This window comes from Mesorhizobium sp. WSM4836 (assembly GCF_055811815.1).
The window spans coordinates 1-107,396 of record NZ_JBVVQF010000004.1; the positions used below are offsets into that span (position 1 = coordinate 1).

120 protein-coding genes, 2 tRNA genes and 9 pseudogenes (1 of these 131 running past the window's edge) are annotated in these 107,396 nt (G+C 60.4%); 64 read left to right on the forward strand and 67 right to left on the reverse strand.

Features of this window, described 5'->3' with window-relative positions; all coding sequences use genetic code 11:
- The 4 genes and pseudogenes from AC0L2P_RS06015 to AC0L2P_RS06030 form a co-directional block, all read right to left on the reverse strand.
- Positions 1 to 320, reverse strand: a pseudogene (locus tag AC0L2P_RS06015) (hypothetical protein); the annotation flags it as partial.
- A 111-nt stretch (positions 321 to 431) separates the two neighbouring features.
- A complete protein-coding gene (locus AC0L2P_RS06020) occupies positions 432 to 719 on the reverse strand; it encodes a DUF6074 family protein (RefSeq protein ID WP_473500323.1) in 288 nt (95 codons plus the stop codon).
- 85 nt (positions 720 to 804) lie between these two features.
- Entirely contained in the window at positions 805 to 1,374 is a 570-nt protein-coding gene (locus tag AC0L2P_RS06025) for a hypothetical protein (protein ID WP_236391415.1), read from the reverse strand.
- Positions 1,371 to 1,580, reverse strand: a complete 210-nt coding sequence (locus tag AC0L2P_RS06030; protein ID WP_473500324.1) for a hypothetical protein — start codon at positions 1,578 to 1,580, stop codon at positions 1,371 to 1,373. The genes AC0L2P_RS06025 and AC0L2P_RS06030 overlap by 4 nt, the downstream gene beginning before the upstream one ends.
- A gap of 117 nt (positions 1,581 to 1,697) precedes the next feature.
- On the opposite strand from AC0L2P_RS06030, the gene AC0L2P_RS06035 reads away from it, so the two are divergent.
- The 5 genes from AC0L2P_RS06035 (at position 1,698) to AC0L2P_RS06055 (ending at position 5,140) form a co-directional block, all read left to right on the forward strand.
- Complete coding sequence (locus AC0L2P_RS06035; protein WP_473500325.1) at positions 1,698 to 2,267, forward strand: hypothetical protein; 570 nt, start codon at positions 1,698 to 1,700, stop codon at positions 2,265 to 2,267.
- Positions 2,264 to 3,469 (forward strand): tyrosine-type recombinase/integrase, encoded by a 1,206-nt coding sequence (locus AC0L2P_RS06040; protein WP_473500326.1) that lies wholly within the window; start codon positions 2,264 to 2,266, stop codon positions 3,467 to 3,469. The genes AC0L2P_RS06035 and AC0L2P_RS06040 overlap by 4 nt, the downstream gene beginning before the upstream one ends.
- 73 nt (positions 3,470 to 3,542) lie before the next feature.
- Positions 3,543 to 3,632: transfer RNA gene (locus tag AC0L2P_RS06045), tRNA-Ser, on the forward strand.
- 597 nt (positions 3,633 to 4,229) lie between these two features.
- Positions 4,230 to 4,529 carry a cyclic nucleotide-binding domain-containing protein gene (locus AC0L2P_RS06050; RefSeq protein WP_473500327.1) on the forward strand — a complete coding sequence of 100 codons (300 nt, stop codon included), beginning with the start codon at positions 4,230 to 4,232 and terminating at the stop codon, positions 4,527 to 4,529.
- Between the two features lie 20 nt (positions 4,530 to 4,549).
- Positions 4,550 to 5,140 carry a TIR domain-containing protein gene (locus tag AC0L2P_RS06055; protein WP_473500328.1) on the forward strand — a complete coding sequence of 197 codons (591 nt, stop codon included), beginning with the start codon at positions 4,550 to 4,552 and terminating at the stop codon, positions 5,138 to 5,140.
- Here AC0L2P_RS06055 and AC0L2P_RS06060 read toward each other — a convergent pair.
- Genes AC0L2P_RS06060 through AC0L2P_RS06070 form a run of 3 tightly spaced genes read right to left on the reverse strand, consistent with a single transcriptional unit; the run spans position 5,121 to position 8,492 of the window.
- Positions 5,121 to 5,660 (reverse strand): Mov34/MPN/PAD-1 family protein, encoded by a 540-nt coding sequence (locus tag AC0L2P_RS06060; RefSeq protein ID WP_473500329.1) that lies wholly within the window; start codon positions 5,658 to 5,660, stop codon positions 5,121 to 5,123. The two genes, AC0L2P_RS06055 and AC0L2P_RS06060, sit on opposite strands and share 20 nt — an antisense overlap.
- Positions 5,635 to 7,347: a ThiF family adenylyltransferase gene (locus AC0L2P_RS06065; RefSeq protein WP_473500330.1), complete on the reverse strand. Its 1,713-nt coding sequence runs from the start codon at positions 7,345 to 7,347 to the stop codon at positions 5,635 to 5,637. Before AC0L2P_RS06065 ends, AC0L2P_RS06060 begins: the two co-directional genes overlap by 26 nt.
- The gene (locus tag AC0L2P_RS06070) at positions 7,344 to 8,492 is read right to left on the reverse strand and encodes an adenylate/guanylate cyclase domain-containing protein (RefSeq protein WP_473500331.1); all 1,149 of its coding nucleotides are present in this window, start codon (positions 8,490 to 8,492) and stop codon (positions 7,344 to 7,346) included. The genes AC0L2P_RS06065 and AC0L2P_RS06070 overlap by 4 nt, the downstream gene beginning before the upstream one ends.
- Positions 8,493 to 8,627: 135 nt before the next feature.
- Between AC0L2P_RS06070 and AC0L2P_RS06075 the strand changes: the two genes are divergently transcribed.
- Both AC0L2P_RS06075 and AC0L2P_RS06080 read left to right on the forward strand, forming a co-directional pair.
- A complete protein-coding gene (locus AC0L2P_RS06075) occupies positions 8,628 to 8,960 on the forward strand; it encodes a hypothetical protein (RefSeq protein WP_473500332.1) in 333 nt (110 codons plus the stop codon).
- A 247-nt stretch (positions 8,961 to 9,207) separates the two neighbouring features.
- Entirely contained in the window at positions 9,208 to 9,858 is a 651-nt protein-coding gene (locus tag AC0L2P_RS06080) for a hypothetical protein (RefSeq protein WP_473500333.1), read from the forward strand.
- Between the two features lie 355 nt (positions 9,859 to 10,213).
- Here the strand turns inward: AC0L2P_RS06080 and AC0L2P_RS06085 are convergent, their stop codons facing one another.
- Positions 10,214 to 12,121 carry an adenylate/guanylate cyclase domain-containing protein gene (locus tag AC0L2P_RS06085; protein ID WP_473500619.1) on the reverse strand — a complete coding sequence of 636 codons (1,908 nt, stop codon included), beginning with the start codon at positions 12,119 to 12,121 and terminating at the stop codon, positions 10,214 to 10,216.
- Here AC0L2P_RS06085 and AC0L2P_RS06090 point away from each other — a divergent pair.
- Positions 12,062 to 12,289, forward strand: a complete 228-nt coding sequence (locus AC0L2P_RS06090) for a hypothetical protein (RefSeq protein ID WP_473500637.1) — start codon at positions 12,062 to 12,064, stop codon at positions 12,287 to 12,289. The two genes, AC0L2P_RS06085 and AC0L2P_RS06090, sit on opposite strands and share 60 nt — an antisense overlap.
- 47 nt (positions 12,290 to 12,336) lie before the next feature.
- On the opposite strand, the gene AC0L2P_RS06095 is transcribed toward AC0L2P_RS06090, so the two are convergent.
- The 5 genes from AC0L2P_RS06095 to AC0L2P_RS06115 form a co-directional block, all read right to left on the reverse strand.
- Positions 12,337 to 13,452 (reverse strand): ABC transporter substrate-binding protein, encoded by a 1,116-nt coding sequence (locus tag AC0L2P_RS06095; RefSeq protein ID WP_473500334.1) that lies wholly within the window; start codon positions 13,450 to 13,452, stop codon positions 12,337 to 12,339.
- A gap of 465 nt (positions 13,453 to 13,917) precedes the next feature.
- Positions 13,918 to 14,313 (reverse strand): hypothetical protein, encoded by a 396-nt coding sequence (locus tag AC0L2P_RS06100; protein ID WP_473500335.1) that lies wholly within the window; start codon positions 14,311 to 14,313, stop codon positions 13,918 to 13,920.
- Positions 14,313 to 15,506: a recombinase family protein gene (locus tag AC0L2P_RS06105; RefSeq protein ID WP_473500336.1), complete on the reverse strand. Its 1,194-nt coding sequence runs from the start codon at positions 15,504 to 15,506 to the stop codon at positions 14,313 to 14,315. Before AC0L2P_RS06105 ends, AC0L2P_RS06100 begins: the two co-directional genes overlap by 1 nt.
- Positions 15,507 to 15,513: 7 nt before the next feature.
- The gene (locus AC0L2P_RS06110) at positions 15,514 to 15,639 is read right to left on the reverse strand and encodes a hypothetical protein (protein WP_473500337.1); all 126 of its coding nucleotides are present in this window, start codon (positions 15,637 to 15,639) and stop codon (positions 15,514 to 15,516) included.
- A complete protein-coding gene (locus AC0L2P_RS06115; protein ID WP_473500338.1) occupies positions 15,636 to 16,160 on the reverse strand; it encodes a DUF2924 domain-containing protein in 525 nt (174 codons plus the stop codon). The genes AC0L2P_RS06110 and AC0L2P_RS06115 overlap by 4 nt, the downstream gene beginning before the upstream one ends.
- A gap of 369 nt (positions 16,161 to 16,529) precedes the next feature.
- On the opposite strand from AC0L2P_RS06115, the gene AC0L2P_RS06120 reads away from it, so the two are divergent.
- The 9 genes from AC0L2P_RS06120 (at position 16,530) to AC0L2P_RS06160 (ending at position 23,588) form a co-directional block, all read left to right on the forward strand.
- Positions 16,530 to 17,714, forward strand: a complete 1,185-nt coding sequence (locus tag AC0L2P_RS06120) for a hypothetical protein (RefSeq protein ID WP_473500339.1) — start codon at positions 16,530 to 16,532, stop codon at positions 17,712 to 17,714.
- Positions 17,711 to 18,619, forward strand: coding sequence for a hypothetical protein (locus tag AC0L2P_RS06125; protein WP_473500340.1), 909 nt, complete (start codon positions 17,711 to 17,713; stop codon positions 18,617 to 18,619). The genes AC0L2P_RS06120 and AC0L2P_RS06125 overlap by 4 nt, the downstream gene beginning before the upstream one ends.
- Positions 18,620 to 18,723: 104 nt before the next feature.
- On the forward strand, positions 18,724 to 18,930 hold the full coding sequence (locus tag AC0L2P_RS06130; protein WP_287310297.1) for a helix-turn-helix transcriptional regulator: 207 nt from the start codon (positions 18,724 to 18,726) through the stop codon (positions 18,928 to 18,930).
- A 3-nt stretch (positions 18,931 to 18,933) separates the two neighbouring features.
- Positions 18,934 to 19,140: a hypothetical protein gene (locus AC0L2P_RS06135; RefSeq protein ID WP_473500341.1), complete on the forward strand. Its 207-nt coding sequence runs from the start codon at positions 18,934 to 18,936 to the stop codon at positions 19,138 to 19,140.
- Positions 19,141 to 19,270: 130 nt separating this feature from the next.
- Positions 19,271 to 19,795, forward strand: coding sequence for a hypothetical protein (locus AC0L2P_RS06140; RefSeq protein ID WP_473500342.1), 525 nt, complete (start codon positions 19,271 to 19,273; stop codon positions 19,793 to 19,795).
- A complete protein-coding gene (locus AC0L2P_RS06145) occupies positions 19,792 to 20,802 on the forward strand; it encodes an AAA family ATPase (protein ID WP_473500343.1) in 1,011 nt (336 codons plus the stop codon). Before AC0L2P_RS06140 ends, AC0L2P_RS06145 begins: the two co-directional genes overlap by 4 nt.
- Before the next feature lie 184 nt (positions 20,803 to 20,986).
- Positions 20,987 to 22,255 carry a site-specific DNA-methyltransferase gene (locus AC0L2P_RS06150; RefSeq protein ID WP_473500344.1) on the forward strand — a complete coding sequence of 423 codons (1,269 nt, stop codon included), beginning with the start codon at positions 20,987 to 20,989 and terminating at the stop codon, positions 22,253 to 22,255.
- A 1-nt stretch (position 22,256) separates the two neighbouring features.
- Positions 22,257 to 22,721: a hypothetical protein gene (locus AC0L2P_RS06155; RefSeq protein ID WP_473500345.1), complete on the forward strand. Its 465-nt coding sequence runs from the start codon at positions 22,257 to 22,259 to the stop codon at positions 22,719 to 22,721.
- A gap of 225 nt (positions 22,722 to 22,946) precedes the next feature.
- A complete protein-coding gene (locus AC0L2P_RS06160; protein WP_473500346.1) occupies positions 22,947 to 23,588 on the forward strand; it encodes a peroxiredoxin-like family protein in 642 nt (213 codons plus the stop codon).
- Between the two features lie 508 nt (positions 23,589 to 24,096).
- Here the strand turns inward: AC0L2P_RS06160 and AC0L2P_RS06165 are convergent.
- Positions 24,097 to 24,228 carry a hypothetical protein gene (locus AC0L2P_RS06165; RefSeq protein ID WP_473500347.1) on the reverse strand — a complete coding sequence of 44 codons (132 nt, stop codon included), beginning with the start codon at positions 24,226 to 24,228 and terminating at the stop codon, positions 24,097 to 24,099.
- A 229-nt stretch (positions 24,229 to 24,457) separates the two neighbouring features.
- Between AC0L2P_RS06165 and AC0L2P_RS06170 the strand changes: the two genes are divergently transcribed.
- The 6 genes from AC0L2P_RS06170 (at position 24,458) to AC0L2P_RS06195 (ending at position 29,257) form a co-directional block, all read left to right on the forward strand.
- Complete coding sequence (locus AC0L2P_RS06170; protein ID WP_473500348.1) at positions 24,458 to 25,141, forward strand: recombinase family protein; 684 nt, start codon at positions 24,458 to 24,460, stop codon at positions 25,139 to 25,141.
- Positions 25,142 to 25,451: 310 nt separating this feature from the next.
- Positions 25,452 to 25,787, forward strand: a complete 336-nt coding sequence (locus tag AC0L2P_RS06175; protein ID WP_473500349.1) for a hypothetical protein — start codon at positions 25,452 to 25,454, stop codon at positions 25,785 to 25,787.
- 758 nt (positions 25,788 to 26,545) lie between these two features.
- The gene (locus AC0L2P_RS06180; protein ID WP_473500350.1) at positions 26,546 to 27,727 is read left to right on the forward strand and encodes an SEC-C metal-binding domain-containing protein; all 1,182 of its coding nucleotides are present in this window, start codon (positions 26,546 to 26,548) and stop codon (positions 27,725 to 27,727) included.
- Positions 27,728 to 27,857: 130 nt separating this feature from the next.
- Positions 27,858 to 28,394 carry a hypothetical protein gene (locus AC0L2P_RS06185; protein ID WP_473500351.1) on the forward strand — a complete coding sequence of 179 codons (537 nt, stop codon included), beginning with the start codon at positions 27,858 to 27,860 and terminating at the stop codon, positions 28,392 to 28,394.
- Positions 28,395 to 28,452: 58 nt separating this feature from the next.
- Positions 28,453 to 29,001 (forward strand): Shedu anti-phage system protein SduA domain-containing protein, encoded by a 549-nt coding sequence (locus tag AC0L2P_RS06190; protein ID WP_473500620.1) that lies wholly within the window; start codon positions 28,453 to 28,455, stop codon positions 28,999 to 29,001.
- Positions 29,002 to 29,053: 52 nt separating this feature from the next.
- The gene (locus tag AC0L2P_RS06195; protein ID WP_473500352.1) at positions 29,054 to 29,257 is read left to right on the forward strand and encodes a recombinase family protein; all 204 of its coding nucleotides are present in this window, start codon (positions 29,054 to 29,056) and stop codon (positions 29,255 to 29,257) included.
- Positions 29,258 to 29,413: 156 nt separating this feature from the next.
- On the opposite strand, the gene AC0L2P_RS06200 is transcribed toward AC0L2P_RS06195, so the two are convergent.
- From AC0L2P_RS06200 to AC0L2P_RS06210, 3 genes are all read right to left on the reverse strand, one after another.
- Positions 29,414 to 29,710 (reverse strand): hypothetical protein, encoded by a 297-nt coding sequence (locus AC0L2P_RS06200; RefSeq protein ID WP_473500353.1) that lies wholly within the window; start codon positions 29,708 to 29,710, stop codon positions 29,414 to 29,416.
- Between the two features lie 443 nt (positions 29,711 to 30,153).
- On the reverse strand, positions 30,154 to 30,756 hold the full coding sequence (locus tag AC0L2P_RS06205) for a hypothetical protein (RefSeq protein WP_473500354.1): 603 nt from the start codon (positions 30,754 to 30,756) through the stop codon (positions 30,154 to 30,156).
- Positions 30,757 to 30,943: 187 nt separating this feature from the next.
- On the reverse strand, positions 30,944 to 31,309 hold the full coding sequence (locus tag AC0L2P_RS06210; protein ID WP_128187400.1) for a low affinity iron permease family protein: 366 nt from the start codon (positions 31,307 to 31,309) through the stop codon (positions 30,944 to 30,946).
- A gap of 191 nt (positions 31,310 to 31,500) precedes the next feature.
- Between AC0L2P_RS06210 and AC0L2P_RS06215 the strand changes: the two genes are divergently transcribed.
- Positions 31,501 to 31,983 carry a pyridoxamine 5'-phosphate oxidase family protein gene (locus tag AC0L2P_RS06215; RefSeq protein ID WP_287347399.1) on the forward strand — a complete coding sequence of 161 codons (483 nt, stop codon included), beginning with the start codon at positions 31,501 to 31,503 and terminating at the stop codon, positions 31,981 to 31,983.
- A 336-nt stretch (positions 31,984 to 32,319) separates the two neighbouring features.
- Here AC0L2P_RS06215 and AC0L2P_RS06220 read toward each other — a convergent pair whose 3' ends face one another.
- The 6 genes and pseudogenes from AC0L2P_RS06220 to groES all read right to left on the reverse strand — a co-directional run bounded on the left by AC0L2P_RS06220 (position 32,320) and on the right by groES (position 36,175).
- Positions 32,320 to 32,661, reverse strand: coding sequence for a hypothetical protein (locus tag AC0L2P_RS06220; RefSeq protein ID WP_473500355.1), 342 nt, complete (start codon positions 32,659 to 32,661; stop codon positions 32,320 to 32,322).
- A 611-nt stretch (positions 32,662 to 33,272) separates the two neighbouring features.
- Positions 33,273 to 33,599 carry an antibiotic biosynthesis monooxygenase family protein gene (locus AC0L2P_RS06225; protein ID WP_095491314.1) on the reverse strand — a complete coding sequence of 109 codons (327 nt, stop codon included), beginning with the start codon at positions 33,597 to 33,599 and terminating at the stop codon, positions 33,273 to 33,275.
- A 35-nt stretch (positions 33,600 to 33,634) separates the two neighbouring features.
- Positions 33,635 to 34,000, reverse strand: coding sequence for a 4a-hydroxytetrahydrobiopterin dehydratase (locus tag AC0L2P_RS06230; RefSeq protein ID WP_473500356.1), 366 nt, complete (start codon positions 33,998 to 34,000; stop codon positions 33,635 to 33,637).
- 49 nt (positions 34,001 to 34,049) lie between these two features.
- Positions 34,050 to 34,124 (reverse strand): annotated as a pseudogene (locus AC0L2P_RS06235) (NADH-quinone oxidoreductase subunit D-related protein); the annotation flags it as partial.
- A gap of 42 nt (positions 34,125 to 34,166) precedes the next feature.
- The gene (gene groL / locus AC0L2P_RS06240) at positions 34,167 to 35,810 is read right to left on the reverse strand and encodes a chaperonin GroEL (protein WP_473500357.1); all 1,644 of its coding nucleotides are present in this window, start codon (positions 35,808 to 35,810) and stop codon (positions 34,167 to 34,169) included.
- A 50-nt stretch (positions 35,811 to 35,860) separates the two neighbouring features.
- Positions 35,861 to 36,175 carry a co-chaperone GroES gene (gene groES, locus AC0L2P_RS06245; RefSeq protein ID WP_473500358.1) on the reverse strand — a complete coding sequence of 105 codons (315 nt, stop codon included), beginning with the start codon at positions 36,173 to 36,175 and terminating at the stop codon, positions 35,861 to 35,863.
- A 483-nt stretch (positions 36,176 to 36,658) separates the two neighbouring features.
- On the opposite strand from groES, the gene AC0L2P_RS06250 reads away from it, so the two are divergent.
- Positions 36,659 to 36,949, forward strand: coding sequence for a hypothetical protein (locus AC0L2P_RS06250; protein ID WP_473500359.1), 291 nt, complete (start codon positions 36,659 to 36,661; stop codon positions 36,947 to 36,949).
- Positions 36,950 to 37,069: 120 nt separating this feature from the next.
- Here the strand turns inward: AC0L2P_RS06250 and AC0L2P_RS06255 are convergent.
- Positions 37,070 to 37,503: pseudogene (locus AC0L2P_RS06255) on the reverse strand (hypothetical protein).
- A 303-nt stretch (positions 37,504 to 37,806) separates the two neighbouring features.
- Between AC0L2P_RS06255 and AC0L2P_RS06260 the strand changes: the two are divergent.
- The 4 genes and pseudogenes from AC0L2P_RS06260 to AC0L2P_RS06275 all read left to right on the forward strand — a co-directional run bounded on the left by AC0L2P_RS06260 (position 37,807) and on the right by AC0L2P_RS06275 (position 40,487).
- Positions 37,807 to 37,992 (forward strand): DUF3606 domain-containing protein, encoded by a 186-nt coding sequence (locus AC0L2P_RS06260; protein ID WP_077380219.1) that lies wholly within the window; start codon positions 37,807 to 37,809, stop codon positions 37,990 to 37,992.
- Between the two features lie 375 nt (positions 37,993 to 38,367).
- Positions 38,368 to 38,718, forward strand: a pseudogene (locus tag AC0L2P_RS06265) (ATP-binding cassette domain-containing protein); the annotation flags it as partial.
- A 1,091-nt stretch (positions 38,719 to 39,809) separates the two neighbouring features.
- A complete protein-coding gene (locus AC0L2P_RS06270; RefSeq protein ID WP_473500360.1) occupies positions 39,810 to 40,058 on the forward strand; it encodes a DUF6894 family protein in 249 nt (82 codons plus the stop codon).
- A gap of 168 nt (positions 40,059 to 40,226) precedes the next feature.
- A complete protein-coding gene (locus tag AC0L2P_RS06275; RefSeq protein WP_473500361.1) occupies positions 40,227 to 40,487 on the forward strand; it encodes a hypothetical protein in 261 nt (86 codons plus the stop codon).
- On the opposite strand, the gene AC0L2P_RS06280 is transcribed toward AC0L2P_RS06275, so the two are convergent.
- On the reverse strand, positions 40,478 to 40,777 hold the full coding sequence (locus tag AC0L2P_RS06280) for a DUF1236 domain-containing protein (RefSeq protein WP_473500362.1): 300 nt from the start codon (positions 40,775 to 40,777) through the stop codon (positions 40,478 to 40,480). The genes AC0L2P_RS06275 and AC0L2P_RS06280 overlap by 10 nt on opposite strands.
- A gap of 283 nt (positions 40,778 to 41,060) precedes the next feature.
- A complete protein-coding gene (locus AC0L2P_RS06285; protein ID WP_473500363.1) occupies positions 41,061 to 41,975 on the reverse strand; it encodes an ATP-dependent DNA ligase in 915 nt (304 codons plus the stop codon).
- Positions 41,976 to 42,098: 123 nt separating this feature from the next.
- Between AC0L2P_RS06285 and AC0L2P_RS06290 the strand changes: the two genes are divergently transcribed.
- Together AC0L2P_RS06290 and AC0L2P_RS06295 are read left to right on the forward strand one after the other, a co-directional pair.
- Positions 42,099 to 42,287: a DUF3606 domain-containing protein gene (locus AC0L2P_RS06290; protein WP_473500364.1), complete on the forward strand. Its 189-nt coding sequence runs from the start codon at positions 42,099 to 42,101 to the stop codon at positions 42,285 to 42,287.
- 29 nt (positions 42,288 to 42,316) lie between these two features.
- Positions 42,317 to 42,739 carry a YidB family protein gene (locus AC0L2P_RS06295; protein WP_473500365.1) on the forward strand — a complete coding sequence of 141 codons (423 nt, stop codon included), beginning with the start codon at positions 42,317 to 42,319 and terminating at the stop codon, positions 42,737 to 42,739.
- Positions 42,740 to 42,764: 25 nt separating this feature from the next.
- On the opposite strand, the gene AC0L2P_RS06300 is transcribed toward AC0L2P_RS06295, so the two are convergent.
- The 3 genes from AC0L2P_RS06300 to AC0L2P_RS06310 all read right to left on the reverse strand — a co-directional run bounded on the left by AC0L2P_RS06300 (position 42,765) and on the right by AC0L2P_RS06310 (position 43,652).
- A complete protein-coding gene (locus AC0L2P_RS06300; protein ID WP_473500621.1) occupies positions 42,765 to 42,983 on the reverse strand; it encodes a KTSC domain-containing protein in 219 nt (72 codons plus the stop codon).
- A gap of 159 nt (positions 42,984 to 43,142) precedes the next feature.
- Positions 43,143 to 43,364 (reverse strand): hypothetical protein, encoded by a 222-nt coding sequence (locus AC0L2P_RS06305; RefSeq protein ID WP_473500366.1) that lies wholly within the window; start codon positions 43,362 to 43,364, stop codon positions 43,143 to 43,145.
- A 48-nt stretch (positions 43,365 to 43,412) separates the two neighbouring features.
- Positions 43,413 to 43,652: a hypothetical protein gene (locus AC0L2P_RS06310; RefSeq protein ID WP_473500367.1), complete on the reverse strand. Its 240-nt coding sequence runs from the start codon at positions 43,650 to 43,652 to the stop codon at positions 43,413 to 43,415.
- Between the two features lie 1,134 nt (positions 43,653 to 44,786).
- Between AC0L2P_RS06310 and AC0L2P_RS06315 the strand changes: the two genes are divergently transcribed.
- The 3 genes from AC0L2P_RS06315 (at position 44,787) to rimO (ending at position 47,184) form a co-directional block, all read left to right on the forward strand.
- Positions 44,787 to 44,867, forward strand: coding sequence for a hypothetical protein (locus tag AC0L2P_RS06315; protein WP_473500622.1), 81 nt, complete (start codon positions 44,787 to 44,789; stop codon positions 44,865 to 44,867).
- 192 nt (positions 44,868 to 45,059) lie between these two features.
- Positions 45,060 to 45,719 carry a TerC family protein gene (locus AC0L2P_RS06320; RefSeq protein WP_473500368.1) on the forward strand — a complete coding sequence of 220 codons (660 nt, stop codon included), beginning with the start codon at positions 45,060 to 45,062 and terminating at the stop codon, positions 45,717 to 45,719.
- 151 nt (positions 45,720 to 45,870) lie between these two features.
- A complete protein-coding gene (rimO, locus tag AC0L2P_RS06325; RefSeq protein ID WP_473500369.1) occupies positions 45,871 to 47,184 on the forward strand; it encodes a 30S ribosomal protein S12 methylthiotransferase RimO in 1,314 nt (437 codons plus the stop codon).
- 64 nt (positions 47,185 to 47,248) lie between these two features.
- Here rimO and AC0L2P_RS06330 read toward each other — a convergent pair whose 3' ends face one another.
- The 8 genes from AC0L2P_RS06330 to AC0L2P_RS06365 form a co-directional block, all read right to left on the reverse strand.
- Positions 47,249 to 48,316 (reverse strand): BMP family ABC transporter substrate-binding protein, encoded by a 1,068-nt coding sequence (locus AC0L2P_RS06330; RefSeq protein ID WP_473500370.1) that lies wholly within the window; start codon positions 48,314 to 48,316, stop codon positions 47,249 to 47,251.
- A 47-nt stretch (positions 48,317 to 48,363) separates the two neighbouring features.
- Positions 48,364 to 49,284 carry an ABC transporter permease gene (locus AC0L2P_RS06335; RefSeq protein WP_473500371.1) on the reverse strand — a complete coding sequence of 307 codons (921 nt, stop codon included), beginning with the start codon at positions 49,282 to 49,284 and terminating at the stop codon, positions 48,364 to 48,366.
- The gene (locus tag AC0L2P_RS06340; RefSeq protein WP_473500372.1) at positions 49,284 to 50,396 is read right to left on the reverse strand and encodes an ABC transporter permease; all 1,113 of its coding nucleotides are present in this window, start codon (positions 50,394 to 50,396) and stop codon (positions 49,284 to 49,286) included. Before AC0L2P_RS06340 ends, AC0L2P_RS06335 begins: the two co-directional genes overlap by 1 nt.
- Positions 50,393 to 51,985 carry an ABC transporter ATP-binding protein gene (locus AC0L2P_RS06345; RefSeq protein ID WP_473500373.1) on the reverse strand — a complete coding sequence of 531 codons (1,593 nt, stop codon included), beginning with the start codon at positions 51,983 to 51,985 and terminating at the stop codon, positions 50,393 to 50,395. The genes AC0L2P_RS06340 and AC0L2P_RS06345 overlap by 4 nt, the downstream gene beginning before the upstream one ends.
- 152 nt (positions 51,986 to 52,137) lie before the next feature.
- Entirely contained in the window at positions 52,138 to 53,115 is a 978-nt protein-coding gene (locus AC0L2P_RS06350) for a quinone oxidoreductase family protein (protein WP_473500374.1), read from the reverse strand.
- 18 nt (positions 53,116 to 53,133) lie between these two features.
- Positions 53,134 to 53,910 carry a phosphatidylcholine synthase gene (gene pcsA / locus AC0L2P_RS06355; RefSeq protein WP_473500623.1) on the reverse strand — a complete coding sequence of 259 codons (777 nt, stop codon included), beginning with the start codon at positions 53,908 to 53,910 and terminating at the stop codon, positions 53,134 to 53,136.
- A 35-nt stretch (positions 53,911 to 53,945) separates the two neighbouring features.
- On the reverse strand, positions 53,946 to 54,560 hold the full coding sequence (locus AC0L2P_RS06360) for a DUF1326 domain-containing protein (protein WP_473500375.1): 615 nt from the start codon (positions 54,558 to 54,560) through the stop codon (positions 53,946 to 53,948).
- Between the two features lie 14 nt (positions 54,561 to 54,574).
- Positions 54,575 to 55,513 carry a DUF2182 domain-containing protein gene (locus tag AC0L2P_RS06365; protein WP_473500376.1) on the reverse strand — a complete coding sequence of 313 codons (939 nt, stop codon included), beginning with the start codon at positions 55,511 to 55,513 and terminating at the stop codon, positions 54,575 to 54,577.
- Positions 55,514 to 55,574: 61 nt separating this feature from the next.
- Between AC0L2P_RS06365 and AC0L2P_RS06370 the strand changes: the two genes are divergently transcribed.
- Entirely contained in the window at positions 55,575 to 56,783 is a 1,209-nt protein-coding gene (locus AC0L2P_RS06370; protein ID WP_473500377.1) for a UbiH/UbiF family hydroxylase, read from the forward strand.
- Between the two features lie 215 nt (positions 56,784 to 56,998).
- Complete coding sequence (hspQ, locus tag AC0L2P_RS06375) at positions 56,999 to 57,322, forward strand: heat shock protein HspQ (protein ID WP_473500378.1); 324 nt, start codon at positions 56,999 to 57,001, stop codon at positions 57,320 to 57,322.
- A 131-nt stretch (positions 57,323 to 57,453) separates the two neighbouring features.
- Here hspQ and AC0L2P_RS06380 read toward each other — a convergent pair whose 3' ends face one another.
- Positions 57,454 to 58,083 carry an invasion associated locus B family protein gene (locus AC0L2P_RS06380; protein ID WP_473500379.1) on the reverse strand — a complete coding sequence of 210 codons (630 nt, stop codon included), beginning with the start codon at positions 58,081 to 58,083 and terminating at the stop codon, positions 57,454 to 57,456.
- 230 nt (positions 58,084 to 58,313) lie between these two features.
- Between AC0L2P_RS06380 and AC0L2P_RS06385 the strand changes: the two genes are divergently transcribed.
- Both AC0L2P_RS06385 and AC0L2P_RS06390 read left to right on the forward strand, forming a co-directional pair.
- Entirely contained in the window at positions 58,314 to 60,134 is a 1,821-nt protein-coding gene (locus AC0L2P_RS06385; RefSeq protein ID WP_473500380.1) for an extracellular solute-binding protein, read from the forward strand.
- Between the two features lie 23 nt (positions 60,135 to 60,157).
- Positions 60,158 to 60,835, forward strand: coding sequence for a DsbA family oxidoreductase (locus tag AC0L2P_RS06390; protein ID WP_473500381.1), 678 nt, complete (start codon positions 60,158 to 60,160; stop codon positions 60,833 to 60,835).
- A 6-nt stretch (positions 60,836 to 60,841) separates the two neighbouring features.
- On the opposite strand, the gene AC0L2P_RS06395 is transcribed toward AC0L2P_RS06390, so the two are convergent.
- Positions 60,842 to 61,276, reverse strand: coding sequence for a hypothetical protein (locus tag AC0L2P_RS06395; protein ID WP_473500382.1), 435 nt, complete (start codon positions 61,274 to 61,276; stop codon positions 60,842 to 60,844).
- A gap of 637 nt (positions 61,277 to 61,913) precedes the next feature.
- Here AC0L2P_RS06395 and AC0L2P_RS06400 point away from each other — a divergent pair.
- Entirely contained in the window at positions 61,914 to 63,803 is a 1,890-nt protein-coding gene (locus tag AC0L2P_RS06400; RefSeq protein WP_473500383.1) for an ABC transporter ATP-binding protein/permease, read from the forward strand.
- Between the two features lie 153 nt (positions 63,804 to 63,956).
- On the opposite strand, the gene gor is transcribed toward AC0L2P_RS06400, so the two are convergent.
- The 3 genes from gor to rpiA form a co-directional block, all read right to left on the reverse strand.
- Positions 63,957 to 65,345 (reverse strand): glutathione-disulfide reductase, encoded by a 1,389-nt coding sequence (gene gor, locus AC0L2P_RS06405; RefSeq protein ID WP_473500384.1) that lies wholly within the window; start codon positions 65,343 to 65,345, stop codon positions 63,957 to 63,959.
- Positions 65,346 to 65,463: 118 nt separating this feature from the next.
- Entirely contained in the window at positions 65,464 to 66,042 is a 579-nt protein-coding gene (locus AC0L2P_RS06410) for a DUF2059 domain-containing protein (protein WP_473500385.1), read from the reverse strand.
- On the reverse strand, positions 66,029 to 66,760 hold the full coding sequence (gene rpiA / locus AC0L2P_RS06415) for a ribose-5-phosphate isomerase RpiA (protein ID WP_473500386.1): 732 nt from the start codon (positions 66,758 to 66,760) through the stop codon (positions 66,029 to 66,031). Before rpiA ends, AC0L2P_RS06410 begins: the two co-directional genes overlap by 14 nt.
- Positions 66,761 to 66,904: 144 nt before the next feature.
- Here rpiA and AC0L2P_RS06420 point away from each other — a divergent pair, with 144 nt between their 5' ends.
- The 4 genes from AC0L2P_RS06420 (at position 66,905) to AC0L2P_RS06435 (ending at position 68,741) form a co-directional block, all read left to right on the forward strand.
- Entirely contained in the window at positions 66,905 to 67,588 is a 684-nt protein-coding gene (locus tag AC0L2P_RS06420; protein ID WP_473500387.1) for a phosphoglycolate phosphatase, read from the forward strand.
- A 104-nt stretch (positions 67,589 to 67,692) separates the two neighbouring features.
- A tRNA-Val gene (locus tag AC0L2P_RS06425) sits at positions 67,693 to 67,767 on the forward strand.
- A 126-nt stretch (positions 67,768 to 67,893) separates the two neighbouring features.
- Positions 67,894 to 68,145 carry a PepSY domain-containing protein gene (locus AC0L2P_RS06430; protein WP_473500388.1) on the forward strand — a complete coding sequence of 84 codons (252 nt, stop codon included), beginning with the start codon at positions 67,894 to 67,896 and terminating at the stop codon, positions 68,143 to 68,145.
- Between the two features lie 119 nt (positions 68,146 to 68,264).
- Positions 68,265 to 68,741: a hypothetical protein gene (locus AC0L2P_RS06435; protein ID WP_473500389.1), complete on the forward strand. Its 477-nt coding sequence runs from the start codon at positions 68,265 to 68,267 to the stop codon at positions 68,739 to 68,741.
- A 33-nt stretch (positions 68,742 to 68,774) separates the two neighbouring features.
- On the opposite strand, the gene AC0L2P_RS06440 is transcribed toward AC0L2P_RS06435, so the two are convergent.
- Together AC0L2P_RS06440 and AC0L2P_RS06445 are read right to left on the reverse strand one after the other, a co-directional pair.
- Complete coding sequence (locus AC0L2P_RS06440) at positions 68,775 to 70,661, reverse strand: L,D-transpeptidase family protein (protein WP_473500390.1); 1,887 nt, start codon at positions 70,659 to 70,661, stop codon at positions 68,775 to 68,777.
- Positions 70,662 to 70,882: 221 nt separating this feature from the next.
- Positions 70,883 to 71,629 carry an SDR family NAD(P)-dependent oxidoreductase gene (locus tag AC0L2P_RS06445; protein ID WP_473500391.1) on the reverse strand — a complete coding sequence of 249 codons (747 nt, stop codon included), beginning with the start codon at positions 71,627 to 71,629 and terminating at the stop codon, positions 70,883 to 70,885.
- Positions 71,630 to 71,728: 99 nt separating this feature from the next.
- Here AC0L2P_RS06445 and AC0L2P_RS06450 point away from each other — a divergent pair, with 99 nt between their 5' ends.
- Entirely contained in the window at positions 71,729 to 72,343 is a 615-nt protein-coding gene (locus tag AC0L2P_RS06450; RefSeq protein ID WP_473500392.1) for a TetR/AcrR family transcriptional regulator, read from the forward strand.
- Between the two features lie 34 nt (positions 72,344 to 72,377).
- Here AC0L2P_RS06450 and AC0L2P_RS06455 read toward each other — a convergent pair whose 3' ends face one another.
- Positions 72,378 to 73,286 (reverse strand): alpha/beta hydrolase, encoded by a 909-nt coding sequence (locus AC0L2P_RS06455; protein ID WP_473500393.1) that lies wholly within the window; start codon positions 73,284 to 73,286, stop codon positions 72,378 to 72,380.
- A gap of 47 nt (positions 73,287 to 73,333) precedes the next feature.
- On the opposite strand from AC0L2P_RS06455, the gene AC0L2P_RS06460 reads away from it, so the two are divergent.
- Positions 73,334 to 73,786: a MarR family winged helix-turn-helix transcriptional regulator gene (locus AC0L2P_RS06460; protein WP_473500394.1), complete on the forward strand. Its 453-nt coding sequence runs from the start codon at positions 73,334 to 73,336 to the stop codon at positions 73,784 to 73,786.
- A gap of 27 nt (positions 73,787 to 73,813) precedes the next feature.
- Here the strand turns inward: AC0L2P_RS06460 and AC0L2P_RS06465 are convergent, their stop codons facing one another.
- Positions 73,814 to 74,425: a pyridoxamine 5'-phosphate oxidase family protein gene (locus AC0L2P_RS06465; RefSeq protein ID WP_473500395.1), complete on the reverse strand. Its 612-nt coding sequence runs from the start codon at positions 74,423 to 74,425 to the stop codon at positions 73,814 to 73,816.
- Between the two features lie 263 nt (positions 74,426 to 74,688).
- On the opposite strand from AC0L2P_RS06465, the gene AC0L2P_RS06470 reads away from it, so the two are divergent.
- Positions 74,689 to 75,015, forward strand: a complete 327-nt coding sequence (locus AC0L2P_RS06470) for a nuclear transport factor 2 family protein (protein WP_473500396.1) — start codon at positions 74,689 to 74,691, stop codon at positions 75,013 to 75,015.
- Between the two features lie 23 nt (positions 75,016 to 75,038).
- Here the strand turns inward: AC0L2P_RS06470 and AC0L2P_RS06475 are convergent, their stop codons facing one another.
- Positions 75,039 to 75,392, reverse strand: coding sequence for a gamma-butyrobetaine hydroxylase family protein (locus AC0L2P_RS06475; protein WP_473500397.1), 354 nt, complete (start codon positions 75,390 to 75,392; stop codon positions 75,039 to 75,041).
- A gap of 199 nt (positions 75,393 to 75,591) precedes the next feature.
- Between AC0L2P_RS06475 and moaA the strand changes: the two genes are divergently transcribed.
- Together moaA and AC0L2P_RS06485 are read left to right on the forward strand one after the other, a co-directional pair.
- Complete coding sequence (gene moaA, locus AC0L2P_RS06480) at positions 75,592 to 76,587, forward strand: GTP 3',8-cyclase MoaA (protein ID WP_473500398.1); 996 nt, start codon at positions 75,592 to 75,594, stop codon at positions 76,585 to 76,587.
- 107 nt (positions 76,588 to 76,694) lie between these two features.
- Entirely contained in the window at positions 76,695 to 77,117 is a 423-nt protein-coding gene (locus tag AC0L2P_RS06485) for a hypothetical protein (RefSeq protein WP_473500399.1), read from the forward strand.
- Positions 77,118 to 77,168: 51 nt separating this feature from the next.
- On the opposite strand, the gene AC0L2P_RS06490 is transcribed toward AC0L2P_RS06485, so the two are convergent.
- Complete coding sequence (locus AC0L2P_RS06490) at positions 77,169 to 77,534, reverse strand: hypothetical protein (protein WP_473500400.1); 366 nt, start codon at positions 77,532 to 77,534, stop codon at positions 77,169 to 77,171.
- Positions 77,522 to 77,833, reverse strand: a complete 312-nt coding sequence (locus AC0L2P_RS06495) for a hypothetical protein (RefSeq protein ID WP_473500401.1) — start codon at positions 77,831 to 77,833, stop codon at positions 77,522 to 77,524. Before AC0L2P_RS06495 ends, AC0L2P_RS06490 begins: the two co-directional genes overlap by 13 nt.
- A gap of 133 nt (positions 77,834 to 77,966) precedes the next feature.
- Between AC0L2P_RS06495 and AC0L2P_RS06500 the strand changes: the two genes are divergently transcribed.
- The 10 genes and pseudogenes from AC0L2P_RS06500 to AC0L2P_RS06545 all read left to right on the forward strand — a co-directional run bounded on the left by AC0L2P_RS06500 (position 77,967) and on the right by AC0L2P_RS06545 (position 85,556).
- Entirely contained in the window at positions 77,967 to 78,887 is a 921-nt protein-coding gene (locus tag AC0L2P_RS06500) for a DMT family transporter (RefSeq protein WP_473500402.1), read from the forward strand.
- Between the two features lie 66 nt (positions 78,888 to 78,953).
- Complete coding sequence (gene mobA, locus AC0L2P_RS06505) at positions 78,954 to 79,583, forward strand: molybdenum cofactor guanylyltransferase MobA (RefSeq protein ID WP_473500403.1); 630 nt, start codon at positions 78,954 to 78,956, stop codon at positions 79,581 to 79,583.
- Positions 79,580 to 80,089, forward strand: coding sequence for a molybdopterin-guanine dinucleotide biosynthesis protein B (gene mobB / locus AC0L2P_RS06510; RefSeq protein ID WP_473500404.1), 510 nt, complete (start codon positions 79,580 to 79,582; stop codon positions 80,087 to 80,089). The genes mobA and mobB overlap by 4 nt, the downstream gene beginning before the upstream one ends.
- 213 nt (positions 80,090 to 80,302) lie before the next feature.
- A complete protein-coding gene (locus AC0L2P_RS06515; protein WP_023717637.1) occupies positions 80,303 to 81,085 on the forward strand; it encodes an ABC transporter substrate-binding protein in 783 nt (260 codons plus the stop codon).
- 110 nt (positions 81,086 to 81,195) lie between these two features.
- Positions 81,196 to 81,909, forward strand: a complete 714-nt coding sequence (locus AC0L2P_RS06520; RefSeq protein WP_473500405.1) for an ABC transporter permease — start codon at positions 81,196 to 81,198, stop codon at positions 81,907 to 81,909.
- Positions 81,906 to 82,733, forward strand: a complete 828-nt coding sequence (locus AC0L2P_RS06525) for an ABC transporter permease (protein WP_473500406.1) — start codon at positions 81,906 to 81,908, stop codon at positions 82,731 to 82,733. The genes AC0L2P_RS06520 and AC0L2P_RS06525 overlap by 4 nt, the downstream gene beginning before the upstream one ends.
- Positions 82,734 to 82,791: 58 nt before the next feature.
- Positions 82,792 to 83,667: pseudogene (locus tag AC0L2P_RS06530) on the forward strand (NAD(P)-dependent oxidoreductase); the annotation flags it as partial.
- 9 nt (positions 83,668 to 83,676) lie between these two features.
- Complete coding sequence (locus AC0L2P_RS06535) at positions 83,677 to 84,381, forward strand: DNA alkylation repair protein (protein WP_473500407.1); 705 nt, start codon at positions 83,677 to 83,679, stop codon at positions 84,379 to 84,381.
- Positions 84,341 to 84,922: a GNAT family N-acetyltransferase gene (locus tag AC0L2P_RS06540; protein ID WP_473500408.1), complete on the forward strand. Its 582-nt coding sequence runs from the start codon at positions 84,341 to 84,343 to the stop codon at positions 84,920 to 84,922. Before AC0L2P_RS06535 ends, AC0L2P_RS06540 begins: the two co-directional genes overlap by 41 nt.
- Before the next feature lie 61 nt (positions 84,923 to 84,983).
- Entirely contained in the window at positions 84,984 to 85,556 is a 573-nt protein-coding gene (locus tag AC0L2P_RS06545; RefSeq protein WP_473500409.1) for a DUF3299 domain-containing protein, read from the forward strand.
- A gap of 11 nt (positions 85,557 to 85,567) precedes the next feature.
- Here the strand turns inward: AC0L2P_RS06545 and AC0L2P_RS06550 are convergent, their stop codons facing one another.
- From AC0L2P_RS06550 to AC0L2P_RS06565, 4 genes and pseudogenes are all read right to left on the reverse strand, one after another.
- Positions 85,568 to 86,059 carry an Lrp/AsnC family transcriptional regulator gene (locus AC0L2P_RS06550; RefSeq protein ID WP_006333679.1) on the reverse strand — a complete coding sequence of 164 codons (492 nt, stop codon included), beginning with the start codon at positions 86,057 to 86,059 and terminating at the stop codon, positions 85,568 to 85,570.
- Positions 86,060 to 86,257: 198 nt separating this feature from the next.
- Positions 86,258 to 86,949, reverse strand: a pseudogene (locus tag AC0L2P_RS06555) (uracil-DNA glycosylase family protein).
- Positions 86,889 to 87,500 (reverse strand): glutathione S-transferase, encoded by a 612-nt coding sequence (locus AC0L2P_RS06560; protein ID WP_473500410.1) that lies wholly within the window; start codon positions 87,498 to 87,500, stop codon positions 86,889 to 86,891. Before AC0L2P_RS06560 ends, AC0L2P_RS06555 begins: the two are co-directional and overlap by 61 nt.
- Positions 87,501 to 87,541: 41 nt before the next feature.
- Positions 87,542 to 88,165 carry a thermonuclease family protein gene (locus tag AC0L2P_RS06565; RefSeq protein ID WP_473500411.1) on the reverse strand — a complete coding sequence of 208 codons (624 nt, stop codon included), beginning with the start codon at positions 88,163 to 88,165 and terminating at the stop codon, positions 87,542 to 87,544.
- A gap of 75 nt (positions 88,166 to 88,240) precedes the next feature.
- Between AC0L2P_RS06565 and AC0L2P_RS06570 the strand changes: the two genes are divergently transcribed.
- Positions 88,241 to 89,755: a sensor histidine kinase gene (locus tag AC0L2P_RS06570; protein ID WP_473500412.1), complete on the forward strand. Its 1,515-nt coding sequence runs from the start codon at positions 88,241 to 88,243 to the stop codon at positions 89,753 to 89,755.
- Between the two features lie 4 nt (positions 89,756 to 89,759).
- Here the strand turns inward: AC0L2P_RS06570 and AC0L2P_RS06575 are convergent, their stop codons facing one another.
- A complete protein-coding gene (locus tag AC0L2P_RS06575; RefSeq protein ID WP_473500413.1) occupies positions 89,760 to 90,758 on the reverse strand; it encodes a nicotinate-nucleotide--dimethylbenzimidazole phosphoribosyltransferase in 999 nt (332 codons plus the stop codon).
- Between the two features lie 197 nt (positions 90,759 to 90,955).
- Here AC0L2P_RS06575 and AC0L2P_RS06580 point away from each other — a divergent pair, with 197 nt between their 5' ends.
- Together AC0L2P_RS06580 and AC0L2P_RS06585 are read left to right on the forward strand one after the other, a co-directional pair.
- Positions 90,956 to 91,189, forward strand: coding sequence for a DUF1289 domain-containing protein (locus AC0L2P_RS06580; RefSeq protein WP_031193575.1), 234 nt, complete (start codon positions 90,956 to 90,958; stop codon positions 91,187 to 91,189).
- Positions 91,190 to 91,202: 13 nt separating this feature from the next.
- The gene (locus AC0L2P_RS06585; protein ID WP_473500414.1) at positions 91,203 to 91,907 is read left to right on the forward strand and encodes a TIGR02281 family clan AA aspartic protease; all 705 of its coding nucleotides are present in this window, start codon (positions 91,203 to 91,205) and stop codon (positions 91,905 to 91,907) included.
- An 8-nt stretch (positions 91,908 to 91,915) separates the two neighbouring features.
- Here AC0L2P_RS06585 and dusA read toward each other — a convergent pair whose 3' ends face one another.
- Both dusA and AC0L2P_RS06595 read right to left on the reverse strand, forming a co-directional pair.
- Complete coding sequence (dusA, locus tag AC0L2P_RS06590; RefSeq protein WP_473500415.1) at positions 91,916 to 92,911, reverse strand: tRNA dihydrouridine(20/20a) synthase DusA; 996 nt, start codon at positions 92,909 to 92,911, stop codon at positions 91,916 to 91,918.
- 175 nt (positions 92,912 to 93,086) lie between these two features.
- On the reverse strand, positions 93,087 to 93,434 hold the full coding sequence (locus AC0L2P_RS06595) for a hypothetical protein (RefSeq protein ID WP_473500416.1): 348 nt from the start codon (positions 93,432 to 93,434) through the stop codon (positions 93,087 to 93,089).
- A 186-nt stretch (positions 93,435 to 93,620) separates the two neighbouring features.
- On the opposite strand from AC0L2P_RS06595, the pseudogene AC0L2P_RS06600 reads away from it, so the two are divergent.
- Both AC0L2P_RS06600 and AC0L2P_RS06605 read left to right on the forward strand, forming a co-directional pair.
- Positions 93,621 to 93,710 (forward strand): annotated as a pseudogene (locus tag AC0L2P_RS06600) (hypothetical protein); the annotation flags it as partial.
- A 336-nt stretch (positions 93,711 to 94,046) separates the two neighbouring features.
- Positions 94,047 to 94,805 carry an SDR family NAD(P)-dependent oxidoreductase gene (locus AC0L2P_RS06605; RefSeq protein WP_473500417.1) on the forward strand — a complete coding sequence of 253 codons (759 nt, stop codon included), beginning with the start codon at positions 94,047 to 94,049 and terminating at the stop codon, positions 94,803 to 94,805.
- Positions 94,806 to 95,212: 407 nt separating this feature from the next.
- On the opposite strand, the gene AC0L2P_RS06610 is transcribed toward AC0L2P_RS06605, so the two are convergent.
- The gene (locus tag AC0L2P_RS06610) at positions 95,213 to 96,130 is read right to left on the reverse strand and encodes an NADP-dependent oxidoreductase (protein WP_473500418.1); all 918 of its coding nucleotides are present in this window, start codon (positions 96,128 to 96,130) and stop codon (positions 95,213 to 95,215) included.
- Positions 96,131 to 96,370: 240 nt separating this feature from the next.
- Here AC0L2P_RS06610 and AC0L2P_RS06615 point away from each other — a divergent pair, with 240 nt between their 5' ends.
- On the forward strand, positions 96,371 to 96,484 hold the full coding sequence (locus AC0L2P_RS06615) for a hypothetical protein (protein WP_473500419.1): 114 nt from the start codon (positions 96,371 to 96,373) through the stop codon (positions 96,482 to 96,484).
- A gap of 120 nt (positions 96,485 to 96,604) precedes the next feature.
- Here the strand turns inward: AC0L2P_RS06615 and AC0L2P_RS06620 are convergent.
- From AC0L2P_RS06620 to AC0L2P_RS06665, 10 genes and pseudogenes are all read right to left on the reverse strand, one after another.
- A pseudogene (locus tag AC0L2P_RS06620) lies at positions 96,605 to 97,319 on the reverse strand (aspartate/glutamate racemase family protein).
- Positions 97,320 to 97,348: 29 nt separating this feature from the next.
- Positions 97,349 to 98,581, reverse strand: coding sequence for a MalY/PatB family protein (locus AC0L2P_RS06625; protein ID WP_473500420.1), 1,233 nt, complete (start codon positions 98,579 to 98,581; stop codon positions 97,349 to 97,351).
- Positions 98,582 to 98,643: 62 nt separating this feature from the next.
- Positions 98,644 to 99,410, reverse strand: a pseudogene (locus AC0L2P_RS06630) (amino acid ABC transporter ATP-binding protein).
- A gap of 24 nt (positions 99,411 to 99,434) precedes the next feature.
- Positions 99,435 to 100,574 (reverse strand): amino acid ABC transporter permease, encoded by a 1,140-nt coding sequence (locus tag AC0L2P_RS06635; protein WP_473500421.1) that lies wholly within the window; start codon positions 100,572 to 100,574, stop codon positions 99,435 to 99,437.
- A gap of 3 nt (positions 100,575 to 100,577) precedes the next feature.
- Positions 100,578 to 101,765: an amino acid ABC transporter permease gene (locus AC0L2P_RS06640; protein WP_473500422.1), complete on the reverse strand. Its 1,188-nt coding sequence runs from the start codon at positions 101,763 to 101,765 to the stop codon at positions 100,578 to 100,580.
- Between the two features lie 70 nt (positions 101,766 to 101,835).
- Positions 101,836 to 102,849, reverse strand: a complete 1,014-nt coding sequence (locus tag AC0L2P_RS06645; protein ID WP_473500624.1) for an amino acid ABC transporter substrate-binding protein — start codon at positions 102,847 to 102,849, stop codon at positions 101,836 to 101,838.
- A 192-nt stretch (positions 102,850 to 103,041) separates the two neighbouring features.
- On the reverse strand, positions 103,042 to 104,004 hold the full coding sequence (locus AC0L2P_RS06650; RefSeq protein ID WP_473500423.1) for a LysR family transcriptional regulator: 963 nt from the start codon (positions 104,002 to 104,004) through the stop codon (positions 103,042 to 103,044).
- A gap of 385 nt (positions 104,005 to 104,389) precedes the next feature.
- Positions 104,390 to 105,844: an aldehyde dehydrogenase family protein gene (locus tag AC0L2P_RS06655; RefSeq protein ID WP_473500625.1), complete on the reverse strand. Its 1,455-nt coding sequence runs from the start codon at positions 105,842 to 105,844 to the stop codon at positions 104,390 to 104,392.
- Positions 105,841 to 107,115 (reverse strand): NAD(P)/FAD-dependent oxidoreductase, encoded by a 1,275-nt coding sequence (locus AC0L2P_RS06660; RefSeq protein ID WP_473500424.1) that lies wholly within the window; start codon positions 107,113 to 107,115, stop codon positions 105,841 to 105,843. Before AC0L2P_RS06660 ends, AC0L2P_RS06655 begins: the two co-directional genes overlap by 4 nt.
- 57 nt (positions 107,116 to 107,172) lie before the next feature.
- Positions 107,173 to 107,396, reverse strand: partial view of an alanine racemase gene (locus AC0L2P_RS06665; RefSeq protein WP_473500425.1) — the 3' portion only. 955 nt of this gene lie beyond the right edge of the window; 224 of the gene's 1,179 nt are visible here — the last part of the coding sequence; its start codon lies off the right edge, out of view; the stop codon is at positions 107,173 to 107,175.

The following is a 107,396-nucleotide window of genomic DNA, read 5'->3' on the forward strand; positions in this document are numbered from 1 at the left end:
CGGGCGAACGTCATTGTCGCCATGTGCACCGCAGCCATCTGCGATGCCAGCATAGCTTCGATCTGATCCTGCGGTTCAATGCCTTTCACGATCGAGGCAACGAAGGCCGTGCCCTTATCGTCTGGCGTTTTACCGTGGCTGCCGACATTAACCAGCTGGTGCAGGAAGCCATTGATGAAATCCTCATCCGATGATCCGAAGGCTTTCTGGGCTGCCGTATGATCGATAGTGACGCTGCTGCCGTCGATCTTTAAGAGGCGCGACGGCCTCGATTGGTGCGCGTTATCGGGCGTGGGAAGGGCTTTTGTTTTTGCCGTCATGGATTAGGCCGCCAATATTTCATGGATGCAATTAGCGGCATCTTGCCCTTACAGGACAGGAACTCTTGCCACCGCCCGGTCATGCAGCGTTACCGGAAGGCCAACCGTATTTCATGCTGCACCATTGGTTTCGGGTTGACGGTAATTCCGGATTCGGCCGAAAACCTCGTCGGCAAACGCCCGAAGTTCCTGGTCAATGACCTCGTCGGCCAGGCCAGCGGACACCATTTGCGTCCGCATGCCCGCGATGACTTGTTTCCAATAGTAGTTTCCGCCCTTTCCGGTTCGATCAGACAGCACTTCGACGGTCCGACGGATCTTCCCGACGCGTCGAACGGTCGGAAACGGCAGTACGGTGCACACCGCATCGTCTATAGCATGAGGGCTCAGCCCGCGCATCGGTATCCCCTCCAAGATATGTATAGGACTTCGGACTTCCGAAATGTGCCTGATATTGAAATCTTTGACCTTTTCGGTGTGAAAATCATCGCGACACCTTGCGCATTTCGGAACTCCGAAGCGGGGACATTTCGGAAGTCCGAAGCGGGGTTTTTTTCTTGCGCCCGAGCTTGCCGCGCTGTTCGGCCTGTTGTTTCCTGACGGTCGTTGACCACGCCTTTGCCATCGCCATTGTGCAGCGCCGCCATTCGTTGGTCGCTGGCGCGCCCTCATAATCACCGGTGAAGGTCAGGCGGTATGTATTCGGATGCGAGGTCCCGTCGCCAGCTTTGCCGCGCTGAACCCGGATGATGCCCTTGAACTCCAACTCGCCGGTCGCGTCGGCGACGTATTCGCCCGTTACGCCGTATTCGATGAATTGCGTGTGGGTCACGATCAGCCGCCCGTTGCACAGCGCTGCATGGGAGACATGTTCTATAAGGATCCGAAAGAGCGCTCGGTGGGCGTTGCCGCTGAGCGTCCGAAATGCATCGGATTCCATGAAGTCGCGCGTCAACCACTGCCAGCCGTTCTCTTCGGCCGATGGCTTGGTGTGCTTTCTCACAAGGTTGTAGGTCTTACCTTTGCACGTCCGATCTTTCTGGACAGCGCTCAAGCAGCCTCCCTCCCCGCCGTTGAGCGGAGGCCGAGTTGCAGGGCAATCGGCGCCACCGGCACCATGATCTTGCCACCAATCTTCACGGTCGGAATGTCGCCGCGCTTGGCGGCGTCATACGAGGCATTGCGAGCCAGATTGAAGAACAACCTGCCCGCGTCGGGGACGGACACCGTCGCCATGCCGAGAGCTTCTGCAAGTGTCATGCGCCGAGCCTTCCTGAGTTAGATCACAAACTTACACACGAAAACCTGTCTATCCCATTTCGGATTGACCCGCAACGTTTCGTGTGTAAATTTGGCGTGAAATCGGGGAGAATCTGAATGGCGCGGCCGAAGTTAGGCGATAGCGAGAGCAAGCGCCTGCAAATGGTCATTACGGAAGATGAGCTCCACGCAATCGAGGACTGGCGATTCAAGAACCGCGTTCAGTCCAAGTCAGATGCTATTCGGCGGCTGGTCCAAATAGGTATCCGTGCAGAACGCGCGTTGCCAAAGATAGTCAAAGATGTCGCTGAAGTGCTGGATATGGCGTCCGATGCGATAGACATTCCAGAGAGGGTTTTGGCAGACATCGAGGTCAGCGAACAAACCCCGCTGGAGAAAATCGAGGTTGATACGGCTACTGCTCATGAGCTCTACGATTCAGTCAATTTTACGTTCAACCGCCAGATCGAAGCACAAGACAATCTCTTCCATCTTTTGATCGAGCTTGCGCCATTTGCGAACAATCCCAAACTGGATGAAGCAATAAAGCTCGCGAATAAGTACGCTGCTGGAGAAGTTGGCCTAGAGGTTTTCGAGGCTATCGGCGCGTCGCGTGAATCACAGGTGAAAATGTGGAGAAAGAAACGGAACGCCATTAGGTCCAAGAGACAAGCGAGGTCAAAGTGAAAGGCCACATCCGCGAGCGCAGCCCAGGCCATTGGGCAATCGTCCTCGACGTCGGCGAGATCGACCCAAAGACCGGCAAGAAGAAACGCAAATGGCATAGCTTCCAAGGCACCAAGCGTGAGGCGCAAAAGGAATGCTCCCGGCTCATCACCGTTCTCCACCAGGGGCTCTACGTCGAGCCTACCAAGCAGACGGTCGCCGAGTTTCTTGACGAATGGCTGGCGTTTATCAAGCCGTCAGTCGCCCCAAAGACGCATGAGCGATACGCCGAGATTTGCCGGAAGGGACTGGCCCCGCTCATCCGCAATGTGGTTCTGTCCAAGCTGAAGACCGACCGGATCGACGCGGCCTTCACCACGGCGCTGACAACCCCCCGAGTTGACCATCGTAAGAAAAAGGATGGGGAACCGCCCGCGCCCCTTCCGCCGCTGTCGCCCCGTACCGTCCACCACTACCGCCGCGTGCTTATTAAGGCGTTGGGCCAGGCGGTGACATGGGAAAGGCTGTCGCGCAATCCGGCGCTGGCGACGACATCGCCGAAGGTCGAGCGGAAGAAAATGCTTGCCTACGACGTGGGCCAGACGGCCACATTGCTCGAAACGCTCCGACCGAAGCGCATGTTCATCCCGGTCTTGCTGGCAGTGACTTGCGGCCTGCGCCGCGGCGAGATCCTGGCGTTGCGCTGGCGCCATTTGGACCTCGGGGACAACCGCCGGCAGATGTCTATCGAAGAAAGCGCCGAGCAGACGGATGACGGAGTACGGTACAAAGAACCGAAGTCTGGCAGAGCGCGAACAGTGGCACTTTCGGCCAGCACCGTTGCGGAGCTGAAAGCGCATCGAACCCGGCAAGCCGAGGAACAGCTCCGGCTGGGGCTGAGGCCGAACGGTGACAGCTTCGTGGTTGCCCAGGTCGACGGCTCGCCATTGCAGCCAAGGTCGCTTACGCATGAGTGGGTGCGCGTCTTGGGAAGGACCGCCCTGCCCCGCATCCGCTTTCATGATCTTCGGCACACCCACGCCACGCAGATGCTATCGGCCGGCGTTCATCCAAAGGTCGCCAGCGAACGCCTTGGGCACTCAACAATCGGAATCACGCTCGACCTCTATTCGCATGTTATGCCCGGCATGCAGGCAGACGCGGCAGAGCAAGTTGACGCGGCGTTGCAGGTAGCTATAAGCGCAAGTCGAAAGATCATATAGTTGCAAAGTGCGTAGCAAACGGCTTTTTGAGCAAACCGCAAAGAATCAGAAAGCACTTTAAAGTCAACTACTTGGAGGGATGGCCGAGCGGTTTAAGGCACCGGTCTTGAAAACCGGCGTGGGTGCAAGCCCACCGTGGGTTCGAATCCCACTCCCTCCGCCAATGCACCCGGCCTCAACATTCTCTGCCACCGCTAGATGGCGCACGAACCGCGCGGCACCGCGGGGCTTTTCAATTTCAGCTGCCAACCGCGCTGCCGGCCTCCCGGGCTGAATGGCCGTGCTCTGGCTCAACATTCTCCGAAGCTCTCAACTCCGCAGTTTTGGTTCTCAGCCTTCAATTGAAAACATTTCAACTATTTGCAGTGCGCCAGCAGCCTGATGGTTGGGTGAACTCTCACTAGGCGAATGCATCAAAAAACTTCTTCGCGACCGCAGCTGAATGACCGTTTCGCCGCCCAAGAGCGGTATCGCCTCGCCACTACTCAACGTCGCTTTTGGGCCGGAGGAGGTGATCGGCAGCTTTTGGCGTCGGGGACGTCCACAGTGGACGTTCCATCTCTAGGGCTGTCGGCCAGCTTGATGTAGCCAGGGTTCCATGCCTCCCTAGTCTCCGCCCCTACGACTCACGCAGATTCGGTGCACGTATGATAGGTCCAAACCTCTAATCGCGGGGGCCAACCGCTAGGACGATGAAGCGGAGATGAAATGACAATGCGATTGTCGTATATGGGGACCTCACTAGCTTTCTGAGGGCGGGATGAAAGATCGATTTGAAGGTAGCAATAGATCGGCGCTTATCGCGAGCCTGAAGCGTCAGTTTAACAGCGGCGACACGGAAGTTGCTGAAACGATTGCCGCTTCTGGTGAGCTAGTGGAGTATAGGGCAGGCGATGTGCTCATGGCTGAAGGCGGAGAGGACAACAACGTCTTTTTTCTCGTCGCAGGAGGCGTCTCCGTGGTGGTCAAGGGTCAAGAAGTTCGGACCCTTAAGGCGGGCGCACACGTTGGGGAAATGGCGGCGATCGAGCCCTCCCAGCGGCGATCCGCCTCGGTCTAGATACCGTAGTGGCAATAAGAATGTCGGGGGCTGAGTTCTCTGCGCTGGCCGACAAATTTCCGAGGTTGATCTGGAAGTCGCTCGCCCAGGAGCTTTCCCGACGTTTATTCGACCGCAACCGGCTCATGGTCACGCCCAACGAGAAGCCGCGGATGTTCATCATGTCCTCGGTGGAAGGGCTCGACATTGCGAACGAAATTCAAGCCGGCCTGCAACATGATGTCCTAGCCACCGTATGGCCAAATGGGGTCTTTTGGGCTGGTGGTTACCCACTGGAATCTCTGGAACTCGCCGTCTCTGAAAGCGATTTTGGCGTCGCTGTGGCGCTGTTCGAGGACATTGTCGAAACGAGCAGAGGCGCCCGCAACCCCACAATCCGCGACAACGTGCTTTTCGAGCTTGGAATGTTTATGGGACGTCTCGGTCGCCGCCGCAGCATCCTGGTCTATCCAAGCCATGAAGGTGTCAAACTGCCTTCGGATCTTCACGGTCTTACACCCGCTTCATTCCAGCCTGGCGAAGCCAAAACGCTCGCAGCACGGATAGGTCCTGTATGCACGGAAATCCGAAAGATCGTGCGGCAACTCGGAGTTAAGACACCAAATTCTTGAATCGCTGCCAGATCTCCATCAACAGATTTTTCTTCGCTTCAGTGTCGATGATATAGCCATCGCCAATCACAGCTGCTGCCTCCGGAGGGCGCAAACGGGAAAACGCGGTGGCAGACAGCTTGAGCTTCTTTGGCTCGGTTCGGCGTACGATCAAGAGAACGGCGAAATTCACGCCGACATCAGGATCAGATACGATCGAGCGCATCGTTCTTACATCATCGGCGCTCGGATACGGATCGAAGCTTGGATGTGAGTGCCATTCACCGAGGTAGTTGTAGCGTTCATAGCTTTCGCCCGTTCGCTTGAAGAACTCCCTCAGAAATTCATCGTGCAATGCCGGGTCGCGCTCGAAATGGCTACGAGTGCCGTGGCTTGTTTGAATCGAAATGTCGATGATCCGAAAAGTCTCATCTGACAGGTGCTCCCCGACGACCAGCCCCCCGATTTCTTGCCGCCTGGCCTTTGCCAATGCAATGTCCAGCTTCCACGCAATCTCATCGGGTAGGAGGATTTTGAGCAAACGATCTTCCAAGTATTTCGAGGACGCGCGCCCGCTCCGCAGCCGCTGCCCCCTCGTCCAGCGCGGTCTCGTTGGCAACGATTTGTGACGCCGCTCCGACGTCGACAGGCTCGGTATGGAACGGCTGGCTATAAAACCATCCCTGTGCGAGCCCGATAAAATAGACGGAGTGCGGAAAGATCGACGGACAGCGTGGGATGAGCAGGTCGATCGCAAAACGCGAGGTGTGGGCCGCGATGACTGAAACGTCAGCGTCATCTGCTATCCAGGGAACGCCCGCATTTCTATCTTCATATGATCTTTCCGACCGCTCGTTGGGTATCCCCTTCTCAGCGCACCAGTTTTCAATTACGCGTCGCATCAGCGCCGGGCCAGGTTCAATACCGGGCCGATGGCGAGCGATCAGACCACCGATACCTCCGCCATGGATTTCCGCCCAAACCATTGGCTTCCTGCCAATCTGGGCGGCGGCGCAGAGATAGTTGAAAGCCTCGGCGTTCGAAGTTGCGTCGACGATCAGGTCACAGTCGGCGATAACTTCGATTAGGCTCTCGATCCCGCCGCTCGACTCCTGACCGCCGAGACGTTGTCGGTGTAAGGCCACCCGGGCCGTTGGGTTCACCAATTGCACGCGACGGGCAACGGCATCTGCCTTGTGAGTCCCGACGTCGCGCCAATCGAGATCGTGCCGCACAAAATTACCAGCCATGATCACGTCATCATCGACGAGGAGGAAATTCCCTACGCCGGACCTGGCAAGGCTTGCTGCGACCTTGCTACCCAGCGACCCGCAGCCGACAATGGCCACACGTTTGTCGGAGACGGACTTATGATCCTCACCCAAGCGATCGACGATCGGATCGGGACCGACGACAATCACCTTAGAGACGGAATCACTGTGCACCCGAAAAGTATCCAGCTGTTCGCCTTGGGCGAGAACGACAAAGCGGCAACCTCCATCTAAACGGAGACCCTCTGCAGCTAGGGCCGCGAGAAAGTCCTCTCGGGTTGTCGTTGGTGGAAGATCACCTGTAGGCGGCCAAGGAACGAGCACGGCGTCGAGGTTGTAAGCTTCCGTTCGAAGTGGCTTCGGAATCGAAACATCGCGCCAAACCTCAACACCGTCGCGCGTACCATGCGAGAAGTAATAAACAACGGCTTCGTCGTGTAGGATGGCGTCCACCTTGGCCGTGAGAGTCCCCTGCTGTGATGCAGCGAATGCCAGCAGCGAAGGCGTCGCTACAAAGCGAGTTACTGTCCCGCGGAGATCTTGACCGAGGGTCATCTGATGCCGAGACGGAATTTGAGAACTGGGTGTTCCCTGCTCTTCCATTTCAAGCAGCCGGAATGCACTACGAATCAAATCCGCGCCTGTAAAGTCGGCGCTCCAATTGTCGGCACCAATTTCAAGACAAAGCTCGCCCCCGGCTCCCCACTGGTGGCTCGACCACCTCGAGGTATCGCCTCGCGGCATCACCAGCGGCGGAGAATGCGGGAAGTGATTGGGGTATCGTAGATAGATTGGAAAAACACGTTCGCCGATTACGATGTCGGCATCCCAAATTAAACGAAGATGGTGATCAATTCGCCAGTCGATAGGACGTAACCATTGGACTAGCGAGACAAGCGCCTCAATCGCGAGCCGCTCGCCCCGCGACCTTTCTGCATTCTCGAAATACCAGATCACGAGAAGCCGTCTTTTTTGGCTGGCCCGGCCGGGCGGTTCTGAAAGCTGTAGGGGTTAGCGGGAGCCGAGGCCGGCTTCAACAGCCCGGTGCTTGCAAACGCCGCCGCTGCTTTTGCAACCTTATCGCCCTTCCCTGATAGTTCATCGACCGCGGTATCATAGTCTAGGTTTGCGCGCTTGCGGCTTGAATCGAAAATGCTACGAACCGCGTCGTTGCCGCTATCGTAAGCTTTCGGTCCGATCGCGGTTTCATCTCCGGTGCATCGTTGCTGTTCTCGCTCCGCTTGCACGACGCCGCGGCTGACAGAACACCTGACGAGCTCGCCCTTCACCCCGAGCCGCGTGACCGTCATCGGACCAAACTCAAACCCTATTGCGAGACCTAAATCTCGAGCATCGGTACCATCCTCGTGAAGCTTTTCAAGGGCTAGCTTGAAGCTGCTCCGCATACCACCGGCACAGAGAATCATGTTGCTGATGGTGGTCTCGTTATCAGTGGTTTGAGCAGTCCCCTCAACGAGAAGCCCGTGCACGCAATCACCTATGAAGCGGACCTTTCGTCCCGAAAAATCCTTGTGAAGCACGGCATCGAGTTCGCTTCTGATGACATGGAGCGCGCGCACAACGTGCTTCGCAGAGGCGTCGTCGTTGATGTTCTCGCCGACATATCGCGTGAAATTGTCGATATCGGCGTATATCGTTGCGGCGTCTTGCCGGCGCGAATTTCGTACCGACAGCGTTTCAATATCGAGGGTGCCGTAGGGTGGCGTGTGTCCGCTAAAGCTAAATGAACCAATCGGATTGTTGGCCAAATCAGACTTCCACTCGGAGACGATCTGATCGGCGTTTACTCCGAGATTTGCGGCTTTTTGCGAGACCTCAATCTCAGACGTTGAGAGCGGAGTCACATCCAGGTTGTCGACCTCTTTCAGTCCAATCGTCTTTCGGGCCTGATTTGTCAAATAGATGCCTGTCGCGTTCCCGCCGCCCGCCCTCTTGGCTGCATGGTTGGCCGCCTCGCCTAAGAACAGTGGTTCGCGATGGCCACGGCGACCATTGCTCACGGCCAAAGCTTTCCCGCTGTCGATCCCGACTCGAACTTTCGCGGCCGGATGGTCCGCGTCCTCACCGGTTTGTTTCAGCACATCAATAATCAGCTGACTAATTGCTACAGCCCGATGAACGCGCCCACTCTCAGTGTCATACGGTTTGGTGACGACTGAATGTAGACGCTGATTGTGAAAGTCTACGAAGAGTGCATCCACTCTGGCCAAAATTCGATGGACAGCGCGGTAGTGGAGATTAAGGAAACGCAGCGTTCTTCTGTGACAGGTCTCACCCTCAACTGCTGTAACGTTCAGCATCTCATTGAGGTGGGGACCCACAGTCTCCGCATTGAACCCAGGTTTGACGCCAACGACTTGGAAAATGCCGCATCCTTGATGGCGCTGGCCCTGTTGAACGCAACGCGCATTCTGCTCTACCTTATTCCGGAAGTGACCCCCGCACAGCGATTTCATACCCTTCACAAGCGCTACGTCTCCCTCTATCGGCAGGGTATCCGCAAGCTGAGGAGAGCCGAAGCGAAATCGAATCCTGCAGAGCTCGGTTAACTCGGCTGTTCACGGCCCTGTACTCGGCCGGCACAATGCCAATCAGCATATCGACAGCTCCCGGATCTCCGGTGGATCGTGGAGCCACGTCGAGTCGAGCTTATTCATGCCCAAAGTTTTTTTATGTCGTCCTGCTCAGCGGCAAGGCGAATAATCCGGAGCGATCGGCCATTGACATCGGCAGCACTTCGGTAGCGCTCAAGCAATATCTGTGCTGATTTCGCGTGTCTAAACGTGGGAGGATATAATGGGAGTACCGGTAAGGTTTGCAGTTGAGTACCCGCAGCGTGCGTTGGAGCTCATCGGCATACTTGAGGAGTCCGCACGAGAGCGCGATCTACTCGGTTCCTTCGGTCTGCTTGCCGCCGCAGCGATTCTGACAATTCCATTCGAGCGCATGAAGTCGACGCATTTTTTGCACGACTTGGATCGTGACGCCGACCTGGTTGCGAATTTCAAAGCTTTGGAGAAAGCGAAGTTTCTCGGTGCACCGTTTTGGCGTGGTGCGCCTGACGCCGCGGCGTGGCGGCAATCTCGTATCGTGAACTCGGTTGAAGAAGTGCGACGCTGGACGGATGAGCAAGGGCGGCACCCCTTGTCCGATGACGCCAACACCATCAACAAGCGAAAGGCGGACAAAGTACTCCGCGTGCTGCGGAACGCTTTGGCGCACGGAAACATCATCCATCTCGACAAGGACGGCAGAGAGATTGCTGGGAACCGCATGGTCTACATGGCTTTTCTGTCCCGTTACGAGGAATCAGAAGAACAACGCGCGCAGTCAGAAACATACCGTGTGGTTGTCACGACGGAGGAGGCCTTCCTGCATTTCGTGAAATCATGGGCCGATTGGGTGGGGAGCCTCGACCTCGATCCGCGGCTGGTGATGGCCGCATGAGCGGGCGCTTCTCCAATTTCGTCATAAAGGCCTTGGTCGACCGTCACCGGAGGCGCAGGCTGCGACAGCGCCGATTGCGCGCCCCGAGCCTGGTGGCGGCACGGATCGCACCGCCGAAACCTTCTTCGTGCGGTGCTGCCAGGCTCCGGCGACGACGGCGAGCGGCTCTCCGCATACGAAGTCTGCTTTTGGTGTGCAACCAAATCACTCATATGACCGCGGACCTAACATAGCAGCGCTCTTTGTGCGTGCCAATGCGCCGGCACGGGCTGAATTAGATCAGCGGTGGTCATCGTGGCTGGTTGGTGCCCGTCGAGGACCATCTCGATGATTTAGAAAGCCAGGCCGCCCAGCCCTACGCACCACCGGCCCTCAGCTGCCGCTTCAGCTCTTCCTCGATGCGGTGCAGTTCATCGATCGCCTCCCTGATGTCGCGGATGTGCGATATGTTGACCGACACGTGGCGGCCGACTCGCGTCACCGCATGTCCCGAAATGGACCCGCCAAGACCGTTCAGGCGGTAGCACTCCACCGGCCGCGCAAAACCCTTCGGCGTGATCTCTCCCATCGGCGCGGCCTCGACCGCGTCGCGTATCAGAAGCCAGGTCGAGTCGGCGATGAGGATCGTGCCGGCCTCGGCCCGCACCTGAAGCCGGGCAGCGAGGTTAACCGGGCTGCCGAGGACGGTGTAGTCCAGGCGATGCTCGGAGCCGAAATTGCCGACTGTGCAAAAGCCTGTGGTGATGCCCATGCGCGCGCGAAGCGGTTTGGAAATGCCGTGCTCGTGCCAGACCTTTTCCAGCTCGCGCACCCTGCCCTGCATGGCGAGCGCCATGCGCGCGCAGCGCAGCGCGTCGTTGCGGTCGCCCTCGGTCTCGGGATCGCCGAAGAACACCAGGATCGCGTCGCCGATGAACTTGTCGATGGTGCCTCCGTGCTCGATGGCGATGTTCGACATCTCGCTGAGATAGGTGTTGATCAGGAAAGACAGCCGTTCTGGCTCCATGCCGTCGCTGATGTCGGTGAAACCTTCGATGTCGGAGAAGAAGATCGTCAGGTTCTTGCGCGCTAGTGAGCCGACCGCCGCGCCCTTGGCCGAGAAGATCGAGTTGTAGATTTGCGGCGACAGGTATTTGGCCAGGCGACTGGCAACAGCCTCCAGCTCTTTGGTCCGCTCGGCCACCAGCCTGTCCAGCGTCTCGGTGCGCGTCTGGACCTCGCCGGCCATCCGCGTGAAGGTGCGGGCGAGCTCGCCGAGTTCGTCTGTACGCCGGCGCACGGAGGCAAGGCTCGCCTGGTCGAAGCGCAGTTCCTCGAAGGCCGCGGCGGCGTCGGTGATGCGCACCACCGGCGCCGTGACATGCCGCGCCACATAGCCCCAGCCGATCAGCAGAGCGCCGAGGATGCTGATTGCATTCAGCAGGAGGAGCAGGGTGCCGCCGACGTCGATGGCGCGGTTGGAGGCCGCAACGGCTTCGGTCGTCGCCGCCTCCACGCCCTCGACCAGCCGGTCGACGTCGCCGGTCAGCCGCGCGGCGATCCGCCTGGCATCGTCGGAAAGGGCCCGCGATTTGCGCGCCTCGACGAGCAGGTCGTGGCGCGGGGTGAAGATGCCGCCCTCGCCCTCGCCGATGTCGATGAGGGCGTCGGCAACGACGCGCAGTTCCTCCAGATCGCCGCCTTCCACGACGCCGAGCGCGGTGCGGAAGCGATCCGCCGCGGCCGTGAAGCGCTCGCGCAGCGGCGGCAGGAGGTTCTCGTCGGGTATGTTCGCGGCTTCGGCCAGCAGGCCGCCGAGCAGATTGCCCTCGATGCCTAGCTGCGCAATCGCGGCGTAGTCGAGCAGGGCTTCCCGGGAGAGCCGCGCGTCGGGCGGAACCGGCACGGCGTCCTCAAGACTTCGATATCCCGATATCAAATAGAGGGTCGCGTCGTCGAGGAGCGGGGTCAGCCGCTCGATCAGCCGGCGGTGTTGCTCGACCGCGCGGTCGCGGCGGTCGGCCAGTTCGCCCCGCAGCTCCAGTTGGCGTCCTACCGACTGGTCGAGCCGGTCGAGCGCGTCGGACAATTCGCCGCTGGCCATCCGTATCCCCGAGATGAGCTGCCGGGGAACGCTCGGATCGATGGCCTCAGCAGTGTCCTTCTCGAGCTTGTCGGTCAGCGCGACGATGTCCTGCTGCTGGTAGCGCAGCGCAACCATGACATGCCGCCGCTCTACCTCGTTGGCGGCGGTCACAAGCGCCGGCGCAGTGGCGGCGATCATCTCGCTCTGCTGCGCCAGCCTGAGCGAATCGGTTATCGACGGAATATGCTGGCGCGTGATGCGGCGCTGCAGCTGCCCGAGCTCGACGAAGGATATCCAGGCAACCACGCTGGCGGCCAGTGTGAGCGCCACGGCTCCGCCTATCGCCAGATAGAGCTTGGCCGATAGTCCCAGACGCGGCCGCCGGCGGCGGCTCGCCGTTCCGGTGGCCGAACTCATGGAGCGAGCCGCTCGGTGGGGATGATCTCGCCGTCGCGTATCGCCGTAAGGAACACCTGGTCGGAGCCGCGATTGTCTTGCGGTCCGTAGCCGAGCGCGAAACCGCCGACGTCGAACGTTCCCTTTTCGGCAAGCGTCGCCAGGAAGCTTTCCCGGGTAGGATCGCTGCCGGTCTTGGCCAGCACTTCGATGGTCAGCCGGCCGGCGATATACCCTTCCAGCGACCCGAAGGACGGCTGCGCCCGCGCGTCGTTGGCGACGAGGGCGCGCCTGTATTCGGCAAGCAGCGGGATGGAGTCGCCCTCGGGAAAGGGCACGACTTGAGTGATGTAGACGTCATCGACATCCGGCCCGATCGCCTTGGCGAGCGCGTAGCTGCCGACGAAGGAGATGTTGAAGATCGGGACGGTGACGCCGAGTTTGCGCGCCCACTGGGTGAAGACGGCGCTCGGCAGGTAGGCGCCGATCACGACAATCGCCTCCGGATCCCGCTGAATAATCGCGAGCAACGCCGTTTTGACGGCCGTGGTGTTGCGCATGTAGGTCCCGGTGCCGACGAGTTCGAGCCCGCGCTGGTCGAGCGCCCGGCGCACGCCGGCAAGGCCGCTGCGGCCGTAGGAATCGTCCTGGTAGAGGACGCCGATCCTAGAGACGCCGAGATCGGTTACCAGCCGCTCGACCATCGCCTCGGTTTCCTCGAAATACGATGCGCGCACGTTGACGACGCCCATCAGCGCTGGATCGCGCAGGGATTCTGCCCCGGTGAACGGCGCGATGAACGGAACGCCGGCAGCGCGCGCGATCGGCTCTGCGGCGGCGGAAGTGGGCGTGCCGACGGCCCCGATAAGGGCAAAGACGCCGTCATCTTCAATGAGCTTCAGCGTGTTGGCGACGGCCTGCTCCGGTTCGTACTGGTCGTCGTAGGAGCGCAGCTCGAGCCGGCGTCCTCCGACGCCTCCGGCCCGGTTCTCCTCCTCGAACGCGGCGAGAATGCCGCGACGCATCTCGGTTCCGAGATCGGCGGCAGGTCCGCCCAACGCCGCCGACTGGCCAAACAGGATGCGGTCCGCCGTAACGCCGGGCGCCTGCGCGCCGGCGGCCGTCGAGCCCAACCAAAGCAACGCCGCGAGACCGGCTGTCCGGCATATGATCATAGCACCGCCCAAGTTAAATAGGTCACAACAGGTCCCGACCTTGTCGGGCAAGTGCAACGCATCTCGACTCGGAAGAATAACAACACGCGTGGCGGCCGATTAACAGGGGGAAACCTCGTCAGTCTCCCCGAGGGCAACGGGCGGAGCAGCGATACGCTCGCCCGTTTCCTGGACCATCGCCATCACCATCCGCGGCAAGACACACAAATCCCGGTGCAGGGCCCTTCTTTGCTCCGCTGCCTTCGCCGAGAACGGGCGTCCGGGTCGGCATGAATTAGTGGCCGCCAAAGCTCGCGCGGATCGTCAGGAAACCGGTTTACAGCACATCCGTCGAACCCGACCCTCAGCGTGGCCGCTTGGGATGTCGGCTTCCAGACCCCGGCAAGGCTGATCTCAATGTCCGACATTGGGCGCAAAGCGGACCTAACATAGCAGCGCTCTTTGTGCGTTCCATTGCGCCAGCACCGGCTGGAGCAGTTCAGTGATGGTCATCGTTGCTGGTTGGTGTCCGTCAAGGACCATCTCGACGATTGCCGGAGAAAGCAGCGTCAATTGCAAGAGCCGATCGACGTATGAGGCGCTTATCTTTTCGGCCTTGCCGATATCCTCTGCGCTCGCGTGGGCTCCCTGCTCCAACATCTTCTGCCAGCGATAGGCGCGGGCGATCGCTTTGACGAGTGTATTGTCGACGCGAGGCCGTGCTGAGGCCCATGCCTCCTGGCCAGCCGGTGCGACGATGATTTTGCGCCCTCCCCGCTTGCGAACCGTCAGTGGAAGCTGGATCGTGATGGTACTGCCGGAACTCTCGGTCTCGGCCATCACGCGGCGCTCCTGACATCCTGACGCTGGTTGAGATCGGCCGCAAGACCGGCCAATCCTTCGGTGCGCAGGCGGATGGAAAGGCTGTCCATTGTCACGTCCACGCGTTCGACCAGCAGCTGGACGATGCGTGCCTGCTCGGCGGGGAAAAGCTCATTCCAGAGCGGATCGAGGTCGAGCAATGCTGTCCTCACCTCGTCCTCACTGATGCCGGCGTCTGTGAGGCGCGCCGCCTTCCAGGTGGCGACGATGATTTCGGGCGAGCGGATAAGGACGTGCAGCTGATCGATAACAGCGGCCTCGATCTCGGCTGCTGGCAGGCGCCCGACCGGGCATGCGTTCGCTCCGCGCTTCAGTACCGATTGGCTGACATAGTAGCGGTAGAGCTTGCCTGCCTTGCGCGTATGTGTCGGCGACATCGCACATCCCGTCGGCCCAAATAGAAGACCCTTCAGTAGCGCCGGCGTCTGCGCGCGAGTCTTGGCTGCGCGTTTCCTCGAACCTTCCGACAGGATTGTCTGCACCTTGGCCCAGACGCCGCGGCTGATGATGGCCTGGTGCTCGCCAGTATAGGAAGTACCCTTGTGCACGGCTTCGCCGACATAGACAGGGTTGTTGAGCAGCTTGTAGATCACGCCCTTGTCCAGTGGACGACCGCGACGGGTCAAAATCCCTTCGGCCGTCAGAATCCTGGAAAGAGTTGTTGCCGAGCCTGTCGAGATAAACCGCTCGAAGACCATGCGGACATTTGCTGCCTCGGCCTCGTTAATGACCAGCTTGCGGTCCTTGATGTCGTAGCCGAGCGGCGCCCAGCCGCCCATCCACATGCCACGCTTGCGCGAGGCGGCAAACTTGTCGCGGATGCGTTCACCGATGACCTCGCGTTCGAACTGGGCGAAGGACAACAGGATATTGAGCGTCAGCCTTCCCATCGAGGTGGTGGTGTTAAAGCTCTGAGTGACCGAGACGAAGGTGACGTCATTAGCGTCGAAGGCCTCAACCAGCCGCGAGAAGTCCATGAGCGAGCGTGACAGGCGGTCGATCTTGTAGACCACCACCACATCAACCAGACCGGCTTCGATTTCGCGCAGCAGCCGCTTCAAAGCCGGCCTCTCCAGCGTGGCGCCAGAGATCCCGCCATCATCGTAGCGATCGGGCACCAGAACCCACCCAAGGGCCTTCTGGCTGGTCACAAAGGCCTCACATGCCTACGCGCTGGGCATCGAGCGAGTTGAACTCCATATCGAGCCCCTCCTCGCTGGACTTGCGCGTGTAGACCGCGCAGCTTAGCTTGCGGACGATGGTCTTCGGGTCCGCCATGTTCATGACCGCCCCCTCGCCTTGCCGCGATGGTTCTTCAGGCCGAAAAACAGCCAGCCATTCCAGCGCGTACCGGTGATCGCACGAGCGACTGAAGACAAAGATTGGTAAGGCCTGCCTTGCCATTCGTAGCCGTCAGCCAGCACCGTGACGGTCTGCTCGGTGCCTTGCCACTCGCGAAGCAGTTGGGTGCCGGCAATTGGACGATCCTCACCGCGGATGCGCCGCACCGCGATGTTGCCGCCATCGAACTCTTCTCCCAATGCTTTCAGCCGTTCGACCGTTTCCGGCTTCAGGCCGCCAAAGGCGAGTTCCTGGATGCGATAGGCCAGCCGGCTTTCAAGGAAGCGCCGGTTGTAGGGAGGTGGCTCGCGGTCGAAGAGGTTGCGCCATTGCGCCTTCAACTCCGGTGTTGGCGTCGACTTCAACGCCGCCACACGGGCCAGGATGTTCGGATCGTTGTATCGATCAGGTGCGAGCGCCCTGCCCGCGACCTTGATGCTGTCTTCGGTAGAGAATTTTGTCATCGGAACTCCCCTTGCGAGTGGTCCCGACACACGCTCTCTGTGGTCGCGAAGTCGACTGAAGTCTTTTTGTGCTCGCCAGATAGTCTGCTTGACTGTCGGGCGCAGAGACGCATCAGGCCGGCAGCCAAAATCGCCGCGAGTTCGCTCATTCGTTCGAGGCTGCTCAGCTTATCCGCTGCCAGTGGGTTCGGACCCGACAACATTGTTTTGATTCCGGTGGCTCTTGGTAAGGGAGCCTTAACCCTTCGAACCGGCGCCACCACTCGACGGCGAATTGCTGTGGAATGCAGCGCAAAGAATTGTAATCGTGCGCAGTCAGCGAGGAATGAACCTTGCGAGAAGAAGCCCACAAAGTGGGCCGGGGGCACCATGCCGTCGATTCGCAACTTCATAGCGAGATTGCCGAAACCGCTCGCCGATACTTTCTTACGGCGTCACAAGATCTTCATTTCTCCGGAAACTATGGGAAGCAGCGATCAAATCATCGCAGATGAGATCGAGGTCCAACTTGTCGATTCGCCGCCGGGTACTCGGGGGGCCCTTTCGCATGACATGGAACTTCTCGAGCAGCTCTCAACGCCCAACGGTGAGATCGCGATAGAGGACGTGACAAACGACGACAATTTAAGTGACCTGCCTTCGCGTCAAGCGCGCGCGCTTTGGGTTTTCCTCAACGATCCGGAGGCCTTCAGGCGAGCTGAGGAGATCGTCTACAACGATGATCACAGGCATGGTCGGAGTTGGTCATCGTTTGGTGGTGAGAGGGCAAGAGACGTCCGGCGCGATTCGCATTCGCTGGAGGAATTCAAGAAAGCGCTTCGCGTCCTGTTTGACTCACCGAATGTCCATGTCGAGATCTTCGATCGATCGAGACCGCCTTTGTTCGACACGGAAAGCGACGATGTAGCCAATGGCAACGGCAATTCCCTGTTGGTTCAAATTACGATCTATCGCGAGGACCGGCCCAACGCGGAACCTGCATTTGTCGAGGGCGAACTCACCATGCAGACCAGGCGCCCTGTGTTGGAGGCGGCGGTTACTTACGATGCGGTAACTGGCTCGATCGAATGCGTAGCTCCACATAAGGCAAGCAGGAAAGAGATTGTGGAGAGCTTTGCCGCGGCTCTTCTAGGTTGCCCCCCTGATGTCCAGCCTATCACGAACACACGGTACGACCTTAAAGTGCTGAGTTCACGAAGACAGTTCGAAACCGATCCAGAAGATCGCATCGAAACTGTGAGCATATCGATGCTTCGGTTGCAGCCGCTCGAAACATCCATGGAGCAGGTTTCCGTCGAACGCTGGTGGAAATCCGAGCGGGATATCTGGTCGGTGGCCGGCGAGAGATTAGGCGAGAATGCGCTCGCAGCAGAGTACAACATCACCCAGGCCAAGATCCTAGTTCGATACCGATCCGCCGAGAGCAACCGCGTGCGATCTCTCGCGGTCATGATTTCTCACCCCAACCGATCCAACATCAAAGACCAGCGTGAGATCGATCGCCTGGTTGCGAACAAATACCTGCCGCGCTGGGGTATCGCGCCGTCGGCATGACGCCGATTGGCAATCCAGAAACAACTCTTCTCCTCAACTTGCTTGAGGCAAAGGTTCTTCGGTTTACCCACGCTGCGCTGGATGTCCACGCAGACCTGGGTCGCGCAATGATCGACGCCGGTTTCCTGGTATCGGCGGGATTTGAGAGTGTCGGCTCCGATCGGCTACGAGAGGCAATATTTGATCCGGTTCGCAATGAATTCGGGGTGCAAGATTCTTTCCGAGGTTGGGTGCGGATCGATAGGTCGACACTTATCATTTACAAACCCGATCTCAACCTGTTTTTCGCCCACATCCTCGGAGACAATCTTCGCTCACTTCCCGGCGGGGCCGTGTCGCTTGTCAGCGATGCCGTGTGGCACATTGGTTCGGCTTACCTGACCAAGCGCAAACCGACAGAAATTTGGTTTTCCCGGCGACTAAATGATCCGCACTTTAGACAATGTCTCACTGATCTCAGCGATCGGAGCCAGGCTGTTGATCGTCGATTGGTGCTGACTTCAACAAGCCTGGATTCAATTCCGTGGATCGCCAGGACGACAGTTGTTCCGATTGCTGATGTGCTTTCTTGGCCCTCGCCATCGAGAATTGATTTTGCAACGCTGGAGGCCAGGCTCGACGAAAGGGTTGGCCTGTCGATCACGCAGACCGTGTATCTCTCGGATGATGACGCCAAGCTGTACATTCACGGACAGCCTGTCTTGCTCTTTAGGGGAAAGCTTCACAAGCACATCGTTCGGTGCTTGGTCAACGCGCACCATCAGAACAAACCCATCAAGGCGGCTGAGCTCCTGGCAAAGGCCGGATCACAGGCAGGATCGTTTGATCAGGCGTTTGGGCCGAGATGGGCAGAGCTCAACCGGTATCTGCGACCACACCAAGGCTATTGGCGCTTCGAAATTTGATGAGCGATTTCTGGCCGAATTTCTGGTGAGCAACCGGTCGATTTTCTGGCGACAACCATTCGAAACTTCTCGGCATCTTCCACGGATTGCCGAAGAGGTCCGCAATGACACCCGTCTATCTCAATCAACAGGAATTGGCCGCGCGCTGGCGCATCAGTGCAAGGACACTTGAACGCTGGCGCTGGCTAAAAGTCGGCCCCAACTTCTTCAAGCTTTCGGGCAAGGTCACTTACGCGCTCGACGATGTCGAAGCTTACGAGCGCAGGCGCCGGGCAGAGACTCATTCCTCGATCCTCGGCTCTTGGGAGTGACAGATGGGGCTCCACAAAGAAAACCGGGTAGCGCTTGCAGGCGCTTACCAGGCCAATGTCACAATGCCAGTGAGCAAAAATGACCCTGAAACCAATCGGGCAACTGTCATTGACCTGCAGGTTCGTCGGCTCGTTGCCCGCTACATGTTGTCGGGGCCGCTCGCCTTCGTGATTGCCGAACTCGCCTTCTCTTCTCGGAGGGGCAGATGACGGTTTTTCAGGCTAGCACCACAATGACGCGCCGCGGGTCGGTGTATTCCGCGACCGCCTTTATGCGAAAGGCCCAGGTCGCAGAGAAGAGCGAGTTCCAGCTGCTGAAGGCTTTCGTGAGGAGCGCAGCATGATGACCTCGCGCGCAGTTGTCTTGCCGGAACATCTCGGCGAACAAGAACTGGATTGGTTCCTCAGTATCGGCGTCCCGGTTCCGACGATCGTGCGACCCAGCGTGATCAAGGTGGCGACAGGGAAGAGGGCTCAAGACGGGCTATTCGAGCCAACGCCCGCCGGCAACCGCTGGCTTGTCATTGAGTCGGAGGAGGACTTGGTCTTCTGGAATCCGCGCACGAACCAATTTGCCACCGACCTCGCTCACGCCTTTGCGCTCGGCGAGGAAATGATCAACGCGGCGGCCACATATAGTTTCGACTGCGCGCTGAACATCTTCGCTCATCCGTTGGACTGGCTGCACAGGAAGCGTGACGGGATCGTTGTCTTGCCCGACCAGTGGCATCGGGCGTTCGACCAACTCCGCGATGCTCCCCGGATCGCGTTGGCCGAGAGCTTGCTGCCGCTCTATCGGCGATACATGCGCCCGGCTCGCTTGCCCGAGCTGCTCGTTATGACGTCGCAGGAGGTGACGCGATGATGAATCCGGTGACGGTTCCGATTCAGGAATACGAGCGTGGTCGGAAGAAGACCCCGCAATTCATCCGCACCAACACCACCACCATCATGGCGACAGTGTTCCCGCCGATCCGCTGGGTCGTCCCCGGCTATGTTCCGGAGGGTCTCGCCATTCTTGCCGGTAGGCAAAAACTCGGGAAGACGTGGTTGGCGATCGATTGGGCGATCGCCGTCGCCTGCGGTGGCACGGCCATGGGCTCGATCGATTGTGAGCAGGGGGACGTGCTCTACATCGACCTGGAGAACGGCCCGCGCCGAATCCAGCGACGGATCGACACCCTGTTTCCCGATGCGCGCCGTCGGCAAGACCTGTCACGACTGGATTGGGTCAGCGAGGCTCCATTGCTCAACAACGGCTTTCTCGACGCGCTCGACGACTGGCGCCTCTCAGTCGACAAGCCCCGGCTGGTGGTGATCGACGTCCTCCAGCGCGTCAAGCCACCCGGGAATGCCAACCAGAACGCCTACGAGAGCGACTATGCGACATTGTCTGGACTTCAACGCTGGGCGACCTTGCACGGCATCGCGGTGGTGGCGCTGCACCACACCAAAAAGGGCGGCGCCGACGACCCGCTGGAAGCCCTGAGCGGTTCCAACGGCCTTTCGGCCTGTGCGGATACCACCTTGGTACTGGACAAAGATCAGAACGGCACGACCCTTTATGTCCGCGGCCGGGATGTAGAGGAGAAGGAAAGCGCGCTCAACTTTGCGGGCGGTCTATGGAGCGTCATCGGCGACGCAGCCGACGTCCGGCGTTCCGATGAACGCAGCCGTATCATTGATGCAATTGAAAAGGCTGTAGATGCGATAAGCCCGACCGAAATCGCCGATGCCACCGGAATGAAGAACAACAATGTGAGAAAGCTTCTTCACTCTATGGCGGGTGCTGGCGAGGTCAAAAGATCCGGTCGCGGCAAATACGTGCTGCCAGGCGGAATTCCCGACGGACAACAGGCTTACCCCCGGTAACATCGGTAACTTAGTAACATCCGCCCCGACGCCGGCGATCGCGTTTGGGTTGAAACCCAAGGGCATCGCTGCTCACCAAAGTTACCAAGTTACCAATGCTACCGGGGCTAGGTAATCGGCCCGGCGCAAACTAGCGAACGTCTGCGGGTATTTCTCAAAAAGTGTCGTACTTACAGCAAGTTAGATGATCTTGTATATATGCGGCATGAGAAACGAAGCACCGATTGCTGTTCAGTACCGCGCCGCCTCGGCTCTGATCCCTTTCGCCAAGAATGCCAGGACGCATTCCGATAGCCAGGTGGCGCAGATCGCGGCATCGATCCGCGAGTTCGGCTGGACGAACCCAATCCTGGTGGATGGCGAGAACGGTATCATAGCTGGCCACGGCCGCCTCCTGGCAGCGAGAAAGCTAGGTTTGCAGCAAGTGCCCGTTATCGAGCTCTCCGGCCTAAGCGGGGCGCAGAAAAGAGCCTTGGTCATTGCTGACAACAAGCTGGCGCTCAATGCCGGCTGGGACACTGAACTGTTGGGTCTAGAACTGGCCGACCTAGGTGAGCTTGGTTTCGATCTATCGCTCACCGGCTTCGACGATTTGGAAATCGCCGCCCTCACGAGCGTTGGTAATCCCGGGCTTACTGATCCAGATGACGTGCCTGAACAGCCGGAGCAGCCAACCACCCTCCCTGGTGATATCTGGATGCTCGGCAAGCATCGGCTGATCTGCGGCGACAGCACCGATCCGGCAGACGTTGAGAAGGTGCTCGCCGGCATCAAACCACATCTGCTGGTCTCGGACCCACCGTTTGGCGTCAACTACGACCCGGCCTGGCGCATACGGCTCGGCATTCCCTCAGAGGGCCTGGCAAAAGGGACAGTCCTGAATGACGACCGGTCTGATTGGCGCGAGGCATGGGCGCTGTTCCCAGGCGACGTGATGTACGTCTGGCATGCGGCCCTTCACTCGGCGTCGGTAGCGACTAGCCTGGAAGCCAGCGGCTTTGCCGTCCGGGCCCAGATCATCTGGGACAAGACCCGCCTGGTGATCGGCCGCGGCGACTATCACTGGCAGCACGAGCCGGCCTGGTATGCCGTCAGAAAAGGCAAGAAAGGCCACTGGTCGGGCGACCGCAAGCAGACCACCGTCTGGGCCATCCCGCATAGGAAGTCCGACACGGGCCACGGCACGCAAAAGCCCGTCGAATGCATGCGGCGACCAATCGAGAACAATTCCTCGCCAGGCCAGGCTGTGTACGAGCCTTTCTGTGGTTCTGGCACTACGATCATTGCTGCCGAGATGACGGGCCGCTGCTGCCATGCGATTGAACTGAACCCGGCCTATGTCGACGTCGCCGTGCTCCGCTGGCAGGCGTTTACAGGCAACATGGCGATCCTGGAGGACGATGGCCGCAGCTATGCCGCCGTTGCCGCAGAGCGGGCTCAGGAGGCCGCCTGAGATGGCAAGGCCCGGTCACAAGCCGGACGAGGCCTCCCGTCGCCAGGTTGAAGCGCTGGCCGGATATGGCGTGCCTGAGCCCGGCATTGCAGCCATGATTGGGGTTGATCCCAAGACCCTGCGCAAGCACTACCGCCATGAGTTGAAGATCGGCCACACCAAGGCCAACTCAGCTGTTGCCCAGAGTTTGTTCCGCAAAGCCACGGGCGAAGGCCCTCAATCCGTTACCGCGGCGATCTTCTGGGCCAAGACCCGCATGGGCTGGAAGGAAACGATCGTGAACGAACACAGCGGTGAGCCAGTGCGTAAGATCACCCGCATCATCATCTCTCCGCCGGATCCGCAAACTCTTCGAGCAAGACGCGCCATCGCAATCGAACCTGAGCCGGTCGAATGGGAACCGGTCAGCTCAGGCCAGAGGGTTTTGCTTCAGAGTCCTGTGACACGCCCCCGGGATAATGAATAAATAACGAGCCAGAACAGCCAGTTACCGTGCTATTTTAAGGCGGTGTGAGCACACGCTTTTTCGTGTTATGATGGGCTTGCAACGCGCGTAATCTCGACCTCGGCAATATGGCAGAGGTCGAAAGCTATTGCCTTGGCACAGGAAGCTTTCGCCCCAGCACTTGATCGCCTCCGAAACGCTGGGTGTGCTGCTTTCCCTGACTGACCCGGGGCGAGGAGGTTGTTCATGTCCACGAGTAGTGTTGACCGCCCGCTGCAGCCGGGAGACCGGGCCCCGAATGTTGTGCTCAATGCGATCTCACGCGAAGGCAAGATCGCGCTCGATGATTTTCGAGGCCGTAGCCCGTTGTTGGTCGGTTTGTTCCGAGGCCTGCACTGTCCGTTCTGCCGGCGCCATGTCGCGGCGATGGCGCAACTCGAGCCGGCCCTGCGTGATAAAGGCGTCGAATGCCTGGCGGTGGTCAATACGCCGGTCGAGCGGGCGCGGCTCTATTTCCGTTACCACCCGGCACCCGATCTTCTCGCCGCATCCGACCCGGAGCGAGCCTCGCACCGTGCTTTCGGCTTGCGCGAGGTCGGGATGGACACGGTCATGGCGATACCGTTCCATCTCCCGGGCGAGTTGCCCGAGCCTATGGACGTCATGGCAATGAATGAATTTCTTAACAAGAAGGAAGGATATGAGATTACGGAAGTCGATCAGCAGGCGATGGCTTCCAGCCAGGCGCAGCTTGTCGGTCAGTTCCTAATCGACCGGGCGGGCATCGTACGCTGGAACTTCACTGAAGTTCTGGAGGATGGCCTCAACACCTTCAGAGCGCTGAATCCCGAGGAATTGATGTCGGCAGCTTCCCAAGTTGCACATTAATAGGCTGCGGAAATGGGCTGCTGAAAACTCGCTCGACGGCCACCGTCCTGTGGTGATTCTTTGGATTTAACAATCATCGAAATGCTCAGCGCAGGAGGCTAAGGTCTGCCCGTGGGCGTAGCGATTTCGATTCAACGGTCTGCGGACCGCCCCGACGCTAGAGTGAGCAAGCCGCATAGGCGGGGCGACGTCCGCTCCTTGCCGCAATCACGTCGTTCCAACAGGCGCGCATACGGCAAGTTTCCACCCAACCTAGTCCTCCAACGGCTTCTTCCGCGTGCAGAGCGGTTAAAAGCACGGGTCGCCTCGATTGCGCCAATTCCAGACATCTGCACCGGAACGGGCGAAAGTCGCGATGGCCGTTGAACGCACCGCGGTGGACCACCGCTCGGGCTGGACTTCGCGTGCCGCAAGGGGAGCACGGAATGAGTTCGCGAGTTTCTGAGCCCTCGACCGCGATCGCTCATCGCTATTCAAGCCGTCGCCCGCCGCGGCCCACCAAGGGCCGTCACGGTGGCGACGGCTGCGGAGGCGGGCGTCCAGGCCCTGCCAGCGTCGGCGGCGAATTCGTTGCTAGGCGGCCGATCGTGCCGAAGAAGCCCCACTCGGCATTGCGGGTGGGAAGGGTCGTGGTGGTCATGGCTGTCTCCTGTCTTTCGTGACGACATCATGCTCGGATCGGAACGATCATCAACGGATATGGATCATTTGATTGCTTTTCCGGAATGCCGGCCGCTGCCCATCGGCGGCAGGAAGTCTAATGCCGGCCTTTCGCGCTGCAGCATTCCATTGAAACAACTTGCCCATCTTGCCCTACTGAGCAAAGTGCAAACGGTGGTTTGCAGTTTGAACACCCCGGGATTAGCAACATGCCGCGCGCGGTCGCCTACTATCGGGTTTCGACACAGCGGCAAGGCCGCTCGGGACTGGGCATCGAGGGCCAGCGTGCCGCGGTCGCCCGCTTTGCCGAGGCTGAAGGAATGATCATCCTCGAGGAGTTCACCGAGATCGAAACCGGAAAGGGCGCGGATGCTTTCGATCGACGTCCCCAACTGACAGCCGCCCTCGCCCTTGCCCGCCAGACAAAATGCCCGGTCGTCGTGGCCAAGCTCGACCGCCTCTCGCGCGACGTCGCCTTCATTGCCGGACTGATGGTCCAGCGTGTTCCGTTCATCGTGGCCGAACTCGGTGCTGACGCCGACCCATTCATGTTGCATCTGTATGCCGCCTTGGCCGAGAAGGAGCGGCGGATGATCTCGGAACGAACCAAAGCCGCCCTCGCCTCTCGCAAGACAACTGGAATGAAGCTCGGCAATCCGACCAACACGGCGGAAGCTGCTGCGAAAGGCCGGAAGAACTCCGTCCGGGAAGCTGACAGATTTGCTCAAACCGTGCTGCCGATCATTGCCTCCATCCAGCAGTCCGGCATCACCAGCCTGCGTGGCCTGGCAATCGCCTTGAATAACCGCGGCGTTCGCGCGGCGCGCAATGGCCAGTGGCAAGTCTCGAACGTACGCAATATTTTGGCCCGGCAAGCTGCTGCCCGGCTTTAATAGGCGGGAATTTGCTGGGTCTTGCCTAGGTTGTTGGCGTGGATCGCTTACACGGATTGAATGGCGCCTTGGACTGACTGGACCATACTTACATGGTGCGGGAACCCGCGGCATATCTCCTGATGGCTCCGACCCGGGCAGTCGGACATCGCGGGATGGCCTAGCCGATTGCTTCATCCATCAGTTTCCCCTCCCCGCGAAACCAAGGTCTATTACAACCGATTTGCTATGCTAGAAACCGCCCGGCCACTTCCTTCTGCTGAAATCGTCAAGTGCGCCCTTGCTTGGGGGCTGCTTGCGCGCGCCTGGATTGCGCGATGTTGCCGCTGGGGAAATGGAGGGCAATCTAATCGGAAGAATTGAGCGTGTAGAAGTTCGCAAGCGCGGTTTCTTCGGCATGATGCTTTGGCTGCTGTTTCTTGCTTTTAACGGGTTGATGACGGTGTGGATGTTTGCTGGCCTGAAAGGAGCGACAGAGCGGTATCAGGCGACAGCCGATGCGGCCTCGCATGCCGGCACAGCGATCGGCGCCACCATCGCCACCGGGATTCTGCTGTGGACCTGGCTTTTTGGTGCAATCATCCTTGGGCTGCTGGTCCTGCTTTCGCGGGGGAAGAAAGTCACGATCGAGCGGACAATCGACTGATGGCCGCCGGAGGGAGGCCTCGGCAATGACGCACGGCGGAAGGAAGCAGGTTTTAGTAAAGGCATCCTCGTTTGGACCCTCCCGTGCCCTGCCCGATCCACCTGTGTTCGAAGCCACGAATGACCGAACAAAGAACAGGATAGAACGGCCTCTCGACGCATCGGACCTACTGCTTGCCCAGTTGCATGCGCAGCGCCATCTGAAGCGAAAGCAATTCCGCGACGCGGCATTTGCAGACGGAGATCCATTAATTATCCGTGGGATAGCACCTGGTAGCGATCCTCCGATCGTTCACCAATTCGCCGTAGTGGTGGAAACATCGACGACCAAGAAAATTCGTGTTCGGAGTTGGCTAGAGGTCGAGCAGAAATGGAGTGCGGCTCGGACGCTTCAGCGACGAGATATTGTTCGAAGAGCCCAGCTTGAAGAGATGCCGCCGTTGCCGGATTGTCCCAAGAGCTTATGAGCCTCGTTGCCCTATACACATCGCAGCCGTCAGCGCCTCGATGCTCGCTGGCGCGGTCTGGCGCTACCGGCAGCGCGACATGATCGGCATGGGTGCCTGCCTTGTGATGGCGGCGACGGGTGCCTACTTGCTGCTGCGCTAGCGCCTCTTCGGCTTCGGCGTGATCTCTTGGATCTGCTTCCTTACCCAGTCTTGAAGCTGCCGTACACCTTTGGCGGCGGAAGCGGCGTAACTGGAAAGGAGCTGATTGTAGCCCAGTTGGATTGCGAGGTCGGGCTGCCTATAAGAAGAGATGGCAACAATCTCAAACCCCACAGGCAGGAACCACCTCTGCCTTTGTGGAAGCGGGCGAAAATTCAAGAAATGTTGTTTGTCGAAAGCCGACAGTGTCTCTCAATTCCCCTCCCGCGATCAAATCGCGGCCTGGGTCGAGATTGGCTTCGCACTTGAGCAGGTTGGGAAAAACCCTCACCTTAAGCCGTTGCGCTACGCAAACAGGCCGCAAGGTGAGAAGGTGATCTGGGTGGGTGAGTCCATCTGTGTCGGTCTTTTCAAGACACCGTCTGATTTCCTGCTCAATTTTCTGAAACTGAGAATGGACCACGACGGCTGGTGGGCCAAACAAGAAAAGTTACCCCAAGAAAGCCGTCATCCAGTCGCCTCTTGGGTGGACATTTTCAATGCCCAACTCCAATGCGCTCGCGTGGGGGGTGAGCGTGTAGTCAAGTTTGAAACCACGGGCGCATCGGCTGCGCTCCTGTCTTTGGCCTATGATTTGTGGGTTTTGGCTCAGCATGGAGTCGATCACGAACGATGCCTGAAAAGGCTTCGCATTCCTGACCAGTTCCATGGCGCAAGATACGAGATGTACGTTGGCGCTCACCTTCTCGCAGCGGGTTTTGACATCAGGTTTATCGAAGAAGGAAAGTGCGTCGGCAGTTGCTGCGATTTTGAGGCTGTGCACCGTGAAACAGGCGCCCAATTCACCGTCGAAGCCAAAGCAACAGGGAGGGAAGGCTTGCTCGGAAAGCCAGGTCGCGCCCCGACCTCTGAAGAGATCTATCCACGAGTGAGATCAAAGCTCGCCGAGGCTCTCTTGAAGCAGGCTGACCATAGGCGAATTGTGTTTGTGGACATTCACATGCCCGAATTCAACGGACGGGGAGATGAAGCACCATGGGCGGACGCGCTATTTCGCGATGTGCTCGATCTCGCTCGTCACCCGGCCGGTTGGGACGCTTATCCTTGCGCATTTGTCTTTCTAACCAACCATCCCGATCATCTGGAACTTCACAGCCTAGACCCGTGGTTCAATGTGTTTATGACCGTGCTTAATAGCCCTTACATGCGGGAGCCCATCAGCAAGTCGGGCCAGATCCTGACCGAGCCTGGCGCATCTGAGCACCGTGCAATCGATGCGTTGTTGGAGCAACTGCATAAGCGCCGGTCGTATTTCCCGGAGTTTCCCGATTAGCTGGATTGCCAATCCAAACCGTCGGGCCGAGGCCAGTTTCGTCCGGGACGCACTAGACCGATCACATCGGGAGGTTGAACACCTGGCGAAAACTGGTGCTAAAGTACGTAAGCAATGGGTTTGACAAATTATGCTTTTGCACGAGCCGCCTGAAAGTTTTTTGGATGCAATTCATAGACGTATTGATCTAGCCCCTCGCGACGTTATCGAGCGGTGCTTCCAAACCAGCGAGCAAATCCATCATTCGTTTTGGCTCTCAGGCCCGCTCCTAATAGTGGCATTCGGCGAGCGTTCACTTCAGGACCAGTGGGTCGCCTTCGAAAGGCTGGCCGGAACGCCCCTGCCAGGCATAACTGGCTATCCAGACTGGGATGCCCTGTTTTCCGTCCTTGGGACCCAGCTATCGATCCAAGGCGTCGAGCTCGCGATGCGTGAGAGTGTCATCTCTATTCACCCTGGAGGACGGGCCTGGCTGGCCAACGTGGGCATGTTGGCCGTCGGCCCCGACTGCGACTTTTCTTACGAGATCCGCGCTGCTTTTGTTGCGAATATCTCGGACGGGAATGGCGGCTACCGACCATACGCCGCGATGGCTGAGGACTTCGAAGACTGTCTCACCCGGACCCTTTCGCGTCACCTGGTGCGGGTGCAACATGCAGCAGCTTAGCGAAGCAGAGGTTGGTGTCTTCGAGAGCCTAGTGACCACTCAAGAGGGGTACACTGAGATGCAGTGCGCTCCATATCTTGAGTGGGCCACTGATTGTTTACTGCAACAGACCCCCGTCCAGGAGGTCACTCTCGCCGAAAAGCGCAGTTACTTCGGGCGCAGCGACCACATGATCGTTGCCGATTTGCAATCCGAAACGGGGCCGATAGATCGCATCGTGGAGTTTTGGGAACTGAAAGCGCCTCAATCGCCTCTCATCGAATATGACGACGCTGCCGGCCGGTACCGACCCTCGAAGGACTTAGTCAAAGCCGAAACCCAGCTTATTCACTACGTCCACGACGCCCGAGGCAGTGACAACTTTAGGCAGCGCTTCGATGTGAGATACCCACGTCACATCAGAGCGGGCGGAATCATAATCGGCCGCGACGGCCGATATATGAGAGGCGGGACTGAAGTCGAGCAGGCAGATGCTGCTCATTCGTTTCAGCTCCGGCTGGAAGCCATATATGACGTTTGCCGGATCCGGATCGTCACTTGGGATCGGATATTGCGGTTCGTTAAGCCACTCGCCTCACCCAACGGTGTTCCGGGCACGCCGGGGTAGTCCGAACGCTCCTGTTTAAGCCGCGTTCCTGCCAAGTGAAGCTGCGACAGAAGTGCCAACTGATCTAGCGCGCTACAACCAGTTTGCCCAGTCCGTACTGCCTATCATCGCATCCATTCAGCGCTCCGGCATCACCAGCCTGCGTGGCCTGGCCGTCGCCTTGAACAGCCGCGGCGTTCGAACAGCGCGCAATGGCCAATGGCAGGTGTCGAACGTGCGAAACATCTTGGCGCGGCAATCTGAAGTCCAGCTTTAATAGGCGGGAGTAACTAGCAGTTGCGGTTCGGGCCTAGGTATGCCTGGCTCGCCAGCTTGGTTTGCCACCTACACTGCAGGCGGAATAGGCAACCTAGTTCCGGGAACCGAACCGCCGATCCGGTACATGGTAGGCGAAGGGGTCGGTGAGCGGGCGTTATAGAAAATACGAACCGGCCAGCGCGTACCCTGCCCAGGCCAACATTGAGAGCACACACAGGACTAGGAGCCACGGAACCCCGGACGGTTGGTTGTCGAGGGCGGCGCTGGCTTCTTCCTTTTTTTCGACCAGATTGTCGTCCCGCCCGCCTTTAGTGAGCACCATACCGGAGAGCCCATTTTTCCCATCCGTCTCTCTCGAAATCCTAGTCCGAATATCTGCACGGATCACCGGATCCTCGGGCAAGCGACTCGCAAACCATTCAGGAAGATTGTCGCCATCGTTCTTGTCCATTGCGCTTCATTCTAGCGGCCGTCATTTGCCTCGCGATGGCGCATCAGGGCCGAACCGATCGCGCAGCTTTACCAGACCGAGCGTGTCACGGTGGTGACACGGCGCATGATGCCAAGTCGAACCTGATGGACTGCGCCAACGTCAAGGGCGTCGACTTCGATCCGTCGCCGATCCGCGTCGAGCGCATCGGTTGAGGCCAATGCGCTGGTTCGCGATCTGCGTGGTTCGCGTGCGTTGGTCGAGGCGGCGATCAACCGCTACATCCCGGCAAGCTGGCCCGCTGAGCACGAAGCGCGGCTGGCTCCGTATCGACAGGCTGCCCGCGATGCGTTCGCGGCGCTGATCGCGGTCAGGTAATGACTCAGGCATCTCCATCTCGTCGGCAGGACCTTCGCCACCGTTGCCGAATCCGGCGTTAACATTGCCGCTATTGCCCGCCGTTGTCAGCGCGCGACGCTGCCGCTGCCTCCGACGCTGCCGCTGACGCTGCCGCTGCCGTCAATGCTGCCGCTGCCACCGATGCTGCCGCTGCCGCTGCCGTCAATGCTGACGCTGCCACCGATGCTGCCGGTGGCGCTGCCGTCAATGCTGCCGCTGCCGCTGCCGTCAATGCTGCCGCTGCCGCCGATGCTGCCGGTGCCGCTGCCGTCAATGCTGCCGCTGCCACCGATGCTGCCGCTGCCACCGATGCTGCCGGTGCCGCTGCCGTCAATGCTGCCGCTGCCACCGATGCTGCCGGTGCCGCTGCCGCTGATGCTGCCGGTGCCGCTGCCGTCAATGCTGCCGCTGCCGCTGATGCTGCCGGTGCCGCCGACGCTGCCGTGGTCGCCGACGCTGCCGCTGCCGGCGATGGTGTCCCTACTAGCTGTGCCTGTCGGATGGCCCTCGCCATTGGTGAGCGGCGGGCACAAGCGACATTGCTGCCCCGCCGAGATCTGGCGCTCAATCGCCTGCGCAAATGCTGGAACGGTCGCCGCTGAGCCGAAAAATGCACTTGAAATCAGCACCATACCGGTGCCGGCGAGGAGATGATGGATGGTTTTCATTGTGTTGCTCCCTAAGACTTTCACCTTGGGTTAACAATTCAAACTCAGAGCCTGTTAAATCGGTTCCCTGCCATGTCGTTCTTAGGCGGGCCGTGGCCGGAAACTGGCCGTTTTGGCAAGCGCCTGGGGTTGAATTTTGAAACGCAGGCGAGCCGCTGGACGCGATCTCGCCAAGCCGCTGGCGTAATTAGGCGCCAGAGACTCCCTCGTGCTTAGCTTCTTGATCAGCCGCCGCCGCTTCCAGTTCAAGCCGCGCCAAATGGGCTTTGATCTCCTCGGGCTGGGCGTGCTCGAGCCCGACGACATTGTTCCTCGTTTCCTTCAATGCGACAATGATCTCGTCGAGCTTCGCATGGATGGCAGCAGTGTCGCGATAGCCCTGAATCAGCACGACGCCGGTAATCACTATCGCAGCCACTGAGAGCGCATAAGTGATTACGTTTGTGAGCCCAAACGGAACCATCGCAGTGCAGGCGATCATTGCAGCGATTAGCACATAGAAGCCGGGCGGTCGGGATAGAAAGTCGGCCATCACAAAGAGAAATCGGTTCATGCGAATCCCCGTACGAACGATGTGATCCGATTGGGGCTGCATTTCGGGTGCTCGTCAAGGGCACCGTGTTAATGGCCATGTTCGTCGTCACGCCGACCTGATCTGTGGCTGGCCAGGTTCTGCCTGTTGTCCGCGAGCGCTTGGAACCACGGCAGACACGCGGCGTTTGGCGTTCTCACAGGAGACAAGCCATGCCCGACAACGATCAGGAATTCAAAAGCAAGTTTTGGGATTCGATCCGTTCCGACATGACGGCAATGATCGGCGTCCCGAGCGTCCACCCTCGACCGATGACAGCGCAGTTCGATGGTGACCGCAACGTAATCTACTTCTTCACAGCGAAGGACACCGACTTGGCCGAGGCCGTTGCATCTGCAAAGGAAGCGACACTGGTCTACTCCGCCAAGGGACACGACCTGTTCGCCACCGTTGAAGGCACACTGATGATCGACGATGATCGGGCAGTCATCGACCGATTGTGGAATCGCTTCGTCGCCGCATGGTTCGAAGAAGGCAAGGAAGATCCGAAGCTGTGCTTGCTCAGGTTTGATCCTGCGGACGCCGAAATCTGGAAGGATGCTTCCAGCATCGTCGCCGGGGTGAAACTTTTCCTCGGGATGGGCGACCCGAAAGCGGACTACAGGGACAGCGTGGCACAGGTTCGCATGAAATAACCCGCCCTCTAGATTGGACCCAGGCGAGGAATGGACGGCGTTCCTTTTCACTGCCGACCGTATGCAGCCATTCATGCCGCGCTGCGAGTCGCTGATCTCTCGGGCCGAAGGCATAATGCCGATGCGATGCCAGAACGCGTTGAGCTCATCGGCGAGCGGGTCGGCTTTCGGGTCGAGCTTGTCGCCGACTGGCGTTTGTCGACAGCATCGTTCGCCTGACCAGATCTGACGACGCTGCCCCTATATGCAGCCTTCATCCAGAAGCGCATCCGCGTGTCGCACATCCTCGCAGGATCGCAGAGAGCGCCGGGCCACTCGCTGGCAACAAAGTGCCTATCACGACTGACTTAGACGTATCTTGTCTTCAGTGTGGGTGAATAGACTCCCGGTGAGCGACGCAATCTCTTCCTCTCCCCAGATGGCTTTGGTGGCTATGATGGGCACCATCGGCAGTTTGGATTCCTCTGCGGATGACCGTCCCTCTTTGAGCGCCTTAATCTCGTCATCCCGCCTGGCGATGCGGCTTTCCAGATTTGCGATGCGCTCGGCCAAAAAGTAGCGCCCGACCAGGAAGCCTCCTCCTGCAAAAAGGACGGCGAACGTAGAAAAAGCTATTGGGTTGGCCAGCACCAGAGCCGAGTTGATTTGTAGAAAATCGATTAGGTCCTGCATCAACATCCTTTCAGTTCCTCGGAAGCTTATGAATCTCCAGCCGAACCGGCCCTCCCCGCTCGCACCTCGTGCAGAAAAGTGCCCTTTCGACCGTGCTGAACAGCGCGTCCCTGCCGTAGCGCCTGATGAGGGCCGGCGCCTTTACCTCCGCATGGTGCGAGCAGTTTCTGCACCAGGCGCGTAACGTGTGCCATTGGCGGAGATCGCCCAGCGATACGTCCAGCCCGGCATGTATGCTGCCCTCAACGATGGTCTGCGGCGGCACTGTGGGCTGGCCAGGCGTGATGATCTTCCCCATCACATGCCGGCTGTTGTAGTGGATCAGGAGCATGCCAGCCCGGCGTCGGATGGCGGTTTGCCAGGCCGCTTGGATGACGAAAAGCTAGGCATTCCCCGCGCCACCTTCCACCGCTGGCAAAAGATCCCACCGGATGCCTTGATGCAATCCGAACGGAAAACCCGCGCTTGCAAGAGATGCCGAACGACCCGGCGGCCGAGAAAGCCGGATCCGCCGAAAACGGTTACAATGCGAATCGTTCATGGCCGTCGTGGCTCAAATTCGCCAGCTTATGTCGAGCTGTCTCGGCCGTGCTGTTCAGGTCACCTGAACAGCACGGCTACTGACCACCATCTATCACCTGGGCTACCTCGTACAGATTGGGATCGATCTCGTCCGTCAACTGATCGAAGTGACCCCACTCCTTCCGGAATTCCGGCGATTGATGAGCCGATCGCAAGAGATCGCGATTCTGCCATTGGACGTAGTTGACGATGCGCCGCCCGTCGAGGCTGCGATGCAGGCTGATTGAGATGAACCCAGGCTGGCGCGCCATAAAGCGCGCCCGCTCGGTCATGACGGACAATGCCTCGGTCTGCTTGTCCGGTTCAGAATCGACGATGGTGATTTGGGTGACGGGCTGGTTGCCGGTTCGGATCTCTGTCATGGAAACCTCGCTAGATTGGCGATGGATTTGCCGTGTCACTGCTGGCGGTCGAGGGGCAGGCCCGAGCGATCGAACACCCGATCGATCTTGCTCGCCATGATGAAATCGTTCTCGTGCAGTCCTTTTATCTTCTTGGTGCTCAGGGAAACCGTCACATAACCCCAGCCGAAGCTGATGTCGGGGTGATGGCTTTCGGTTTCGGCGAGCTCACCGATCTCCTGAACAAGGGCGAGCGCGTCCCGGAAATTGCGGCATCGAAAGCTTCGCTGGATGCGGTGGGCATCGTCACCCAGCTCCCAATCGGGAGCCTGTGCCTGGAAGCGTTGGGCTTCATCACGCGTGAGCGGCGGGACGCCGCCGCGACAAGGCGTACATGTTTTCTCGGCAAGAGTGTCGGTCATGTTCTTGTCTCCAAGACCATTTTTAGCAGCAAATACGACAGCGACGAGCCTATCGATCGATCTCCCCGAACACGATGTCGAGCGAACCGATGATCGCCGAGATATCGGCTCGCATGTGCCCGCGTCGCTGGCCTTCCGTCGTCATGGCTATAGTCTCAGGCGCCGCTCAGTAGTCCATTCCGCCCATTCCGCCCATACCTCCTGCGCCACCCATAGCGGGCGAAACCTTCTGCGGAATGTCCGCGATCATTGCTTCAGCGGTGATCAGGAGCGCGGCAATCGAGCCGGCATCCTGCAGGGCCGTGCGAACGACCTTGGCGGGGTCGACGATACCGGCCTTGATCATGTCGACATAGTCTTCGTTCTGGGCGTCGAAGCCCTGATCGTGATCCTTGCTGTCGGAGAGCTTGCCGACGACGATCGAACCTTCAACGCCGGAATTCTCGGCAATCTGGCGGATTGGCGCTTCAAGTGCTCTCAGCACAATCGAAATACCTGCCGTCATGTCAGCATTCGCGCCAGTAAGCTCAGTCAAAGCTGCCTTGGCGCGCAAAAGCGCAACACCGCCGCCGGCAACGATGCCTTCTTCCACGGCTGCACGAGTGGCGTTCAGCGCATCATCGATGCGGTCCTTCTTTTCCTTGACTTCCGTCTCGGTCGCGCCGCCGACGCGAATGACAGCAACGCCGCCAGCCAGCTTCGCCAGCCGCTCCTCGAGTTTCTCCTTGTCGTAATCCGAGGTCGTTTCCTCGATCTGCAACTTGATCTGCTGGACGCGCGCCTGGATGGTGGCCTTCTCGCCGGCGCCGTCGATGATCGTCGTCGTATCCTTCTCGATCAGCACGCGCTTAGCCCGCCCGAGCATGTCGATCGTGACGTTCTCGAGTTTGATGCCGAGATCCTCCGAAATCATCTGGCCGGCGGTGAGCACGGCAATGTCTTCCAGCATCGCCTTGCGGCGGTCACCGAAGCCAGGCGCCTTGACGGCCGCGACCTTGAGGCCGCCGCGCAGCTTGTTGACGACCAGCGTCGCCAGCGCTTCGCCCTCGACGTCCTCGGAGATGATCAACAGCGGCCTGCCGCTTTGCACCACGGCTTCGAGGATGGGCAGCAGCGCCTGCAGGTTGCCGAGCTTCTTTTCGTGGATGAGCACGTAGGGGTCTTCCAGCTCTGCGCGCATTTTTTCGGCATTGGTGACGAAATAGGGCGAGAGATAGCCGCGGTCGAACTGCATGCCTTCGACGACATCGAGTTCGGTGTCGGCGGTCTTGGCTTCCTCGACGGTGATGACGCCATCATTGCCGACCTTGTCCATAGCCTTGGCGATCATGGCGCCGACAGTGACGTCGCCATTGGCGGCAATGGTGCCGACCTGGGCGATCTCGTCCGAAGATTTGACTTTCCTGGCCCTGGCTTGAATGTCCTTCACCACGGCAGCCACAGCAAGGTCGATGCCGCGCTTGAGATCCATCGGGTTCATGCCCGCGGCAACGAATTTGGCACCTTCGCGCAGGATGGAGGCGGCCAGCACCGTGGCTGTCGTCGTGCCGTCACCAGCAAGGTCGTTGGTCTTCGAGGCCACTTCGCGCACCATCTGGGCGCCCATGTTCTCGAACTTGTCGGCAAGCTCGATTTCCTTGGCGACGGCGACACCATCCTTGGTGATGCGCGGCGCGCCATAGGCCTTGTCGATGACGACATTGCGGCCTTTGGGGCCGAGCGTCACCTTGACGGCGTTGTTCAGAATTTCGACGCCGCGAAGCATCCGGTCGCGGGCATCGGTAGCGAATTTGATTTCCTTGGCAGACATGATTTTACGTCCAGTTCAGTCTTGAAATTGCGGGATCGGAAATCGCCCGGTCAGGCGGCTTTCTTGGCCGCTTTGGTCTTCTCGACGATGCTCAAAATGTCGCTCTCCTTCATGATCAGGAGATCCTCCCCGTCGATCTTGACCTCGGTGCCGGACCATTTGCCGAACAGGATGAGATCGCCGGCCTTGACGTCGAGCGGGATCAGCTTGCCGCTCTCGTCACGCGAGCCGGGCCCAACGGCGATCACTTCGCCTTCCTGAGGCTTTTCCTTGGCGGTGTCGGGAATAATGATCCCGCCCTTGGATTTGGTATCGCCTTCCGCGCGCCGAATGACGACGCGGTCGTGGAGTGGCCGGAATTTCATTGGGGTTCTTTCTGCCGCCGCATATGGAGCGACTGCAACACTTAACATAGCCCCTTTGGCACTCGAATGATAGGAGTGCCAAATTTTTAATTCCTCAAGCCGAAAATATTTGAAATGTAAATCAGTCGTTGTTACCGGCGCTTTTGGCCGTCCGAAAAGCGGAGCAATAAGCAATTTTATCGTAATACATCCCTCTTAATTTTGCCGACAACAGACTATAGTAATCAGCAATTACGAAGCAAACCTATTGAGCCTTGATTGAATGTGCATCGAAACATATATATAGATTGCGTGGATTTGGCCGATTTGGCTTTCGCGGTCCCGATCGACATAGGTCCGCGACCTTCGACCCGCCATGAAGCACCGAATTTTCCGACAGCGAATGTATAGGGCTTATTCGGCGCGCATGTCGCTCTGTTGGAGCCTTTGAACCACGGCGCTGACCACGGATGTACTGGCAGCATTGGGATCTTTCCGGTTCGGATGGAAAAGATGCAGGAGGGACGTCGGCGCGCTCCTGCGGAAAGCACCCATGGCCAGTCGCACCACGCAGACCGTCGTTCACTTTTCATCCGCGTTCCGGCTGCCGGGTTTGAGGCGTGGCAACCTGCCGGAGACTACCGCGTCGATCGATTGAGGGGATCCTCCAGGCTTGCCTGGCGACGCGTCGACGCGTTCATTCATCTGCCGGCAATCGCCCTGCAGAGTTCGGCGCAACAGATGGTGCAACTCAGCCCAGCAGTTGACGCCGCTCTCGAAAAGGACCTTGGATAATCATGACCGCACCATCCCCAATTCAACGCAGCCTTCCCGCGTGGGGAGCGCTTGCCTGCGCTGCGGCGGCGGCTTTCATGCGAGCCCGCTTCAACAATGATGCCGCGAAGCGTCGCCGGCTTATCCGACGAAAGCCTCACGCATCCGAGCGAACATGCCGGGCTGTCTCCCGGCAATCGCCGCACGGATGTGACGGGCGGCCGTTGCGGCGATCACCGTCGCGCCGAAAATGGCAATAGCAGATGATCTCATGCAATTGCCCCATCGGTCAGTTCGAAGAACCGCTTCGCTTCGCTGTAGTTGTCGTTTTCCAACCCGGCGGCGCGGAGGACAGGATCCTCGAAAGCGACTGAGATCGGCGAGCCGCCGCCGCGCATGGCCCCGCGTGCTCTAACCGGCTGATACTCGGTGCAGCGTCGGAGGCGCCGGTCAGGGTTCCGTTCAAGGAGCTCCGCCCAGCGTTCAAGACGTTCGCTGCGCGACATGGCCTGGCGCGGGTAGGCCTGATCGATCTCGGCGACGATCTGCAGTTGCTCGATCGTCTTGATTGAGATTGAAGCGCTCGTGTCCGAAAAACCGGCAGCAGGCCAATTTGGCGACCTTCGATGCATCACGGGACTCCATTCGTGATGTCGCGCGGAAAGTTTACTCCCACGGCCGCAAGAACGTGTACCAACCCAGAAGACCTCAACGCTTCGACGGCGGACGAGCAAAACGTTCCCCGTAAGGGATCGGCTTATCCCTGCGACCGCGGAGTTGTGCGGTTTCGACATGGTTGGGGACTACGTCCTTGTCCCCGACGATTAGAGGATTATCCTTGACACGTTTGGGCGAGGCGATCGCCCATGGAGGTTGTCATGGCAGACGACAAGTCAAAGCGTGGTCCGCAAGATAGAGCACGGGTCGACGGTGGCGAAGACTATGAAGTCGGGTACCTCATGAAGAAGCACCATCTCGAACGGGCTGATGCCCTCAGGCTGGTAAAAAAGTATGGAAACAACCGCGCAAAGATCGAAGAGGAACTCGTTGCCCGAAAGGTTTGATCGTGTATTGCCGTGAGGCTGGCATAGAGCCAAGCACGCCTGAGTGTGACCAGGCTGCAGGCATAATCATGGCGCTTTTCAACAACGGCATCGGCACTGCTGAGGAATTTGAAGACAGCGCGCTCCAGTTCCGTTTGGAGAGTGAGTTGTGACGGTACGGTCAACGCCTATCCCGCCTAGCTGAGAACCGCTCTGGATCGTAATTGTACATCGAATTCCAAGTGGAGGTCGCGTTAGATACAAAACGCGAGCCCTCTGAAAAAACCCATTGTCCAATTAAGGCAGTGGGTTTGGAGGCTGTATGAAAGGGGTCGTTGTTTGGCGCTATTTCACGGGCATGCCGTGTCAGATGCACGCGGACCTCCGGGGAGTAACATGCTGCTGAGGCTGCACCGGATCGACAAATTCTACCCCACTGGCGAGGGGCCGTTGCATGTTCTGCACGGGATCGATCTTTCGCTGGAGGCGGGCAAGAGCCTTGCGCTGACCGGCGAGTCTGGCAGCGGCAAGAGCACGCTTTTGCACCTTGTTGCAGGGCTCGACAGCCCTGATGCGGGAGAAATCCACCTTGGCGGTACCAATATTGTGGGGCTGAACGATACAGCCCTTGCCGCCCTGCGGCGGGGAACAGTCGGACTTGTGTTCCAGCAGTTCAACCTGATCCCTTCGCTTGATGTGGCGGCCAACCTTGCCTTTCAGGCTCGGCTTGCTGGCCGCCCTGATCCGGCATCGTTAATCCAGTGTTCGCCCTCGGGTGGCTTTGCGACCGGCTTGGGCTCCATCGGCGGAATGAACTCGCGGCGGCCGACGCCGGTACTTAGAATTTTACGCACCCATTCGTTTCCAGGCGGAAGGTTTATATTAGCCAGAGTGAACGGAACGTGATTCCGCAGTGGCGCGGAAACCGAATCCGCTTGCAAGCGTCGCCATGGGGGCGTTTGCTTCGGCCAACCTAGAAAGCGCTTGCTCGACTTTTTGAGCCGAGGCGTCAGTGCGCTTGATGTGCCGGATCACCTGCTGCCTCAGCCGTGTGAGCCTTTCGGCCCGATAAACGTCGCCGTATCTCGCAGTTTCAAGTTGGAGGGTCGCGAGCCTCATGGCTACCAGCTCAAAGTGACTATCTGGGACAGCGCGGCGATGTCGCCATAGATCATCGAACCTTTGACGAGAAAACATTTGTCACCTAGCACTTCGAGGAGCGAGCTTGACGCGGTGCAAACCGGCAGGTTCTTCGAACTGGCGTACGTACAGCGCGTCGCGGTTTCGAGCCTCCGGTCCGCAGCTTCGGCATAGCTGACGCTGATCGCGAGGATAGCGATAGCAAGGTGGCTCGGGGGTAAGTAAGGTCGCGACATGCATCAAATTTAGCACCGGCCTTTGATGGGCTTCGTCCATCGATTGGATGAAGCGTCACCTATATTAGCTACCACTTGACTGAGGCGCTGGCCGCCCAGCGCGGGGCATTGGCATCGCGACGTGGTTGCGATCACGGCCACGGTACGTAGGCGGGTCACCGACGACCGTATCAGCGTCTCGATCCCATCCTACAGCTTCCCGCATTCCTCCTGGACAGCAGGTCCAAGGTCAAACGAGGCCAGCAAATCGAACTTACCGGAGAGATCACGCGCATAGACGAGGAAGGCGGCAAGGTGACAATCGATCTGGGTCCGCTGGTGACGATCGACATCGGGAAGGTCAGGCTTGTTGAGAAGTACAGGCCGCCGAAGCGCAAGAAGCCGCTGCGCGACATGGTGGATTAGCGCTTTGTATGTAAAAAAGAGACATTGAACATTTTCCGGCAATCCTAGTTAGGATTGATGCCGCGCTACTTCTTCGACTTGTCCAGCAATGGAGAGACCTTCCCAGACCCTGAAGGTTCAGAGCTTCCGAGCCTGGAATCTGCGGAGGACGAGGCAGCAAAAACGCTGCTTGAAATCGCAAGAGAAAAGCTGCCCGATGGCACCTACCGCGAGGCTGGCATTCAAGTCCGCGATGAAGCAGGCAACCAGTTAGTGCAGATCGTGGTCAAATTCGAACTGCGCCGCATAGCGCGCACCGAACGATGAACGATCGATGGGGCGATAGTCTCTACGTTGAAGTTGCCCGGTTATACCAAGAGCGGGCGTGGCGTCATGTGGACGACTTTCATTCGATTATCGAAGAGACGCGTCGGACAATCGAAGCATCGCGCCAGTTGCTGGCCCAGTTAGCCGCCAAACAGGACCCGCCCCCTGATGAGTGATCGAGAAGTTAACGAGGCTATCCACAGCGCGTGGGCCGGCTTGCATCTGGTTCGGATGGCGATCGAGATGACCTGCCCGGCCGGCGTGTTGCCGAGCGAGGATGCGGTGTTGCTGCTCTACGGGCCTGAGCCGGTGCATGAGGGCGAGGCGCTTGCAAAAGCGATCATTGAGACTGTCGAGCGGCTGACCCGGACTATTGACGCTTTTGCGCCGCCATCCGGGCCAGCGCTCCTAAGACCAGATCAGTCGTAGACCTTGACGATCTTGCGCGTGCTCGGATCCACCAGAACGGTCCGGTTGTCGACGACCACATAACGGTATTTGACGTTCGGCACTTCATGAAGCTCGACTGTATCCGGGAGAGGCGAGCCGATGTTGAGCTCGACTCCAGGAATTTTTACCGAAGCGAGCGGCTGTTTCTTGACGTATTCCTTGATGACGGTTTCCTGCTGCGGTTCGATGATCACATCCTGGGCGGCAGCGACACCAATGCCGGCCAACAACAGAAATCCCGCGGCTGCGGTGGAAAGATGCATTCTCATAGCCGTCTCCTTGTTGAGATTTTGCCGGGACGCAGCTTCATCGCGCCAAGCTCACCTCAACGCGAACCAACCAACGAACGTTCCTTGACAAGGCTTAAACCAGTAGACCGTAAGACCTAAGTCTGGCCTACCTGCGCAATGGTCCCATGACAGGCGGCGTCGGGAACAGCCGCGGCTCTTTGTAGTTGGAGCGTCATCTCCGGGAGGAGAAATCGGCGCAAGGACCGGCCCTTCATGCGCTGATCAGGGTCCGCCGGCCATGCTGGATTTGGCAGGCGGACCCTTAGTTCCCCGAACGCTCCGGATCATCGCCGAAGCCCAGCAGCGAAGCGCTGCGAATATACTTATGCTCGCCGCGGAGGTGCTTGACGCGCAGCTTGACCTCCCCCTGCTGGACCCATTGCGTCGCTGGCCGCCTCTTGACGCCCTCCGGGGGCGGGCCGGCATGGTCCTTGACCCGCTTCCACAGCCGTTCCTTCATGTCGCGACCCAGGCTGATGAAGGCCGAGCCGACATATTTTCCGGTGCCGGGTTGCGCCAGCAGGGCGAATGCCGCCTTGCCAGGCTCCCGCTCAACGCCGAGCAGCTCGTATTCCTGAAAGGTGAAGCTCTTGGTCTTGAGCCAGTTTGATGTTAGCCCGCTCCGATACGGGCTCTCCGCGCGCTTGGAGACGATGCCCTCGAGCCCCGCCTGGTCGGCGAGATAGAAGATAGCCTTGGGGTCGCCGGGGATGGCTTCGCTGAACTGGATGCGGCTGTTCGGCTTGATGATGCCGAACAGCATTTCGCGGCGCGCTGTGCAGCCGATGTCGCGCAGATCGTGGCCGTCGAGATGCATGATGTCGAAGGCGCCGAGGATCGCGCCGTAGGGGTCGCTATGGACCACCTTCTGCAGCGCGTCGAAGTCGGGCAGGCCGGCCTCGTTGGTGACCACCGCCTCGCCCTCGAAGATCGCGTTCTTGACGTCTAGCTCGCGCGCGGCTTCGACAAGGCCGGTGTATTTGCTCGTCCAGTCCGCACCGCTTTTGGTAAAGGCGCGGATATCGTCGGGGCTGTTGATGACAATGTGGGTGCAATAGCCGTCGAGCTTGATCTCGTGAATCCAGTGTTCACCCTCGGGTGGCTTTGAAACCAGCTTGGGCTCCATCGGCGGAATGAACTCGAGGCGGCCGCCGCCGGTACTTACAATTTTACGCACCCAGTCAATACAAGGTACAAAGCTTATATTAGCCAGAGTGAACGGAACGTGATTCCAATAGGGGTGTGGCAACGAAAGCTGCTTCCCGGCGTTGCTGTTGATTCGGATCCGAAGGAGACCAGAATGGCTGACGACAGGAGCAAGCGGGATGTCCGAGCCGGCAACCGCGTATCGGCGGACGAAGACTATGAGATACAATATTTCGCCGAGCAAAACGGCCTGACGCCCGACCAGGTTCGGCAGTTGATCAAGACCTACGGCAACGACCGCGCCCGCCTGACAGAAGCTGCAAAATCGCTTCGTCTCAGCTGATCCGGAAACGATGCACCAGGAGATGCGAAATGAGCCTTGACATAGGAAAGGTCGCCATAGCGTTGCTTGGGCTGCTTGCCTACAAGAACAGGGACAAGATCGGCGAGCTGATCGCGGGAAAGAGATCGACAGATCCAAATAGCATGGGCTCCCCCGGCGGTCTCGGCGATATTCTGGACCGCCTCAGGAATGCAGGTGCGGGCGACCAAGTTGATTCGTGGGTAAGTAAAGGATCAAACCGGCCCGTTCAGCGCGAGCAGGTTGAAAAAGCAATCGACCCGCAAACGTTGAACGATCTGGCCGAGCAAACCGGATTGTCCCATGACGAGCTTCTCGACCGGCTCACAAGAGAACTCCCCGACGCAGTGGACAAGCTCACTCCCGACGGCCAGTTGCCGGCGAGCAAAGGTCCAAATCTTCTGGACGAGGTCCCAGGGACTGGTCGCACTTAGCGCCACCTCGCCACGACAGGTCAGGTCATCCCGGGTCGGCTTCGCTCGCAACCAGGCGGTACGGGAAGTGATTACGGATGTGGGCGTTAAAGTAGCGGCCCTTCGCGAACGCGGCTTTAAACGCCGCAAAGGTCTCTGGCGGAACACCCTCAAACTCGTAGCGCTTGCCGCTGGCCACGAACCACACCGAAAGTACCTTCCGCTCGGGATCGTACTCCGCTTTGCGAATCGAAGTGGAGGGCATGGCGATCAACGAGTGGAGATGCCGTCGCGTTCCTCGTCTTTGATGGGGCGCAAAGAAAGCCCGGCGACGCGACCGTCCCTCTAGTTCACTTTCCCATATAGCAGTCCTCCAGCAAGGCAACCTTCCGCTACGGTGCTTGATGCTCCCGTGCGGGGCTACTTACCTAAACGGGCCGAAGGACTTGTTGGAGCGCTCCTCGCCTGGCCCAGATGCAAGGGCCTCAAGCTCGCTGATCTCTTGGGCCGAAGGCATGGTGCCGATGCGGTCCCAGAACGCCTTTCGCTCCTCCGCCAGCGGGTCGGCCTTTGGATCGAGCTTGTCGATGTCGGTGTGGATGTAGGGCAACTGCTGCGCACCAAGCGTCGCCGGCCCGACATACACATGACTGGAGCGCTCGATCTCGGCGACCCGGATGAAGCGCTCCGCGATTCACCGGTGTTCATGGCGCGCCTCTTTTTCCTGGCTGTTCTGCTCCTCGCCGCCGTCCGTCCGGTTGATTGTCACCGTGCACGTAATCAGTGTGTTCCAGTCCGGGCCGTGTTCGATGACGTTATGAAGCTCGGAAATCTCTTCAAGATAGTGCTCGATCGTGATGGGGCCGTTCTGGTGGCCGTAGACGAGAACAGCTTTCCAGCGCTTGTCGCCATGAAGCGATACAACGTTACTCATTGCCGAATTTCTCCTTTGGTCATCAAACAAATCCGGCTGGATTGCTCGCGGGCCAAATGCCTTGACCACCCGCTCGTATAGCATGCCTACAAGCGCAAATCTTAAAGGGCACGACGCCGCGAAGGTCCTGCGCGATGAACTGCGGCTCGCCGACCGGGCAAGCATCCCACATTACCAACCAGCGGCCGGCACGGCGCTCAACGTCGCCTTTTCGGCAGCCAGCCCAGGTCTCCGAGCGGGCCTAACGCGAGCTGATCGGAGCCACATGTCACCAATTTGGGACAAAAACGCGTGCAGCTAGGCCGCCTTCGTGAGTTCCGCAACTTGAACGCCAAGCCGGAACGCCTGACCGTCTGCAAACGAACGCGCGTAGCTCTCAGATGTAAAAGGGACCGTGGTAGTGCTGCCGCTGACCGTCACGCGCACCGACCACTCTTTGTCCCTAACGATTTCAACGGTATGTTGCTCATGCGGAGCCATGCATTCCTCCCAGAATCTTCCGTTGAGGATGAGGAGGGTAGCGTCGTAAAACTGGTTTGCGTGCAAATAATCCGACACTGCGAGGTCGAAATCAGCGCACAGCTACGCCTCAAGGTCATGGCCCTATTCACTTGCGGCCGGCTTAATTCCCCACGGACAACTCGAACAGCTGAGTCCACACCTCCGACACACGGATGGGAAACGCTGCCCGGAGCGTTGCCGTATTGGTGCGCCTCTTCTCTGGTTTCGCCGCTCGCCTCTGGTCAGCCGCTTCGCCACGAGGCAATGATGTTCGGCGGAAGTGTTCTCTTTCCGACTCGCCATTCCCAGCTCACCAGGTCCGTCAAGCACGAGGGCAGTTCCTCAGCTGGAGAAGGTTGGATGTCGGTTCCTCTCCCTCCGCCACTTCCAGCCTGTACGGCCCGGAGACATGGGTAACAGTTTGTACCTAAGACATAGGGGACAACCTCGTGCCGAACGGGTTGTCGATGGTCTGTAGAGTCCTTTGTTCCAGGTCGAAATATCCCAGATCATAGTGCATGAAGCTGACGAGCCAAATGCCACCGTCGACTTCGATGATTCCGAGCCTCTGGCCGGCGAGCACGGGGACAATGGTACCGGCTGAAATTTATATGCGAGACAGCGCCGGACCACATGGAAGTCCTGCAGCGGCGCTACCGGATCGGTGATGAAATTCCGCGAAGCGACTGGCCCAAATACAATCTCTATGACTAGGCATTCGCGACTTGTGGCCGTATTTTGCCAGTGTTTCAGGCCGATCGTCGCAAACTCTGTATATTTGCTGCAATAACGGGCGGTTTGCCGGGCTTGTTCCAACCAGTCCCTTGACGCGCGGGAACCATACACGTTAGGCCGTCCCGGCATTCGACGCGAACGGTCGGCCAACCAGCAAGGGACTTCCAGTCGATGGAAATTTTCACTGCCGCGGGCTTCTCTGCCCTGCTCCAGGTCATCGCCATCGACCTCGTGCTTGCAGGCGATAACGCCATCGTCATCGGCCTGGCCGCGGCGGGCTTGCCGGTCGAGCAGCGCAAGAGAGCGATTCTCATCGGCGTGGTGGCGGCGACGGTGCTGCGCATCGGTTTTGCCGCGGTTACCGTCACCCTGCTGCAGATTGTCGGCCTGCTACTGGCCGGCGGCATCTTGCTGCTGTGGGTGTGCTGGAAGATGTATCGCGAGCTGCGCACGTCCGATGCCGACGAGGTGGAGGCGACCGAAGCGTTGTCCAATTCCGATATCAACAGCGATGATTTGGTGGCCGGCAAGGCGCGCAAGAAGACCTTGGGCCAGGCGGCATTGCAGATCGTCATCGCCGACGTTTCGATGTCGCTCGACAACGTGCTGGCGGTCGCAGGCGCGGCGCGCGATCACTTCCAGGTGCTTGTGATCGGCCTCGTCCTGTCGATCGCGCTGATGGGCCTTGCCGCGAGCTTCATCGCCAAGCTGCTGCACCGCCATCGCTGGATCGCCTATATCGGCCTTTTGATCATCTTCTATGTCGCACTCGACATGATCTACCGGGGCGCGGTGGAAGTCTTGCCGCATGTCAGCAGTGCAATGAGCTGACGCATCGACTCGAATTCGCATCGGCCCGCGTTTCAGCTTCGGCGAGCCTTCGGCGACGGCGGCGGTTGCGTTTCGCCGCAGCCGCTGCCCATACCAATGCCGCGACAAGTGTGATACTGCGCCGCCAATCCTGAAAATCCGGAAAGCTTTGATGTCCGCCCCTCGCGTCAGTTTCGTCAGCCTTGGATGCCCGAAAGCCCTTGTGGATTCGGAGCGCATCATCACGCGCCTGCGCGCCGAAGGTTACGAGATTGCCCGCAAACACGACGGCGCCGACCTGGTCGTCGTCAACACCTGTGGCTTCCTCGATTCGGCCCGCGACGAATCGCTCAACGCCATCGGCTCGGCACTTTCGGAGAATGGCAAGGTCATCGTCACCGGCTGCCTCGGCGCCGAGCCGGACGTCATCCGTGAAAGGCATCCCAACGTCCTCGCCATCACCGGCCCACAAGCCTATGAAAGCGTGATGGCGGCAGTGCATGAGGCTGCCCCTCCGAGCCACGATCCCTACATCGACCTTTTGCCGCCGCAGGGCGTCAAGCTCACGCCGCGCCATTATGCGTATCTCAAGATTTCGGAAGGCTGCAACAACCGCTGCACCTTCTGCATCATTCCGGCGCTGCGTGGCGACCTCGTATCGCGCCCGGCCGCCGACGTGTTGCGCGAAGCCGAGAAGCTGGCCAAGGCCGGGGTCAAGGAGATCCTCGTCATTTCGCAGGATACCAGCGCCTACGGCATCGATATCAAATACCAGACCAGCATGTTCGGCGATCGCGAAGTGCGGGCGAAATTCCTCGATCTATCGGAAGAACTGGGCAAGCTCGGTGTCTGGGTGCGCATGCACTATGTCTATCCCTATCCGCATGTCGCAGACGTCATCCCACTGATGGCCGAAGGCAAGATTCTTCCCTATCTCGACATTCCGTTCCAGCACGCCTCGCCGCGGGTGCTGAAGAACATGCGCCGGCCCGCTCATGGCGAAAAGACGCTCGAGCGCATTCGCGGCTGGCGCGACGTCTGCCCGGACCTTGCCATCCGCTCTACTTTCATCGTCGGCTTCCCCGGCGAGACGGACGACGACTTCGAGATGCTGCTCGACTGGCTGGACGAGGCCAAGATCGACCGCGCCGGCTGTTTCAAATACGAGCCGGTCAGAGGCGCCCCCTCCAATGGGCTCGGCCTCGAGCATGTGCCGCAGGAGATCAAGGAAGCTCGCTGGCATCGCTTCATGCAGCGCCAGCAGAAGATTTCGGCAACGCAGCTCACCAAGAAAATTGGCAAGCGCCTGCCTGTCCTGATCGACGAGGCGCATGGCCGTTCGGCCAAGGGCCGGACCAAATACGACGCGCCCGAAATCGACGGTTCGGTCCACATCCAGTCGCGGCGGCCACTGCGCGCCGGCGACATCGTCACGGTCAAGATCGAGCGCGCCGACGCTTACGACCTTTACGGCTCAGCAGTCTGATATTCAGTCCGAAATAAAAAGGGCGCCGCGTGGCGCCCCTTTTGTTCGATATGTTTCCGATTGCCTACTGCGGCAGCTTGTCGTCGACGCCCTTTACGTAGAAATTCATGCCGAGCAAAGTGGCGTCGTCGGCGACCTCGCCCTCCTTCAGCCAAGGTGTGCCGTCCTGCTTGGCGATCGGCCCGGTGAAGGGGTTCCAGCCGTCGGCGATCTTCTTGGTGGTTGCCTCGGCCATGGCCTTGACGTCATCGGGCATATTGGTGAACGGAGCCAGCTTGACGGCGCCATCCTTGATGCCGAGCCAGACGTTGTCGGGCTTCCAGGTGCCGTCGAGCGCAGCCTTGACCCGGCTGACATAGTACGGCCCCCAATTGTCGGTGAGCGAGGTCAGCGCCGCATGCGGCGCGAACTTGATCATGTCGGAGGATTGGCCGAATCCGTGCAGCTTGCGTTCCTCCGCCACCTGCAGGGCAGCGGTCGAATCGGTATGCTGGACGATGATATCGGCGCCCTGGTCGAACAATGCCTTGGCCGCATCGGCTTCCTTGCCCGGATCGAACCAGGAGTTCACCCAGACGATCTTCGCCTTGAAGCTCGGGTTGATCGACTGTGCGCCGAGCATGAAGGAATTGATGCCCATCACCACTTCGGGGATCGGGAAGGAAACGATATAGCCGGCGACGCCCGACTTCGATTGCTTGGCCGCGATCTGGCCAAGCACGTAGCGGCCTTCATAGAAACGCGCATTGTAGATGCCGAGATTTTCGGCCGTCTTGTAACCGGTGGCATGCTCGAACATCACCTTGGGGAATTTCTTGGCGACCTTCACTTCCGGGTCCATGAAGCCGAAGGAGGTGCCGAAAATGATCTTGCATCCCTCGCGCGCCAGGCGCTCGAAGGCGCGATCGGCATCGGGGCCTTCGGAGACGTTTTCGAGATAGGCGGTCTCGACCTTGTCGCCGAGTGCCTTTTCCACCTCTAGGCGGCCTTGGTCGTGCTGGTAGGAGTAGCCGAAATCGCCGATCGGGCCGGTGTAGACCCAGCAGGCCTTCAACTTGTCCGCCGCTTCGGCTGAGGCCGCCAGCGACAATGCGGCCGTCGTCGCCATTAGGGCAATAAGTAGTTTTTTCATTGTGTTACCTCTCTGAGTTAAGCCTTGGAGCTTCCCGTCTTTTATCGTCAACGATCCGGAACGAATGGCTGGCCCAAGGAGGCCGGCGTGTTCATCATCGTCAAACGCTTGTTGCGCGAGATTAGAACGAGAACCACGACGGTTGCCAGATAGGGCAACGAAGAAAGCAGTTGCGAGGGGACCGGAATGCCGAATGCCTGTGCATGAAGCTGGCCGATCCAGACCGCGCCGAAAATATAGGCGCCGGCCAACACCCGCCATGGCCGCCAGGAGGCGAAGACGACCAGAGCCAGCGCGATCCAGCCGCGGCCGGCAGTCATGTTCTCCACCCATTGCGGCGTGTAGACCAGCGACAGGTGGCCACCTGCGAGGCCGGCACAGGCGCCGCCGAAGATCACGGAGAGATAGCGGTAGCGGATGACGTGGATGCCAAGCGCATGCGCCGATGCGTGGCTGTCGCCGATCGAGCGCAAGGTGAGCCCGGTGCGGGTCTTGAACAGGAACCACATCACGGCGGCGGTCAGCGCGATCGAGATGTAGAAGATTGGATCCTGACCGAACAGCAGCCTGCCAATGACCGGGATTGCGGTCAGGCCGGGAATATCGAGGTTAGGCAATCTCTCACCGGGCTGGCCGACAAAATTCGTCCCCATCATGCCGGAAAGACCGAGGCCGAGCAGTGTCAGCGACAGGCCGGTGGCCACCTGATTGGTGGCCAGCGACAGCGTCATCACAGCGAACAGAAGCGAGAACACTGCCCCCATGGTGATTGCCGCCAGCAGCCCTATCCATGGCGAGCCGGTGAGATAACCGGCGCCGAAACCGCCGACCGCACCCATGATCATCATTCCTTCGACGCCGAGATTGAGCACACCGGAACGTTCGACCACCAGTTCGCCGATCGCCGCGATCAGCAGCGGCGTCGCCGCCGTAGCGATAGTCAAAAGGATGTTGACGGTGATGTCCATCAGCGAGCTTCCTCCAGCTTCGGCACTGTCTCGAGTTTCGGCGCGGCAAAGCCGATCAGGCGGATGCGATAGTGAATGAGCGTGTCGCAGCCGAGCACGAAGAACAACAGCATGCCCTGGAACACGCGCGCCACCTTGTCGGAGATGCCGAGCGCGCTTTGCACCGCCTCGCCGCCGAGATAGGTCAGCGCCAGCACAAGGCCGGCGGCAACGATGCCAAGCGGATTGAGCCGGCCGAGGAATGCGACGATGATGGCAGTAAATCCGTAGCCGGGCGAGATCACCGGCTGCAACTGCCCGATGGCACCCGAGACCTCCGAAATCCCGGCAAGTCCGGCCAGTGCGCCCGACAGCAGGAAGGCAAAGAAGACCATGCGGTTAAAGCCAAACCCGGCGAAGCGCCCTGCCCTCGGGCTTGAGCCGAGCACGCGGACCTCGAAGCCTTTCAGCATACGGCTCATCAGGATCCAGATCAGTATCGCCGCGATCAGCGCGAAGACAAATCCCCAGTTTGCCCGGCCGGATTCCGGCAGGAGTTCCGGCAGTATGGCCGAGTCGTTGAACTGGATGGTCTGCGGGAAACCATGGCCCTGCGGATCGCGCCACGGCCCGCGCACCAGCCAGTCCAGGAAGAGCTGAGCGACATAGACCAGCATCAAGCTGGTCAGGATCTCGTTGGTGTTGAAGCGCGTCTTCAGCAGTGCCGGGATTGCGGCATAGGCAGCCCCGCCGACCATGCCGAAAAGAAGCATCAGCGGCAGCACCAATGGGCCTTCCAACTGCGGAAACAGCACGGGGAACATCGAGCCGAGAATGCCGCCCAGGATGAACTGGCCTTCGGCCCCGATGTTCCAGATGTTGGCCTTGTAGCAGACCGACAGTCCGACCGCGATCAGGATCAAGGGGGCGGCCTTGATCGCCAGCTCATGCAACTGCCAGACCTGGCTGATCGGTTCGATGAAATAGATGCGGAACGCAGTCAACGGGTTGACGCCGAGCAGCGCGAACATGATGGCACCGGCAATGATCGTCAAAACGAAAGCGATGAAAGGCGAGAGTGCCGAAAACAGCATCGAGCGCTGCGGGCGTTTTACAAGTTCGAGGCGCATCAAGCCGTCTCCAGCGTATGTTCGGCATGACCGGGTTCGGCGCCGCCCATCAGCAGCCCGATCTTCTCGAATGTCGCTTCAGCTATCGGCAGCGGCTTCGACAGTTCGCCATTGTGCATGACCGTGATCGCATCGGAAATCTCGAACAGCTCGTCGAGATCCTGGCTAATCACCAACACCGCCGAGCCGCTGCGCGCCAGTTCGATCAGCGCCTGGCGGATGTGGGCCGCCGCACCCGCGTCGACCCCCCAGGTCGGCTGATTGACCACCATGACGCTTGGCCGGCGGTCGAGTTCGCGGCCGACGATGAATTTCTGCAGATTGCCGCCCGAAAGAGCCGCAGCCTCCGGATCCGGCGCGCTCTTGCGCACGTCCATCGCCTTTATGATGCGCTGGGCAGCGGTATAGATCGCATCGCCCTTGACCATTCCACCGGCGCCCACAAACATCTTGCCGTCGGTGGCGTGGCGCGACAGAAGCAGGTTCTCCGAAAGGTTCATGCGCGGTGCTGCGCCATGGCCGAGCCGCTCTTCCGGGACGAAGGCAGCGCCCATCAGCCGCCTGCCGGTGATGGTGAGGCCGCCGGCATCCTTGCCGCGGATGCGTACCGAGCCGGCATCCTGCTGCAGCACCTCGCCGGAAACGGATTCGAAGAATTCGCCCTGGCCGTTGCCGGCGACACCGGCAATGCCGATCACCTCGCCGGCGCGGACTTCAAGATTGATGTTCCTAAGTGGGATCGAGAACGGGGTCGCCGGCTTGCGGGTGAGTTCGCGGATTTGAAGCAGCACCGGCGCGGTCTCGACACCCTCGGCCGGCACCCGCACCACGGCGTGCACCTCGTTGCCGACCATCATCCGCGCCAACGAAGACGCGGTTTCCTGGCGCGGATTGCAATGGCCGACCACCTTGCCGTGACGCAGCACGGTGGCGCGGTCGCAGATGCGTTTGACCTCTTCCAGCCGGTGCGAAATGTAGAGGATGGACTTTCCTTCCGAACGCAGCCGTTCGAGCGTCTCGAACAGCCTATCGGCCTCCTGCGGCGTCAGCACCGAAGTCGGCTCGTCGAGGATGATGAGTTGCGGCGTCTGCAGCAGGCAGCGGATGATTTCGATACGCTGACGCTCGCCGACCGACAGATCACCGACCAGCGATAGCGGATCGAGAGGCAGGCCGTAACTGTAGGAGAGCGCCCTCGCCTTGGCCGCGATCATGCTGATCGGCGAGCCGTCATCCAGCGACAGCGCGATGTTCTCCGCCGCCGTCAACGCTTCGAACAGGGAAAAATGCTGGAAAACCATGCCGATGCCGAGCTTTTTTGCGGTGCCGGGACTGGTGATCCTGACCGCCTCGCCGTTCCAGAAAATCTCGCCGGAATTCGGTTCCAGCGATCCAAACAGCATTTTCACCAGGGTCGACTTGCCGGCGCCATTCTCGCCAAGCAACGCGTGGATCTCGCCCTTGGCGATGTTGAGATCGACATGGTCGCACGCCGTCAGCGTGCCGAATATCTTTGTGAGGCCGCGAACCTCCAGCAGGTTTGCGCCGTCCTGATCTGCACTCACGGTGCCTCCATCTGGTTTTCCAGACATGTTCTGTGTTCCCGCAGGCATCGTATGCGCGCCCTGCTCTCTACGGTAAGCGCCTCACGACTTGAAAGAGCTTCAAGAATTTCAGCGGAAACTCAAGCGGTAAAGAGCAGTTCGCAAGAATCGCGGCGTCGGCGGGCCGAAACTGCGGGCGCTCAAGGGATAAGTATCGTTGTCCCGGTGGTCCTGCGCCCTTCGAGATCGGAATGCGCCATGCCGGCCTCGCTGAGCGCGTAACGCTGGTTGATCTTGATCTTGACGGCGCCGCTGAGCACCACATCGAACAAGGCAGCGGCGGAAGCCTCGAGGTCGTCGCGCCTGGCATTGTAGACGAACAGCGTCGGCCGCGTTGCGAACAGCGAGCCCTTCTGCGCCAGCAATGAGATGCTGAAGGGCGGGATCGGCCCAGATGATTGACCGAAACTGACGAACGTGCCGAGCGGCCGAAGGCAATCGAGCGAGGCTGGAAACGTGTCGTTGCCGACCGAATCATAGACAACGTCGCATCTTTTGCCACCGGTGATAGCGTTAACGCCGGCGACGAAATCCTGTTCGCGATAGTTGATGACGTGGTCGAAGCCATGCGCCTTGGCGAGTTCGATCTTGTCGGTTGAACTCGCGGTGCCGATCACCGTAGCGCCGAGATGCTTAGCCCATTGGCCGAGGATCAGGCCAACACCGCCTGCCGCCGCGTGGAACAGGATCGTATCGCCAGCCTTCACTTTGAAGGTACGCCGCAACAGATACTCGGCAGTCATGCCCTTGAGCATCATCGCCGCGGCCTGTTCGTCGCTGATGCCGTCGGGCACCTTCACCACGCGGTCGGCGGCGATCACGCGCTGCCCGGCATAGGCGCCGGTGGTCACGGCATAGGCGACGCGATCGCCGGGTTTGAGCCAGTCGACATCCGAGCCGACCTCCAAGACCACGCCGGCCGCCTCGCCGCCGGGGATCAGCGGAAATCCGCCCTGTGGCGGATAAAGGCCCGAGCGATAATAGACGTCGATGAAATTGAGCCCGATCGCGGTGTGCCCGACAAGAATCTGACCCGAGCCCGGTTGCCCGGGATCGGCATCCTCATAGGTCAGGACCTCCGGACCGCCATTGGCGTGGATGCGGATCGCTTTGGACATTTTCCGGCTCTCTTGGGATCAGGCTTTCTTGTCCGGCTTGGCGCCGAGATTTGGAAAGAACTGCATGATAGCGCCGATGCAAGCGAGGTAAAGCCCGGTGACCGTAATTCCGATCTTGATGAAGTCGCTGACCTGCCCGCCCAGCACGCCGATCTGGTCGTAGAAGGAGGCAAGTGCGGCCTGCGCCAGCGCCAGCGCGCCGAAAGCGCACCAAAGCAGCGTCATGCCGAGATTGATGGGCCGTAGTCGCTTCACCCGCACCGGATGGATGAAATTGATCGGCACGAAGGTCAGGATGCCCGCCACCACGACCACGGCGAAGGAAACCCATTGTCCGGGTTCGATGACGAACAGCGTGAAAACCACCATGTTCCAGACGACGGGAAAGCCTTTGAAGAAATTCTCCTTCGTCTTCATGCCGGTATCGGCATAGTAGATTGCGCTCGACACCACGATGATTGCCGCCGACAGGAACGACAGGCGCTCGCCCATGAAGCCGCGCTGGTAGAGCGCGAAGGCCGGAATCAGTACGTAGGTCACATAGTCGATGATGTTGTCGAGCAGTTCGCCCGACCATGTCGGCAGGATTTCCTTGACGTCGAGCTTCCTGGCGATCGGCCCGTCGATGCCGTCGACGAAAAGCGCCAGCCCCAGCCACCAGAACATCGCCGTCCAGCGCTGCTCGCTTGCTGCCACTAGCGAGAGAAACGCCAGGAATGAGCCCGACGCGGTCAAGAGATGGACCGAGAACGCCCTCGCCTGCGGCCACGTGACTTTCTTCTTCGGCCGCGGAATCCGGTCGGCGATTTTCCTGGCCGTCGTCTTCTTGCTCACGGGCCCCGCCAGTCCAGCTTGCAGATTTCGGCCGAACGGCCGGCAAAGTTCCAATTGCGGCCAAAGGCCCGCATTTTGCTCTTGTCGGATTTGGCGACGATGATTTCCGGCGCAATCCAGTATTCCGAATTGCTGATGACCGTATCCCTGTCGCGATCCTTGCCGGTGATCGGTGTCACCGCACCATCGATGATCTTCGGTATCTGAAAGATGCGTGTTTTCTCACGCGTCTCGTAGGTGATCGGCACCTGCTCGGCGCCGAGGAACTGTCCGACCAGGATGGAGAGCAGCGATGTGGTTCCACCAGCCTTGCCGGTGAATATCTTCGTCAGTCCCTTCACAGCGTAAACCGAGGCGCGCTTGTCGATAAACAGACCGGCCGTCCAGTTGCCGCGACTCATGTAGCCGGGGATTTCCATGATCAGCCCAAGATTGAGACCGGACAGGTCGACCTCGCCAAAATGGCCGGCATCGATGCGGAATCCCGCCCAGGTTTGACAATAGCCCTCGGTCGGCGGATGACTGCCGAGCGACAGAACGCAAGGGCAAAAAACCGTGCAATTGCAGGAGAGGACGAGCTCTCCCTTCATTGCCCAGTTTTGATCTGTCATCGAATTCTCCCCCCTCACGTCGAGATTACTAGTAGCGCCGCTGCCCAGACAAGCAGTATCGCACCGGCCAGCCGCGTCGTCAGATTGTCTGCCGTCTGTTTTTCCACCAGGCTGAACAAGCCGATCAGCGCCATCCAGAACACGTTCATTACACCGACGGCAAACATTACCAGCATTAGCGCCCAGCAGCATCCAAGGCACCACACCCCCTGCTCCATGCCGAGCCGGAAAATGCGAATGGGCCTGGCGCTCCAGTTGGCGAACAGGACCGAGAACGGATTTCTGCACTTGTCCAGACAGGCTTCCTTCAGCCAGCTGAACTGATAAAGACCAGCGATCGACAGCGCGGCTGCTCCGGCAATTCCAACCAGCGGATCGAGCATCTGCCCGGATGACGCGAATGCATGGACTGCGAGCGTCAGGGCAGCGAACACTGCCGAGGCGACAAGCCAGACGTTCAAATATCCAGCGACAAGGATCAGCGGATGGACAACCGGTTCCCCATTGATCCGGGCGGTATCTGCGATCTCGCAATAGGTGCGGATCATCGGCGCCGCGGAGGGCAGCATGGTCGCGATGGCCATCAACAGCCACATCGCGGTGAGTGCCCCGCCTTGCGCGCCTACGCTTGCGGGAAGCGGCGCCGGCGCAAGACAGAGGGCGAAGAAACGCGCAAGGAAATCCGGCAACGGCAGTTGCGGCAGGTATTCCAGCACGGCGTCGCCGGGTACATCGGCCCCCGGGAGCCGGCTTACCGCCCCTCGAACTGCCATTGCGCCGAGAAGGAGCCAGGCAAGGGCGATGCCCATGCCGGCAACAACGCTCACGGTCACTCGAGGGCTGCGCGCAACGCTCGCCATCGCGCGGCCGGTACCGTCGAGGTGGCTGAAATCGTCTTGTTCGCCGGTCATGGCAACCGAATGGGCCGAATCGCCGAGTTGATCAAGCCGCATCACCTGACCTATATGGACCAGCAGGTCGGACAGGCCTCACCTCGCAATCCGGAAGCCGAATTTGGACCATCGGGAAACAGCACGGATACTGGTCGCCGGCAGCGGCCCTGCAGGGCTGATCGCGGCGCTTGGCTTTGCCGAGGCGGGCTTTCCCGTGACGCTCGTCGGACCCGACACAGCCGGCCCCGACGGTCGGACGACAGCCTTGATGAACCCTGCTCTGAAGATGTTCGAACGGCTCGGGATCTTCGACGGAATCAGGTCGCACGCAGCGCCGCTCAAGGTGATGCGCATCGTTGACGCAACCAACCGGCTGATCCGCAGCCCGACAGTGACCTTTCGCGCCAGCGAGATCAACGAAGAGCAATTCGGGCTGAACTTGCCCAACAGCGTACTCAACCGCACGCTAGCCGAGGCTGTCGCGCATTCGGGCATCGAATGGCGAAAGTCGATGGTGGAGACATGGCGCCTCGATGCCGACCATGCCCATGCCGTTCTCGCCGACGGCAGCGAGGTTGAGGGGTCGTTGGCAGTTGCCGCCGATGGCCGTCAGTCGCCGGCCCGCGAGGCAGCCGGCATCCGCACCTCGGTCCGATCCTATCCGCAGGCGGCGCTGGTGCTCAATTTTGGTCACCGCAGCGACCATGCTTTCACCTCGACCGAATTCCACACCGAGACCGGTCCGTTCACACAGGTTCCCCTGCCCGGCAACCGGTCCAGCCTTGTCTGGGTGCTCGAACCCGATATCGCCAAGGACCTTGCAGCACTCGACGACGCCGAGCTTTCGACGCGGGTCGAACAGCGGATGCAATCGATGCTGGGCCGCGTGTCGGTTGAGCCCGGCCGGCAGGTCTACCCACTTTCAGCGGTGAGCCCGTGGCGGTTTGCGCGTCGCCGCGTGGCACTTGTCGGCGAAGCCGCTCACGTGTTTCCCCCAATAGGCGCGCAAGGCCTCAATCTCGGCATCAGGGACATCGACGACTTGATTGGTACCGCAAGTAGAAACCGCTCGGACCCGGGCGCCACCAAGGCGCTTGCAGCCTATGATTTCAAGCGGCGGCCGGATATTCTGGCGCGCAGCAGCGCGGTCAACCTGCTCAACACGTCGTTGCTTTCCGACATGCTGCCGGCTCAGCTGGTGCGCAGCGCTGGCCTGGGCGCGCTTGAGGGTTTTGCGCCGCTGCGGGCGTTTTTCATGCGCGAGGGTCTTCGACCCGGCAGCGGTTTTGCGGCCTTTTTTGGCGGATTGCGAAAAGCGGCTGCGCGATAGCGAGCACCGCCCTTGATCCGCATCTTGCGACGCTCAACCCGGCATCAAGGGGATCGGGATTGAATTGACGCGGCGTCTGCGCCAAATAATGACGATGTCGACCGTAAGGTTTGGGCCAATCTTTGCCAGACCGGTGCGTAAGGGTCTAAAGTCCTGGCGCCTTCCTTGCGTGTTCCAGGACGCGTGGCGTTCAAGAAGTTCAAGTGGTGAGTGCGATGAAAACAGCCAAATTCTCGATCGGACAGGTGGTTCGCCACCGGCTGTTTTCGTTCCGCGGCGTCATTTTCGACGTCGATCCGCAATTCGCCAATACTGACGAATGGTACGAGGCGATCCCTGCTGACGTGCGGCCGCGCAAGGACCAGCCCTTCTATCATCTGCTCGCCGAGAATTCCGAAACGGAATACATCGCCTATGTGTCCGAGCAGAATTTACTCGAGGACCGGTCGGGCGAACCGGTCCGGCATCCGCAGATTGGTGAGATGTTCGATAAGAAGCCGGACGGGCGCTACGAGCCGAAGCACCAATTGAGACATTGACTTAGCCGGGATCTGGCTGGGCTGGGACCTGGCTGGCTTGGTCGACTTGACACATGGCTGGATCGACAAACGCCCGGTTCAAACGAAAAAAGCGGGGCATCAACCCGCTTTTTCGTTTGAAAAGCCGTCGATCAGTTGGCGGCCTTCGCCTTTTCCTGCTCTTCCTTGAGCTTCTTGGCAAAATCCTGATTGTTCTTGGCGACGAACTCCTGGAGCTTCTTCTGCCGGTCCTCGATGTCCGACTGCTGCAGCGGCGGGCCGTCGAAGGCGCCGCTGAAGCCGGTCAGCGCAATCTTGATCGGGTTCGGTTGGTTCTGGAAATTGACCGAGGTGAGCGTCAGGTTCGAACCTTTCTTGAAGGACGCAACGAGCTGATCGGTCAGCGGTACTTCCGCCACGCAGCGGTCCGGGAAGCAGATCACATAGTCGAGCTTCTGCGCCTTGCCGGCGTCGATCTGGAGGCCGATGCCGGGGGGAACCAGACGGCCGGTTGGGACCGTAACCTGGAACACCTTACGGTTCACCTTGCCCTTTAATTCGATCAGGCTGACGCCGGTGATGAGCTGGCCGTTACCGGCCGTGGTGATGTTCTGGACATTGCAGATGTCGACGTCTTCCTGCTTGGTGCAGGCCTTGAACCAGCCTTGCGGAATCTGCTGTTGCTGCTGCGCGGAAGCAGCGGGAATCCCGGCGCCCAGAATGCCGACCACGCCAGCGGCCATGACCGACAGGCGGTACGCGTTGCTGTTCAGGCTCGTCATGTCGTGCATTCCTCTCAAATGATCCCGGGACCGGCTTTTTTCATGCCGCGTGGTCCAGCTACCTGTTGCCGAAATGAGGCAACAGGATGACTTCGGACGGCGTGTTACACTGCAAGCGACGCCGAATCCAGCCCGGGCCTCGCGAATCTTGGCCGAGGGGTTGGCTCATGGGTTGGCCGGTGCACGACCGGCTCATGTATGCTGCGCATCGAATCGGGAAGGAGACGGTCATGGGCCGCGTTGTCGTTTGGCTGATCGCCACAATGTTGTTTGTCGGCCTTTCCCTGCACCCGGCTCTGTCGGAACCGAAGCACGCGCTTGCCATGCAGGGCGAGCCGGCGCTGCCGGCCGACTACAAGCATTTCAACTACGTCAATCCCGACGCGCCTAAGGGCGGCAGCATTACCTATTGCGTCGTCGGCAGCTTCGACAATCTCAATCCGTTCATCCTGAGAAGCCTTCGCACCACTGCGCGCGGTATGATGGATCAAGCGTTTGGAAATCTGGTCTTCGAGCCGTTGATGCAGCGCAACTACGACGAGGCCTTCAGTCTCTACGGCCTGCTCGCCGATGCCGCCGACATGGATACCGAGCGCAAGAGCGTCGAATTCCACCTTGATCCCAGGGCCAAATGGTCGGACGGCGAGCGGGTGACGCCGGAAGACGTGTTGTTCACCTATGACGTCTTCACCGAGAAGGGCCGGCCACCTTACAGCCAGCGAATGAAAGCGATCGCCAAGCTCGAAAAGACCGGCGAGCGCAGTGTGCGCTTCACCTTCAACGATAAGGCGGACCGCGAATTTCCCTTGATCATTGCGCTAACACCGATCATCCCGAAACACGCCTTCAACAAGGACACCTTCGACAGGACGACGCTGAAGCCGGTGATCGGCAGCGGGCCTTACACGGTGGCGCAAGTCGTGCCCGGCCAGCGCATCGTGTTTAAGCGCAATCCGGACTATTGGGGCAAGGACGTGCCCTCCAAGCGCGGCTTCGACAATTACGACCAGATCACCATCGAATATTTCCTGAATGCCAACGCCAAGCAGGAGGCGTTCAAGAAAGGCATCTGCGCCATCGACGATGACAGCGACCCGGTCAAACGCGAGCGCGATCTCGACTTTCCGGCCTTCCACAGGGGCGAGGTCGTCGCCGAAACTTTCGACACCGGCATTCCGCCGGTGGTCACTGGTTTCCTGTTCAATACGCGGCTGCCGAAATTTTCCAATCCGGTCGTGCGGCGCGCGCTCGGCATGCTCTACGATTTCGAATGGGCCAACAAGAATCTGTTCGGCGGCAAATACACGCGCACGATGAGCTTCTGGCAGAACTCCGAACTCTCCGCGTTCGGCCACCCGGCCAGCGAAAAGGAAAAGGCCCTGCTGGCCCCCTACCCCGGCCGCGTGCCTGCAGATGTCATGGACGGCACCTACAGGCCGCCCGTCACCGACGGCTCCGGCCAGGACCGCAAGGTGCTGAAGGCCGCATTCGAGCTGCTGAAGAGCGCAGGCTATACGGTGCAGGACGGCGCGATGCTCGATCCCGAGGGAAAGCCGTTCGGTTTCGAGATCCTGACCGCCTCGCAGGACGAAGAGCGACTTGCCGCTATTTATCAGCGCACGCTTGAGAAGCTCGGCATCGATGTCGGCATCCGCAGCCTCGACGGTGATCAGATCCAGTCGCGCAAGCAGCGTTTCGATTTCGAGGTGCTGGTCGGCTCGACCGGTTTCAACAACTCGCTGTCGCCCGGCATCGAGCAAGCCGGTCGCTGGGGTTCCGCGGCCGCCAAGGCGGAAGGCTCGTTCAATCTCGCCGGCGTCGCCGATCCGGCGGTGGATGCAGCGATCGAGGCGATGCTGAGAGCCCGTTCGAAGGAGGACTACGTCGCCGCCGTCCGCGTCCTCGACCGGCTGTTGATTTCCGGTAATTACATGGTGCCGACGCAGCATAACAACCGGCAATGGCTCGCTTATTGGAACTATCTGGAACATCCGCAAAAGACGCCCATATACGGTTATCAACTGCCGACCTGGTGGCGCAAACCGAAGTGACCTCTTCAGAACAGGAGATCAAGATGAACGACGAGAACTCGATTACCGTCGACGTGGTCTCCGACGTGGTGTGCCCCTGGTGCTTTATCGCCCAGAAACGGCTCGACAAGGCGATTGCCGCCGTCGACATCGACGTTCACATACGCTGGCGGCCCTTCCAGCTCGACCCGACAATCCCGCCAGAAGGCAAGAACCGCCGCGACTATATGGTGGCGAAATTCGGCAGCGAGCAACGCATCCGCGAAATCCATGCCCGGATCGAGCCGCTGGGCGAAGCTGAAGGCATCTCCTTCGCTTTCGATGCCATCAAGGTCGCACCCAATACGCTGGATGCGCATCGGCTCATTCGCTGGGCCGGGACGGCCGGCGAGGCCATTCAGAACCGGCTGGTGCGCCGGCTGTTCCAGCTGAATTTCGAGAAAGGCGCCAATCTCGGCGATCATGCCGTGCTGATCGAAGCGGCCCGCGAGGCCGGCATGGATGCCTCCGTGGTCGAAACGCTTCTGCCGACCGACGCCGATGTCGAGGCGGTGGGCACCGAAATCGCCACCGCTTCGCGCATGGGCATATCCGGCGTGCCGTGCTTTCTGCTTGAGGGCAAATATGCCGTGATGGGCGCCCAGGACGCCGAAACGCTCGCCGATGCACTCCGCCAGGTCGCCGCTGCCAAGGCACGCGGCGAACTGGAAACGGCCAACTGAGTCGGACTATTTCACCGTCACCTTGGCCTTGCTGACGAAAAAGCCATGGCCATGCTTGCCGGTGCAGGTCAATCCCTTGGTGGATGACTGGCAGGAAAACGGCCCCTTGCTCCAGCTGTTGCCGTACGCCAACCTGGTGACGTCGCCGCAGCAGCCTTGCTCGCCCGGATTCTTGATCAGCGTCGCCGGACCTTTCGGGCCGAGGATGATGGTGACGTAGCTGGGCTCGACGCGCGAACAGCTCAGTTCCGGTCCGCCATCCTGCGGCTCGTAGGTGCTGGTGCCGCCCTTCGGCGTGTAGATGCAGCCAATATTGCCGGACGGCGTGTTGAACTCGATCTGTCCCTCGGCGTTTGCGGGAACGGTCTGGCTGCCGGCATGCGTTTGCGGCAGCCAGGCAAATGTTGCGAGCATCACGGCAAAAAATGTCCGTGCAAGCATGAAAAACTCCCCGGTTCAAACCTAGATGCGCCCCGGCAGGTTCGATCCGAAGCGCATCTTTGTCAAACGCAGTTTGTCCGGGCTCTAAAAAGCACGGTCTAATTGATATTGATGCGCATCCTGGACTGTGACGGGAAAATCATTGCTGGGCTGATTACAGCCTCCTGACAAGGCGTGTTCGACCGCGAATCATGCAGTCACGTTCTGGCCGCCGACGAGGTCAGAGCTGACCGTCAAGGCGGGCCGAAGATCGGTTCTGGCTGTGAAGATCGACCCACAGACGGCGCTTCTATCTTCACAAAGCTGTGTGAAGACCTTCCCTAGGGGAAGGTCTTCACTTGCTCTGGCGCAGACAAGTAACTATTTGAAATTGCGTTGGTATTCCGCCCCTCGAAACGTGACGGCATAACGCCGTGATCATTCGTTCTGTTGCTCCACTGCAACGGCCGGCGAGCTAAGCCACCTGAGACTGGTGAAAAGCTAATGGAAAATGATCAATTGGTGTTACTGTTCGTAACAAAAGAAAAATCGTTTGGGCGGGATAGTGATTCGGGTCGATAGACCAACGCGACATTCAATATCGGAAAAATGGCTCCGCGGTGCCGCAAGGCAGTCGCCCCTGACGCCCGTATCGTCGATGCGCAGCTTCTGGGGACTGATGCGGGCCTACTGGTTCTCCGACAAGTGGGTGGAAGCCTGGACGCTGACACTGGTGATCGCCCTGCTCACCGCGCTCTCCAGCAAGTCAGGCGTGTGGTTTGCCGTAGCGTCCGGAGAGCTGGTCAACTCGATCGCCTTTTTCCACGATGCCGCAAACACCACCCCGCTTCAGACACTGCTGACCAATGCCGGGATACTTGTTCTCCTGGTCTTGCTCAAGGATGCGGGTTTTACCGGTATCCGCAGCCTGGTGTCCGCAACTTTGCATCGCAAGTGGCGCGGTTGGCTGGACAGCCAGTTCAACGAAGCCCTGCTTGATTCCAATCACACTCATTTCCACGCTCAGCATGGCTCGTCAGGTGCCGCTGCTCCCGACAATATCGACCAGCGCATCCAGGAATCGATCAAGGATATGACGGGCGGCGCCATCGGCCTCGCGATGGGGGTTTTGGCCGTTGCTACTTCGTTGTATTTCGTCGGCCAGCAACTGCTTGCACACTCGGCGGAGGTCAAAGGCCTGGAGTTCCTCGGCAGCTATGGCAGCGCCGTCCTCGCGTTTCTGGCGGTCGCCACCTACGTGCCGTTGAACACATGGATCGCGGTCAAGCTGGGCAGGCTGCTGGAACGGCTCAATGTCAGGATGCAGCAGGCCGAAGGCAGCTATCGCGGCGAGTTGATCACGTTCCTGCGCCGCAGTTTTCATGTCGCCGCATCGCAAGGCGAGAACGTGCAGAAGGCAGTGCACAGGCAGCGCTATGTCGACATCGACCGCACCTGGGCGCGGCTGAACATCGTCAACACGGGCTACAATTCGTTCGAGCTGATCTACAATTTCATCGGTGCCCGCATCGTCGCCTACGGGCCAGGCTTGGTTCCCTTCATCCATAACGGGTTCGATCTCAAGGGCTACATAACCGGCTCCGAGATGGTCAACTCGCTGATCAGTCAATGCTCGTGGTTCATCCATGTCATGCCTGCGATCGCCGCGCTGCGGGCCAACAGCCAGCGCGTGACCGAACTCGCAAACGCGATCGAAAACGTCCAGCATCCGCAGGAATTCTATCAGCAGACCGGCCGCTCCGACTTCCGCTACGACCGCCAAAACCCGGTCTTCGGCCTAACCATCCAGAAGCTCGAACTGGCGCATCAGGGCGAGGACGCAACGCCCTTCCTGAGTGCCGCGAATTTGCGCTTCCGGCGTGGCGAATGGACGTTCCTCAAGGGCGAATCCGGTTGCGGCAAGACCTCGCTGATCAAGGCGATCAACGGCCTGTGGCCTTATGGCCGCGGCACCATCGTCTTCCCTGAAGGGGTCAGGAGTTTCTATGCCGCCCAGGAGGTGAAGCTGCAGCAGGTCTCACTGAAGCAACTGGTATGCCTGCCGGGTTCCGAGCACGATTACGCCGACGTGCAGGTCGCATCCGCCCTCCACAAGGCCGGCCTCGGCGACTTTATCGAGCATCTGGCCGATGAGAGCCGTGAAGGAAAGATCTGGGACCAGGTTCTTTCGGGTGGGCAGAAACAGAAGCTGGTCGTTACCCGCATCGTGCTGCAGCAGCCGGGACTGCTGTTCCTCGATGAAGCCACCGGCGCGCTCGATCCCGATGGACGGATCGCCTTCCATCAGGCGATCAAGGACAATTGCCCCGATGCAACCGTAATTTCGATCATGCACGAGGCGACACCGCCGAGATCGCTCGCGGGCACCGAATTCTACCACAGCGTGGTTGCGATCGCCGACGGCATCGCCACCAAGAAGCCGCTGGTGCCGAGCTTGCCGGTCGAACTCACCACCATCCTCACGCAGCCAACGCGTCCGGCCGAGGACAAATGGCTGCGCTTTCCCCGCCGGCTGAAGCAGAGATAGTCGCGGCAGTCTCAGCTACGCCCGGACCAGCGCCACCTCGGCAAGGCCTAGAGGGGCGTCCAGCCCTCTGGCAAGGTTCTAAGGCTTGCTTACCGTAGATCGCACCGCGCGCAGGGCGTCGGGAAAAGCCCCATCACGCCAGCGATCAAGGAATCAGACGCGCTCACCATCCTTCACCCGGTAAGTCGGCTTGTACATGGTGACTAGTTCTTCCGCCGCGGTCGGATGCACCGCCATGGTGCGATCGAAATCATCCTTGGTCAGGCCGGCCTTCAGCGGTATGCCAAGAAGCTGCGCCATTTCGCCAGCATCCGGCCCGAGGATGTGGGCGCCGAGGACCTTTTTCGAGGCGCCGTCGACGACCAGCTTCATCAGCATCTTTTCATCGCGGCCTGAAAGTGTGTGCCGCATCGGCCGGAAGGTGGCGCGGTAGATTTCGAGATCCGAAAAGCGCTTTGCCGCCTCATCCTCCGACAGGCCGACCGTGCCGATCTCGGGCTGCGAAAAGACTGCGGTAGCGATCGTGTCGTGGTCGGGCGCCGTCGGATTATCCTTGAAGGCGGTCTCGACGAAGCACATCGCCTCGTGGATTGCCACCGGCGTCAATTGCACGCGGTGGGTGACGTCACCGATCGCCCAGATGTTGTCGATATTGGTGCGGGAGTATCCGTCGACTTGGATTGCCCCGGTCTTGGTCATCTCGATGCCGACGCCCTCCAGGCCCATGTTCTCGGTATTGGGAATGCGGCCGATGGCGAGCATGACCTGGTCGATCGTTAGCACCGTGCCGCCGGTGACAAGCGCGTCGAGCCGGCCGTCAGGCCGCTTCCTGACCCACTCGGACACGGCGTGGCAGAGGATTTTTATCCCCTTCTTTTCCATCGTGTCATGCAGCATGCGTCGGAGGTCCATGTCGAAACGGCTGAGGATCTCCCTGCCGCGATAGACCAGCGTGGTGTCGACGCCGAGCCCGTGAAAGATATTGGCGAATTCGACGGCGATATAGCCGCCGCCCTCGATCATGATTGCCTTCGGCAGCTCCTTGAGGTCGAAGGCCTCGTTGGAGAAGATGCAGTGCTCATGGCCGGGCAATGCCGGGTGCGGTGCCGGACGCCCGCCGGTAGCGATCAGGATCTGGTCGGCGGTAACGGTGCGATCCTCACCGAGAAGATGCACCACATGCGGATCGACAAGGGTGGCGCGCGAGTGAAAGACCTCGCCGCCGGCGCCCTGCACGTTCTTCTTGTAGATGGACTCCAGCCGGCTGATTTCGCGGTCCTTGTTGGCCACCAGCTTCTGCCAGTCGAAACGCGCCTCAGGCACCGTCCAGCCATAACCGGCAGCGTCGCCGAAATGCTCGGGGAATTGCGACGCGTAGACATAGAGTTTCTTTGGCACGCAGCCGCGGATCACGCAGGTGCCGCCATAGCGGTACTCCTCGGCGATGCCGACGCGCTTGCCGAGTGCGGCCGCGACGCGCGCCGCCCTCACCCCGCCGGAGCCGCCGCCGATAACGAAAAGATCGTAGTCGTAACCGGCCATGGCTGGACTCCTTGCCCCTCAAACTCCGAGACAGGTAGGCTGCCAATCATCAAAAGAAAAGCCCGGATTTGCCGGGCTTTCTGGTCCAGTGGCGGTCAGGCCGCTCGGAAGTCCGCAATCAATTCGGTGTAGCGTCCGCGGGAGCAGCGCCGTCTGCCGGGGCGGCACCGTTGGCAGGTGCGGCCGGCGCCTTGGCATTTGCCGCTGCACCCAGGGTCTCGCCGACTTGCTGGGCAAGATCACGAGCCAAGCCGTTCTGCCAGATATTGGCAGCCTTCACCAGTTCGCGCGTCACGATCGGGCCGTTGTCGAGCAGCTTCTTGCCGGAATCGGAATTGTAGAAGGCGGCAATTTCATTGAGTTCCTTTTCCGAGAACACCTTTGCATAGGCGAGCGCTGCTTCCTTTTCCAGGTCGGCGCGTCGCGATGCCAGGGCCATCGCCTTCTCGTTGATCGTCTTGGCGATAAGTTCCTGCATGTCCGGGTTCTTCTGGATCAACTGCTGTTCGAGCGCCGCGGCCGCTTGCGGCAGGATGCTGTCGAACGTATCCGTCGCATGAATCGCCGCGACCGCGGCGCGCGCCGCCTTCAGATGGGCATCGGTGACGTCCTGCGAAAACGCCGGCGACGAAAACGCGAAAACGGCCGAGGCCGCCAGAATGGCAAAAAAGCGGCCAACCCGGTTATGCAATATCATGATCGGTAAAACTCCCTGGTTTTCGGGCGGCATGGACGGTTTGGATGCCGTCGCCGCCGGCTATGATGGCCGTTGATGCCAGCCCGATGAAAAGACCATGCTCGACCACGCCCGGAATGGCGTGGAGAGCATTCGAAAGCGCTCTTGTATCCGGAATGCGGCCAAAAGATGCATCGAGGATAAAATGGCCGCCGTCTGTAACAAATGGCTGGCTCCCCGTCATCCTCAATGTAACAGGGCCGGAAAGGCCAAGTTTTGCAGCCGCCGCGCCAACCGCAATTTCAGTGGCGCGCAGGCCAAACCGGTTGACTTCGATGGGCAGCGGAAAGCGGCCGATCATCTCGACCATCTTGGAGCTGTCGGCGATGACGATCATGCGGGCGGAGGCCGCCGCGACGATCTTTTCGCGCAGTAGCGCACCGCCGCCGCCCTTGACCAATGTCAGCGCCGGATCGATCTCGTCGGCGCCGTCGATGGTGAGGTCGAGCTCGGGCGTCTTCTCGAGGGTCGACAGCGGCACACCAAGCTCGGTGCAAAGGACGGCGGTGCGCTCCGAGGTCGGAACGCCGATGACAGTCAGGCCGGTGGCGACCTTGTCGGCGAGCAGCCGCACGAACTCATCCGCTGTCCTGCCGGTGCCGATGCCGAGCCGCATGCCATCCGTGACATGGGCAAGCGCTGCCCGCGCGGCCTCAACCTTCAATTGCCTCGCATCCATGCCGGGTCCCGAGATTTGTTTCGGCGCTCGTAGCATTTTTGCCGGGCTGGTCAAAGGACCTTGCCCGCGGTGGATAAGCTGGCTTGCCTCAACGGGTCGCAGCGGTTATCGCCTGCCGGCAATCAAATCGTTACAGGACAGGCCATGACCCGACCGATCATCGTCTTCGACCTAGACGGGACGCTGATCGACACGGCGCCGGACCTGCTCGACAGTCTCAACCACAGCCTTGCCGCCAGCCAGCTCGCGGCCGTCGACGAAGCCGGCTTCAAGCGCTTCGTCGGCCATGGCGGCCGGGTGATGATCGAGCGCGCTCACGCAGCGCAGCATAGGTCGCTGGCGGTGGAGGAGCACGACCGTCTGCTCAAGCTGTTTCTGGACCACTATACCCTTAATATCCCAGGCAAATCGCGCCCCTACCCCGGCGTCCCCGAGACGATCGCACGGTTCGAGGCAGCCGGCTACCTGCTGGCCGTCTGCACCAACAAATACGAGGCCAATTCGGTGGCATTGATCGAAGGCCTCGGCATGACCAGGCATTTCGCGGCGATCTGCGGCCAGGACAGTTTTCCGTTCCGCAAGCCGGACCCGCGCCATCTCACGCAGACCATCGCGCGCGCCGGCGGCGACCCGCACCGTGCACTGATGGTCGGTGATTCGCAGACCGACATCGACACGGCAAAGGCCGCCGGGATTCCGGTGGTGGCTGTCGATTTCGGCTACACCGACCGTCATGTGCGAGAGTTCGAACCGTCGGCGGTAATCTCGCATTTCGATTCGCTGACGCTCGATCTGGTACAAAGGCTGATGGCCGCGGCAGAAGGCTGAAAGCTGCCCATCGAGGCGCACCGCCAGATGCCGACCGACAAGTGGTTGACTTAGCCGGCCGGCCTCCCTTATATCGCGGCGCGCTTGGCCTTCGGGCAACGAGCGGGCGATTAGCTCAGCGGGAGAGCACACCCTTCACACGGGTGGGGTCGCAGGTTCAATCCCTGCATCGCCCACCATCTTCATCCCCGACCGTTTGCTGTCTGACGGCATTAAAGCCCGTCGCGGCGATAGCTGGCATTTCAGATCCCGGAACAAACCTGCATAGAAACGAGTTTCTGCTCATCGCAATGTGAGGGAAAGCCATGTCCAGACTTGTTTTGGCGGCCGCCGTGCTGCTCGTCGGCGGATCGGCCTTTGCCGCGGACGAAAATCCGGTGCCGCAGCAGAATGCCAAGAAGCTGTCGGAAATCATTGCCAAGGTCGAGCAGCGCGACGACTTTCGCTACATCAAGGAAATCGATTGGGACAGCGGCGCCTACACCGTCATTTATTACACGAACGACAAGGCCAAAGTCGAAATCACCTATGATCCGGTGACAGCCGCGCCGAAATAATGCCGTCCGCCAACGGTCCGCACCGAAGCACGGCGCCTTGAGTGCCGGCTTTCCACATCCCCTTGCGCCACGGCATGTTTGATGGCTGACTGCGCCCCTGCAGCCGCACGGGGGTGGGCATGGCGACGGTAATGTACGTGTCGAGGCGCGTCTTGATCATGTTGGCCGGCTATCTTGTTGCCGTGCTTGCGGGGCTGTTCGCCGTCGTGGCGATCTACGCCGCGCTCAGCTCGTTACCGGGCGCGCCAGAATATTTCGCTATCATGGGCGTCACCCCAATCGCGGCGCTGGTGGTGCCGCCGCTCGGCATGTTCATCTATTTACTGACGGTCGTGCTGACAGGCCTGCAGACACTGATCTTCGCGCTGATTGCGGAGTTCTTCTCGCTGCGCAATTTTTGGCTGCACATGATCTCAGGCGCGGCGGCCGCGGTTGGCGGCTTCGTCCTGATCTGGCCGAGCGCACCGGAAGACATGAGCCCAGACCGCTGGGTAGATATCGGCATCATCGCCGCCGCAGGCGCTGTCGCCGGCCTGGTCTATTGGCTGATCGCCGGACGCGACGCTGGCTTCCGGCGTCCGCTGTTTCAGCACTAGGCCCTACCGATATTCATCGAGTGGGCCCTGACTTCAGCTACCCGGCGAACGCACGGCTTCCGTGCTGTCAAGCGCCTGCTGCAGCCTTGTGTCGCGACCGTAGACATCGTTGAAATATTCGACCGTGCCGGACAGGTCCGGCCATGCGGTGAAATAGGCGACATAGACCGGGATCTTGCGTGTCACGTCTTCGGTCGAATGTCCGTGTTTCAATCTGTCCTCGATATAGTTGACCGAGGTGCCGAGAACGGCAGCCGCCATGCCGCGTGGATCCTGCAAGCGCACGCAGCCATGGCTGAGCGCGCGCATGTCGCGCTGGAAAAATGACTTCTGCGGCGTATCGTGCATGTAGATTGCATGCTTGTTGGGGAACAGTATCTTCAGCTCGCCCAGCGCATTGGCCTCGCTCGGCAGCTGGCGCACGCCGTAAGGTATCTTTGCGCCGTACGCGCCCCAATCGACCGAGGAGGAGGGAATCCGCTTGCCGCGGGCATTGACCACCTCATAGCCGGCGCGGTCGAGATAGCCAGGATCCCGGCGCAGCCGCGGCAACATCTCGTTGACCAGGATCGACTGCGGCACGCCCCAATAGGGATGGAAGTCGACCTGCTCGATCTGGTCATAGAAGAAAGCAGTCTGGTTGGTGGGCCTGCCAACGACGGCGCGGGTCTTCAGCTTCTCCTCGCCGTCGTCGATATAGCTCGCGGTGAAAGCCGGCTGGTTGATGAAGACGCGCGGACTGCCGAGGTCGGAAGGCAGCCAGCGCAACTCTTCGAGCGCAATCCGAACTTTCTGAATTTTGTCGGCCTTGGACGTTCCGGCCAATGATGCAACGGTACGTGGGCCGATGACGCCGTCGCCTTTCATGCCGGCTCGTTTCTGCACCGCCTGGATCACCGGCACCAGCTCCGGATCGTAGACCTCGCTGGTGGCGAGCCTCGCCAGGATTTCGCCATAGGCGCCGCCCATCTCGTCATCGAGATTGCGCGCGATCTTTGTCAACAGCTTCGGCAGCTCGGGGCTGGTCTGCCCCGGTTTCAACAGCAGATTGGGATCGACGACGATCTCGTCCTCGGCGCTGGCCTGTAGCGATTCCAGCTCGACGCGTAGCGCCTGATACTCGGAATTCTGTGGATGCCGTGATTCGAGATAAGTGCGCACTTGCTGGGTATGGGCCAGCGTCTTCAGCACCCCTTCCATGTCGAGCGGCTTCGGCGGAAAATCGTAGTAGCCGGTGATGCGGTTAGGATCGACGCGGCCGCTTTGTGCGTCACGGGCGTAGCGCAGGACACGCGCCGACAGCGCCATCTCGAAGCGGACCAGCTCTTTCGGACGTTCATCGCCATTGTCCGCCGATGCGCCTGCTGCCGGAACTTCGACGGTGTAGTCGGCGGGCGTCAGGCCGTAGCTAGCGGCCTCGCCCAGCACCCGCACCGCATCCTGGGCGCGGCTGTTGGGACCGGTTCCCGTCACCCAGATGAAATCCGGATTGGCCGAGTAATAGGCGATCAGCGCCTTGGCGAGGTCCTTCTCGGCGTAGAGGTCATAGCCGTCGAGCCCGGCAATGGCTTCGCGGAATGCAGCCCCGGTGGCCACCGGCTCGAACGCAGCATCCTGAGGCGTTGCCGGTTCAGGCGCTGCCGATAGTGCCGAAAAATCGACGCGCACCAGCGGATCGCTCTTGTAGGTGTAATAGGACGGGCTGCTGATTTGCGCACCACCACCGCCGGCGGCCGGCGCCTTGGGCTTGTATTTTGACGGTGGCGGCGGAAAGTTACCTTTCGGCGGTGCGTGTTTGACGCCGCCGCCGAAAAGCATGTCGAAGAACCCTTGCGCTTCAGCCCGCGGCGCCCCGAAGGCAAGCATTGCCGCGGCCACCGCAAATGGCAGCACGGTTGTTTTGTTTCCAAGGAGTTTCATGGATCACCCGCTCCGGTTGAACCGGATCCCGTTCCGCACCGCTTTCACGGTCTCGCCCACCGCATGGCGGATAAGGCGTGACTACACTGATTCATACTGATTTCGTTAAGCTTCCATAAATTTCGGAACGTCTGTTGCAGAACGGTTTCACAACATCGTGACGGGTCGAGCGAATCCGCGTTATCATCCTCGGCTAAATGGTAGCGCCCCTGAGCCAGGCATCAAGCGTTGGCGCCGCCGTCGATGGTCAATGCCGCGCCTGTTACGAAGCGTCCTTCTGGACCTGCAAGCCAGGCGACCATGCCGGCGATCTCGTCGGCCGTGCCGAAGCGGGGCATCGCCATCTTCTGGCGCTGATGCTCGGCGTGCGGGCCGGCTGCCGGGTTCATGTCGGTATCGGTCGACCCGGGATGGACGACATTGGCGGTGATGCCGCGCGGACCGAGATCGCGTGCAAAGGCCTTGGTCAGGCCAACCAAGGCAGCCTTGCTGGCCGAATAGGCGCTCAGGCCGGCGTCGGTGGCACGCTCGGCCAGGTTGCTGCCGATCGAGATGATCCGGCCACCCTCTCCCATATGCGCTGCTGCCGCCTTGGCGGCGACGAACGGGGCTCTGAGGTTGACCTCCATCGTCTCATCGAAGTCGGCAAGCGACAGGTTATCAATCGGCGCAGCGCGCCAGATGCCGGCGCTATTGACCAGGATGTCGAGCCGTCCGAAGGCCTTTAGCGCCTCATCGACTGCCGCCTCGATCGCCGCAGCATCGCGATTGTCGGCCTTGATGGCAAAGCCCCGACCGCCGGCCGCCTCGATTTCCCTGACCACCGCGCGCGCCCGTTCCTCGCCATTCACATAGGTGATCGCCACGCTCGCGCCGTCGGCTGCGAGCCTTCTTGCGATCGCCGCACCAATGCCGCGGCTGCCGCCGGTGACGAGGGCGGCCTTGCCGTTCAAGACTCTGGATGACATTTGCTTCTCCATTTTTGTAGTGATTGATACATAAATATCTGCCAGCCTTGCTGAACCACGTCAACTGAATTATATATCGATCAATACAGAAAGGATGCCATGCCGGAACGAGGCCGCCCCCGCACCTTCCATCGAGCCGCCGCCTTGAGGCGGGCAATGGAAGTGTTTTGGGCCAAGGGTTATGAGGGCGCGTCGATAAGCGACCTGACCGCTGCAATGGGCATCAACTCACCTAGCCTCTATGCCGCTTTCGGCAGCAAGGAAGCGCTGTTTCTCGAGGCAACCGAGCTTTACACGCGGGTCGAGGGAACCGAGATCTGGTCCGCGCTGGAAAAGGCGCCGACCGCGCGCCAGGCCGTCGAGCGCTTCCTGCGGCAGACTGCCAGGGCCTATTCACAGACCGGTCGTCCGCAGGGCTGCCTTGTCGCGCTCGCCGCATTGCACCAGGACTCAAGCCGCGGCGCCATCTGCGATGATCTGCGCCGTCGCCGCGCCGAAAACCGCGAAGCCTTGCTGAGACGCCTCGAGCGTGGCGTGGCCGATGGAGAGTTGCCGGCCGATTTCGACTGCGGTACGGCCGCGACCTTCTACGCGACCGTACAGCACGGCATGTCGATCCAGGCGCGCGACGGCGCGTCGCGCTCGGCCCTTCTGGCGACGGTGGCCGGGGCAATGGCGGCTTGGAAAGCGATGGCCGGCACCGGGGCGACGTGACAGCCGAACCCGCCAGACAAGAACGATATTCAGGTCACTGCAGAGACGGCTCAAGCCTGCCGGCAACGAAGCGAACGGCACGCTTCACCACACCCTTGTCGGCGAGAATGCGGCGGTGGCCGAGCCCGTCGGCCCAGTACAGCCGCACATGATCTCCGGCGCGCGCGTAGAGCCTTGCATGATCGGCGGACACTTCGCGGTCGTCCGGTGCGTGAATCACCAGCGTCGGCAGCGGCGTGCTTCCCAGTTGGCGGTCACCGGTGAACTCGTGCAGCGGCCGGCCGGCGATGCGCTCGACCCGGTCGGCCATGGCGACCTGCGAGCGCGAGCCGACATTCAGCATGCGGCTGAAATCAGCGAAGATCGCCGGCAGGGAGCTCGGCGCGGCGATAAGCACCAGCCGCCCGGCGGCCAATCGCGGGATATTCCTGATCGAACCGGCGACGGCATTGGCGGCAACGGCACCACCGAAGGAATGGCCGACGACGGCGGCAAACGGTCCGAACCATTCGCCGGCAACCCGTGCCGCATCGACCGCACTGACCAGGGTAAGCCGGCGGCCCTGCGACTGGCCGTGGCCCGGCAGGTCGAGCGAGACCACCTTGTAGCCGGCATCGCGATAGGCTTCGATCAGGGTGCGCATGTATTCGGTGCGCGAACGCCAACCATGGATGACGAGCACGGTGCCGGCAGTCGCCCTGCCCGGCTCGGGCCGGAATTCATGCACCATGACGCAGCCGGTTCTGGTCTTTAACCGGTGATGACGTGCCTGGGTCATGAAATCGGCGGCGCGATCGATTGCGCGGCGCTCGCCTTGGCTCAAGCTCTTCTCGTGCGGCGTGCGGCAGAACAGCTCGAATGCCGCGCGCCCGGTGAGTCCCGGTGCCACATGCTCGGCCACGCCGAACGTGCCGCGGATGACCCTCAGTCCAAATGATGCCATAGTGGCGATCCATTCATTGGTTCAAGCATGAACATAATAGTTCAAACATGAACATTAAGCAAGACCTGCCCTGGGACAACCCGCGTTTTCGCAACTGGGTCGCGGTGGCGCGCGCCTGCCACGTGGTGGAACGCACCCTGGCGGTGAAGCTGGCGCCACTCGACCTGAAGCCGGCGCAACTCGACGTGCTGATGAACCTCTACCGCCATCCCGGCATGTCGCAGCACGACCTCGCTCGCCGGCTGCTGGTCGGTCGCTCCAACATCACCATGCTTTTGCCGCAGCTGGAGACCCGTGGCCTGCTGCGCCGCGAGGGCGACGAGAAGGACAAGCGCGTGCTGCGGCTGACGTTGACCGAGGCCGGCAAGGCACTGCTGATGCAGGCGCTGAAGGTCCATATGGCGCTGATCGAGAAGGCGATGAGCCAGTCGACGCCGGAACAATGCGACATGATCGGCGAACAGATGCGTAGGGTTGCCGAGGTTTTAAAAACCGCCTGACAGCCCAGCGCTCCACCACCAAATGCTTCACCACATCGATTTTTTCGCGCGCTCCGGCCATTCCTTGTCGTAGACCTCGCCGTCGATGTTCTTGCGGCTGGTGATTTCCAGGATCTTGCCGGGAGTCGGCAGCGATCTCGGGTCGACATGCCTTGCCGGATTCCACAGCTCCGATCGGTGGATGGCGCGGGCGCACTGGAAATAAACCGCATCGATCTCGACGATCGTCACCGAGCGCGCCGGCTTGCCCTCGACTGCGAACGAGGCGCAGAGCGCGGGATCGGTGGTGATATGGGCGTGGCCATTGACGCGCAGCGTCGTGCCGGAACCCGGCACGAGGAAGAGAAGTGCGAGGCGCGGATCGCGGAGAATGTTCCTTAGCGAATCGGCACGGTTGTTGCCGCGCCGGTCCGGCATCATCAGCGTTTTCGGATCGTGGATACGGACGAAGCCGGCAAGATCGCCGCGCGGCGAGCAGTCCAGCCCTTCAGGCCCGCAGGTTGCGAGCGCAGCAAACGGCGAAGCCTCGATGAAGGCTGCGTATTCGGGAATCAGCTGGTCGAGTTCTTTGACCACCGACGCCTCGCCAGGCAGGCCATAGAGCGCTTCGAGTTGTTCAACGCTGGTGATCATGGACATGTTTTCGTCTCCAAAGCTTTGCCGGCGCTACTCCAGATCCGTGACGTTTTCACGACATCGTGCCCGTTTGCCGGTCATCGGGAGGCGGGTGTCGAGGCAACGCGGACATGGGCAAAGCCGCTTTGATCTGCACGATCGTGCCGACGGATAGGAGACCGAAAAATGGATAGACCGCTCGACCGACGACGCACCGCCATGGAACTTATTGAAAACATGTTCAATGTTGAAATGCGTTCCTGCAATCAGGGTCGGAGAGCCTCAAGATGCTTTCCAGCGCATTTCATGCGGAGATTGTCGTGCATGAGCCGCGCTCCCTGCCCTATGCCGGTGACTGGAATGGCGTCGACGGCATAGGCGCCCTTTTCCGCAAGATGCGGGAAATTTGGAGCGACGTAGCGGTGGAGGACCTTCAAATCGCTCAAAAGGATGACATGGTGTTCATGAGCTGCACACTTTCGCTGACATCGCGGGCCAATGGTGCAACCATCAAACAGCCGTTTGCCGAGGTCTTGCGCTTCAAGGATGACCGGCTGATCGAAGGCACGCCGTTTTATCACGACACCAGCGAGATACTAGCGATCTTGCGTTGACCGGAGCGTCCTGCGGGAATCATTCAACGATCACGGCTTAGCCCCTTCGCTTTCAGCTCGGCGAGATAGGCGGCCCAGCGTGCATCCTTCTCATGGCCCAGCGTATGCAGGTAATTCCAGGTGAAGATGCCGGTATCATGGAAATCGTCGAAGGTGATGCGCACGGCATAATTGCCGACCGGCTCGATCTTCAGGATTGCCACATTGCGCTTGCCGGGAACTGTGACGCGCTGTTCGGGCGAATGGCCCTGCACCTCGGCCGACGGCGAGGCGACCCGCAGAAGCTCGGCCGGCAATTCGAACGGTTGATGGCCCGGAAAGGTGACGGAAAGCAGCTTGCGGTCCTTCGAGACCCTGAGTTCCTTTGGCGCTGTCATGCTGGTGGATCCTGCGGAAAACCGCCCTTCCCTACGCCGCTTCGCGTTGAGGGAAAAGGCCGTTTGAGAACTTCCGACATGATCTGTCGGCGTCGGAATGTTACTGAAGATCGCGAGCTTCTATCTTGAATGGCAAGTTGGCTCGTATCACATAGCCATATATAACGAAGCCGTTCACGGTCACGGGAAGCGCATAAGCATGGATATGATCGATCCTTTCGGTCGCACGATCACCTACCTGCGCGTGTCGGTCACCGACCGCTGCGATTTTCGCTGCACCTATTGCATGGCCGAGGACATGACGTTCCTGCCGAAGAAGGACCTGCTGTCGCTGGAAGAGCTCGACCGGCTTTGCACGGTCTTCATCGAAAAGGGCGTGCGCAAGCTCCGCCTCACCGGCGGTGAGCCGCTGGTGCGCAAGAACATTATGCACCTAGTGCGCCAGCTGTCGCGGCATCTCGAGAGCGGTGCGCTGGAAGAACTGACGCTGACCACCAACGGCTCGCAGCTTTCACGCTTTGCCGCCGAGCTCGCCGACTGCGGCGTCAAACGGATCAACGTCTCGCTGGACACGCTGGATGCCGACAAATTCCGCCAGATCACCCGCTGGGGCAATCTGGACAAGGTTATGGAAGGCATCGACGCAGCGCAGGCGGCCGGGCTGAAGGTAAAGCTCAACGCGGTGGCGTTGAAGGACTCCAATGACGCCGAATTGCCGGAAATGCTCCGCTGGGCGCATGGCCGCGGCATGGATCTGACGGTCATCGAAACCATGCCGATGGGCGAGATCGACGCCGACCGTACCGACCAGTATTTGCCGCTGTCGCTGCTGCGCGCGGCACTCGAGCGCCAGTTCACGTTAAGCGACATTCCTTACAAGACCGGTGGCCCGGCCCGCTATGTCCAAGTCGCCGAGACCGGCGGACGGCTTGGCTTCATCACGCCGATGACGCATAATTTCTGTGAAAGCTGCAACCGGGTCCGGCTGACCTGCACCGGCACCCTTTACATGTGCCTCGGCCAGGAAGATGCCGCCGACCTACGCGCGCCGCTGCGTGCGTCGGAAGGCAACGAGCTGGTCGCCGATGCCATCGACGAAGCAATCGGCCGCAAGCCGAAAGGCCATGACTTCATTATCGACCGCCGCACCAACCGTCCGTCGGTGTCGCGGCACATGAGCGTCACCGGCGGCTGATTTTTCGCCGATTTCGTGCGAGAATAATCGCCTTGGTACCGGCGCGAGGGCAAGGCGTGCAGCGGTTTTTTGCAGTTCTGACGTCTTTCGGAGTAATGGCGGGGACCATGGCAGTTGCCGCGCCATTTACCTATACGAACGAGCGCTTCGGTACCGTCTGCACCTTTCCGGATGAAATCTTCACTCTTCGCCAGCCTGAGCCGGACAATGGCGATGGACAACAATGGCTCACTGCCGATGGCGCCAGCCTGATCTGTTCAGGTATCCTCAATATCGATGATGACACCCCGAAAGCCTTCGTCTCCGCCGAGAGGGCCAGCAAGGAACCTGGCTATAACATCACCTACAGCAAGACCGGCAAGGACTGGCCGGTGCTGTCGGGCATCAAAGGCGGGAACATCTTCTACGAACGCCGCCTGTTCGGAAAAGACGGTGTCATCCGCACGGTCTGGATCGACTATCCGCCAGCCCTGAAATTGAAGTACGATCCGCTCGTCGATGCGATCGCCGGCAGCCTCAGGGGACCGTGAGCATCCGGCGACGTCAGAACTTATTCGCGGCCTATTGTTTTGGCTAGCGAGTCACGGTTGTTGACGCGTGTAGTCGTATCGTACGGCAAGCCATTTCTTGCCGCTGCCATTGGCCTGGAGGAAATGTTGCTCGGCCACCTCGTGATTGTCGCCGTCCCTGGAAATGATGAAATCGGAGGCCGTGAGCCGCCCTTCGACCTCGGGGCCGAACCCGACGAAACCAAGCGGCTCGAACAGCAGTGAAATCTTGCCGTCCTCCCCGCCACCAAAACTCCAGGCGGGCATGATCCCTGCCGGGAAACGGGTGTCCGTGGAGACATACTTCCAGCGGCCCTCCACCCGGTCATAGCTCAAATAGTCTATCCGCTGGAAGTCTGGGACTTTCGACCCGGGCGCCGGGCGCATCACCTCCTGCATGAAGGGCCGATCATCGTGCGCTCGGCCAACAGCCGGGTCATCACGATCGGCTGGGCGCCGGGCGTTGGCCAGATCGTGTTGACGACGGTCCATTTCCCGACGCGGCGAGCGAGCTCATCCGCTTCGTGACCCGGCGTGGACATCCGTTCGACTGCCGACGCCGAAGCGCCGTTCTCGGCGAACGCAGGCGCTATCGCCATGAGGATGACCGCCAGTGCGGAAGAGAACCGGAAAGCCGACGAAACGTGCCGCCTGCTGCCTGTGCCAAGCCTGTCCGCATTGCCTCGTGCATTCATCATTGACCACCTCCCGAGATAAGATTGGAAACCTACAATGTCACGGGCCACAGAAAGGCTGTGGCCCAGCCCTTTGACGTTGCTGTTTTGCGGGTGCCTGCTAGACGCTTGCTGCAGGACTCACCCGGTAATCGCCTTGCCTCTTTCGCCAAACCTGCGCGGCGCGTTGTTCATGATGGTGGCCATGGCTGGTTTCACCCTCAACGACGCTATCAGCAAATTCTCGTCGGAATCGATGAACATGGCGCAGGTCATGTTGATCCGCGGCGCCTTCGCTTCGCTTTTCGTTGGCCTGCTTGCGTGGCAACGCGGCGCGCTTGCCCGGCCAGGTTCGATGCTGCAGCCGATCGTTGCGCTGCGCGTCGCCAGCGAGGCCGGCGCCACCGTGTCGTTCCTCGTTGCTCTGGCACATCTTCCGATCGCCAATGTCTCCGCCGTACTGCAGGCGCTGCCGCTGGCGGTGACGATGGGCGCCGCGCTTGTGTTCAACGAGGGCGTCGGCTGGCGGCGCTGGTTGGCTATCGCCGTCGGTTTTGCCGGCGTGCTGATCATCGTGCGGCCGGGCTTCGAAGGGTTCAGCGTCTTTTCTCTGCTGGCGCTGGCCAGCGTCGTATGCTGCGCGGTGCGCGATCTCGCTACCAAGCGGATCCCGCAGGCGATTCCGACATTGCTGGTGTCGACCGCCACCGCCCTTGCCATGACAGTTCTGGGCGCTGCATTGCTTTCGCCGATGGGCGGCTGGACGCCCATGACGGGAAAAAGCACGGCGTTCCTGGCGCTGGCGGCAGTGCTTGTGCTCATCGGCTACCACTTCATCATCACAGCCATGCGGGTGGGCGATATCTCCTTCATCGCGCCGTTCCGCTACACCGCCCTGCTCTGGTCAATCCTGCTTGGCTTCACAATCTTCGGCGATAGCCCCGATCTGCCGATGATCTTCGGTGCCACGATCATTATCGCGTCAGGCCTCTATGCACTCTACCGCGAGCGGATCGTCGGCCGGCAAAAGACAGCTGCCGAAAGCGCTGGACCGGACATGGCGCCGGACGGAATATAGGCGTGACCGTCGACGACCGTCTGATTTGAAAGCTGGATTTTGGTCATTGGGTCTAGGCAGAAAACGATGGGCCGACATATCGCAGGGATCATTCTGGCCGGCGGCCGGTCGAGCCGGATGGGTGGCAGCGACAAGACGCTGCTTGCGCTTGGCGACGGTACCCTGCTCGACCGTGTCGTTTCGCGCCTTGGCCCGCAGGTCGGACCGCTTGCGCTTAGCGCCAACGGCGATCCGGCACGGTTTGCCGCGATGGGGCTTCCGGTGCTTGCCGACACCGTCAAGGGTTATGCCGGGCCGCTTGCCGGGATCCTGACCGGCCTCGAATGGGCGTCCGAGACGACCTGCCAGGCGCTGGTCACGGCTGCCGGCGATACGCCTTTCCTGCCCAAGGACATGGTCGAGCGGCTGCTCGCGGCAGCCGATGCACGCCCGGGCTCTATCGCGGTCGCCTGTTCCGGCAGCAAACGGCATCCGACCTTTGCACTCTGGCCGCTAGCATTACATCAGGTCTTGCGACAATTTCTCGTCGAGGAAGACAACCGGCGCGTTTCGGCGTTCATCGACCGGCACGGTTTTGTCGAAGTGGATTTTCCTATCCTGAAATCCGGCGGGGGCGAGATCGATCCGTTCTTCAACATCAACACTCCCGACGACCTTGCCCAGGCCACGCATCTCTTGCAGAGCATCGAGCCATGAAAAGACGTATTTTCGGCATCACCGGCTGGAAGAACTCCGGCAAGACGACATTGACCGAAAAGCTGGTAGCCGAGCTCGTGCGGCGCGGCTGGAAAGTGTCGACGGTAAAACACGCCCATCATGATTTCGACATCGACAAACCTGGAGCGGACAGCTTTCGCCACCGGCAGGCGGGAGCGATGGAGGTCGCGGTCGTGTCGGGCAGGCGCTGGGCGCTGATGCACGAATCGCGCGGCGAGGACGAGCCGACGCTGGACGCGATCCTGTCACGGCTGGCACCCTCCGATATCGTGCTGGTCGAGGGCTACAAGCGCGAGGCGCACAAGAAAATCGAGACGCGACGGCTCGAGGCCAAGGACCGGGCGCCACTTTCGGCAACCGATCCACACATCGTCGCCATCGCCTCCGACTTTCCCATTGTCGGCGAAGACCTGCCGGCCTTCGATCTCGACGACACGAATTCGATAGCTGACTTCATCGAGCACGCCATCGGCCTGACGCGCTGAAGATGCGGGAGAACACAGTTTCTGCCCGCTTATCTTCGAATTTAGGCGTCTGACCCAACGTCATCGCTTTCTGAACCTGACCTTCCCTCAAGCGACGGTTTTGCAGTTGCTTTTTCTTGGGAAAGAATGGGAGTATCGCATCAGCGGGCGGTCAAAAGCACCGCCCACAGAGCCGTTCGGGAACGACGGCCGGGACCAACAGAGAGGACTATTATGCGTATTGCACTGCGTATCGCGCTCGCCGCTTCGGCTGCGCTGCTGACGCTTGGCGTTGCCCAGGCCCAGGAAAAGACCTTGAGGATCGGCACGGAGGGAGCCTATCCCCCATTCAACAATCTGACCGCCGACGGCCAGCTCGTAGGCTTCGATATCGACATCGCCAAAGCGCTCTGCGACGAGATGAAGGTGAAGTGCACCTTCGTCGCGCAGGACTGGGACGGCATCATTCCAGCCCTTCAGGCGGGCAAGTTCGACGCCATCGTCGCGTCGATGTCGATCACGCCGGAACGCGCCGAGAAGGTCGACTTCACCCACAAATATTACAATACGCCGCCGGCGATCGCCGCCCCCAAGGACACCGACATCAAGGGTGTCACCAAGGAAGATTTGGCCGGCAAGACGATCGGTGTGCAGGCGTCCACCACGCATTTCAACTATTCGACCAAGACTTATACCGACAGCACCGTCAAGCCGTATCCGACCGCGCAGGAATATCAGCTCGATCTGGCCAATGGCCGGCTCGATGCGGCCAATGACGATATCGTCGTGCTGCAGCAATGGCTGGATTCGCCGGACGGCGCCTGCTGCAAGCTGGTCGGCACAATCAAGCCGGTCATCGAAATCCACGGTCCGGGCGCCGGCATTGCCGTGCGCAAAGGCGAGACCGACCTGGTCAACCAGTTCAATGCGGCGATCGACGCCATCCGCGCAAACGGAAAGTACAAGGAAATCAACGACAAATACTTCAAGTATGACGTTTATGGCGGCGAGTCCTGATTTGAATGACAATATGAACGGCGGGAATTTCCCGCCGTTCCCTTAAAGAACGCCGCAGCAGGGTGCGGCGCGGCTCTCAAAAGAGCCCTTAAAGGAGAACAGGCAGCCGGATGCAGAGCGCATTGACGCTTCTCAGTTGGGGGCCTGAGGGCTGGCTCGACGACATCGCCTCCGGTGTGCTTGTCACGGTATTTCTTGCTCTGGCCACTCTGCCCTTCGGGCTGACGCTCGGCTTTTTCGTGGCGCTGGCCAAACAGTCGGAAGAGCCGTCGCTGAGACTGGCCGGGAACATCTACACCACGATCTTTCGCGGAATACCCGAGCTGCTCACGCTGTTTCTGATCTTCTTCGGCATCCCCTTGATCCTGCAGTACGTTGTCCGACTGGTGAGCCCCGGCACGTCCGCCGACGTCAACAGCTTCGTCGCCGGGATGATCGCGCTGTGCTTCATTTTTTCCTCTTATTCCAGCGAGGTGTTCTTATCCGCGTTCCGCGCCATTCCAAAAGGGCAATATGAGGGAGGCTATTCGGTTGGCCTGTCCAGCGGCCAGACGATGCGGCTGATCGTCTTGCCGCAGTTGATCCGGATTGCGTTGCCCGGACTTGCCAATCTCTGGCTGATCCTGCTCAAGGACACCGCGCTGGTCTCGGCGGTCGGGCTCAACGAGATCCTCCGGCAGAGCGGGGTTGCCGCCCGCGTCACCAAGCATGCCTTCCTGTTTTATGGTTTTGCCGGGCTGATTTATCTCCTGCTGGCGATCGTCTCCTCCTTCGGGATCAATGCGATCGAACGAGCGGTCGGCGGCAGCGAGGTCAAGAGATGAGCCTGGCCACCGGCACGCTGAAGGTCGACCGGCCGCCGCCCCCCGCACGCGGCTGGCCGCGCCAACGCATCCTCGGCCATGTCCTGGTCGGCCTGTGGATCGCTCTCGGCATTGGCATGGTCGTCTACCTCATTGCTGCGTGGAACCCCGAGTTCTTCCAGAAATATGCACCCGGTTACATATCCGGCCTTGGCATCACCCTGCTTTTGGTTGCCATCTCGATTGTGCTTGGCGCGATCCTGTCTGTGCCGATCGCCTATGCACGCATGTCGAAGAACCCGATCCTTTCGGGGTTCGCCTATGCCTATGTCTATTTCTTTCGCGGCACGCCGCTGTTGGCGCAGACCTTCCTGGTCTACTATGGCGTCGGCTCCTTCCGGCCGGAGCTCGAGATGGTCGGCCTGTGGGGCTTCTTCCGCGAAGCGTTCAACTGCGCGATCTTCGCCTTTTCACTGAATACGGCCGCGTACCAGGCCGAGATTTTGCGTGGCGCGATCGAGAGCGTGCCGAGGGGCCAATGGGAAGGTGCCGCCTCGCTCGGCCTACACAAACTGCAGACGATATGGAAAATAATCCTGCCGCAGGCGCTGATTGTGGCGCTGCGCCCCTATGGCAACGAGATCATCCTGATGATCAAGGGCTCGGCAATCGTCGCCATCATCACGGTTTACGATTTGATGGGCATCACCCGGCTCACTTACGCGCGCACCTTCGACTTTCAGTCGTATATCTGGGCGGCGATCATCTATCTGATCATCGTCGAAACGTTGCGCCATGGCGTCGAGTGGATCGAACGGCGCATCACCATCCATCTGCACCGCTGACTCCCATCGCCTTGCCTGATCCGGTAAGAAGACCGCAAAGCAGGCTTCAAAGGGATTCGAAAACATGGCTTCGGTGGCATATCTCGGTCTTGGCGTCATGGGTTATCCGATGGCCGGGCATCTCAAGAACAAGGGTGGTCACGACGTCACCGTCTACAACCGCACCAGGGCCAAGGCCGAGCAGTGGGTTGCCCAGCATGGCGGCAGCTTCGCCGCGACGCCAGCGGAGGCGGCCGAGGGCAAGGATTTTGTCTTTTCCTGTGTCGGCAATGACGACGATCTGCGCTCGGTGACGACCGGCGCCGGAGGCGCTTTCGATTCCATGAAGAAGGGCGCCATCTTCGTCGACAACACCACGGCATCGGCCGAGGTCGCGCGCGAACTGGCGCGGCAGGCGCAGGCGCTCGGTTTTTCGTTCCTCGATGCCCCGGTCTCCGGCGGTCAGGCAGGCGCCGAGAACGGCACGCTGACCGTGATGGTCGGCGGCGAGCCCGACCCCTTCGACAGGGCCAAGCCAGTCATAGATGCTTATGCCCGCATGGTCGGCTTGATGGGACCAGCCGGGGCTGGCCAACTCACCAAGATGATCAACCAGATCTGCATCGCCGGTCTCGTTCAGGGCCTGGCCGAGGGCATCCATTTCGGCAAGAAGGCCGGGCTCGACATCGAAAAGGTCATTGAGGTGATCTCCAAGGGCGCCGCCGGTTCCTGGCAGATGGAGAACCGCCACAAGACGATGAGCGCCGGCAAATATGATTTCGGCTTCGCCGTCGACTGGATGCGCAAGGATCTTGACATCTGCCTCGCCGAGGCCGACCGCAACGGCGCCAAACTCCCGGTGACGGCACTCGTCGACCAGTTCTACAAGGACGTGCAGGCGATGGGCGGCAAGCGCTGGGACACGTCCTCGCTGCTGGCGCGGCTGGAGAAATAGGATTTCGCCGTGGCCGAGCTTTCGCCTCAATCCAGCGCCGATGAAATCGTCGCTCATCTGCGCTCGATCGCCTCGGAGGAAAATCGACTTGGCATGCTGCGCTACGGCATCAAGATCGAACGTGCGCTCGGTATCTCGCATGGCGTGCAGCGGCAGATTGCCAAGAAAATCAAGCGCAACCATGAGCGTGCCTTCGAGCTTTGGCGGACAGGCATCATGGAGGCGCAGTTCATCGCTTCCGTGACGGCCGATCCGGAGCGGTTCTCCGCCGCCGATGCAAGACGATGGGCGGCGACTTTCGATTCCTGGGATATCGTCGACGGCGTCTCCGATCTCTTTGTCGATACGGAGTGCTGGAGGGAACTGATTGCCGAATTCGCGGCCGACGAACGGGAATTCGTTCGACGCACGGCTTTTGCGATGATGGCCTGGTCGGTGGTCCACAGGAAGAAGGAACCCGAGACGACCTTTTTTGAATTCCTGTCGATCATCGAAGCGCATGCGACCGACGGCCGCAACTTTGTGAAGAAGGCCGTAAACTGGGCGCTTCGTTCGATCGGCAAGCGATCGGTCAATTTGCACGGCCCTGCCCTTGCCCTGGCGCAAAAACTGGCTGCCTCGACGGACAAGACTGCACGCTGGATCGGCAAGGACGCCGTGACGGAACTCTCCGATGCCAAGACGCTCCAACGGCTCGCCGCCAGAAAAGCTTGACCTGAGCCAAGTGCGCTTCACGGAGGTGACGCAATCGACGCGCGCCGATTTCGAAAACCTGTTCGAGCAACCCGGCGGGCCAAAATACTGCTGGTGTATGGCCTGGCGCAATCTCGACCACCGCGAGCATGTCGGAAACGACGAGAGGAAACGCGCGATGATTGCCCTGATCGGCGCCGGCACGCCGGTCGGCATTGTCGCCCAGGTCGATGGCCGGACCGTCGGCTGGTGCTCGGTCGCGCCGCGCGAGACCTACCGCAAATTGTCACGGCAACAGGACGATAGCGAGACGGGCATCTGGTCGATCGTCTGCTTCTATGTACCGAGAGCGCTGCGCGGCGGCGGGCTGGCAAGCGCATTGCTCGACGCGGCGATCGATCACACCTTTGCCAAAGGCGCCAGGACGATCGAAGCCTATCCCGTCGACCGGGCCTCACCGAGCTACAGCTTCATGGGTTTTCGCGACATGTTCGTCGCTCGCGGCTTTCGCGAGATCGGCATGACCGGCTCGCGCCGGCATGTCATGCGGCTTGAACGTTGACCTGTGGGCAGCGGCAGCATTACTTGATGTCCGCAGATCAAGGCTCAACAGCGGAGCAGCGATGAGCAACCCTTTTAAATCAGGCGCGGTCTTGGCGACTGCCTTGTTGGCGTCCGCCATCGCGGCAAGCGCTTCGGGCGGAACCATGCACATTTTCTGGAAAGATCTGCGCCCGGCTACCCAGGCAGCCGCCGAAAGCGTCGGACTGCCGGTGATCGCGGCCAAAATGCCGGATCATGGAGAAACCCTGTCTCTCAATTTGCAGAACCAGACCGTGCAGCTCGCGGGCTACGCACTGCCGGTCGATCGCGACGGTGATCTCGTCTATCAATTCCTGCTGGTGCCCTGGACAGGCGCCTGCAGCCATATGCCGACGCCGCCGCCCAACCAGATCGTCCTCGTCACGCCTGCCCAACCCTACCGGATGTCCGAGGCCTACCAGCCGGTTTCGGTGACGGGCACATTGCAGCCGGGCATGGAGAACAGCCAGCTTTTCATCCTTGACGGGGTCAGTGTCATCCAGTCGGGTTACACTGTGCGCAAGGCCGAGGTGGTCGACGTCGACATCGTGCCGGACACAATCACGCTTCCGGTCAACTCGCCGTGGACTTTTCTCAACAAAAAGAAGAACTAAGCAGAAGAACCTCAGGCGGCGTTGGCGCCGGACTCCTTGTCGAGCACCATGTAATCCAGCGGCATCTCGGTGGTGTATTTGATCTGCTCCATGGCGAAGGAAGAGGACACGTCGCGGATCTCGATCTTGGCGATCAGCCGCTTGTAGAAGGCGTCGTAGGCGGCGATGTCCGGCACCACGACGCGCAAGAGATAGTCGACATCGCCGCTCATGCGGTAGAATTCGACCACTTCGGGAAATTCCTGGATGACCTCCGAAAAGCGCCGTAACCATTCATGGCTGTGCGAATTGGTGCGGATCGAGACGAACACCGTGACCCGCACATTCACCTTTTCATGGTCGAGGATGGCAACGCGCCGCTTGATGACGCCCTCTTCCTCGAGCTTCTGGATGCGCCGCCAACACGGTGTCGTCGACAGGCCGACCTTCTTGGCGACGTCGGCGACTGCAAGCGTCGCATCCTCCTGCAGGAGGCGGAGGATTTTTCTATCGAGGCGGTCCATTTGGTGCTCCCCTGATGCAAGTCGTCCAAGTGCGCAGCGGCCTTGCGCAACGACATGCATAAACAAGAATTTAACGCGCGTTCCCTCATGCGGCAGGCGCTTCGAGGAATAGATTACCATATTCCCTCTTGTCGTGGCCTATTACAAGAAAGAAATTCTGTTGGATTGCTCAAAAGCGAGTGATTTCTTGCTGAATGCTTACCCAAGGCGATAGCGGATTTCCGATCTCAGAAAGGGCAGCAAATCCATTTCAAACCATGGATTGCGCTTCAGCCAGCCAGTGTTGCGCCAGGACGGGTGCGGCAGCGGCAGAACCTTCGGTTCGGTCGGCGCTGCCCAGATGGCGCGCCAGTTCGTGACTGTTTCCGTCAGCGAGGGACGGCGCGCCGCGCCCATATGCCAGCTTTGCGCGTAGATGCCGATGGTCAGCACCAGATCGACTTGCGGCATCAGCGCCATCAGCGACGCGCGCCATGCCGGCGCACATTCGCGGCGCGGCGGCAGGTCGGCGCCCTTGGCGTCCTGACCTGGAAAGCAAAAACCCATCGGCACGATGGTAAACTTGTCCGTGTCATAGAATTCCTCGTTACCGACGCCCAGCCAGCTTCGCAGCCGATCGCCGGAGGCGTCGGTGAACGGCATGCCTGACACGTGGACCTTGGTACCCGGCGCCTGGCTGGCGATCAGGATGCGGGCGCTCGAAGATGGCCTGAGCACCGGACGCGGCTGGTGCGGCAACGGCCTGCCGGCTGGCTTATCGACGCAGATGCGGCAGGCGCGTACCCTCGCCGCCAAGGCTTCCAGCTCTTCACTCATTCGGAACTCATTGTCAGGCGGCGGCACTCGGCCGGCTGGAGATTTCTCGATACCAGCGCAGCACGTTGGTGCACTCTTCGGGTACCTTGATGCGAGCCGGTTTCATGAAGTCGATGGCGACCAGCCCGGTGATGTCGGCGATCGAATAGGCATTGCCGGCGACGAATTCCCTGCGGGCGAGCTCAGCGTCCAGAAATCTCAGGAATTCGATCGCCTTGGGCTTGTTGGCCTCGCCCCATTCGGGGATTTGCGGGATCTCCCATTCCCTCATTGCGGGGTGGATATGCCGGAACGCCGCGGCCACGCAGCCGAACAGATTGAACTCCACACGCCTTTGCCACATCTCGACGATTGCCTTGCCGAGCGCCCCGCGCCCGAATAAAGCCGGCTCGGGGTGCAGTTCCTCGAAGTAACGACAGATTGCGACGGATTCGGTGATGATGGTGCCATCGTCGAGCTCGAGCACCGGCAGACGCTTCAGCGGATTGCGCGAGCTGACCGGCTGCTCTTTGTGCTCCAGTGCGCCCATGTCGACGGGCACCAGCGGAACCTGGAGTCCCTTTTCGGCCAGAAAAATCCGAACCCGACGTGGATTGGGCGCGCGCCCGCCGTCGAACAGCTTCATCTCTATCCTCCTCGTCCGTCCCGGCGAATTATAGGCACAGCTCACCAGAAGCGAAAAATCTCTCGCAATGCATCGCCGATCGACGCCAAGGTGCCGTGCTTTCTTTCGACCAGCTCGTGGCCGTGGCTCTCGCGCCAGTTCTTCGGCTCGTCGAAAGTTCCGGCCCAGATGCCGGCTTTGCCCGCGCGCGCAGCAGCTTCCTCGGTCTCGAAATCGCCAAAGGCGACCGCCCAGCCGGCCTCGATCTGCGCGCGGTTGAGGTCCTTGCCGCCGGCCTTGCAGTCGCCGAGCAGCCTGCCATAGCGGTCGCGCTGCCAGCCGCTGCATGAGACGGCTTTGCCGGCTATCAACCGCATTAGGGACTGCCGCGCGAGCTTGCCGCAGGGATAATCGGCACCGTCCTTGCGGCAGATCTGCGAATATTCCGGGGCGTCGATGCCACGCATCCGGATGCGCTCGTTGCCGAGAGTGATGCTATCGCCGTCATTGACGATGGCCGCGCCCTCCGTCTTGCGCGTCTCCACCCGGTCGAGGCGCGCCGCCAGTAGGATCAGCAGGCCAAGCACGATGAATGTCAGCCCATAGTCCACCAGCCTGCGCCACAGGCTTCGCGGAAGCGGCGCATAGTATCGCTGGCGCGGCCATCGCGACCACGAACGGCTCATATGGCAAACCGTTGGTTAATCATTCGATCGTAGCTTAACGATTTGAAATTGCTGCCCGCGTAAATTGAAGACTTCATGCCCCTGCAACGCTCGACCACGGCGGACAAGTTTATTGTGGACCGCAGGAAACGCCATCGCAACAGCGATGTCGCGCGCGCGGTGCGCAAGACGCGCGACCGTCTTTCGCAGCAGGCCGGAAATCCCGACTTCGACCGCGAGCTGTTGAAGCTCCACGCGCTTTCGATGACCGGCGGCGTGATCGTCATCCCGCTGCTCGTTCTGGCAACGGCCGCGGCAGGCTTGCTCGCGGGCATCGGCAAGGAGATCGGCGTCTGGGCGCTATTCACATTCATCTGCTATACCATCGTCGCATTCATGGCCAGACGCGTCACTCAAGCGTCCGAGCTCAACCCGCTGGAAACGCATAGGGATTTCCTGATCGGCCATTTTCTTTGCGGGCTTGGCTGGGCTTGGTTCGCATGGCTCGGCTGCGAAACTTGCCAAATAGATCAGTTCCAGGTTGCCAAGGCGGTGGTGCTGCTGCTCGCCATGTCGGCAACCGCGATCCTGGCCTCGTCCCTGCGCGGTGCGCTGTTGGCGACCTTCGCCCTCCCGGTCGCCATTTATGCCTATGCCAGCGCTAAATTATGGATGCCGGTCGAAATGATCATGGCCGGGTTGCTGATGGCCTCGTTGCCTTTCTTCGCCTATGTGGCCCGCCAGCTCAACCGTTCCTCGCTGATGCTGCTGTCGTTCCGCTCCGAAAAGGATGCGCTGATCGCGGAGGTGGAGACGGCGAAATCGATGTCGGACGAGGCACGGCGGCGGGCAGAAGACGCCAATCTGGCGAAATCGCGGTTCCTGGCTTCGATGAGCCACGAACTGCGCACGCCGCTCAACGCCATTCTTGGCTTTTCCGAAGTGATGGCCAACGAGGTGCTCGGCCCGATGAGCAATCCCACCTATCGCGACTATGCCCGTGACGTGCACGACTCCGGACAGCATTTGCTCGACCTGATCAACGAAATCCTCGATTTGTCGCGCATCGAAGCGGGCCGCTACCAGCTTAATGAGGAGCCGATGATGCTGCTCTCCGTCGTCGAGGATTGCTGCCACATGATGGAGCTGAAGGCGCGCAACAAGGACATCCGCATCGTCCAGGATTTCGAAAACGCCTTGCCGCGCCTGTTCGCCGACGAACGCGCGGTGCGGCAGATTACGCTCAATCTGTTGTCCAATGCCATCAAGTTCACCGCCACCGGCGGCGAAATCCGCGTGCGCGTCGGCTGGACGGCGGGCGGCGGGCAATATCTCTCCGTCAAGGACAATGGGCCGGGCATACCGGAGGACGAGATTCCGATCGTGCTCTCGGCCTTCGGCCAGGGCTCGATTGCCATCAAGAGCGCCGAACAGGGCACCGGGCTCGGCCTGCCGATCGTGCAAGGCCTGCTGGCCATGCACGGCGGTGAATTCCAGCTCCATTCCAGGCTGCGCGAAGGCACCGAGGCCACCGCCATCTTCCCGCTGAGCCGAGTGATGGAGGAACTACCGGCGCTGCCGACCAGGGCAGTTGCTTCGCGCCGGCGCTGAATGCCTAGCCGCGGACCGCGGCTGCCATGCCGGAGCTGGTCAGCGCGGCCGCCTTGACCAGGCCGGCGGCAAGAGCCGCGCCTACCCCCTCGCCTTGACTGACGCCCAGATCGAGTAGCGGGCGAAGGCCGAGGCGCTCGGCGGCCTTGGCATGGCCGGGCTCCGGCGACAGGCTTGCGAGGAGACAATGATGGAGCGCGGCGGGGTTGGCGGCATGCAGGACACCAGCGGCCGCAGTCGCCGCAAATCCATCGAGCAGCACCGGGATCTTCTGCATCCGCGCCGCCAGAATGGCGCCGCAGATCGCCGCGAATTCCCGTCCGCCAACCCGGCGTAGCGCTTCCAGCGGGTCCTTGAGGCTCGCGCCATGAAACGCGATTGCGGCATCGACCACCTCCGCCTTGCGCCTCTGCATCGGCCCGTCGGCCCCTGATCCAGGCCCGATCCAGTCGGCGCCGGTGCCGCCGAACAGTGCCGTGCAAAGGGCCGCGGCCACAGTCGAATTGCCGACGCCGAGGTCGCCAAGGCAAAGCAGGTCGGTGCCGCCGGCAATCGCCTCCATGCCGAAGGCCATGGTGGCGGCGCAACCGCGCTCGTCCAGTGCCGCATCCTGGGTGATGTCGGCTGTCGGAATGTGCAGAGCCAGATCGAACACCTTCAAGCCGAGATCGGTGGCGATGCAGATCTGGTTGATCGCTGCACCGCCCGCGGCGCAGAGCTCGACTGCATTTGCCGTGGCGGCGGCGGGGCGCGGCGAAATGCCGTGGCGGGTGACGCCATGATTGCCGGCGAAGATCGCCACCAATGGTCGCGTCACCGCCGGCGGCGAGCGGCCGCTCCAGCCGGCGAGCCAGGCGGCGATGTCCTCGATGCGGCCAAGCGAGCCTTCGGGCTTGTCTGCCTTGGCAAACAACTGGCGCACGCGGGTGTTGGCAGCCACATCTGCCGGCGGCAGGCTCACCAAGAGGTCGCGAAAATCGTCGAAAGGCAGCGCGCTGGTCATCTCGATAGCCGTTGTCTGTGTGAATTGGTGTGCGGCATAGCCGCCTTGGCCAGCCGGCACAACCTCAAGCCGGCACAACCTCCAGGCCCGGTACAACTTGGCGGTTTTGACGCGAAAGCACGCGTTGGCGGCGCATCCCGAAGGGCTTGCATTGACTTTGTCGTTGCACCATGTGGAGGCTAGCCAAGGAAATCCTTATGACGGCCATTGAATCCCCGTGCATCCTGGTCTGTTCGATCGATATGAAAACCGGCTTCTGTTTCGGTTGCGGGCGCACGCGCGAGGAAATCGCCGCCTGGATCGACATGACCCCGCAAACGCGCCGCAGCGTCATGGCCGAGCTGCCGGCAAGGCTGGAAACGGTCGAGCGACGCCCCCGCCGGGAAACCCGTCGCAGCCGCATGGCACGCGAACGCGACGCCCTCTCGTGAACCGGCCGCGGAGATGAACCGACTATTGTGGATTCTGATCATCGCGATCGGGGCGGGTGTGCTCCTGCTCATGCTCAACGATTCCGCCGGCAGTACGTTCGGCATTGAGAATTACGATTTCAGCCAGCTGATCTGGCTTGGCGCTTTAGCGGCACTCGTCGGCGCCGGCCTGCTCAGATCGGGCAGGCCGTTGGGCACCATCGCCCGCAGCCTCGGCGCCTGGGGCGCAATCGTGCTGGCGCTGATCGCCGGCTATCAGTACCGCTATGAGTTGCAGGATTTCGCCAGCCGCATCACCGCCGGCCTTGTTCCCGGCAGTCCGTTGGCGCTGGGCGTGGAAGGAGGCCATGCTACCGTCACCCTGGACAAGGCCGGCAGCGGCCATTTCGAAGCGCGCGTCACGATAAACGGCACACCGATCCTGACCGTTGTCGATACCGGCGCGACCAGCACCGTGCTGACCGCCGAGGACGCACTGGCCGCGGGGTTCAATTCGGCGGCTCTGCGCTTCACCATACCGATCTCGACCGCCAACGGCATGACGCGCGCGGCGGCGGTGCGAACCGATGAACTGTCGATCGGCGGCATCGTGCGCAAAGATATGCCCATCATGATCGCCGCCCCCGGCACGCTCGGCCAAAGCTTGCTCGGCATGAATTTCATCGGCTCGCTATCGGGCTTCGATGTCCGTGGCGATCGCATGATCTTGCGGGATTAAGTCCTTCCTCAGGCCGCCTCTGCGGTCCGACCGAAATCGACCTCTGCGAAAGCCCTCTTGAGCACCTCCGGCCCTGCACCCGGCTTTGTCGCATCGGTGGAAAGGATCTGCCGGTAGCGGCGCGCACCGGGCAGGCCGTGAAACAGCCCGACCATGTGCCGGGTGACATGCCCGAGCCGTCCACCCTGTTTGATATGGCGTGCGGCGTAATCCGCCATGGCATCGATCAGGGCGGCAAAATCGAACGGCTCAGCTGTGCCGCCGTAAAACGCGGCATCGATGCCGGTCAGTATCCCTGGCGTGTGATAGGCGGTGCGGCCAAGCATGGCGCCATCGACATGGTCGAGATGCGTCAGCGCCTCTGCGAGTGATTGAATGCCGCCATTGATGCCGATGAATTTGTTTTTCTTTCTGGCTTTCAGCCGATACACGCGGCCATAGTCGAGCGGCGGGATGTCGCGATTTTCCTTTGGGCTCAGTCCTTCCAGCCAGGCCTTGCGGGCGTGCACCCACAGCGCGTCGGCGCCGGCCGCGAAAACACCGTCGGCCAACGCATCAAGTGCCGGCTCCGGATCCTGCTCATCGACGCCGATGCGGCATTTGACGGTAACCGGTATTTTCACCGCCGCCTCCATCGCCGCGACGCAATCCGCAACGAGCACAGGTGACTTCATCAGGCAGGCGCCGAAGGTGCCCGACTGCACGCGGTCAGACGGACAGCCGACATTGAGGTTGATTTCATCATAGCCGAAGGCTTCGCCGATGCGCGCCGCCTCGGCCAGCTTTTTCGGATCGGCGCCGCCGAGTTGCAGCGCCACCGGATGTTCGCTGTCGTCGAAGCCAAGCAACCGCTCGCGTGCGCCGTGGATGACCGCATCGGCCACCACCATCTCGGTGTAGAGCAGCGCCTCGCGCGTCAGCTGGCGATGGAAGAACCGGCAATGCCGGTCCGTCCAATCCATCATCGGCGCCACGGCCAGTCTATGATCTTGATTTTTCAGCATTTTTTCTTTAACATCAAATCGTTAGAACCTACCTAGTGCACACGAATTTACGCCAGAATACGACCTTTTCGCCACGTTTCGATCTCTCAGTGCACACGGAGCGCACACGAAAAATGGCCACCTACACAAAGCTCTCGTCCGGTTCCTGGCGTGTCCAAGTCCGTCGCAAAGGTCGCTACATCAGCGAGACCTTCCTGCGCCGAGACGACGCACTGCACTGGGCAACCGAAGCCGAGCGCCAAGTCGATCGCGGTGAGACGCCGACCAAGTCCCGTATAGCGCGCCTGAAAACTTCGGCGAACTCATCGACCTTCATATCGACGACATGTGCGATGTAGGCAAGTCCCCTCGCCGCTCCAAGGCCGCGGCCCTCGATATGCTCCAGAGACATCTGGGTAAGTGCAACATCGCAGCCCTTCATCGCGAACGGCTCATTCGTTTTGGTCGCGATCGTGCCGCCCAAGGTGCCGGACCGATGACTCTCGGCATCGACAGCGGCTTTGTGGAATTCATTCTGGCTCATGCCGCTGCGGTGCACGGCCTACTACTAAAGATCGAACCGGTCGATCTGGCGCGTATCGCCTTAAAGAGGCTTGGCCTGGTCGGGAAAGGTCATCAGCGCGACAGGAGGCCGACCTAGAATGAACTCGGCAGGCTCATCGCCCACTTCGATGCAAACCCTCGTCAAATCGCGCCGGTCGGCCGGATCATACGTTTCGCAGTGGCTACCGCGATGCGCCAGGAGGAAATCTGCAAGGCGCGGTGGTCCGACATGGACGCCCGTACGCGGATGCTTCTGATCCGTGACTGGAAAGGCCCGCGGAACAAAAACGGGAACAATCGGCGCATTCCGCTGTTCGCGGCAACCGGATACGACGCATGGGCCATTGTCGAGGACCAACTGGCCGTTCTTCCGATGCAAGCCGTCGAGTTGCATCCGGCCGGCCGCGCGCCTGACACTCGCGATGTATTGCGATGGCGAGTTAAGTGCACTGTCACCGCAATTCCGCCTCGTTCGGCATGGCTTCGAGAACGCAAAGCGGCGCGGAATGTTGCAGAGCAAATCTTCGCAGCACCGTCGCCCAAAATGTGTGGTAAGACCGCGACGGCGGAACCAGCGGACTCTGATTTGACCATGCCTTCTTGTACCACCAAGCGTGCGCTGATCACCGGGGCGGGTGCTGCCGACGGCATCGGCTTTGCCATTGCGCGGCAGCTCGGCCTTGCCGGTCATGCCGTTTTCCTGAACGGTGCCAGCGCGCGTGTACTCGATCGCGCCGCCGAGCTTTGCTCCGAAGGCATCAATGCCAAATCCGCGGTCGCCGATCTCACCATCGCAGCCGAAGTCGCGCGGCTGCGGGCTGATGTCGGCGCTGTCGACATCCTGGTCAACAATGCCGGCATGGGCTCGCTGGCATCGCCCTCGGTCGACAAGGCGTTTCTCGCCATGACCGAGGCCGACTGGGACCAAGGGATCGACGTCAGCCTGAAGACCGCGTTCCTGGTCACCCGCGCGTTTCTGCCGGCGATGGTCGAGGCAGGCTATGGGCGCATCGTCAATGTGGCGTCGGTTACCGGGCCGCTGGTGTCTTTCGAAGGCACCGCCGGCTATTCCGCCGCCAAGGCCGGCATGGTCGGCCTGACGCGCACGCTGGCGCTCGAAGTGGCAAAAAGCGGCATCACGGCCAACGCCGTGGCCCCCGGCTGGATCGAAACGGGCTCGTCGAGCGCAATGGAGCGGCAAGCTGCCCTGCACACGCCACCGGCGCGGGCCGGGCGACCGGACGAGGTTGCCGCGGCGGTGGTGTTCCTGGCATCGGAAGCCGCCAGCTACGTCAACGGCGCCCTGCTCGTGGTCGACGGCGGCAACAGCCTTCAGGAGCGCAAGGGCTGAATCCGAAAACGACCGGTCGTTCACGATCGGGTCGCGGGGGTCATGGAAAGCCTGGCTGTTGCGCGCACGGAGCTCAGCTGGGTAGAGCACCAGACCACGAATCTGGGGTCAGGAGTTCGAATCTCTTGCCTCACGTACACGATACACGGTCAATTGATCAGGCGACTATCGAAGCCTGTCAGTTTGAAGGTGCGATCATAATTGTGAACGGCGAAAGATTGGCTAAACAGCCATCCGAATACGCACCGCCCGCACCTGAAATTTCAAACTGAGACACTACCCATTCGACATCTCATGCCATGGGATATGGGTAGTTTCCCGGGTTGCCACGGGCGCGTCTCACAGGACGCAGATCGGCCGATCTGGACAGCACCGCCCGGCCGCGAGCATCGAGAGGCGCGTGTCGCTCACGGACGAACGCGGATGATCGTCTTCCCCGAGCGTCGCTCGGTCGGGTTGAAGGCGGAAACGGCATCGTCGAGGGACGAGATGTTGCCGATGTTCGTCCGGAGTCGTCCGTCCCGCACCCGCTGGACGATCTCACTCAGTTGAGCTCGATCGGACTCGACAACGAAGTCGACGGCCAGGCCATTGGCTGGTCGCACCTCGGGCGGCCCAACGACGGTCACCAGTGTTCCTCCGGCTCGAATCAGGCCTGCGGACCGCTTCTGGATGTCGCCGCCGATGACATCGAACACCAGATCGACACCGCCGACGTCTTCCAGGGCGTCGTTCTCGAGGTCGACGAACTCGTTGGCGCCGAAGTCGAGCGCTTTCTGACGGTCGGCAGCGCGTCCGGTGCCAATGACGTAGGCGCCGGCCTCTCGTGCGAGTTGCGTCACCATCGACCCGACTGCGCCGGCCGCACCATGCGCGAGGAGGCTCTGCCCCGCCTGAAAGCGGCCGTGCTGAAACAGTCCCTGCCACGCGGTCAGGCCCGAGATTGGCAGGCTCGCGCCCACCGTGAAGTCGACGTCGCCCGGCAGCGGCGCGAGGTTGCGCGCCTCCATGGCTACATACTCCGCCAGGGTGCCGTCGCGATACCAATCGGCGAGACCGAACACCCGCTGGCCCACCGAGAGCCCCGTCGTACCGTAGCCGAGGGCGGTTACCACTCCGGCGAGCTCGTGCCCGGGGATCGATGGCGTCCGGTCACGGTCGACGCGATCGGTCCAGGTCGATGGCCACGCCAACTCAGTCGGGACGAATCCCGACGCATGAACCTGAACGACGACGTCGTTTATGGCCGCCTGTGGCTTGGGTCGCTCCGCTAGCTTCATCCCGGCCGTTCCCGCGGTCTGATCCGTAACTGCGATTGCCTTCATCTGAATTAATCTCCTCGGTCATTTGTCGCGCGGCGATGCCCGATAGATATGTCCGGCTCTGGTCATGAAACAGGACCAAGATTGGCGGGAATGATGGTACCATTGCGCCATGGCCGCTGTGCCCATCCATCTCGACCGCGCCGCAAGGACGCCGCTGACGACGCAGATCTACCGGGCGGTCCGGGACGCCATCGAGACGGGGCGGCGGACCCGGGAGCAAAGCTTCCTTCCTGGCGTGACATGGCCGCTCAGCTCGGCGTTTCGCGGGGCACCGTACGCGTCGCGTACCAGCGCCTCATCGACGAACAGTTCGGGGTCGGCGCCGGCGCGGCTGGAACAGCGCTTCCTCGATAGTGGGTGTCACGATATAGCCGTCTCCCGCTAGCAAATTCCATGAATGACTCAGATATTTGTGGGATGCATGGTCAGTCGCTTTGTGCTCCGAACGCATTCCTTGCGAGGGGCCGCCCCAAGTCATTCAAACCTGTCTAGCCCCTTCGCGCGCGCCGGAATAGCCCAAACGCCACGCTTGGAGGGCGCAAGGCCGCAACGTATCAGAGTCTCCGCAAGCCCGACTGCAGCACCGACCCCATCCACGACGGGAATATCGTGCTTGCGCTGGAGGGCGGAGGCAAACTCGGCCATACCGGCGCAACCTAGTGCAACGCTCTCCGCTCCCAGCCTGATGCCTTCGCGTATGAGCTCCGAAATTCGTTCGGAGGCACCACTCTCAGATCTCTCCAACTCAAGTACCGGGATAGGAAGCAAGCACGCGCCGGCAGCGGTGGGAGAACCCGTAACGGCGAATGTTGTCTTCAATCAGCGGCGCGGAACGCGACAGAGTGATCACGACGCAGAAGCTGTGGGCGACAAGGCTGACGGCATGAAGCGAAGCCTCGCCTATACCGATGACGGGCTTGGTAGCGATGGCCCTCGCCGCGTCGAGACCCGTATCATCGAAGCAGGCAATGATATGGGCGTCGACATTGTCCATTTCGGCCGCGACCACCTGCTTGAGCAGGCCCGGTACGGAGAGTGCACCGTCAAATGGCCCTTCGATCGCTTCAGGTCCAGCCGTGGACTGCATGCCCACTATCTCGGTCCCGGGGCCAGCCACCGCCATGGCGGCTGCGACGATCCCCCTGGTCATCGAAGCGGTCGTGTTGGGATTGATGATGGCAATTCGCATTCGGAGCATCCTGGCTTGGTTCCGCTCAATCACAAGGATGCCAGCGCGTTGGACATGCGCTCCAGCCCTTGGCGCAACAGAGGACGCGGGCAGCCGACATTCAGGCGGATGAAGCCTTCGCCGCCAAGCCCATAGACGCGACCGTCGTACAGATTGACCCCGGCCTGATCGACAAAAAACTTCTGAATTCCACCCACTCTGCGATCGAGCGCGCACGCGTCCAACCACACCAGAAACGATGCGTCCGGCCGCATGGGCTTGATGCCTGGAAGGCGTTCAGCGGCGAACTCGCAAACCAGATCAATGTTGCTGGCGATGTAGCGCGTGAGTTGGTCGAGCCATGGCTCGCCGCTGCTGTAAGCAATCTCCAAGGCCAGGCGACCGAAAAAGTTCGCATTCACCATGAACGACGCCTGCATTGCGGCAAGGAGCTCGTCTCGGCGCTTTTTGTTGGCTACCGAAATTGTTGCCGAAGGGATACCAGCCAAGTTGAAGGTTTTCGTCGGCGCGGTGCAGATGAACGATCTCTGCGCAGCATCTTCCGAGATGGAGGAGAAGACGATGTGGGGGCGATCCGACAACCTTATGTCGCAGTGAATGTCGTCGGATATGACCAGGATCCCATGGCGCTCACAAATGTCGTTAAGCGCCGCCAATTCTTCGAATGTCCAGGCCATTCCGGCAGGGTTGTGAGGATTGCACAGCAGGAATGCCTTGGCACCGCCGGCCGCCAGTTTCTCGAAATCCTCCAGATCGAGCTCATATCTGTTGTTCTGCAGCCTCAGCCGGTTCGTAAGCAGAACCCGCCCGTTTCCCTGAACCACTTCGAAATAGGGCGAGTACACGGGCGACTGCACAATGACGCCGTCACCGGGCTTCGTGAAGGTGCGCAGTATCGCAGCCACCGATGGCATGATCGCCGGCGCGGGAAGCAAAGTCTCCAGTTTCGGCGACCAGTTGTGCCGGCGCGCGAACCACGATTGCACGATCTCATAGTGGCGTGGATCGCGGCGGGTGTAGCCGTAAATGCCGTGGTCCGCGGCCTCGCGCAGTCGCGCGATGACGGTTTCCGGGGCTCGGAAATCCATATCCGCCGTCCATAGAGACAGCAGGTCCTGGCCCTCGACCTGCGGAGAGAACTCGTCCCACTGGTTGGCCCATTTGACGGATCCGAATTGCTGGCGGTCGTGGATTTGGTCGAAATCTATTCCCGCGATATTTCGTTGCCCAAACGCCGATGCGGGCGTGTCTGCACAAGCCATTTGATAGTCACCTTAAAATCTGTTGCCACCTCGGTTACGGCCGCTGTGCCTGCGCAGACGTCCTATTTGAGGATTTGCGCCAGAAACTGCCGTGCCCGTTCCGATCGGGAGTTGGTGAAGAACTGATGGGGCGTGTTGGTCTCGACGATCTCCCCTCGGTCCATGAACACGACGCGATCGGCCACCTCCCGCGCGAAGCCCATTTCATGCGTCACGCACAGCATTGTCATGCCTTCACTCGCGAGCGACACCATCGTGTCGAGCACCTCCTTGACCATCTCCGGATCGAGGGCAGAGGTCGGCTCGTCGAAAGCATGATCTTTGGGTTCATGCAGAGAGCCCGGGCAATTGCAGCGCGTTGCTGCTGCCCACCCGACAACTGCCCTGGGTAGCTGTCCGCCTTCTCCGCAATTCTGACGCGATCGAGATAATGGCGCGCCAATTCCTCAGCCGCGACTCGCGGCATATTTCTCACCCACACCGGCGCAAGGGTGCAATTCTCAAGTACGGTAAGGTGGGGAAACAGATTGAAGTGCTGAAACACCATCCCGACGTTGCTGCGCACTTCGTCGATCTTGCGCAGATCCTCGGTTACCGCCTTGCCGTCGACGATGATCTCGCCCGACTGATGCTCCTCGAGATGGTTGATGCAACGGATCATCGTCGACTTGCCCGACCCCGACGGGCCGCAGATCACAATGCGCTGGCCCTGTGGTACCGAGAGGTTGATGTTCTTGAGCGCATGGCATGAACCGAACCATTTGTTGACGTCATGCAGCTCGATGGCGATCGCCTTGTCGTAGGGCGTTGCCTTCGTCGCCGCGTACATTGCTTGTGGCATCATCGTCGCGCCCTAGGATTTGTGGCCGCGCGCCAATTGGCGCTCCATCGATTGCGAGTAACGGGACATGCCGAAGCAAAAGCCCCAGTAGACCAGTCCCGCAAAGAGGTAGCCGGTTGAGGAGATCGTCGGGCCTGCCCAGTTCGGATCGACGCGCGCCGTTTCCACGGCCTTCAGGAAATCCGCGATGCCGACGATGGCCACCAGAGTCGTGTCTTTGAACAGACCGATGAAGGTCGAGACGATGCTCGGTATGACGATCGTCAACGCCTGGGGGAGGACGATCAGGCGCATCATGTCGAAGTAGCTGATCCCGAGCGCCTTGGCCGCTTCGTATTGGCCCTTCGGGATCGCCTGAAGGCCGGCCCTCACAACCTCGGCCATATAGGCGGACGAGAACAACGCTATCGCGATGAGCGGGCGCAGCAGACGATCAGGCGTCAGATAGTCCGGGACGAAGAGCGGCATCATGAAGTTCGCCATGAACAACACCGTGATAAACGGCACGCCCCGGACGACTTCAATGAATGTGACGCAAACCGTCTTGACGAAAGGGAGTTCCGACCTGCGTCCAAGCGCCAGGATAACCCCGATCGGAAGCGAGAAGACGATGCCCACGATCGACATCAGCAGCGTGATCAAGAGACCGCCCCAGAGCGTCGTATCGATGATAGACAAATGAAGCCAGGCAACGCCGCGCACGAGAACGAACGCGGCAACGGGGTAGACGAGGAAGAACAGCAACGCCGCCACTTCGCGCCGCGGAGCCTTCGTCCACAGGAGCCAAACGATGAGGATGGCGCCGATCGCCTGCGCAAGGTCCACGCGCCACCGCTCGGAAACCGGGTATGCGCCGTATCGCAGGTAGTCGAACTTCTCGGCAATGAAAGGCCAGCAAGCTCCTTGGCTGTTCGCACGGCAAGCTTCGCGGCCGCCGCTCCAGACCGCGTCGAAGATCGCAAAGCTCAGAAAGTGATGCAGCAGCCACACGGCGAGGGTGACAAAGCATATTGTCAGCGCGCCTGAAGACGGCGTCGAAAACAGATTCTTTTTCATCCAGGTCGCTGGACCCGGCCGAATGTCCGCGGGAGGCGCCATCGCTGGTATGAGCGCGCTGCTGACAATTGGCGAGTGCATGGACTGATCGCTCATGCGTCACCTCTCAACGATCGCAAAATGTCGGTTACAGGCGTTCATGGCCAATGACGTGGCAAGGGAGACAGCGAGATAGACCGACAGGGTAATCGCCATGACCTGGACGGCGGCTCCGGTCTGGTTGAGTACCGTCCCTGCAAAGATTTGAACGAGGTCGGGATAGCCGATAAACACCGCAAGCGACGAGTTCTTGATGAGATTGAGATACTGGCTTGTCAAAGGCGGTATGATGATGCGCAGCGCCTGGGGAACGACGACCAGACGAAGCGTCTTGCCCGGCGCCAGCCCCAGCGCATACGCAGCCTCGGTCTGGCCCTTTGGCACTGCCTGGATTCCACCTCTGACGATCTCGGCGATGTATGAACCGGTGTAGACCGACAGACCGATCAGGAGAGCGGCAAACTCCGGATAGAGCTGATGCCCGCCTTGAAAATTGAAGCCGCGTAGCTGCGGCGCGACGAACGAGACCGGCTCGCCAGCCGCCAGGAACACGACCAGCGGAAGTCCTATCAAGGTCGCCAGACTGACCAAAAGCACCGGCAGCTGCTTGCCCGTCCGTCGCTGGACGCTCCTGGCGCGAAACCAGAATGCAACGCAGCAGGAAATGGCCGCCACGAATGCCAGGCCCACCAGCCCCGCTCCCGGATGCAACTGGATCTCCGGAATGATGAGGCCGCGATTGTTTAGGTAGATGCCGCCGGGGATGGCGATGGACGCCTTCGGGGAGGGCAACGGCTTGAGGACGGCGTTGTACCAGAACAGCAGCTGCAGCAATAACGGGACATTGCGTACAAGCTCGACATAGGCGGTCGCCACCTTCGAAACGATCCAGTTCGGCGACAGGCGGGCAACGCCGATGACGAAGCCAAGCAAGGTCGCCAACAGGATTGCGAGGAAGCTGACGTAGAGGGTGTTGACCACACCCACCCAGAAGGCCTGACCGTAGGTGGACAGTGCATCGTACGGTATCAGGGTTTGATTGATATCGAAGCCGGCAGACTCATTCCAAAAATCGAATGAGAGCGGAATCCCCCGGACCCGCATATTCGATGCTGTCCGCATGCCGATGCACAGTGCCAAGGCCAGCAGGCAGCCAGCGAGCAAGAGCTGGTAGAGAACGCCCCGCACTTTCGTATCATGCAGCGACAGGCTCCTGCGCAATGGCGCGGGATGCGACAAATGGGACATGGCCTGTTCCTATCGGGATCCGTGCAAGGCGCTGGTGGTAACACACCGGCGCCTTGCAACCATGCTTTGCCTAGCGGATCGGCGGAGCGTACTGAACGCCGCCTTTGTTCCAGAGCGCGTTCATGCCGCGCTCCATTTTCAGCGGCGAATCCTTGCCGATATTGCGCTCAAAGACCTCACCGTAGTTGCCGACCTGTTTGATCACCTGGACCGGCCAGTCACCGCCGAGTCCGATGTCCTTGCCTATGCTGCCGTCCACGCCAAGCAGACGGCGGATGCTGGGATTGTCCGACGATTGCATGGCATCGACGTTCTTGGAGGTGACCCCGTTTTCTTCCGCGGCCACCATGACGTAGAGCGTCCACTTCGCCACATTGAACCACTGGTCGTCACCCTGCCGCACCGCCGGGCCAAGCGGCTCCTTGGAGATCAACTCGGGAAGAACAATGCTGTCGTCCGGCTTGGCCATGCGAAGCCGCGACGCGTTCAAAGTGGAGGTGTCCGCGGACAAGACGTCGCAACGCCCCTCCTCGTAAGCCTTCACGACAGCTTCCTCGTCGGCGAAACCAACCGTCGTGTACTTGATCGACTGCGAGCGAAAATAGTCGGCAAGGTTCAACTCGGTCGTGGTGCCCTGGGTGACGCATATCGATGCGCCCTCGAGGCCCTTGGCTGACGTGATGTTGTCCGACTTGCGCACCATGAATCCCTGGCCGTCATAGAAATACGTGCCGGCAAACAGTATGCCGAGGGATGTATCGCGGGAGGAGGTCCAAGTTGCGTTGTGCGCGAGAATGTCGATCTCTCCCGACTGTAAGGCGGTGAAGCGATCTTTTGGCGTCAATGGGATGAACTTGACCTTTTGCGCATCCCCGAGCACGGCAGCGGCCACGGCGCGACAATAGTCGACCACAAATCCGGTCCATTTGCCTTCATTGTCGGGAAGGCTGAAGCCAGCCGTGGCCGAGTTTGTGCCACACGTCAGCACTCCATTTTTCTTGACATTGTCGAGGGTTGCGGACCACGCCGAGGAGGCGGTGCACGCGATAGCGAGGGCAATCAGGCCCCTAAACGTCGATCTCATTTCGGTATTCCCCTGTTTTTCTTGAAGAGACTGTGCTCTCAAGCATAAGTATTCGTCAAATTGATTGTCCTCATTACAAAAATGAGCACTGCTCATGATTTAGGAGGCACCCGCTCTCGGGCGAAAGGGGCTTGAGATGATCGGGTTAGTTTGCTTGAGGCGGCTGGTCGAATGAGCGACAGCGCGCGCGACCTATTGTGCGGCCAACCCCGGTGCTCCGACGGTTGACCCTTGGTCTCTCTTGGTCCGCGACTCGTTGTAGATGCTAATGATGACTTCCCGGAGCCATTTGGTACCCGGGTCATTCGCCATCTGGCGGTGAACAATGAGCCAGGCATTCACATTCGATATGGGAAGGGGCGGCGGGACCAACGTCACCTCACTCCTCTCGTCCAGAATTTGCAGGATGGCATCACCGCAATGGGTAATCAGTTCAGTGCCGCGAAGCGCCCAGGGCAGCACCAGATAATTCGAGATGGTCGCAACGACATTGCGCCGTAGACCCATGTGTTTGAGGGCGGCATCCGCGAGGCCTTCTGCCAGACCATCTGCGGAAATCTGCAGGTGAGAACTGGCCAAATACGTTTCCAGTGTCATGGCGTTCCTGGCGACCTGGCTTCCACTCCACACCGCGCAAAACAATCGATCCCGGCCAAGCTCCACCTTCAAGAGACCTGGGTCGTCGCGTATTGCCGCTCCCGTCAGCGCACAGTCGACGTGTTTCAAATAGACCGATGAACCGATTTCGGGTCCGTTTGCGGGAATGACGTTCAGCGTCGCGCCAGGAGCTTGCCTCGAAAATTCTCGAATGAGCCCAGGGATAAATATCATGGCGTGATAGTCAGTAAGTCCCACGCGAAAGTTGCGTCGCGTCGTTGCTGGATTGAACACCTGATGCCGGTCGATCGACGCGCGAATCGTCGCCAGCGCAGCAGAGATATCTGACAGCAACTCCACCGCCCGAGGGGTTGGACTCATCTCCCCTCCGTTTCTGGTGAACAATTCATCCTTCAATACATATCGAAGCTTAGATAGGGAGTGGCTCACGGCTGATTGCGTTCTTCCCAATTCGGCAGCTGCGCGCGTTACGCTCCTTTCACGCATCATCACGTCGAACACTCTCAGCAAATTGAGGTCGATGTCATCGAAACTCATGAGACCTTCTCGCTTTTCATTACACCTCGCTCGCATGGTAACATCGTTTTCAATGCGTCGGAGGGACGACGCACTGGCGAACAAATGGGTGAAATGAAATGACCTTTGACTTTTGGGGAGGCCGTCATCCTGCGGATCGTCTCATCGATCACTGACCGCGCTTCCGCGGATCGGTCTGTTGAGGCCCCAGGCCCTTGAATGAATGCCATGTTGAGCGGCGTGGTGGTTGTGTTGCCCCGCCCAGAGGGCGACCGTGGCAACCTGCTCGCAACGGTCGGCCCGCTTGGCGTGCCCGGCTTCATGTCTGTCCGGTTACACGGATGTGGTCCCACGGCGAAACCAGACTGATCGTCAGTTCCAGTTCCTGAGCCGGCGAAGATGTCGCCTAGAAATAGCCGAGGATGGATTTGACCTCGAGATATTCCAGCATGCCCTCGACACCATATTCTCGTCCGTTTCCGGACTGCTTGAAACCGCCAAACGGAGCATGCGGATCCCAGGCCGGGTAGTTGAGATGAACCTGACCGGAGCGAATGCGTGACGCGACGTCCCTGACGACACCCAAGTCCTCGCCCTGCACATGAGCCCCCAAGCCGTACACCGTGTCGTTGGCAATGGTGACGGCCTCCTCGACTGTGTCGTAAGGGATGATGCAGAGAACCGGCCCAAAGACCTCTTCCTGGGCAATGCGCATGCTCGTACGCACGTCGGAAAAAATGGTCGGCTTCACATAGAGGCCGACGTTCAGATCGTGCGCGCGACCCGGTCCGCCGATGAGGAGCCTGGCGCCTTCCGAAATGCCGACGCCGATCATGGTTTGGATGCGTTCGAATTGGGCACGATTGGCGATCGCACCGTGAGTGGTGGCTTCCGAAAGAGGATCGCCGACGACGATCTGGGCCGCGACCCTCTGGGCGATTGCCTCGATCTCGGACAGCCGCTCGCGTGGCACAATCATGCGCGTTGGGGCGCTGCATGACTGGCCGAGATTGCGGAAGGCGGCGGCTACGCCCAGAGAAACGGCGCGATCGAGATCTGCGTCCGGCAGGATCACGTTCGGCGATTTGCCGCCGAGCTCCTGCGCGACGCGCTTGACCGTCGGCGCTGCCGCCTCAGCCACAGCAACGCCCGCGCGGGTGGACCCGGTAATGGAGATCATATCGACATCCGGATGGGATGCGAGACTAGCACCCACGCATGCACCATCACCTTGCACGAGATTGAACACCCCGGCAGGGAAGCCGGCTTCCTCGATCGCCTCGGCGAACAGCAGGGCGTCCAAGGGAGAAAGCTCGCTCGGCTTCAGCACGACCGTGCAGCCTGCCGCGAGCGCAGGCGAAACCTTGGCGGTGATCTGGTAAAGCGGCCAGTTCCAGGGAGTAATGAGTGCGCAGACGCCGATCGGTTCGTGGGTGACCGCGGTTTGCCCCCGCTGCCTGACGAAGGGAAAGGCTGTCAGCACATCACGAGCAACCTTAACATGCGCGATCGCCAGCGGCACCTGCGCGCTGCGCGCATAGCCGATCGCCGCGCCCATTTCGAGGGTGAGGCATTGAGCCATCAGTTCGCCGCGCGCTTCGAGCAGCGCCTGCAGGCGATCGAGCAGACCGGCACGATATTCCGGCGTGGTCCGGCTCCAGGCGGCGAATGCAAGGCGGGCCGCTGCAACGGCCGCATCCACGTCCTCGCCATTGCCAAGCGGAAACTGGCTCACAGCCTGTTCCGTGGCCGGATTGACAACGATACTCGTCGCGGTGCCACTCGGCTCAACCCATTGGCCATCGATAAAAAATTTATCCAGGTGGCCGTTGCGCGACAGGTGTTCGAGGGGCGTCATCAGCCTACAAGGTCCTTCATGCAGTAATAGGCACCAAGAATCGGCAGGAACCAGGGACGTCCGAAATAGCCGGGGATCGCCGGCCAGTCGAAATCCTTCCAGGGGTTTAGGTCGGGGCGCCCGTCCATGACCTCGGCCATGATGGTGCCCATCAGCGTCGACATCTGGGTCCCGTGTCCGCTATAGCCCATTGAGTAATAGATGCCGTCGCGCTCTCCGGCGCGCGGTAGGCGGTCGCGGGTCATATCGACCATGCCGCCCCAGCAGTAGTCGATCCGGGTGTTGGCCAGTTCTGGATAGACTTCGACCATCGCCGCTTTCAGGATGCGGCCGCTCTTTTCGTCGGATTGCGGATTGGACACCGCAAACCGGGCCCGCCCGCCGAACAGTATGCGATTGTCCGGAGTGAGCCGCCAGTAGACGACGAGGTTGCGTGTGTCGACGACATTGCGGCGGGTCGGCATGAGGCGCTGAAGCTGTGCAGGCGAGAGCGGTTCCGTCACAATCAGGAAGGCGCCGACCGGCACGATCCGGTGGCGGATCCATCCGAGCGGACCGACCTGGGAAATGCCGCTCGCCAACAGAACCTGCCGCGCAACGATCTTGCCGCGCGGGGTCTCAACCTCGTGCCCGGCGGAGGTCTTGCGCATAGCAATAACTGGGCTACGTTCATGGACTTCGGCCCCACGCCTTGCGGCGGCGGTCGCCAAGCCCCGGACGAACCGGCCCACGTGCATGCCCGCGCTCTTGGGAAAGAGCAGCCCGCCATGGTAGCGGTCGGTGCCGACTTCGGTCCGCAGGTCTTGGCGCGCGATCATCCTCGTTTCGGGATCGACATTGGCCGCGAGAAGTTCCTGACTACGCGCCAGCATGTCGTAGTGTTCAGGCTTGGCGGCAAGCTTGAGCTTGCCGACGCGGGCGAAGCTGCAGTCAATCTTTTCTTCCTGCACCAACCGCTCGACCATATCGACGCCGGCGTCGAAAGCCTTGTAGAGCGCATTTGCGGCCGGCTTGCCGTGCTTGCCAGCCATGATCGCATAGTTCTGGGCAAAGCCGTTGTTGCACATCCCGCCATTGCGGCCTGACGCTGCGTTGCCGATCGTTTCGGCCTCCAGCAGGGCAACCCGGGCGCCCTTCTTGGCAAGGGCCAGCGCGGCGGAGGAGCCAGTCAGGCCGCCGCCCACGATCGCCACGTCGTAGTGGCCTTCGAACGGGTTGGACGACCCTGCATTGAACGGCTGAGACGTATCCAGCCAGTAGGAGGTAAACTTCATTTTCTTGACCACCAGTGTTGATTTGAGTGGGGGCGACGTCCGAGCGTAGTTGCGCGCCTACCAGCCGCGCATCCGCTCCCAACGCGCTTCAATCTTGGGGCTGTCCGCGTCGACGACGCTGTAGAAATCATGCTGGGCGGCCATCGCACACGCGTGGTTGGGCAGGATCCGGACCCGAGACCCGAGCGGCAGCTTGGGCATGGACTTGCCAGAACCGGCACGAATGGCGAGGATACCGTGTTCCTGGCTGGCCTGGGCCACGATCACATCTTCAAGCACCC

Excerpts from the sequence above, each read along its gene's own strand:
- AC0L2P_RS06020 (WP_473500323.1), bottom strand. The coding sequence starts at position 719 with ATGCGCGGGCTGAGCCCTCATGCTATAGACGATGCGGTGTGCACCGTA.
- AC0L2P_RS06030 (WP_473500324.1), bottom strand. The coding sequence starts at position 1,580 with ATGACACTTGCAGAAGCTCTCGGCATGGCGACGGTGTCCGTCCCCGAC.
- AC0L2P_RS06035 (WP_473500325.1), top strand. The coding sequence starts at position 1,698 with ATGGCGCGGCCGAAGTTAGGCGATAGCGAGAGCAAGCGCCTGCAAATG.
- AC0L2P_RS06050 (WP_473500327.1), top strand. The coding sequence starts at position 4,230 with ATGAAAGATCGATTTGAAGGTAGCAATAGATCGGCGCTTATCGCGAGC.
- AC0L2P_RS06055 (WP_473500328.1), top strand. The coding sequence starts at position 4,550 with ATGTCGGGGGCTGAGTTCTCTGCGCTGGCCGACAAATTTCCGAGGTTG.
- AC0L2P_RS06075 (WP_473500332.1), top strand. The coding sequence starts at position 8,628 with ATGGACAGCGCGGTAGTGGAGATTAAGGAAACGCAGCGTTCTTCTGTG.
- AC0L2P_RS06080 (WP_473500333.1), top strand. The coding sequence starts at position 9,208 with ATGGGAGTACCGGTAAGGTTTGCAGTTGAGTACCCGCAGCGTGCGTTG.
- AC0L2P_RS06090 (WP_473500637.1), top strand. The coding sequence starts at position 12,062 with ATGCCGCCGCTCTACCTCGTTGGCGGCGGTCACAAGCGCCGGCGCAGT.
- AC0L2P_RS06085 (WP_473500619.1), bottom strand. The coding sequence starts at position 12,121 with ATGATCGCCGCCACTGCGCCGGCGCTTGTGACCGCCGCCAACGAGGTA.
- AC0L2P_RS06100 (WP_473500335.1), bottom strand. The coding sequence starts at position 14,313 with ATGGCCGAGACCGAGAGTTCCGGCAGTACCATCACGATCCAGCTTCCA.
- AC0L2P_RS06110 (WP_473500337.1), bottom strand. The coding sequence starts at position 15,639 with ATGAACATGGCGGACCCGAAGACCATCGTCCGCAAGCTAAGCTGCGCG.
- AC0L2P_RS06115 (WP_473500338.1), bottom strand. The coding sequence starts at position 16,160 with ATGACAAAATTCTCTACCGAAGACAGCATCAAGGTCGCGGGCAGGGCG.
- AC0L2P_RS06120 (WP_473500339.1), top strand. The coding sequence starts at position 16,530 with ATGCCGTCGATTCGCAACTTCATAGCGAGATTGCCGAAACCGCTCGCC.
- AC0L2P_RS06125 (WP_473500340.1), top strand. The coding sequence starts at position 17,711 with ATGACGCCGATTGGCAATCCAGAAACAACTCTTCTCCTCAACTTGCTT.
- AC0L2P_RS06130 (WP_287310297.1), top strand. The coding sequence starts at position 18,724 with ATGACACCCGTCTATCTCAATCAACAGGAATTGGCCGCGCGCTGGCGC.
- AC0L2P_RS06135 (WP_473500341.1), top strand. The coding sequence starts at position 18,934 with ATGGGGCTCCACAAAGAAAACCGGGTAGCGCTTGCAGGCGCTTACCAG.
- AC0L2P_RS06140 (WP_473500342.1), top strand. The coding sequence starts at position 19,271 with ATGATGACCTCGCGCGCAGTTGTCTTGCCGGAACATCTCGGCGAACAA.
- AC0L2P_RS06145 (WP_473500343.1), top strand. The coding sequence starts at position 19,792 with ATGATGAATCCGGTGACGGTTCCGATTCAGGAATACGAGCGTGGTCGG.
- AC0L2P_RS06150 (WP_473500344.1), top strand. The coding sequence starts at position 20,987 with ATGATCTTGTATATATGCGGCATGAGAAACGAAGCACCGATTGCTGTT.
- AC0L2P_RS06155 (WP_473500345.1), top strand. The coding sequence starts at position 22,257 with ATGGCAAGGCCCGGTCACAAGCCGGACGAGGCCTCCCGTCGCCAGGTT.
- AC0L2P_RS06160 (WP_473500346.1), top strand. The coding sequence starts at position 22,947 with ATGTCCACGAGTAGTGTTGACCGCCCGCTGCAGCCGGGAGACCGGGCC.
- AC0L2P_RS06165 (WP_473500347.1), bottom strand. The coding sequence starts at position 24,228 with ATGACCACCACGACCCTTCCCACCCGCAATGCCGAGTGGGGCTTCTTC.
- AC0L2P_RS06170 (WP_473500348.1), top strand. The coding sequence starts at position 24,458 with ATGCCGCGCGCGGTCGCCTACTATCGGGTTTCGACACAGCGGCAAGGC.
- AC0L2P_RS06180 (WP_473500350.1), top strand. The coding sequence starts at position 26,546 with ATGGCAACAATCTCAAACCCCACAGGCAGGAACCACCTCTGCCTTTGT.
- AC0L2P_RS06185 (WP_473500351.1), top strand. The coding sequence starts at position 27,858 with ATGCTTTTGCACGAGCCGCCTGAAAGTTTTTTGGATGCAATTCATAGA.
- AC0L2P_RS06190 (WP_473500620.1), top strand. The coding sequence starts at position 28,453 with ATGCAGTGCGCTCCATATCTTGAGTGGGCCACTGATTGTTTACTGCAA.
- AC0L2P_RS06200 (WP_473500353.1), bottom strand. The coding sequence starts at position 29,710 with ATGGACAAGAACGATGGCGACAATCTTCCTGAATGGTTTGCGAGTCGC.
- AC0L2P_RS06205 (WP_473500354.1), bottom strand. The coding sequence starts at position 30,756 with ATGAAAACCATCCATCATCTCCTCGCCGGCACCGGTATGGTGCTGATT.
- AC0L2P_RS06210 (WP_128187400.1), bottom strand. The coding sequence starts at position 31,309 with ATGAACCGATTTCTCTTTGTGATGGCCGACTTTCTATCCCGACCGCCC.
- AC0L2P_RS06215 (WP_287347399.1), top strand. The coding sequence starts at position 31,501 with ATGCCCGACAACGATCAGGAATTCAAAAGCAAGTTTTGGGATTCGATC.
- AC0L2P_RS06220 (WP_473500355.1), bottom strand. The coding sequence starts at position 32,661 with ATGTTGATGCAGGACCTAATCGATTTTCTACAAATCAACTCGGCTCTG.
- AC0L2P_RS06225 (WP_095491314.1), bottom strand. The coding sequence starts at position 33,599 with ATGACAGAGATCCGAACCGGCAACCAGCCCGTCACCCAAATCACCATC.
- AC0L2P_RS06230 (WP_473500356.1), bottom strand. The coding sequence starts at position 34,000 with ATGACCGACACTCTTGCCGAGAAAACATGTACGCCTTGTCGCGGCGGC.
- groL (WP_473500357.1), bottom strand. The coding sequence starts at position 35,810 with ATGTCTGCCAAGGAAATCAAATTCGCTACCGATGCCCGCGACCGGATG.
- groES (WP_473500358.1), bottom strand. The coding sequence starts at position 36,175 with ATGAAATTCCGGCCACTCCACGACCGCGTCGTCATTCGGCGCGCGGAA.
- AC0L2P_RS06250 (WP_473500359.1), top strand. The coding sequence starts at position 36,659 with ATGGAAAAGATGCAGGAGGGACGTCGGCGCGCTCCTGCGGAAAGCACC.
- AC0L2P_RS06260 (WP_077380219.1), top strand. The coding sequence starts at position 37,807 with ATGGCAGACGACAAGTCAAAGCGTGGTCCGCAAGATAGAGCACGGGTC.
- AC0L2P_RS06270 (WP_473500360.1), top strand. The coding sequence starts at position 39,810 with ATGCCGCGCTACTTCTTCGACTTGTCCAGCAATGGAGAGACCTTCCCA.
- AC0L2P_RS06275 (WP_473500361.1), top strand. The coding sequence starts at position 40,227 with ATGAGTGATCGAGAAGTTAACGAGGCTATCCACAGCGCGTGGGCCGGC.
- AC0L2P_RS06280 (WP_473500362.1), bottom strand. The coding sequence starts at position 40,777 with ATGAGAATGCATCTTTCCACCGCAGCCGCGGGATTTCTGTTGTTGGCC.
- AC0L2P_RS06290 (WP_473500364.1), top strand. The coding sequence starts at position 42,099 with ATGGCTGACGACAGGAGCAAGCGGGATGTCCGAGCCGGCAACCGCGTA.
- AC0L2P_RS06295 (WP_473500365.1), top strand. The coding sequence starts at position 42,317 with ATGAGCCTTGACATAGGAAAGGTCGCCATAGCGTTGCTTGGGCTGCTT.
- AC0L2P_RS06300 (WP_473500621.1), bottom strand. The coding sequence starts at position 42,983 with ATGCCCTCCACTTCGATTCGCAAAGCGGAGTACGATCCCGAGCGGAAG.
- AC0L2P_RS06310 (WP_473500367.1), bottom strand. The coding sequence starts at position 43,652 with ATGAGTAACGTTGTATCGCTTCATGGCGACAAGCGCTGGAAAGCTGTT.
- AC0L2P_RS06315 (WP_473500622.1), top strand. The coding sequence starts at position 44,787 with ATGGAAGTCCTGCAGCGGCGCTACCGGATCGGTGATGAAATTCCGCGA.
- AC0L2P_RS06320 (WP_473500368.1), top strand. The coding sequence starts at position 45,060 with ATGGAAATTTTCACTGCCGCGGGCTTCTCTGCCCTGCTCCAGGTCATC.
- rimO (WP_473500369.1), top strand. The coding sequence starts at position 45,871 with ATGTCCGCCCCTCGCGTCAGTTTCGTCAGCCTTGGATGCCCGAAAGCC.
- AC0L2P_RS06330 (WP_473500370.1), bottom strand. The coding sequence starts at position 48,316 with ATGAAAAAACTACTTATTGCCCTAATGGCGACGACGGCCGCATTGTCG.
- AC0L2P_RS06335 (WP_473500371.1), bottom strand. The coding sequence starts at position 49,284 with ATGGACATCACCGTCAACATCCTTTTGACTATCGCTACGGCGGCGACG.
- AC0L2P_RS06345 (WP_473500373.1), bottom strand. The coding sequence starts at position 51,985 with ATGTCTGGAAAACCAGATGGAGGCACCGTGAGTGCAGATCAGGACGGC.
- AC0L2P_RS06350 (WP_473500374.1), bottom strand. The coding sequence starts at position 53,115 with ATGTCCAAAGCGATCCGCATCCACGCCAATGGCGGTCCGGAGGTCCTG.
- AC0L2P_RS06360 (WP_473500375.1), bottom strand. The coding sequence starts at position 54,560 with ATGACAGATCAAAACTGGGCAATGAAGGGAGAGCTCGTCCTCTCCTGC.
- AC0L2P_RS06365 (WP_473500376.1), bottom strand. The coding sequence starts at position 55,513 with ATGCGGCTTGATCAACTCGGCGATTCGGCCCATTCGGTTGCCATGACC.
- hspQ (WP_473500378.1), top strand. The coding sequence starts at position 56,999 with ATGAAAACAGCCAAATTCTCGATCGGACAGGTGGTTCGCCACCGGCTG.
- AC0L2P_RS06380 (WP_473500379.1), bottom strand. The coding sequence starts at position 58,083 with ATGACGAGCCTGAACAGCAACGCGTACCGCCTGTCGGTCATGGCCGCT.
- AC0L2P_RS06385 (WP_473500380.1), top strand. The coding sequence starts at position 58,314 with ATGGGCCGCGTTGTCGTTTGGCTGATCGCCACAATGTTGTTTGTCGGC.
- AC0L2P_RS06390 (WP_473500381.1), top strand. The coding sequence starts at position 60,158 with ATGAACGACGAGAACTCGATTACCGTCGACGTGGTCTCCGACGTGGTG.
- AC0L2P_RS06395 (WP_473500382.1), bottom strand. The coding sequence starts at position 61,276 with ATGCTTGCACGGACATTTTTTGCCGTGATGCTCGCAACATTTGCCTGG.
- AC0L2P_RS06400 (WP_473500383.1), top strand. The coding sequence starts at position 61,914 with ATGCGCAGCTTCTGGGGACTGATGCGGGCCTACTGGTTCTCCGACAAG.
- gor (WP_473500384.1), bottom strand. The coding sequence starts at position 65,345 with ATGGCCGGTTACGACTACGATCTTTTCGTTATCGGCGGCGGCTCCGGC.
- AC0L2P_RS06410 (WP_473500385.1), bottom strand. The coding sequence starts at position 66,042 with ATGATATTGCATAACCGGGTTGGCCGCTTTTTTGCCATTCTGGCGGCC.
- rpiA (WP_473500386.1), bottom strand. The coding sequence starts at position 66,760 with ATGGATGCGAGGCAATTGAAGGTTGAGGCCGCGCGGGCAGCGCTTGCC.
- AC0L2P_RS06420 (WP_473500387.1), top strand. The coding sequence starts at position 66,905 with ATGACCCGACCGATCATCGTCTTCGACCTAGACGGGACGCTGATCGAC.
- AC0L2P_RS06430 (WP_473500388.1), top strand. The coding sequence starts at position 67,894 with ATGTCCAGACTTGTTTTGGCGGCCGCCGTGCTGCTCGTCGGCGGATCG.
- AC0L2P_RS06435 (WP_473500389.1), top strand. The coding sequence starts at position 68,265 with ATGGCGACGGTAATGTACGTGTCGAGGCGCGTCTTGATCATGTTGGCC.
- AC0L2P_RS06440 (WP_473500390.1), bottom strand. The coding sequence starts at position 70,661 with ATGAAACTCCTTGGAAACAAAACAACCGTGCTGCCATTTGCGGTGGCC.
- AC0L2P_RS06445 (WP_473500391.1), bottom strand. The coding sequence starts at position 71,629 with ATGTCATCCAGAGTCTTGAACGGCAAGGCCGCCCTCGTCACCGGCGGC.
- AC0L2P_RS06450 (WP_473500392.1), top strand. The coding sequence starts at position 71,729 with ATGCCGGAACGAGGCCGCCCCCGCACCTTCCATCGAGCCGCCGCCTTG.
- AC0L2P_RS06455 (WP_473500393.1), bottom strand. The coding sequence starts at position 73,286 with ATGGCATCATTTGGACTGAGGGTCATCCGCGGCACGTTCGGCGTGGCC.
- AC0L2P_RS06460 (WP_473500394.1), top strand. The coding sequence starts at position 73,334 with ATGAACATTAAGCAAGACCTGCCCTGGGACAACCCGCGTTTTCGCAAC.
- AC0L2P_RS06465 (WP_473500395.1), bottom strand. The coding sequence starts at position 74,425 with ATGTCCATGATCACCAGCGTTGAACAACTCGAAGCGCTCTATGGCCTG.
- AC0L2P_RS06470 (WP_473500396.1), top strand. The coding sequence starts at position 74,689 with ATGCTTTCCAGCGCATTTCATGCGGAGATTGTCGTGCATGAGCCGCGC.
- AC0L2P_RS06475 (WP_473500397.1), bottom strand. The coding sequence starts at position 75,392 with ATGACAGCGCCAAAGGAACTCAGGGTCTCGAAGGACCGCAAGCTGCTT.
- moaA (WP_473500398.1), top strand. The coding sequence starts at position 75,592 with ATGGATATGATCGATCCTTTCGGTCGCACGATCACCTACCTGCGCGTG.
- AC0L2P_RS06485 (WP_473500399.1), top strand. The coding sequence starts at position 76,695 with ATGGCAGTTGCCGCGCCATTTACCTATACGAACGAGCGCTTCGGTACC.
- AC0L2P_RS06490 (WP_473500400.1), bottom strand. The coding sequence starts at position 77,534 with ATGCAGGAGGTGATGCGCCCGGCGCCCGGGTCGAAAGTCCCAGACTTC.
- AC0L2P_RS06495 (WP_473500401.1), bottom strand. The coding sequence starts at position 77,833 with ATGATGAATGCACGAGGCAATGCGGACAGGCTTGGCACAGGCAGCAGG.
- mobA (WP_473500403.1), top strand. The coding sequence starts at position 78,954 with ATGGGCCGACATATCGCAGGGATCATTCTGGCCGGCGGCCGGTCGAGC.
- mobB (WP_473500404.1), top strand. The coding sequence starts at position 79,580 with ATGAAAAGACGTATTTTCGGCATCACCGGCTGGAAGAACTCCGGCAAG.
- AC0L2P_RS06515 (WP_023717637.1), top strand. The coding sequence starts at position 80,303 with ATGCGTATTGCACTGCGTATCGCGCTCGCCGCTTCGGCTGCGCTGCTG.
- AC0L2P_RS06520 (WP_473500405.1), top strand. The coding sequence starts at position 81,196 with ATGCAGAGCGCATTGACGCTTCTCAGTTGGGGGCCTGAGGGCTGGCTC.
- AC0L2P_RS06525 (WP_473500406.1), top strand. The coding sequence starts at position 81,906 with ATGAGCCTGGCCACCGGCACGCTGAAGGTCGACCGGCCGCCGCCCCCC.
- AC0L2P_RS06540 (WP_473500408.1), top strand. The coding sequence starts at position 84,341 with ATGCCAAGACGCTCCAACGGCTCGCCGCCAGAAAAGCTTGACCTGAGC.
- AC0L2P_RS06545 (WP_473500409.1), top strand. The coding sequence starts at position 84,984 with ATGAGCAACCCTTTTAAATCAGGCGCGGTCTTGGCGACTGCCTTGTTG.
- AC0L2P_RS06550 (WP_006333679.1), bottom strand. The coding sequence starts at position 86,059 with ATGGACCGCCTCGATAGAAAAATCCTCCGCCTCCTGCAGGAGGATGCG.
- AC0L2P_RS06560 (WP_473500410.1), bottom strand. The coding sequence starts at position 87,500 with ATGAAGCTGTTCGACGGCGGGCGCGCGCCCAATCCACGTCGGGTTCGG.
- AC0L2P_RS06565 (WP_473500411.1), bottom strand. The coding sequence starts at position 88,165 with ATGAGCCGTTCGTGGTCGCGATGGCCGCGCCAGCGATACTATGCGCCG.
- AC0L2P_RS06570 (WP_473500412.1), top strand. The coding sequence starts at position 88,241 with ATGCCCCTGCAACGCTCGACCACGGCGGACAAGTTTATTGTGGACCGC.
- AC0L2P_RS06575 (WP_473500413.1), bottom strand. The coding sequence starts at position 90,758 with ATGACCAGCGCGCTGCCTTTCGACGATTTTCGCGACCTCTTGGTGAGC.
- AC0L2P_RS06580 (WP_031193575.1), top strand. The coding sequence starts at position 90,956 with ATGACGGCCATTGAATCCCCGTGCATCCTGGTCTGTTCGATCGATATG.
- AC0L2P_RS06585 (WP_473500414.1), top strand. The coding sequence starts at position 91,203 with ATGAACCGACTATTGTGGATTCTGATCATCGCGATCGGGGCGGGTGTG.
- dusA (WP_473500415.1), bottom strand. The coding sequence starts at position 92,911 with ATGCTGAAAAATCAAGATCATAGACTGGCCGTGGCGCCGATGATGGAT.
- AC0L2P_RS06595 (WP_473500416.1), bottom strand. The coding sequence starts at position 93,434 with ATGAGCCAGAATGAATTCCACAAAGCCGCTGTCGATGCCGAGAGTCAT.
- AC0L2P_RS06605 (WP_473500417.1), top strand. The coding sequence starts at position 94,047 with ATGCCTTCTTGTACCACCAAGCGTGCGCTGATCACCGGGGCGGGTGCT.
- AC0L2P_RS06610 (WP_473500418.1), bottom strand. The coding sequence starts at position 96,130 with ATGAAGGCAATCGCAGTTACGGATCAGACCGCGGGAACGGCCGGGATG.
- AC0L2P_RS06615 (WP_473500419.1), top strand. The coding sequence starts at position 96,371 with ATGGCCGCTCAGCTCGGCGTTTCGCGGGGCACCGTACGCGTCGCGTAC.
- AC0L2P_RS06625 (WP_473500420.1), bottom strand. The coding sequence starts at position 98,581 with ATGGCTTGTGCAGACACGCCCGCATCGGCGTTTGGGCAACGAAATATC.
- AC0L2P_RS06635 (WP_473500421.1), bottom strand. The coding sequence starts at position 100,574 with ATGAGCGATCAGTCCATGCACTCGCCAATTGTCAGCAGCGCGCTCATA.
- AC0L2P_RS06640 (WP_473500422.1), bottom strand. The coding sequence starts at position 101,765 with ATGTCCCATTTGTCGCATCCCGCGCCATTGCGCAGGAGCCTGTCGCTG.
- AC0L2P_RS06645 (WP_473500624.1), bottom strand. The coding sequence starts at position 102,849 with ATGAGATCGACGTTTAGGGGCCTGATTGCCCTCGCTATCGCGTGCACC.
- AC0L2P_RS06650 (WP_473500423.1), bottom strand. The coding sequence starts at position 104,004 with ATGAGTTTCGATGACATCGACCTCAATTTGCTGAGAGTGTTCGACGTG.
- AC0L2P_RS06660 (WP_473500424.1), bottom strand. The coding sequence starts at position 107,115 with ATGAAGTTTACCTCCTACTGGCTGGATACGTCTCAGCCGTTCAATGCA.